The sequence below is a fragment of the Barrientosiimonas humi genome (genome assembly GCF_006716095.1).
Classification (GTDB): domain Bacteria; phylum Actinomycetota; class Actinomycetes; order Actinomycetales; family Dermatophilaceae; genus Barrientosiimonas; species Barrientosiimonas humi.
The window spans coordinates 508,313-621,720 of the sequence record NZ_VFOK01000001.1; the positions used below are offsets into that span (position 1 = coordinate 508,313).

The 113,408-nt window shown below is 72.5% G+C and carries 102 protein-coding genes and 2 tRNA genes (2 of these 104 running past the window's edge); 63 read left to right on the forward strand and 41 right to left on the reverse strand.

The window, feature by feature from the left end; translation table 11 throughout:
• Positions 1 to 967: the 5' portion of a DEAD/DEAH box helicase gene (locus FB554_RS02495; RefSeq protein WP_236022225.1), read on the reverse strand. Its footprint begins 575 nt before the window's first position; 967 of the gene's 1,542 nt are visible here — the first part of the coding sequence; the start codon lies at positions 965 to 967; the stop codon falls past the left edge of the window.
• 185 nt (positions 968 to 1,152) lie between these two features.
• On the opposite strand from FB554_RS02495, the gene FB554_RS02500 reads away from it, so the two are divergent.
• A complete protein-coding gene (locus FB554_RS02500) occupies positions 1,153 to 1,842 on the forward strand; it encodes a ferritin-like fold-containing protein (RefSeq protein WP_142004490.1) in 690 nt (229 codons plus the stop codon).
• A 264-nt stretch (positions 1,843 to 2,106) separates the two neighbouring features.
• Complete coding sequence (locus FB554_RS02505; protein ID WP_142004491.1) at positions 2,107 to 2,418, forward strand: GlsB/YeaQ/YmgE family stress response membrane protein; 312 nt, start codon at positions 2,107 to 2,109, stop codon at positions 2,416 to 2,418.
• An 85-nt stretch (positions 2,419 to 2,503) separates the two neighbouring features.
• Here the strand turns inward: FB554_RS02505 and FB554_RS02510 are convergent, their stop codons facing one another.
• Together FB554_RS02510 and FB554_RS02515 are read right to left on the reverse strand one after the other, a co-directional pair.
• The gene (locus FB554_RS02510; RefSeq protein ID WP_142004492.1) at positions 2,504 to 2,725 is read right to left on the reverse strand and encodes a DUF3107 domain-containing protein; all 222 of its coding nucleotides are present in this window, start codon (positions 2,723 to 2,725) and stop codon (positions 2,504 to 2,506) included.
• A gap of 57 nt (positions 2,726 to 2,782) precedes the next feature.
• Complete coding sequence (locus tag FB554_RS02515) at positions 2,783 to 3,355, reverse strand: TetR/AcrR family transcriptional regulator (RefSeq protein WP_142007373.1); 573 nt, start codon at positions 3,353 to 3,355, stop codon at positions 2,783 to 2,785.
• Between the two features lie 178 nt (positions 3,356 to 3,533).
• On the opposite strand from FB554_RS02515, the gene moeB reads away from it, so the two are divergent.
• The 4 genes from moeB to FB554_RS02535 are packed head-to-tail and all read left to right on the forward strand — an operon-like array spanning position 3,534 to position 11,611.
• The gene (gene moeB / locus FB554_RS02520; RefSeq protein ID WP_236022226.1) at positions 3,534 to 4,649 is read left to right on the forward strand and encodes a molybdopterin-synthase adenylyltransferase MoeB; all 1,116 of its coding nucleotides are present in this window, start codon (positions 3,534 to 3,536) and stop codon (positions 4,647 to 4,649) included.
• Between the two features lie 4 nt (positions 4,650 to 4,653).
• Positions 4,654 to 5,031: an MGMT family protein gene (locus FB554_RS02525; RefSeq protein ID WP_236022227.1), complete on the forward strand. Its 378-nt coding sequence runs from the start codon at positions 4,654 to 4,656 to the stop codon at positions 5,029 to 5,031.
• 41 nt (positions 5,032 to 5,072) lie between these two features.
• Positions 5,073 to 8,255, forward strand: coding sequence for an ATP-dependent helicase (locus tag FB554_RS02530; RefSeq protein WP_142007375.1), 3,183 nt, complete (start codon positions 5,073 to 5,075; stop codon positions 8,253 to 8,255).
• On the forward strand, positions 8,252 to 11,611 hold the full coding sequence (locus tag FB554_RS02535) for an ATP-dependent helicase (RefSeq protein WP_170206755.1): 3,360 nt from the start codon (positions 8,252 to 8,254) through the stop codon (positions 11,609 to 11,611). The genes FB554_RS02530 and FB554_RS02535 overlap by 4 nt, the downstream gene beginning before the upstream one ends.
• Before the next feature lie 426 nt (positions 11,612 to 12,037).
• Here FB554_RS02535 and FB554_RS17520 read toward each other — a convergent pair whose 3' ends face one another.
• Positions 12,038 to 13,342 (reverse strand): phosphotransferase, encoded by a 1,305-nt coding sequence (locus tag FB554_RS17520; RefSeq protein WP_236022228.1) that lies wholly within the window; start codon positions 13,340 to 13,342, stop codon positions 12,038 to 12,040.
• Between the two features lie 42 nt (positions 13,343 to 13,384).
• Between FB554_RS17520 and nudC the strand changes: the two genes are divergently transcribed.
• From nudC to FB554_RS02560, 4 genes are all read left to right on the forward strand, one after another.
• Positions 13,385 to 14,323 (forward strand): NAD(+) diphosphatase, encoded by a 939-nt coding sequence (gene nudC, locus FB554_RS17525; protein ID WP_236022229.1) that lies wholly within the window; start codon positions 13,385 to 13,387, stop codon positions 14,321 to 14,323.
• Between the two features lie 58 nt (positions 14,324 to 14,381).
• Positions 14,382 to 16,493, forward strand: coding sequence for an ATP-dependent DNA helicase UvrD2 (locus FB554_RS02550; protein ID WP_142004495.1), 2,112 nt, complete (start codon positions 14,382 to 14,384; stop codon positions 16,491 to 16,493).
• A gap of 140 nt (positions 16,494 to 16,633) precedes the next feature.
• Complete coding sequence (locus tag FB554_RS02555; RefSeq protein ID WP_142004496.1) at positions 16,634 to 16,924, forward strand: hypothetical protein; 291 nt, start codon at positions 16,634 to 16,636, stop codon at positions 16,922 to 16,924.
• A 140-nt stretch (positions 16,925 to 17,064) separates the two neighbouring features.
• Complete coding sequence (locus FB554_RS02560; protein ID WP_142007378.1) at positions 17,065 to 17,352, forward strand: WhiB family transcriptional regulator; 288 nt, start codon at positions 17,065 to 17,067, stop codon at positions 17,350 to 17,352.
• A gap of 302 nt (positions 17,353 to 17,654) precedes the next feature.
• On the opposite strand, the gene FB554_RS02565 is transcribed toward FB554_RS02560, so the two are convergent.
• The 3 genes from FB554_RS02565 to FB554_RS02575 are packed head-to-tail and all read right to left on the reverse strand — an operon-like array spanning position 17,655 to position 21,046.
• Positions 17,655 to 18,899, reverse strand: a complete 1,245-nt coding sequence (locus FB554_RS02565; protein WP_236022230.1) for an APC family permease — start codon at positions 18,897 to 18,899, stop codon at positions 17,655 to 17,657.
• Between the two features lie 18 nt (positions 18,900 to 18,917).
• Positions 18,918 to 20,240, reverse strand: coding sequence for an ABC1 kinase family protein (locus FB554_RS02570; RefSeq protein WP_142004497.1), 1,323 nt, complete (start codon positions 20,238 to 20,240; stop codon positions 18,918 to 18,920).
• The gene (locus FB554_RS02575) at positions 20,237 to 21,046 is read right to left on the reverse strand and encodes a hypothetical protein (protein WP_236022231.1); all 810 of its coding nucleotides are present in this window, start codon (positions 21,044 to 21,046) and stop codon (positions 20,237 to 20,239) included. The genes FB554_RS02570 and FB554_RS02575 overlap by 4 nt, the downstream gene beginning before the upstream one ends.
• A 111-nt stretch (positions 21,047 to 21,157) precedes the next feature.
• Between FB554_RS02575 and FB554_RS02580 the strand changes: the two genes are divergently transcribed.
• Together FB554_RS02580 and FB554_RS02585 are read left to right on the forward strand one after the other, a co-directional pair.
• Complete coding sequence (locus FB554_RS02580) at positions 21,158 to 21,922, forward strand: metallophosphoesterase family protein (protein WP_236022232.1); 765 nt, start codon at positions 21,158 to 21,160, stop codon at positions 21,920 to 21,922.
• Positions 21,923 to 21,972: 50 nt separating this feature from the next.
• Positions 21,973 to 22,563 (forward strand): M48 metallopeptidase family protein, encoded by a 591-nt coding sequence (locus FB554_RS02585; protein ID WP_142004500.1) that lies wholly within the window; start codon positions 21,973 to 21,975, stop codon positions 22,561 to 22,563.
• Between the two features lie 265 nt (positions 22,564 to 22,828).
• Here FB554_RS02585 and FB554_RS02590 read toward each other — a convergent pair whose 3' ends face one another.
• Together FB554_RS02590 and FB554_RS02595 are read right to left on the reverse strand one after the other, a co-directional pair.
• Positions 22,829 to 23,416: an NUDIX hydrolase gene (locus FB554_RS02590; RefSeq protein ID WP_236022233.1), complete on the reverse strand. Its 588-nt coding sequence runs from the start codon at positions 23,414 to 23,416 to the stop codon at positions 22,829 to 22,831.
• Complete coding sequence (locus tag FB554_RS02595; RefSeq protein ID WP_142004502.1) at positions 23,413 to 25,068, reverse strand: zinc-dependent metalloprotease; 1,656 nt, start codon at positions 25,066 to 25,068, stop codon at positions 23,413 to 23,415. The genes FB554_RS02590 and FB554_RS02595 overlap by 4 nt, the downstream gene beginning before the upstream one ends.
• A 332-nt stretch (positions 25,069 to 25,400) precedes the next feature.
• Between FB554_RS02595 and FB554_RS02600 the strand changes: the two genes are divergently transcribed.
• Positions 25,401 to 25,823, forward strand: coding sequence for a molybdenum cofactor biosynthesis protein MoaE (locus tag FB554_RS02600; protein WP_142007380.1), 423 nt, complete (start codon positions 25,401 to 25,403; stop codon positions 25,821 to 25,823).
• Complete coding sequence (locus FB554_RS02605; protein ID WP_142004503.1) at positions 25,820 to 26,938, forward strand: YlbL family protein; 1,119 nt, start codon at positions 25,820 to 25,822, stop codon at positions 26,936 to 26,938. The genes FB554_RS02600 and FB554_RS02605 overlap by 4 nt, the downstream gene beginning before the upstream one ends.
• 10 nt (positions 26,939 to 26,948) lie before the next feature.
• On the opposite strand, the gene FB554_RS02610 is transcribed toward FB554_RS02605, so the two are convergent.
• Positions 26,949 to 27,452: a PPA1309 family protein gene (locus FB554_RS02610; RefSeq protein WP_142007381.1), complete on the reverse strand. Its 504-nt coding sequence runs from the start codon at positions 27,450 to 27,452 to the stop codon at positions 26,949 to 26,951.
• 68 nt (positions 27,453 to 27,520) lie between these two features.
• Between FB554_RS02610 and FB554_RS02615 the strand changes: the two genes are divergently transcribed.
• The 3 genes from FB554_RS02615 (at position 27,521) to FB554_RS02625 (ending at position 32,277) form a co-directional block, all read left to right on the forward strand.
• Complete coding sequence (locus FB554_RS02615) at positions 27,521 to 30,670, forward strand: UPF0182 family membrane protein (protein ID WP_142004504.1); 3,150 nt, start codon at positions 27,521 to 27,523, stop codon at positions 30,668 to 30,670.
• A 135-nt stretch (positions 30,671 to 30,805) separates the two neighbouring features.
• Positions 30,806 to 30,879 (forward strand) — tRNA-Met (locus FB554_RS02620).
• A 363-nt stretch (positions 30,880 to 31,242) separates the two neighbouring features.
• Entirely contained in the window at positions 31,243 to 32,277 is a 1,035-nt protein-coding gene (locus tag FB554_RS02625; protein WP_170206757.1) for an EcsC family protein, read from the forward strand.
• A gap of 175 nt (positions 32,278 to 32,452) precedes the next feature.
• Here the strand turns inward: FB554_RS02625 and FB554_RS02630 are convergent, their stop codons facing one another.
• A complete protein-coding gene (locus FB554_RS02630; protein WP_142004506.1) occupies positions 32,453 to 33,211 on the reverse strand; it encodes a hypothetical protein in 759 nt (252 codons plus the stop codon).
• Positions 33,212 to 33,439: 228 nt separating this feature from the next.
• Between FB554_RS02630 and FB554_RS02635 the strand changes: the two genes are divergently transcribed.
• Positions 33,440 to 34,942 (forward strand): arylsulfotransferase family protein, encoded by a 1,503-nt coding sequence (locus tag FB554_RS02635; RefSeq protein WP_142004507.1) that lies wholly within the window; start codon positions 33,440 to 33,442, stop codon positions 34,940 to 34,942.
• A 30-nt stretch (positions 34,943 to 34,972) separates the two neighbouring features.
• Positions 34,973 to 35,242 (forward strand): hypothetical protein, encoded by a 270-nt coding sequence (locus FB554_RS02640; protein WP_142004508.1) that lies wholly within the window; start codon positions 34,973 to 34,975, stop codon positions 35,240 to 35,242.
• Between the two features lie 11 nt (positions 35,243 to 35,253).
• On the opposite strand, the gene FB554_RS02645 is transcribed toward FB554_RS02640, so the two are convergent.
• The 5 genes from FB554_RS02645 to FB554_RS02665 form a co-directional block, all read right to left on the reverse strand.
• The gene (locus FB554_RS02645) at positions 35,254 to 35,844 is read right to left on the reverse strand and encodes a TetR/AcrR family transcriptional regulator (RefSeq protein ID WP_142004509.1); all 591 of its coding nucleotides are present in this window, start codon (positions 35,842 to 35,844) and stop codon (positions 35,254 to 35,256) included.
• Entirely contained in the window at positions 35,841 to 36,575 is a 735-nt protein-coding gene (locus FB554_RS02650) for an ABC transporter permease (RefSeq protein WP_142004510.1), read from the reverse strand. Before FB554_RS02650 ends, FB554_RS02645 begins: the two co-directional genes overlap by 4 nt.
• Positions 36,572 to 37,315: an ABC transporter ATP-binding protein gene (locus FB554_RS02655; protein WP_142004511.1), complete on the reverse strand. Its 744-nt coding sequence runs from the start codon at positions 37,313 to 37,315 to the stop codon at positions 36,572 to 36,574. The genes FB554_RS02650 and FB554_RS02655 overlap by 4 nt, the downstream gene beginning before the upstream one ends.
• A gap of 151 nt (positions 37,316 to 37,466) precedes the next feature.
• Positions 37,467 to 40,232 carry an FHA domain-containing protein gene (locus FB554_RS02660; RefSeq protein WP_170206758.1) on the reverse strand — a complete coding sequence of 922 codons (2,766 nt, stop codon included), beginning with the start codon at positions 40,230 to 40,232 and terminating at the stop codon, positions 37,467 to 37,469.
• A 102-nt stretch (positions 40,233 to 40,334) separates the two neighbouring features.
• Entirely contained in the window at positions 40,335 to 42,299 is a 1,965-nt protein-coding gene (locus FB554_RS02665) for an FHA domain-containing protein (RefSeq protein WP_142004513.1), read from the reverse strand.
• A 106-nt stretch (positions 42,300 to 42,405) separates the two neighbouring features.
• Here FB554_RS02665 and FB554_RS02670 point away from each other — a divergent pair, with 106 nt between their 5' ends.
• The 6 genes from FB554_RS02670 to FB554_RS02695 all read left to right on the forward strand — a co-directional run bounded on the left by FB554_RS02670 (position 42,406) and on the right by FB554_RS02695 (position 49,248).
• Positions 42,406 to 43,800 carry an NAD(P)/FAD-dependent oxidoreductase gene (locus FB554_RS02670; RefSeq protein WP_142004514.1) on the forward strand — a complete coding sequence of 465 codons (1,395 nt, stop codon included), beginning with the start codon at positions 42,406 to 42,408 and terminating at the stop codon, positions 43,798 to 43,800.
• 37 nt (positions 43,801 to 43,837) lie between these two features.
• Complete coding sequence (locus tag FB554_RS02675) at positions 43,838 to 45,112, forward strand: M16 family metallopeptidase (RefSeq protein WP_142004515.1); 1,275 nt, start codon at positions 43,838 to 43,840, stop codon at positions 45,110 to 45,112.
• The gene (locus FB554_RS02680) at positions 45,112 to 46,455 is read left to right on the forward strand and encodes a M16 family metallopeptidase (RefSeq protein ID WP_142004516.1); all 1,344 of its coding nucleotides are present in this window, start codon (positions 45,112 to 45,114) and stop codon (positions 46,453 to 46,455) included. The genes FB554_RS02675 and FB554_RS02680 overlap by 1 nt, the downstream gene beginning before the upstream one ends.
• 227 nt (positions 46,456 to 46,682) lie before the next feature.
• A complete protein-coding gene (locus FB554_RS02685; RefSeq protein WP_236022234.1) occupies positions 46,683 to 47,276 on the forward strand; it encodes an excalibur calcium-binding domain-containing protein in 594 nt (197 codons plus the stop codon).
• A gap of 71 nt (positions 47,277 to 47,347) precedes the next feature.
• Positions 47,348 to 47,962 carry an ArsR/SmtB family transcription factor gene (locus FB554_RS02690; RefSeq protein WP_142004517.1) on the forward strand — a complete coding sequence of 205 codons (615 nt, stop codon included), beginning with the start codon at positions 47,348 to 47,350 and terminating at the stop codon, positions 47,960 to 47,962.
• Positions 47,959 to 49,248, forward strand: coding sequence for an MFS transporter (locus tag FB554_RS02695; RefSeq protein ID WP_142004518.1), 1,290 nt, complete (start codon positions 47,959 to 47,961; stop codon positions 49,246 to 49,248). Before FB554_RS02690 ends, FB554_RS02695 begins: the two co-directional genes overlap by 4 nt.
• Before the next feature lie 171 nt (positions 49,249 to 49,419).
• Here FB554_RS02695 and gabT read toward each other — a convergent pair whose 3' ends face one another.
• Positions 49,420 to 50,760: a 4-aminobutyrate--2-oxoglutarate transaminase gene (gene gabT / locus FB554_RS02700; protein WP_142004519.1), complete on the reverse strand. Its 1,341-nt coding sequence runs from the start codon at positions 50,758 to 50,760 to the stop codon at positions 49,420 to 49,422.
• Positions 50,761 to 50,829: 69 nt separating this feature from the next.
• Complete coding sequence (locus FB554_RS02705; protein ID WP_236022235.1) at positions 50,830 to 51,627, reverse strand: inositol monophosphatase family protein; 798 nt, start codon at positions 51,625 to 51,627, stop codon at positions 50,830 to 50,832.
• 216 nt (positions 51,628 to 51,843) lie between these two features.
• Here FB554_RS02705 and FB554_RS02710 point away from each other — a divergent pair, with 216 nt between their 5' ends.
• Together FB554_RS02710 and FB554_RS02715 are read left to right on the forward strand one after the other, a co-directional pair.
• Complete coding sequence (locus tag FB554_RS02710) at positions 51,844 to 53,025, forward strand: inorganic phosphate transporter (protein WP_142004521.1); 1,182 nt, start codon at positions 51,844 to 51,846, stop codon at positions 53,023 to 53,025.
• A gap of 49 nt (positions 53,026 to 53,074) precedes the next feature.
• Positions 53,075 to 53,272 (forward strand): hypothetical protein, encoded by a 198-nt coding sequence (locus FB554_RS02715; RefSeq protein WP_142004522.1) that lies wholly within the window; start codon positions 53,075 to 53,077, stop codon positions 53,270 to 53,272.
• Positions 53,273 to 53,274: 2 nt separating this feature from the next.
• Here FB554_RS02715 and rsgA read toward each other — a convergent pair whose 3' ends face one another.
• The 3 genes from rsgA to FB554_RS02730 are packed head-to-tail and all read right to left on the reverse strand — an operon-like array spanning position 53,275 to position 56,100.
• The gene (gene rsgA / locus FB554_RS02720) at positions 53,275 to 54,276 is read right to left on the reverse strand and encodes a ribosome small subunit-dependent GTPase A (protein ID WP_142004523.1); all 1,002 of its coding nucleotides are present in this window, start codon (positions 54,274 to 54,276) and stop codon (positions 53,275 to 53,277) included.
• A 7-nt stretch (positions 54,277 to 54,283) separates the two neighbouring features.
• On the reverse strand, positions 54,284 to 55,585 hold the full coding sequence (gene aroA, locus FB554_RS02725; RefSeq protein WP_142004524.1) for a 3-phosphoshikimate 1-carboxyvinyltransferase: 1,302 nt from the start codon (positions 55,583 to 55,585) through the stop codon (positions 54,284 to 54,286).
• The gene (locus tag FB554_RS02730) at positions 55,582 to 56,100 is read right to left on the reverse strand and encodes a DoxX family protein (RefSeq protein ID WP_142004525.1); all 519 of its coding nucleotides are present in this window, start codon (positions 56,098 to 56,100) and stop codon (positions 55,582 to 55,584) included. Before FB554_RS02730 ends, aroA begins: the two co-directional genes overlap by 4 nt.
• 102 nt (positions 56,101 to 56,202) lie before the next feature.
• On the opposite strand from FB554_RS02730, the gene FB554_RS02735 reads away from it, so the two are divergent.
• The 4 genes from FB554_RS02735 (at position 56,203) to rsrA (ending at position 58,788) form a co-directional block, all read left to right on the forward strand.
• The gene (locus tag FB554_RS02735) at positions 56,203 to 57,045 is read left to right on the forward strand and encodes an SOS response-associated peptidase (RefSeq protein WP_142004526.1); all 843 of its coding nucleotides are present in this window, start codon (positions 56,203 to 56,205) and stop codon (positions 57,043 to 57,045) included.
• The gene (locus FB554_RS02740) at positions 57,042 to 57,674 is read left to right on the forward strand and encodes an alpha/beta hydrolase family protein (protein WP_142004527.1); all 633 of its coding nucleotides are present in this window, start codon (positions 57,042 to 57,044) and stop codon (positions 57,672 to 57,674) included. The genes FB554_RS02735 and FB554_RS02740 overlap by 4 nt, the downstream gene beginning before the upstream one ends.
• Positions 57,675 to 57,856: 182 nt before the next feature.
• Positions 57,857 to 58,507 carry a sigma-70 family RNA polymerase sigma factor gene (locus FB554_RS02745; protein WP_170206759.1) on the forward strand — a complete coding sequence of 217 codons (651 nt, stop codon included), beginning with the start codon at positions 57,857 to 57,859 and terminating at the stop codon, positions 58,505 to 58,507.
• On the forward strand, positions 58,504 to 58,788 hold the full coding sequence (rsrA, locus tag FB554_RS02750; RefSeq protein WP_236022236.1) for a mycothiol system anti-sigma-R factor: 285 nt from the start codon (positions 58,504 to 58,506) through the stop codon (positions 58,786 to 58,788). Before FB554_RS02745 ends, rsrA begins: the two co-directional genes overlap by 4 nt.
• 92 nt (positions 58,789 to 58,880) lie before the next feature.
• Here rsrA and FB554_RS17915 read toward each other — a convergent pair whose 3' ends face one another.
• Entirely contained in the window at positions 58,881 to 58,955 is a 75-nt protein-coding gene (locus tag FB554_RS17915; protein WP_370587309.1) for a 50S ribosomal protein bL37, read from the reverse strand.
• Between the two features lie 638 nt (positions 58,956 to 59,593).
• Here FB554_RS17915 and FB554_RS17775 point away from each other — a divergent pair.
• Positions 59,594 to 60,616 (forward strand): HD-GYP domain-containing protein, encoded by a 1,023-nt coding sequence (locus tag FB554_RS17775; RefSeq protein ID WP_170206760.1) that lies wholly within the window; start codon positions 59,594 to 59,596, stop codon positions 60,614 to 60,616.
• Positions 60,613 to 61,953 (forward strand): HD-GYP domain-containing protein, encoded by a 1,341-nt coding sequence (locus FB554_RS02760; RefSeq protein WP_142004529.1) that lies wholly within the window; start codon positions 60,613 to 60,615, stop codon positions 61,951 to 61,953. Before FB554_RS17775 ends, FB554_RS02760 begins: the two co-directional genes overlap by 4 nt.
• Before the next feature lie 9 nt (positions 61,954 to 61,962).
• On the opposite strand, the gene mctP is transcribed toward FB554_RS02760, so the two are convergent.
• The 7 genes from mctP to FB554_RS02795 all read right to left on the reverse strand — a co-directional run bounded on the left by mctP (position 61,963) and on the right by FB554_RS02795 (position 67,781).
• Complete coding sequence (gene mctP / locus FB554_RS02765; protein ID WP_142004530.1) at positions 61,963 to 63,693, reverse strand: monocarboxylate uptake permease MctP; 1,731 nt, start codon at positions 63,691 to 63,693, stop codon at positions 61,963 to 61,965.
• Positions 63,690 to 64,004 carry a DUF3311 domain-containing protein gene (locus FB554_RS17285; protein WP_211344519.1) on the reverse strand — a complete coding sequence of 105 codons (315 nt, stop codon included), beginning with the start codon at positions 64,002 to 64,004 and terminating at the stop codon, positions 63,690 to 63,692. Before FB554_RS17285 ends, mctP begins: the two co-directional genes overlap by 4 nt.
• Before the next feature lie 172 nt (positions 64,005 to 64,176).
• The gene (sodN, locus tag FB554_RS02775) at positions 64,177 to 64,584 is read right to left on the reverse strand and encodes a superoxide dismutase, Ni (protein ID WP_142004532.1); all 408 of its coding nucleotides are present in this window, start codon (positions 64,582 to 64,584) and stop codon (positions 64,177 to 64,179) included.
• Between the two features lie 117 nt (positions 64,585 to 64,701).
• A complete protein-coding gene (locus tag FB554_RS02780) occupies positions 64,702 to 65,013 on the reverse strand; it encodes a S26 family signal peptidase (protein ID WP_236022237.1) in 312 nt (103 codons plus the stop codon).
• 4 nt (positions 65,014 to 65,017) lie between these two features.
• On the reverse strand, positions 65,018 to 65,890 hold the full coding sequence (locus FB554_RS02785; protein ID WP_142004533.1) for an amino acid ABC transporter ATP-binding protein: 873 nt from the start codon (positions 65,888 to 65,890) through the stop codon (positions 65,018 to 65,020).
• The gene (locus FB554_RS02790; RefSeq protein ID WP_142004534.1) at positions 65,890 to 66,858 is read right to left on the reverse strand and encodes an amino acid ABC transporter permease; all 969 of its coding nucleotides are present in this window, start codon (positions 66,856 to 66,858) and stop codon (positions 65,890 to 65,892) included. Before FB554_RS02790 ends, FB554_RS02785 begins: the two co-directional genes overlap by 1 nt.
• Entirely contained in the window at positions 66,858 to 67,781 is a 924-nt protein-coding gene (locus tag FB554_RS02795; RefSeq protein WP_142004535.1) for an ABC transporter substrate-binding protein, read from the reverse strand. The genes FB554_RS02790 and FB554_RS02795 overlap by 1 nt, the downstream gene beginning before the upstream one ends.
• A gap of 163 nt (positions 67,782 to 67,944) precedes the next feature.
• Here FB554_RS02795 and FB554_RS02800 point away from each other — a divergent pair, with 163 nt between their 5' ends.
• From FB554_RS02800 to FB554_RS02810, 3 genes are all read left to right on the forward strand, one after another.
• The gene (locus FB554_RS02800; protein WP_142004536.1) at positions 67,945 to 69,111 is read left to right on the forward strand and encodes a nucleotide sugar dehydrogenase; all 1,167 of its coding nucleotides are present in this window, start codon (positions 67,945 to 67,947) and stop codon (positions 69,109 to 69,111) included.
• Between the two features lie 77 nt (positions 69,112 to 69,188).
• Positions 69,189 to 70,721 carry a tyrosine-protein kinase domain-containing protein gene (locus FB554_RS02805; protein WP_170206761.1) on the forward strand — a complete coding sequence of 511 codons (1,533 nt, stop codon included), beginning with the start codon at positions 69,189 to 69,191 and terminating at the stop codon, positions 70,719 to 70,721.
• 46 nt (positions 70,722 to 70,767) lie between these two features.
• A complete protein-coding gene (locus tag FB554_RS02810) occupies positions 70,768 to 71,871 on the forward strand; it encodes a glycosyltransferase (protein WP_142004538.1) in 1,104 nt (367 codons plus the stop codon).
• A gap of 12 nt (positions 71,872 to 71,883) precedes the next feature.
• On the opposite strand, the gene FB554_RS02815 is transcribed toward FB554_RS02810, so the two are convergent.
• The 6 genes from FB554_RS02815 to FB554_RS02835 form a co-directional block, all read right to left on the reverse strand.
• On the reverse strand, positions 71,884 to 72,540 hold the full coding sequence (locus FB554_RS02815) for a GDSL-type esterase/lipase family protein (protein WP_142004539.1): 657 nt from the start codon (positions 72,538 to 72,540) through the stop codon (positions 71,884 to 71,886).
• Positions 72,541 to 72,553: 13 nt separating this feature from the next.
• Positions 72,554 to 72,730 (reverse strand): DUF6104 family protein, encoded by a 177-nt coding sequence (locus tag FB554_RS17025; protein WP_170206762.1) that lies wholly within the window; start codon positions 72,728 to 72,730, stop codon positions 72,554 to 72,556.
• 64 nt (positions 72,731 to 72,794) lie between these two features.
• On the reverse strand, positions 72,795 to 73,835 hold the full coding sequence (locus tag FB554_RS02820) for a GNAT family N-acetyltransferase (RefSeq protein ID WP_142004540.1): 1,041 nt from the start codon (positions 73,833 to 73,835) through the stop codon (positions 72,795 to 72,797).
• A 5-nt stretch (positions 73,836 to 73,840) separates the two neighbouring features.
• Positions 73,841 to 77,986: a multifunctional oxoglutarate decarboxylase/oxoglutarate dehydrogenase thiamine pyrophosphate-binding subunit/dihydrolipoyllysine-residue succinyltransferase subunit gene (locus tag FB554_RS02825; protein WP_142004541.1), complete on the reverse strand. Its 4,146-nt coding sequence runs from the start codon at positions 77,984 to 77,986 to the stop codon at positions 73,841 to 73,843.
• Positions 77,987 to 78,112: 126 nt separating this feature from the next.
• Positions 78,113 to 78,949 carry an ABC transporter permease gene (locus tag FB554_RS02830; RefSeq protein ID WP_142004542.1) on the reverse strand — a complete coding sequence of 279 codons (837 nt, stop codon included), beginning with the start codon at positions 78,947 to 78,949 and terminating at the stop codon, positions 78,113 to 78,115.
• Positions 78,949 to 79,923 (reverse strand): ABC transporter ATP-binding protein, encoded by a 975-nt coding sequence (locus tag FB554_RS02835; protein WP_142004543.1) that lies wholly within the window; start codon positions 79,921 to 79,923, stop codon positions 78,949 to 78,951. Before FB554_RS02835 ends, FB554_RS02830 begins: the two co-directional genes overlap by 1 nt.
• Positions 79,924 to 80,016: 93 nt before the next feature.
• Between FB554_RS02835 and FB554_RS02840 the strand changes: the two genes are divergently transcribed.
• A complete protein-coding gene (locus FB554_RS02840; RefSeq protein ID WP_142004544.1) occupies positions 80,017 to 81,342 on the forward strand; it encodes a hemolysin family protein in 1,326 nt (441 codons plus the stop codon).
• On the forward strand, positions 81,342 to 82,370 hold the full coding sequence (locus FB554_RS02845; protein ID WP_142004545.1) for a hemolysin family protein: 1,029 nt from the start codon (positions 81,342 to 81,344) through the stop codon (positions 82,368 to 82,370). The genes FB554_RS02840 and FB554_RS02845 overlap by 1 nt, the downstream gene beginning before the upstream one ends.
• 48 nt (positions 82,371 to 82,418) lie before the next feature.
• On the opposite strand, the gene FB554_RS02850 is transcribed toward FB554_RS02845, so the two are convergent.
• A complete protein-coding gene (locus tag FB554_RS02850; RefSeq protein ID WP_142004546.1) occupies positions 82,419 to 82,949 on the reverse strand; it encodes a YbhB/YbcL family Raf kinase inhibitor-like protein in 531 nt (176 codons plus the stop codon).
• On the opposite strand from FB554_RS02850, the gene FB554_RS02855 reads away from it, so the two are divergent.
• Positions 82,948 to 84,159 carry an acyl-CoA dehydrogenase family protein gene (locus FB554_RS02855; protein WP_236022238.1) on the forward strand — a complete coding sequence of 404 codons (1,212 nt, stop codon included), beginning with the start codon at positions 82,948 to 82,950 and terminating at the stop codon, positions 84,157 to 84,159. The two genes, FB554_RS02850 and FB554_RS02855, sit on opposite strands and share 2 nt — an antisense overlap.
• Positions 84,160 to 84,193: 34 nt before the next feature.
• Complete coding sequence (locus tag FB554_RS02860; protein ID WP_142004547.1) at positions 84,194 to 84,988, forward strand: deoxyribonuclease IV; 795 nt, start codon at positions 84,194 to 84,196, stop codon at positions 84,986 to 84,988.
• 80 nt (positions 84,989 to 85,068) lie between these two features.
• On the opposite strand, the gene FB554_RS02865 is transcribed toward FB554_RS02860, so the two are convergent.
• Positions 85,069 to 85,140 (reverse strand) — tRNA-Arg (locus tag FB554_RS02865).
• A 136-nt stretch (positions 85,141 to 85,276) separates the two neighbouring features.
• Between FB554_RS02865 and FB554_RS02870 the strand changes: the two genes are divergently transcribed.
• From FB554_RS02870 to rho, 6 genes are all read left to right on the forward strand, one after another.
• Positions 85,277 to 85,798: a hypothetical protein gene (locus FB554_RS02870; protein ID WP_142004548.1), complete on the forward strand. Its 522-nt coding sequence runs from the start codon at positions 85,277 to 85,279 to the stop codon at positions 85,796 to 85,798.
• 10 nt (positions 85,799 to 85,808) lie between these two features.
• Entirely contained in the window at positions 85,809 to 87,173 is a 1,365-nt protein-coding gene (gene lysA, locus FB554_RS02875) for a diaminopimelate decarboxylase (RefSeq protein ID WP_142004549.1), read from the forward strand.
• Entirely contained in the window at positions 87,170 to 88,492 is a 1,323-nt protein-coding gene (locus FB554_RS02880; protein WP_142004550.1) for a homoserine dehydrogenase, read from the forward strand. Before lysA ends, FB554_RS02880 begins: the two co-directional genes overlap by 4 nt.
• 2 nt (positions 88,493 to 88,494) lie before the next feature.
• Positions 88,495 to 89,586: a threonine synthase gene (gene thrC / locus FB554_RS02885; protein WP_142004551.1), complete on the forward strand. Its 1,092-nt coding sequence runs from the start codon at positions 88,495 to 88,497 to the stop codon at positions 89,584 to 89,586.
• Positions 89,583 to 90,524 (forward strand): homoserine kinase, encoded by a 942-nt coding sequence (gene thrB / locus FB554_RS02890; RefSeq protein ID WP_142004552.1) that lies wholly within the window; start codon positions 89,583 to 89,585, stop codon positions 90,522 to 90,524. The genes thrC and thrB overlap by 4 nt, the downstream gene beginning before the upstream one ends.
• A 219-nt stretch (positions 90,525 to 90,743) precedes the next feature.
• A complete protein-coding gene (rho, locus tag FB554_RS02895) occupies positions 90,744 to 92,798 on the forward strand; it encodes a transcription termination factor Rho (protein ID WP_142004553.1) in 2,055 nt (684 codons plus the stop codon).
• Positions 92,799 to 92,901: 103 nt separating this feature from the next.
• Here the strand turns inward: rho and FB554_RS02900 are convergent, their stop codons facing one another.
• Positions 92,902 to 94,833, reverse strand: coding sequence for an N-acetylmuramoyl-L-alanine amidase (locus tag FB554_RS02900; protein ID WP_142004554.1), 1,932 nt, complete (start codon positions 94,831 to 94,833; stop codon positions 92,902 to 92,904).
• A 105-nt stretch (positions 94,834 to 94,938) separates the two neighbouring features.
• Complete coding sequence (locus FB554_RS02905) at positions 94,939 to 95,799, reverse strand: LLM class flavin-dependent oxidoreductase (RefSeq protein WP_142004555.1); 861 nt, start codon at positions 95,797 to 95,799, stop codon at positions 94,939 to 94,941.
• 204 nt (positions 95,800 to 96,003) lie between these two features.
• Between FB554_RS02905 and rpmE the strand changes: the two genes are divergently transcribed.
• The 3 genes from rpmE to prmC all read left to right on the forward strand — a co-directional run bounded on the left by rpmE (position 96,004) and on the right by prmC (position 98,490).
• Positions 96,004 to 96,219 carry a 50S ribosomal protein L31 gene (gene rpmE / locus FB554_RS02910; RefSeq protein WP_142004556.1) on the forward strand — a complete coding sequence of 72 codons (216 nt, stop codon included), beginning with the start codon at positions 96,004 to 96,006 and terminating at the stop codon, positions 96,217 to 96,219.
• A gap of 106 nt (positions 96,220 to 96,325) precedes the next feature.
• Positions 96,326 to 97,408 (forward strand): peptide chain release factor 1, encoded by a 1,083-nt coding sequence (gene prfA / locus FB554_RS02915; RefSeq protein ID WP_142004557.1) that lies wholly within the window; start codon positions 96,326 to 96,328, stop codon positions 97,406 to 97,408.
• A gap of 248 nt (positions 97,409 to 97,656) precedes the next feature.
• Complete coding sequence (gene prmC, locus FB554_RS02920; protein WP_420809469.1) at positions 97,657 to 98,490, forward strand: peptide chain release factor N(5)-glutamine methyltransferase; 834 nt, start codon at positions 97,657 to 97,659, stop codon at positions 98,488 to 98,490.
• A gap of 102 nt (positions 98,491 to 98,592) precedes the next feature.
• Here prmC and FB554_RS17030 read toward each other — a convergent pair whose 3' ends face one another.
• Together FB554_RS17030 and FB554_RS02925 are read right to left on the reverse strand one after the other, a co-directional pair.
• Positions 98,593 to 98,766, reverse strand: coding sequence for a hypothetical protein (locus FB554_RS17030; RefSeq protein ID WP_170206763.1), 174 nt, complete (start codon positions 98,764 to 98,766; stop codon positions 98,593 to 98,595).
• 126 nt (positions 98,767 to 98,892) lie between these two features.
• Positions 98,893 to 99,465 carry a pentapeptide repeat-containing protein gene (locus FB554_RS02925; protein WP_236022240.1) on the reverse strand — a complete coding sequence of 191 codons (573 nt, stop codon included), beginning with the start codon at positions 99,463 to 99,465 and terminating at the stop codon, positions 98,893 to 98,895.
• 49 nt (positions 99,466 to 99,514) lie between these two features.
• Between FB554_RS02925 and FB554_RS02930 the strand changes: the two genes are divergently transcribed.
• From FB554_RS02930 to fdh, 14 genes are all read left to right on the forward strand, one after another.
• The gene (locus FB554_RS02930) at positions 99,515 to 100,351 is read left to right on the forward strand and encodes a hypothetical protein (protein WP_236022241.1); all 837 of its coding nucleotides are present in this window, start codon (positions 99,515 to 99,517) and stop codon (positions 100,349 to 100,351) included.
• Between the two features lie 9 nt (positions 100,352 to 100,360).
• The gene (locus FB554_RS02935; RefSeq protein ID WP_142004559.1) at positions 100,361 to 101,281 is read left to right on the forward strand and encodes an L-threonylcarbamoyladenylate synthase; all 921 of its coding nucleotides are present in this window, start codon (positions 100,361 to 100,363) and stop codon (positions 101,279 to 101,281) included.
• A gap of 4 nt (positions 101,282 to 101,285) precedes the next feature.
• Positions 101,286 to 102,572, forward strand: coding sequence for a serine hydroxymethyltransferase (locus FB554_RS02940; RefSeq protein WP_142004560.1), 1,287 nt, complete (start codon positions 101,286 to 101,288; stop codon positions 102,570 to 102,572).
• Between the two features lie 7 nt (positions 102,573 to 102,579).
• Positions 102,580 to 103,680, forward strand: a complete 1,101-nt coding sequence (locus FB554_RS02945) for an MraY family glycosyltransferase (RefSeq protein ID WP_142004561.1) — start codon at positions 102,580 to 102,582, stop codon at positions 103,678 to 103,680.
• A gap of 63 nt (positions 103,681 to 103,743) precedes the next feature.
• Positions 103,744 to 104,190: a hypothetical protein gene (locus tag FB554_RS02950; protein WP_142004562.1), complete on the forward strand. Its 447-nt coding sequence runs from the start codon at positions 103,744 to 103,746 to the stop codon at positions 104,188 to 104,190.
• Positions 104,187 to 104,480: an AtpZ/AtpI family protein gene (locus FB554_RS02955; RefSeq protein ID WP_142004563.1), complete on the forward strand. Its 294-nt coding sequence runs from the start codon at positions 104,187 to 104,189 to the stop codon at positions 104,478 to 104,480. Before FB554_RS02950 ends, FB554_RS02955 begins: the two co-directional genes overlap by 4 nt.
• Positions 104,481 to 104,528: 48 nt before the next feature.
• A complete protein-coding gene (gene atpB / locus FB554_RS02960) occupies positions 104,529 to 105,359 on the forward strand; it encodes a F0F1 ATP synthase subunit A (RefSeq protein WP_236022242.1) in 831 nt (276 codons plus the stop codon).
• 107 nt (positions 105,360 to 105,466) lie between these two features.
• Positions 105,467 to 105,682 (forward strand): ATP synthase subunit c family protein, encoded by a 216-nt coding sequence (locus FB554_RS02965; RefSeq protein ID WP_142004564.1) that lies wholly within the window; start codon positions 105,467 to 105,469, stop codon positions 105,680 to 105,682.
• Between the two features lie 55 nt (positions 105,683 to 105,737).
• Positions 105,738 to 106,376 (forward strand): F0F1 ATP synthase subunit B, encoded by a 639-nt coding sequence (locus FB554_RS02970; RefSeq protein WP_142004565.1) that lies wholly within the window; start codon positions 105,738 to 105,740, stop codon positions 106,374 to 106,376.
• On the forward strand, positions 106,377 to 107,186 hold the full coding sequence (locus FB554_RS02975; RefSeq protein WP_142004566.1) for a F0F1 ATP synthase subunit delta: 810 nt from the start codon (positions 106,377 to 106,379) through the stop codon (positions 107,184 to 107,186).
• 83 nt (positions 107,187 to 107,269) lie between these two features.
• Positions 107,270 to 108,901 carry a F0F1 ATP synthase subunit alpha gene (gene atpA / locus FB554_RS02980; protein WP_142004567.1) on the forward strand — a complete coding sequence of 544 codons (1,632 nt, stop codon included), beginning with the start codon at positions 107,270 to 107,272 and terminating at the stop codon, positions 108,899 to 108,901.
• Between the two features lie 35 nt (positions 108,902 to 108,936).
• Entirely contained in the window at positions 108,937 to 109,839 is a 903-nt protein-coding gene (locus tag FB554_RS02985) for a F0F1 ATP synthase subunit gamma (RefSeq protein WP_142004568.1), read from the forward strand.
• Between the two features lie 26 nt (positions 109,840 to 109,865).
• Positions 109,866 to 111,329, forward strand: coding sequence for a F0F1 ATP synthase subunit beta (gene atpD, locus FB554_RS02990; RefSeq protein ID WP_142004569.1), 1,464 nt, complete (start codon positions 109,866 to 109,868; stop codon positions 111,327 to 111,329).
• A gap of 94 nt (positions 111,330 to 111,423) precedes the next feature.
• Positions 111,424 to 113,408, forward strand: partial view of a formate dehydrogenase gene (fdh, locus tag FB554_RS03000; RefSeq protein WP_268885469.1) — the 5' portion only. It continues 1,330 nt past the right edge of the window; only the first 1,985 of its 3,315 coding nucleotides appear in the window; its start codon is at positions 111,424 to 111,426; the stop codon falls past the right edge of the window.

Here is a 113,408-nt window from a genome sequence, read left to right on the forward strand (position 1 = left end):
CGTCGACCTTGCCGGTGCGGAAGGCCCGCAGCGCCTGCTCGCGGGCGCCCTGACCGAGGTCGCCGTGGATGGCGGCTGCGGCGAAACCGCGGTCGACCAGCTCGTCGGCGACCTTGGCGGCGGTGCGCTTGGTGCGGGTGAACACGATCGTCAGCCCGCGCTCCTCGGCCTGCAGGATGCGGGCGAGCATCTCGACCTTGTCCATGGCGTGGGCGCGGTAGACGAACTGCTCGATCGCCTTGACGGTGTGGCCGTCCTCGCCCTCCTCGGACATCGCGCGGATGTGCGTGGGCTGGGTCATGTAGCGGCGGGCCAGCGCGACGACCGCGCCCGGCATGGTGGCGCTCCACAGCATGGTCTGGCGCGAGGCCGGCGTCTGCGCCAGCAGCTTCTCGACGTCGGGCAGGAAGCCCAGGTCGAGCATCTCGTCGGCCTCGTCGAGCACCACGATGCGCACGTACGACAGGTTCAGGTGGCCCTGGGCCGACAGGTCGATCAGTCGGCCGGGGGTGCCGACCACGACCTCGACGCCGCGGCGCAGCGCCTCGATCTGCGGTTCGTAGGCGCGGCCGCCGTAGACCGTGAGCACCCGGGCGCCGGGCTTCTTGCCGGCGCGCTCCAGGTCGCCGGCGACCTGCACGGCGAGCTCGCGGGTCGGCACCACCACCAGCGCCTGCGGGGCGCCGGGGGAGGGCAGCTCGGAGAAGCCGGGGTCGGTCGGGGTGACGGCGTTGTGCACGATCGGCACGCCGAAGCCCAGCGTCTTGCCGGTGCCGGTCTTGGCCTGCCCGATGATGTCGTGGCCGCCGAGCGCCACGGGCAGCGTCATGGCCTGGATGGGGAACGGGTTGACGATGCCGGACTCGCGCAGCGCCTGCACGATGTCGGGGTTGACGTCGAAGTCGGCGAACGTGGTCTCGCCCGGCTCGGGGGAGCCCTCGACGGTGGGGATGCTCTGGTCGGTCACGGGGTGTGCTCTTCTCGATCGGCGGGGCCGCGCGCACGACCGTGCGGGCCCCCTCAGGTCCAGGAGCCGATCGGAGTTCTCCATGCCCGCGCGGAGGCGGGCTCGGTCAAGTCGTCGCAAGCCGACCGGGCACCAGTTGTCGCGCTCATCGTATCGGGTGGGTCGGGCATGACTAGCATCGAGCCATGGCTGAGGGCTCCCCGCGCGACCTGTCCGACCCGGCGTTCCGCGAGGGGGTCCTGGACCTGCTGGGGGCGCTGGCCTACGGCGAGCTGGTCGGGTTCTTCACCATCGTGCGCGACGCCGAGGGCGCCCCCGAGATGTCGATCCGCATGCGCCTGGCCCAGGTCGCGGTCACCGAGTTCGCGCAGTACGAACGTCTCACCGCGCGCATCGAGGAGCTCGGCGCGAGCCCCGAGAAGACGATGGAGCCGTTCGCCGCGAGCTTCGACGAGTGGCACCGCCGCACCGAGCCGGGCAGCTGGCTCGAGGGGCTGATGAAGGTCTACAGCGGGAACGCCCTGGCCGCCGACTTCTACAAGGAGATCGCCAAGTACGTCGACCCCCAGACCCAGGACCTCGTCGCCGACGTGCTCGGCCGGGGGTCGCACGTGGAGTTCGCCGCCGCCACGCTGCGCGCGGCGATCGCCGACGACGACAAGGTCGCCGGCCGGCTGGCGCTGTTCGGGCGCCGGATGATGGGCGAGGCCCTGTCCCAGGCTCAGCGGGTCGCGGCCGACCGCGACGCCATCACCGGGCTGCTCGTCGACGACGGCAGCGGCACCGGCGCCGACCTCGCCGAGCTCACCCGGCTCTTCGCCCGGATCACCGGCAACCACACCGCCCGCATGGAGGCGCTCGGCCTGCAGGCCTGACGGCCCCGACCCACCCCTGGGGAGGCGTTCCGCGCCGCGCGGGAGCGACTGAGTAGCGCTTCGGAAGGGGGCGCCACACCCCTGCGGGTATCGCTGTATATCGATTACGGCACAAGATCGGGCGATCGCTGGACATCCCCGCGCGTGTCCTTGCCAATGGCCCCCACCAACGGCAAAGTCGAGGCAGAAAGATCCCGTGCGCCTCCCCTGCGCACGGGCCGCACACGGGACCGCGGACGCGGTCCAACGAAGGAGCTGTGTCACATGGTTTCTCAGATCATCTGGTGGATCGTCGTCGGCCTCATCGTCGGCGCCCTGGCCCGCCTCGTCATGCCCGGCAAGCAGGGCATCAGCATCGTCGCGACGATCCTGATCGGCATCGTCGCCGCCTTCCTCGGCGGCCTCATCAGCTACTCGCTGCTGGGCATCAACGACGACGGCGGCATCCAGTGGATCCCGCTGATCATCAGCGTCGTCCTCGCCGTGATCGGTGTGGGCGCCTACGCCGGCATGCAGTCCAAGCGCGTCGGCAGCTCGCTGCCCGGCCGCATGGACGGCAGCGGCCGCGCTCGCTGAGCCGCAGCAGGCGTACGACCGTAGGCAAGCGAACGGCCCGACCCCCGCGAGGGGTCGGGCCGTTCGTCGTGCGCTGCGTCTGTCGTCAGCCGCCGAAACCCACGCGGCCCTTCGTCTCGCCCGCGATGTCGACGTAGCCGATCGCGGTGCCGGGCACGACCACACGCTGGCCGCGGCTGTCTGCGAGGGTCAGCGGGCCGCCCGAGGCCAGTGCCTCGGTGACGGCCTTCTCGACCTCGTCGGTGCTCAGGTCGGTGTCGACGAGCACCTCTCGTGCGACGTTCTGCACGCCAATACGAACCTCCACGGTGCCTTCCTTTCGAGTGCGGCGACGTTTCGGTCAGCGTAGGCAGCCGCCCGCGCGTCAGGCCGGTGGGGTCTCGCTCTCGTCCTGCTTGGGGAAGCCGGTGAGGCCGCGCCAGCCCAGCGTCGACACGATGCGCGAGGCCTCCTCGCGCGGGATGTCGTCGCCGCGGGCGATCCAGTAGCGGGCCACCACCTGGGACATGCCGACCAGCGCGACCCCGATGAGCTTGGACTGCTCGTGCGGCAGACCGGTGTCCTCCTGCACGACCGCGGCGACCGACTCGGCGCACTTGTCGGACGCGCGCAGCACCCGCCGGGCCACCTCGGGCTCGTTGATCAGGTCGGACTCGAACACCATCCGGAAGGCGGCGTCCTTGCGCTCGACGAAGTCGAAGAAGGCGCCCACCGCGGCCGCGACGCGCTCGGAGTTGTCGGTCGTGGAGTCCAGCGCGTCCTGCACGAGCGAGGGCAGCTCGGAGGTGTGCGTCTCCAGCAGCGCCAGGTACAGGTCGAGCTTGCCGGGGAAGTGCTGATACAGCACCGGCTTGCTGACCTGGGCGCGTTCGGCGATCTCGTCCATCGCCGTGGCGTGATAGCCCGACTCGACGAAGACCGACTGCGCCGCCTCCATCAGCTGGGCGCGGCGCGCCGAGCGGGGAAGACGCCCCGACCGGCCGCGAGTCTCGGGAACAGACACCTGGCTTGCCTCCTCGTATAGCTCGGGCAATCTTATGGGTGATTCGTTACCCACGAGTTCACCGGAGCGCGATCCGTTCTCGACCGGGCGCTGCCGGGGTGACAATGGGCCGGTGACCAGTGCGCGTTATGCCCGGCACCTGCTGCTCCCCGAGGTGGGCGCGGCGGGCCAGCGCCGGCTGGCCGCCTCGCGCGTCGTCGTGATGGGCGCCGGCGGGCTCGGCGCCCCGGTGCTCAGCTATCTCGCGGCCGCCGGCGTCGGCGAGCTGACCCTCGTCGACGACGACACCGTCGACCTCACCAACCTGCAGCGGCAGGTGCTGTTCGCGACCGACGACATCGGCCGGCCCAAGGCCGAGGTCGCCGCCGAGCGGCTCGCCGCCCTCAACCCCGACGTACGTCTGTCGCCCCGCCGCGAGCGCATCACCGAGGAGTCCGTGGCCGGCCTGGTCGCCGGCGCCGACCTGGTCGTCGACGGCACCGATAACTTCGCGACCCGCTACCTCGTCAACGACGCGTGCGTGCTCGCGGGCGTGCCGCTGGTGTGGGCCTCGATCCTGCGGTTCGACGCGCAGGTCGCGGTGTGGTGGGCCGGTCACGGTCCGTGCTACCGCTGCGTCTTCCCGCGCCCGCCCGAGGCCGGGCAGGTCCCCTCGTGCGCCGAGGGCGGGGTGCTCGGCGCGCTCGCCGGCACGGTGGGGGCGGTGCAGGCCACCGAGGCGCTGAAGCTGCTCATGGACGTCGGCGACCCGCTGGTCGGGCGGCTGCTGGTGCACGACGCGCTGCGCCAGACCTGGGACGCCGTCCCGGTGCGCCGCGACCCGGGCTGCGCGGTCTGCGGGGACGCCCCCACCATCCGCGCGCCGCGCACCGAGCAGGTGACGTGCACGGTCGCCGTCGACGACGTACCCACCGTCTCCGCGCAGGAGGTCTCGGCGCTGCTGCGCGACGACGCCGTGCGGGTGGTCGACGTGCGGGGCGAGGCCGAGCGCAGCATCGCGGCGATCGCGGGGAGCGAGGCGGTGCCGCTCGAGGCGTTCCGCGACGGGTCGGCCTTCGCGCTGCTCGCCGACGACGAGCGGCCGCTCGTCCTGGTCTGCAAGTCCGGGGGCCGCTCCGCGGAGGCCGTACGCCTGCTGCTGGCCGGCACCGGCCGCGCGGCGCGCTCGCTCGACGGCGGCGTGCTCGCGTGGGCGCGTGACGTCGACCCGGCCGTGCCGACGTACTGATCTCGTGGGGGACACCGTGGACGAGCCCGTCGGCGAGGGCGCGCAGCAGGTGCGCGAGCTGCCCGAGGTGGCCGACCGGGTGCTGGCCGTGGTCGACCAGGTTCCGCCCGGGCGCGCGGTGAGCTACGGCGACGTGGGGCGGGCCGCCGGGTGCGGTCCGCGGCAGGTCGGCCAGGTGATGTCGCGCTACGGGTCCCTGGTCGCGTGGTGGCGGGTGCTGCGCGCCGACGGGCGACCGCCCCAGTGCCACGAGGCGACCGCGCTGGAGCACTACCGCTCCGAGGGCACGCCGCTGCGCGGTGAGCGCGTGGACCTGACGCTGGCCCGGCACCCGCTGGAGGCGCCGGTGGCCGTGCCGCACGAGGATGCCCCGCGCGACTGAGCGTTGTCGGTGCTGCGTGATGGGATGGCGCCGTGCTGAGGATGCGTCGCGCGGCCGAGCTCGGAGCCGCCCCACCGCTGCTGGACGAGGTCCAGCAGCGCGCCGTCGACGCCACCGACCCGGTGCTGCTGGTGCGGGGCGCGCCGGGCACGGGCAAGTCGCTCGTGGCGGTCGAGATGGTGGCCGCAGCGGTGGCGCGCGGGGTGGCCCCCGAGCACTGCCTGGTGCTGTCGCCGACGCGGCAGGCCGCCGCCGCGCTGCGCGACCGGGTCACCGCGCGGCTGGCCGGCACGACCAGCGAGCCGCTGTCGCGCTCCCACCAGGCGCTGGGCTTCGGGTTGCTGCGCCAGGCGGCCGCGCTGCGCGGCGACCCGACGCCGCGGCTGCTCAGCGGTCCCGAGCAGGACGTCGTGCTGCGCGAGCTGCTGGCGGGTTATGCCGCGGGTGACGCCCCGTCTCCGCCGTGGCCGGTCGACCTGCGAGAAGCCTTGGGCGCCAGGGGTTTTCGGGCCGAGCTGCGTGATCTGCTGATGCGCGCGGTCGAGTGGGGTCTCGACGCGCCGCGGCTGCGAGAGCTGGGCGAGCAGCTCGACCGCCCGGCCTGGGTGGCGGCCGCCCAGGTGCTCGCCGACTACGACGGCGTGACGGCGCTGAGCCGGCCGGGGGCGTACGACCCGGCGTGGATCCTGGGCGCCGCCGCCGAGCTCCTGCAGGACGACCCCGAGGCCCTCGCCCGGGCGCGCGACACGATCCGGTTCGTCGTGGTCGACGAGGCGCACGAGCTGACCTTCGCGGCGGCGCGGTTGCTGCGCACGCTCGTCGGGCCGCAGACGCAGGTGCGGCTGCTGGCCGACCCCGACAGCACCGTGCAGGGTTTCCGCGGGGCCGACCCGCGGCTGGCCGGGCAGCTCGCGACCGAGTGGGGTGCGGGCGAGCCGTTCGTGCTCACCCACTCCCACCGGCAGCCCGCCGAGCTGCGCGCGGCCGCCGAGCGGGTCAGCACGCGCGTCGGCGCGGTCGGGGGCGCAGCGCACCGCGAGCTGAGCACGCGGCCGGGCGGCCGGGTCGAGGTGGCGCTGCTGCGCGCGGTCGCGCAGGAGGCCCAGTTCGTCGCCGGCGTGCTGCGCCGCGCGCACCTGCTCGACGGCGTGGCCTGGTCCGACCTGGCGGTGGTCGTGCGCGGCCGGGGCCGCACGGCTCCGCTGCGCCGGGCGCTGGCCGCCGCGGGCGTGCCGGTGGCCACGCCACCCGCGAGCGTCCCGCTGCGCGACGAGCCTGCGGTGCGCCCGCTGCTGATGTGCCTCGACGTCGCCATCGACCTCGCGCTCGGCTCGGGCGAGCGAGCCGCGGGCGACGATGCCGACCGGGCGAGCCTGCGCGCCGGGGCGGCGGAGGAGCCGCGAGCGATCAGCGCGGAGCTGGCGGTCGACCTGCTGACGTCGCCGCTGGGCGGTGCCGACGCGGTGACGCTGCGGCGGTTGCGGCGCGAGCTGCGCCGGGCCGAGATCGAGGCCGGGGGCGAGCGCAACAGCGACGAGCTGCTGTCGGCCGCGGTGGTCGACGACCCCGACCGGTTGCGCCTGCTCGGCCCCGAGGCGAGCGCGGTGCGCCGGGTGGCGACGGTCGTACGTGCTGGCCGCGAGGCCTATGCGCAGCCCGGGGCGACCGCCGAGACCGTGCTCTGGGCGATGTGGCAGGCCAGTGGTCTGGCCGAGCCGTGGGAGCAGCGGGCGCTGGCCGGTGGGGTGTCGGGGGAGCGGGCCGACCGCGACCTCGACGCGGTGGTGGCGCTGTTCGGTGCGGCGGCGGCCTACGTCGACCGGTTGCCCGCCCACGGCGTGCGCGACTTCCTCGAGCACCTGCGCAGCCAGGACGTGCCGGGCGACAGCCTGGTGGCGCGCGCGCCCGACGACGAGCAGGTGGCGCTCGTGACCCCGGCCGCGGCGGCCGGCCGCGAGTGGCACACGGTCGTGGTCGCCGGCGTGCAGGACGGCGTGTGGCCCGACCTGCGGCTGCGCGGCTCGCTGCTCGGCTCCGAGCAGCTCGTCGACGTGCTGACCGGGCGCGGCTCGACCTACCGCGAGGCGCAGGCCGCGGTGCGTCACGACGAGACCCGGCAGTTCCTGGTCGCGCTCACCCGCGCGCGCGAGCGCGTGGTGGTGACGGCCGTGCGCTCCGAGGACGAGCAGCCGTCGGTCTATCTCGACATCGTGGATCCCCTTGAGCAGCAAGCGGATTCAGACGACCACCTGGAGCTGCTGCGCCCGTTCACCGACGTGCCCCGGCCGATGACCCTGCCGGCGGCCGTAGCCGACCTGCGCCGTTCGCTGGCGAGCCCCGAGACGACCCCCGAGCAGCGCGAGCGTGCCGCCCGCGACCTGGCCCGGATGAGCCGTGAGGGGATCGCCGGGGCCGACCCCGACTCGTGGTGGGCGCTCACCGAGCTGACCGACGACCGGCCGCTGCGCCGGCCCGACCAGCGGGTGCGCATCAGCCCCTCCAAGCTCGACGCGTTCAGCACGTGCGGGCTCAACTGGTTGCTCACGACGCGCGGCGGCGAGGGCCCCGACGTCGGCGCCGCGGGCGAGGGCACGCTCATCCACGAGATCGCCGCCGAGCTCGGCGACACCGACCCCGACGCGATGCACGACGCGCTCGACGAGCGGTGGGTGCGGCTCGGGCTCGGCGACACCTGGATGTCCGAGCGCAAGCGCGCCCAGGCCCACCAGATGATCGACAAGCTGCGCGCCTACCTCGACGAGGCCAAGGCGGCCGGGTGGGAGCCGGTGGGCGTCGAGCGCGCGTTCCGGCTCGACCGCGGCCGGGCCCGGCTCGGCGGCGAGGTCGACCGCCTCGAGCAGCACGGCGAGCAGGGCCTGCGGGTGATCGACTACAAGACCAGCTCCACCCCGGTGCCCAAGAACGACCTGCCGGAGCACCCGCAGCTCGGCGCCTACCAGGTGGCCGTGCTGGGGGGCGCCTTCGCCGAGGGTGACACCAGCGCCGGCGCGGCCCTGGTGCAGCTGCGCGCGAACAAGAAGTTCGCGGTGCAGCCGCAGCCGCCGCTCGAGGGCGAGGAGACCTGGGCGCACGAGCTGGTCGACGAGGCGGCCGAGGGGATGGCCGGGGCGACGGTGCTCGCCAAGATCGGGGAGCGGTGCCGCATGTGCCCGGTGAAGCGCTGCTGCCCCTTGCAGCCCGAGGGAGGGGTGGTGTCGGAGTGAGCTCAGCAGTCGCCGACCAGGCGCCGGTCCAGGTGCGCCACGACGCCGACGCGATCGCCGACGCCCTCGGCCAGCACCGGCCGACCCCCGAGCAGCGGGCGGTGATCGAGGCGCCGCTCGCGCCGCTGCTCGTCGTGGCGGGGGCCGGGTCGGGCAAGACCGAGACCATGTCGGCCCGGGTCGTGTGGCTGGTGGCCAACGAGCTGGTGCGACCCGAGGAGGTGCTCGGTCTCACCTTCACCCGCAAGGCCGCCGGCGAGCTCGCCGAGCGCATCGGCCGGCGGCTGCGCCGGCTGGAGCGGGTGGGTCTGTGGACCCCGCACGTCGACGACGACGGCACCCCCGGCCTCGGCGACAGCCCGACGGTGTCCACCTATCACGCCTACGCCGGGCGCATCGTGCGCGAGCACGGGCTCCGGCTCGGGGTCGAGCCCGACTCGCGCATGCTGTCCGAGGCGGCCTCCTGGCAGCTGGCGCACGCGGTGGTGACGGCGTACGACGGTCCCGTCGACGCGCTCGAGCGCACCGAGCGCACGATCACGGCCGACGTCGTCGACCTCGCGGGTCAGCTCGCCGAGCACCTGCGCACGCCGGAGGAGCTGCTGGCGCACGACCTGCGCCTGGTCGAGGCGATCGACGCGCTGCCGTTCGGAGCGGGTCTGCGCTCGCTGGGCGAAGACGTCAAGAAGCTGCGCGACACCGCGCTGTCGCGCACCCAGGTCGTCCCGATGCTGCAGCGCTACGCCGAGCTCAAGCGCGAGCGGTCGGCGCTCGACTTCGCCGACCAGATGAGCGTCGCCGCCCGGCTGGCGCAGGCGTTCCCCGTCGTCGGGCAGCGCGAGCGGCAGCAGTTCCGGGCGGTGCTGCTCGACGAGTTCCAGGACACCAGCGAGGCGCAGCTGGTGCTGCTGGAGTCGCTGTTCGCCGCCGAGGGCGAGCGGGTGCCGGTGACCGCGGTGGGCGACCCGCACCAGTCGATCTACGGCTGGCGGGGCGCCAGCGCGACCACGCTGGCGGCCTTCCGCGACCGGTTCCGCGACGCCGACGGGCCGGCCCGGGTGGTGCCGCTGTCGACGAGCTGGCGCAACGACACGGCGGTGCTCGACGCGGCCAACCACGCGGCCGGCCCGTTGCGCGACGCCAGCCTGGTCCCGGTCACGACCCTGCGACCGCGGCCCGGTGCCGGGGAGGGCGCGGTGCTGGCCGAGCGGCACCTCACGGCCGCCGACGAGGCCCGGGCGGTGGCCGCGTGGGTGCGCGGTCGCTGGTTCGACGACGAGGGGCACCGCACCGGGGCGGCCGCGGCGGTGCTGTGCCGCAAGCGCTCGCAGTTCCCAGCGGTTGCCGAGGCGCTGAGCGCGGCCGGCCTCCCCGTCGAGGTCGTCGGCATCGGTGGTCTGCTCACCACCCCCGAGGTCAACGACCTGGTGAGCCTGCTGTGGGTGGTCCAGGACCCCTCGCGCGGCGACCGGTTGATGCGGCTGCTGGTGGGTCCGGCGGTGCGGCTCGGCCCCGCCGACCTCGACGGGCTGGCCGCGTGGTCGCGCGAGCTGCTGCGGCGCGGCGCGCCCGAGACGTCCGGCCGCCAGGTCGACATCGCCGGTGACAGCCGCGAGCAGGCGTCCCTGGCCGAGGCCGTCGACGAGCTGCCCGACGCCGACTGGCGCGGGCCCGACGACGAGCGGGTGAGCGAGGCCGCGCTGCGCAGGCTGCGCCGGTTGCGCAGCGTGATCCGCCGCATGCGCTCGCTGACCGGGCTGCCGCTCACCGAGCTGGTGCACGAGGGCGAGCAGGCGCTCGGGCTCGACATCGAGGTGCTGGCCCGCCCCGAGCACACCCCGGCCACCGCGCGCGTCCACCTCGACGCGTTCGCCGACGTCAGTGCCGGCTTCGCCGCCTCGGCCGACCGGCCCACGCTGGGCGGTCTCCTGGAGTGGCTCGACGCGGCCGAGAGCGAGGAGCGCGGCCTCGACCAGGGCTACCTCGAGGTCGAGCACGACGCGGTGCAGGTGCTCACCGTCCACGCGGCCAAGGGCCTGGAGTGGGACGCCGTCGCCGTCCCCGGGCTCAGCGAGGCGGTCTTCCCCGCGCACAACGGCGGATCGCAGTGGTGCGCCGACCCGCCGGGGTGGCGGATCAGCAGCCAGGGCAGCCCCGGCCAGCCGGCCTCCTGGGCGCTCAACGACAAGGCGTGGGTCAGCGGGGTGAGCGAGCTGCCGTACGCCCTGCGCGGCGACCGCGAGGGCCTGCCGGTGCTGGAGTGGTCCACCGCCCCCGACGTGAAGGAGCTGCGCGGGCGGATCAGCGCCTTCTTCGCCGAGGGCGGGCAGTGGGCGATCGCCGAGGAGCGGCGACTGGCGTACGTCGCGCTCACCCGGGCGCGCTCCGCGCTGCTGCTCACCGCGCCGGTCTGGGACACGACAACGAGCCCGCGGGTGACCTCACGCTTCCTCACCGAGCTGGTCGACGCCGGGCTCGTCGAGCGCGGGACCTGGGTCGAGCCGCCGGTCGTCGAGGACGGGGTCAAGCCCGAGAACCCCACCCTCGCCGAGCTGCCCACCGCCGTGTGGCCGCACGACCCGCTCGGGCGGCGGCGCGAGCAGCTGGCCGACGGCGCCGACGCCGTGCGGGCGGCGCTCGAGACGGTCCCCGACCAGGGCGCGCTGCCGCTCGACGAGCACGACGACGAGATCTTCGTGCTGCTCGCGGAGCGGGCCCAGCAGCAGGCACCGCGCGACCCGGTCGTCACGGTGCCGCGGCACCTGTCGGCGTCGGCGGTGGTCGCGCTGGCCTCGGACCCGGTCGCCTTCGCCCGGCAGCTGCGGCGCCCGATGCCGACGCCGCCGGCGATCGCGGCCCGGCGGGGCACGGCGTTCCACGCGTGGGTCGAGCAGCACTTCGCGCAGGCCGCGCTCGTCGACATCACCGAGCTGCCCGGCGCCGCCGACGACGACCCGGCGCCCGACGAGCAGCTGCCCGCGATGAAGCAGCACTTCCTCGACTCGGAGTGGGCGGGGCAGCAGCCGCTGGAGCTCGAGGTCGCGGTCGAGACCGTGATCGACGGCATCGCCGTTCGCGGTCGCATCGACGCGGTCTTCCCCGACCGCGAGATCGACGACGCGACAACGGGTTTCGTCATCGTCGACTGGAAGACCGGGCGCGCCCCGAGCGGTGCCGACGCCCGCATCCGCACGCTGCAGCTCGCGGCCTACCGGGTGGCCTACGCCCGGCTGCGCGACGTGCCGGTCGACCGGGTCCGTGCGGCGTTCTTCTACGCCGCCGACGGGGTCACCGTCTGGCCCGACCTGCCGGACGAGAGCGACCTGGTCGAGCTGCTGCGCACCATCCCCGGCTGACCGCGGCGCACGCCACGTGCGAGGTGCGGCGCGGCGCGGCCGTACGCCTCGGCGGTGGTCCGTCACCAGGTGCGGTGGGGCGCACGGTTCGGCGGTGGTCCGGCAGGGCGTACGGCGGTCACGCCTTGGCGGTGGTCCGCCGGGGGTGCGGTGGGGCGCACGGTTCGGCGGTGGTCCGGCAGGGCGTACGGCGGTCTCGCCTTGGCGGTGGTCCGCCGGTGGGTGCGGTGGGGCGCACGGTGCGGCGGTGGTCCGGCAGGGCGTGCGCGCACCGGTCAGCGGTGGTCCGCCACTGGGTGCGGTGGGGCGCACGGTTCGACGGTGGTCCGGCAGGGCGTACGGCGGTCACGCCTTGGCGGTGGTCCGCCGGGGGGTGCGGTGGGGCGCACGGTTCGGCGGTGGTCCGGCAGGGCGTGCGCGCACGGGTCAGCGGTGGTCCGCCGCCTGGGGGCCGTCGGTGCCCGTGCCGGTCCCGCCACCGGTGCTGGCGTCGTCCCGGTTGTCGTCCGTGGCGACGTCCTCGTCCCCAACCACGTCATCGTCGCCGTGGCCGACCGACGTGACGTCGTCCGCGGACGCGTCCGACTGCCTCGCCTCCACGGACTCCTGGTCGCCCGTGCCATCCGCGGCGACCGTGCCACCCTCGTCACCCTCCTCGGACGCAGCGCCCGCGGGTCGCCCGTCGGGTCCGGCGACCGGGATCTCCAGCGTCTCCTCGTCGTCGGTCGACGGGTGCTCGTCGACCGACTCGATGTCGTCGGGGTCGACCTCCTCGGACACCGCGGCCGGGGCGGGGCGGCGGCCGGGCGGGGGCGGGGTGAGGCTGTCGTCGAGCGCGGTCTGCTCGTCGAGGCGGCGCAGCGCCCGGGTGCAGCGCGCCACCAGGTGCTCGTCGCCGACGGCCCGGGCGTCCATCAGGTCGGCCATCAGCCGCAGCTCGGCCGCGAGCCGGATGCGCCGCTCGAGGTGCTGGTCGGGCCGCTCGCGGCGCGCCTGGGCGTAGGACTCCACGACGGTGTCGAACGCGTCGGGTGCGGCACCGAGGAACAGCAGCGCGAAGTCGGCGGCCGGGTCGCTCACCGCCGCCGACTGCCACCCGTCCAGCGCCGTCACCTGCTCACCGTCGACCAGCACGTCGGTCTCGTCGAGCGTGCCGTGCGTCGGGACGGTGGGGAAGTGCCACAGCGTGACGCCCTCCATCGCGCGCTCCCACCGGGCCAGCAGACCGGTCGGCACATGACCCGTCGCGGCGGCTCGGTCGAGGTCGCCGAGCCGGCGCGCGCGCACGGCCTCGGCGTCGTACGTCGGCAGCCCCGCCTCGTCGTAGACGGCCGGGTCGAGGTCGTGCAGCTGCGCGATCACGGTGCCGAGCGAGCGGGCCAGCGGCGAACGGGCCTGCAGGTCGCGGAAGGACAACGCCTGGCCGGGCAGCTGCGGATAGACCGCGACGATGCTGTCGTCGGACGTGCGCGCCACCCCGGCCACCTCGGGCAGCGCGACCTCGAGCCGGGGGCGCAGCAGCCGGGCCAGCGCGCTGCTGCTGTCGACGGCCGCCCCGGCGGCGGTCGTCAGCGAGGCGCGCACCGTCCAGCGCTTGCCGTCCTCCCCGGTGACGTCGACGCACTGGTAGGGCGCGCCGCTGCGCACCGGCTGCCCCTCCACCTCGATGGGGCGCAGTCCGGGGACCGCGGCGTCGGCGAGGGCAGCGAGCACGAGTGGTCGACGAAGCACGCCCCCAACGGTACGTGCCGGACGGGGCCTAGCCTGGGAGCCGTGGCCGGAAGCACGGAGACCTTGTTGGAGCTGAGCCTGTCGCGATCCGCGCTCGACCGCGCCGCGATCCTGCGACGCGACCCCGAAGCCGTCCCGAGGGCCCTCGCCGACCCGCGCACCAAGGTGCTCGACCTGTTCGGCGACCGCGCGCCGTACGCCGGCACCGCCGACGCGCCGCGGCTCGTCTATCGAGCCGGTGACCCGAGCGACGCCGACGGCCTGGTCCTGCTCCTCGGGCGCGACCGCGACGGAGCGACCGTGCTGGCCGTCGTGCACCCGCCCGAGGACGACGGCGGGCAGCAGCGCGGCAACCTGCGCAAGCTCGCCGTGGCCCTGGACGACCACGACGTCGACGTGTTCGCCAGCGCGCAGGGACTGGCGAACTGGCATGCGGGACAAGGGTTCTGCCCGGCCTGCGGCGCGCCCACCGAGCCCTCCGAGAGCGGCTGGACGCGCGTGTGCACCCGCGAGGGGCGCAACCAGTTCCCGCGCACCGACCCGGCCGTGATCATGGCGGTCGTCGACGCCGACGACCGGCTGCTGCTGGCCCGCGGACCCCAGTGGCCGCAGGGGCGGCTGTCGGTGCTCGCCGGTTTCGTCGAGCCCGGGGAGTCGCTCGAGGCAGCCGTCGCGCGCGAGGTGCTCGAGGAGGTCGGGCTGGTCGTCACCGGCGCGACCTACCGCGGCAACCAGCCCTGGCCGTTCCCCGCCTCGCTCATGGTCGGGTTCACCGCCCGGGCGCAGGGCAGCGAGCTGCACCCCGACGCCGACGAGATCGTCGAGGCGCGCTGGCTGACCCGCGCCGAGGTCGCCGAGGAGGTGGCCGCCGGGACGCTCGGCCTTCCCGGCCGGCTGTCCATCGCGCGGCTGCTCATCGAGGACTGGTTCGGCGGTCCGATCGACGAGCCGCACCCGTTCGACGACCCGCGCAGCCGGTGACCGCGGCGCGGTCCGCACCCGGCCGGCGCTGTCGTACGTCTCTGCGAGACTGGCGGGGATGAACGCCGACGAGGTTCTCGAGGGCCTGGACCCCGAGCAGCGCGCGGTCGCTGCCACCCCGCTCGGCCCGATGGTCGTGCTGGCCGGTGCCGGCACCGGCAAGACCCGCGCGATCACCCACCGCATCGCCTACGGCGTGCACAGCGCCGCCTACCAGCCGCAGCGCGTGCTGGCCGTGACGTTCACCGCCCGCGCCGCCGGCGAGATGCGCACCCGGCTGCGCTCGCTCGGGGTCCCGCAGGTGCAGGCCCGCACCTTCCACGCCGCGGCCCTGCGCCAGCTGCACTACTTCTGGCCGCGGGCGATCGGCGGGGCCGCGCCCGAGGTGCTGCCGCACAAGGCGCCGGTGGTCGGGGAGGCGGCGTCGCGGCTGCGGCTGCAGCTCGACCGGGTCGTCATGCGCGACCTCGCCTCCGAGATCGAGTGGTCGAAGGTGTCGATGCTGACCTCCGAGACCTACCCCGCGGCGGCCCGTCGCGCCGGCCGCAGCCCGGCCGAGCTCGACCCGACGGCGATGGCCCGGCTCATCGAGCTCTACGAGGAGGTCAAGACCGAGCGCGGCGTCATCGACTTCGAGGACGTGCTGCTGCTGATGGTCGGGATCCTCGCCGAGCACCCCGAGATCGCGCGCGAGGTCCGCGCGCAGTACCGCCACTTCGTCGTGGACGAGTACCAGGACGTCAACACGCTGCAGCAGCACCTGCTCGACCAGTGGGTGGGGGAGCGCGACGACCTGTGCGTCGTCGGCGACCCGGCGCAGACGATCTACTCCTTCACCGGGGCCTCGCCGCGCCACCTGCTCGACTTCGGCCAGCGGCACCCGTCGGCGCAGCAGGTGCGCCTGGTGCGCAACTACCGCTCCACCCCGCAGGTCATCGGCCTGGCCAACCTGGTGCTGGCCGGGTCGGGACGTGACGCGGTGCAGCTGCAGGCGCAGCGCGCGGGCGGCCCGGCGCCCGAGCTGACCGCCTACCCCGACGACCAGGCCGAGGCGCGCGGCGTCGCCTCCGAGCTGCGTCGGCTCGTCGACACGGGCGAGAGCCCCGCCGAGATGGCGATCCTGTTCCGCACCAACGGCCAGTCCGAGGCGCTGGAGGCCGCGCTCACCGAGCTCGAGGTGCCCTACCTCGTGCGCGGGGGCGAGCGGTTCTTCAACCGCGCCGAGGTGCGCAACGCCGTGCTGCTGCTGCGCGCGGCCGCCCGCAGCGACGACGGCAGCACCCCGCTCGGCGACCTGGTGCGCGACGTCATCACCGGGGCCGGTTGGTCGGTCGAACCCCCGGCGGGCGGGGCCCAGCGCGAGCGGTGGGAGTCGCTCAACGCGCTCGCCACCCTGGCCGACGACTTCGCGGCAGCCGGCGAGGACGTACGCCTGCCGCACCTGGTCGCCGAGCTCGACCGGCGCGCGGGGGAGCAGCACGCGCCGACCGTGCAGGGCGTCACGCTCGCCTCGCTGCACGCGGCCAAGGGTCTGGAGTGGGACACCGTCTTCGTCGTGGGCGCCTCCGACGGGTTGCTGCCGATCTCGATGGCCACCGGCCCGCAGGAGATCGAGGAGGAGCGACGCCTGCTCTACGTCGGCATCACCCGGGCGCGCCGGCGGCTGGGGCTCTCGTTCGCCGCGGCCCGGTCGCCCGGTGGCCGCGCGACCCGCCGCCCGTCGCGGTTCCTCGACGGCGCGGCGAGCGTGCTGGGCGAGCAGGCGCGCTCGCGCCCCAAGGCCAAGCCGGTGCGCGAGCGGCGGGTGGCCCGGGCGTCCAAGTGCGCCGGCTGCGGCCGCGACCTGACCACTGCTGCCGAGCGCAAGGTGGGCCGGTGCGCCGACTGCCCACCGACGTACGACGTCGCGCAGTTCGAGGCGCTGAAGGCCTGGCGGCTGGCGGTGGCCAGGGCGACCAGCGTGCCTGCGTTCGTCGTGTTCACCGACGCGACGCTGACCGCGATCGCCGAGAAGCGCCCCGCCAGCGAGGCGCAGCTGCGGCAGATCGCGGGGGTCGGGACGACCAAGCTGGAGCGCTACGGCGCCGGCGTGCTGGCCGTGATGGCTGGAGGCGACCCCGAGCAGGAGGCCGAAAAGTGTTGTGCCGCAATGGGATCCGCGGACGACTGATCGGCTGTCTCACGATGTGGGACGTTAGACGGAAAATCAAGTTGCCGCGCGTTATCGGGCGGCCATAGCCTTTCGATCGTTCAGCCCACCGGCCTCGGCGGCCGGGTCGGGGACATCGAGACGAGAGGAGGGTTGGCCAGATGGACAACGCGATCACCATGACGAAGCAGCTGCCGCACGGCATCGCCGCGGCGTCTCTGCGTGCTGCCCAGCCGATCCTCCGTGATCTCCCGCTGGCGGCCCAGGGGACCCGTGTGTCCGCCTGCGGCGCCATCGGTGTCGCGCAGCGCGGCGGTGTCTTCATGGGCGGTTACGACGCCCTGATCGAGGGCTCCGTGCGTCCCAAGGGCGACGACGCCGCCTTCGTCAGCACCATCCCGACCTTTGCCGACCGTGTCGGCCGTTCCGCTCCCAGGAGAGCACCGGTCTAGCCAGACCGACCTCCTCCAGGCCGCGGAACCCGACACAGGGTCCGCGGCCTTTCTCGTGTCGCGGGGCCAGAGCAGAAAGCCAGCAGATGCCGACCAGCACGCCAGCCGCTCACCAGCACACGACCATGAAGGAGGAGACCATGCCGCTCACCGACCTGATCGACCAAGCGGTCGACGCCGTCGGCCTCGGCGCCGAGCTGCCCTGCCGGGTCAACGACCCGGAGCTGTGGTTCGCCGAGCGCCCCGAGGACGTCGAGTTCGCCAAGGCGCTGTGCGCCGCGTGCCCGCTCCAGCAGGCCTGCCTCGACGGCGCCAAGGACCGCCGCGAGCCCTGGGGAGTGTGGGGCGGTCAGCTCTTCCAGCAGGGCGTCGTCATCCCGCGCAAGCGGCCGCGTGGCCGCCCGCGCAAGCACCCGGTGGCCGCGTGACGTGCGCCGCCACCACTTCGCACCGAGACTTCAGGAGCACCACGATGTACCAGCTCATGCAGCAGCAGCTGGCGCAGCAACGCTGTCGCCAGCACGAACCAGTCGGCGTCCGACGGCGGTCACTCCAGGTGGCCCTGAGCGGTCGTCGCCAGGAGCGTCGTCGCCTCGAATCCTGAGCGATGACAACGAGTTCCGCACTACGGGCAGCGCCCCGGTCGTCCCCGGCCGGGGCGTTGTTCTGTCCGCCCGTCCCCGGGCTCTGCCCCGGCCTCCCGCCCTTGCCCCCGCCACTGGGGAGGGGTTCAGCGGCGCAGGAGCGAGCGGCCCAGTACGCCCAGCGCCAGCACGGCGCACCCGGCCAGCACCGAGGTGAGCGGCAGCGAGAACGCCAGCACCAGGCAGCCCAGCAGCCCGACCACCTGCACCGCGCGCGGCCAGCGGCGCTCCTCGGCCGGCTGGCGCCAGGCCGAGGCGTTGGCGACGGAGTAGTAGACCAGCACCCCGAACGAGGAGAAGCCGATCACCCCGCGCAGGTCGGTCGTGAGCACGAGCACCACGAGCACGGCGCCGATGACCAGCTGCGCGTGGTGCGGGACCCGGTGCTGCTCGTCGACCGCGGCGAACCAGCCCGGCAGGTCGCGCTCGCGGGCCATGGCGAGGGCCGTGCGGGAGACGCCCGCGAGCAGCGCGAGCAGCGCACCCAGCGCCGCGGCGGCGGCCCCGACGCGCACGACCGGGGTGGCCCAGCCGGCGCCGGCCGCGGCGACGGCCTCGGCCACCGGCGCGCTCACCCGGGGCAACCGGTCGCCGAGGAGAGCGACCAGGGTGGCGCCGACCGCGACGTACAGCACGATGGCGGTGGTGAGGGCGACGAGCACCGCGCGCCCGATCATCTGGGGGCGGCGCACCTCCTCGGCCAACGTCGCGATGCGGGCGTAGCCGGCGAACGCGAAGAAGAGCAGACCGGCGGCCATCAGCACGCCGCGCAGGTCGCCCGAGGGCAGCGGCGTCACCGCGGGGCGGTCACCCGCGAGCCCGGCCCACCCCACGACGAGCACCAGCACCAGCGTGACGAGCGACATGACCAGCAGCACCGAGGCGACGCGGGCCGTGCGGGTGACGCCGCGCAGGTTGGCGACGGTCAGCGCGACCACCGCGGCCACCGCCACGAGCCGAGCCCACCAACCTCCGGCGGGGACGGCGTACGACGCGAAGGTCAGGGCCATGGCGGCGCACGAGGCGGTCTTGCCGACCACGAACCCCCAGCCGGCGAGGAAGCCCCAGGTCGGGCCGAGCATGCGCCGGCCGAAGACGTACGCCCCGCCGCTGGTCGGGAAGGCGATGGCCAGCTGGGCGGTGCTGGTGGCGTTGCACAGCGCGACGAGCGCCGCGAGGGCGAGGGCGGCGAACAGCCACGAGCCGGCTTCCGCGGCGGCCGGGGCGAAGACGACGAAGACGCCGGCGCCGATCATGGCGCTCAGGCCGACGACGACGGCATCGGTGGTGGTGAGGCGGCGGGCGAGCTCCGGCTGGGGCGCAGCGGTCACGGCGCCAGCGTATGGGGGTCAGCCCACCTGCGGCAGCCGCGCCCCGGGGACGTACTCGTCGACGATCCCGCGCACCGGCACCGTGCCGCCGATCTGGCACAGCACCGCCAGCGCGCCCATCCACGCGCGGTGGATCAGCAGGTACTGCGGGGGCATGTTGAGCCGGAAGCCGACGGTGAACTCCGAGCTGCGCGGGTCGTTGAGGTAGGCGAAGATCCCGCGCAGCCAGTCGCGGGTGAAGTGGAAGGTGTCGCTGCGCAGCGGGTCGAGGAACGCGTCGAGGTACGTCAGCAGCGACTCGGCGTCGACGGTGATGCTGGAGCGCACGAAGCCTTCGTCGCGCAGCACCTCGAGCAGGTCCTCGGCGCGGTCGGCCAGCGCGAGCGTGAGCATGGCGCCGAGCGCGGGCGGCAGACCGTCGGGGAGGCGGCTGACCGCGCCCAGGTCGAGCACGCCCATCCGGCCGTCGGGGAGCATCCGGAAGTTGCCGGGGTGGGGGTCGGCGTGCAGCAGGCCGGTGCGCTGCGGCGCGCTGATGATGAACTCCAGGTAGCGCTCGGCCGCGGCGTCGCGCTCGTCGGGCGTGCCCTCGCGGATGATGTCGGCGAGCGGCCGGCCCTCGATCCACTCCGAGACGATGACCTGCTCGGAGACCTCGAGCACCTCGGGCACGCAGATGGCGGGGTCGCCGGCGTAGGCCTCGGCCATCTGGCCCTGGGAGTAGGCCTCGAGCTGGTAGTCCAGCTCCTCGGCCATCCGTCCGCGCAGCTCCTCCAGGACCGGCTGCAGGTCGAGCCCGGGCACCCATCCGGCGCTGACCCGCGCGACACGGGTGACCTGGGTGAGGTCGGACATGAGCGCCTCGGCTGCCCCGGGGTACTGCACCTTGACGGCGACCTCGCGCCCGTCGTGCCAGACCGCGCGGTGCACCTGCCCGATCGAGGCGGCCGCGGCCGGTACGTCGTCGAAGCGCTCGAACAGGTCACGCCAGTCGTCGCCGAGCTCGGCGGCCAGGACCGCGTGCACGGTGCGGGCCGGCAGCGGCGGCGCGGCCTCCTGCATCTTGGTGAGCGTCGCGCGGTAGGGCGCGGCCATGTCCTCGGGGATGGCCGACTCGAACATCGACAGCGTCTGCCCGAACTTCAGCGCTCCGCCCTTGAGCCCGCCCAGCACCTCGAAGACCTGCGCGGCGGTGCGCGCCTGCATCTCGCGGGAGACGGCCTCGGCGGGCTGGCCGCCGACCCGCTTGCCGAACCCGATCGCGGCGCGCCCGGCCATGCCGAGGGGGATCGTCGCGAGTCGCGCGGAGCGCGCGACGGCCTTGCGGGGCAGCTCGGTCATGGCGCCATTGTCACGCAGTCGCATCTCGGGTGCGGGACCCACTCGTGGTGTTGCACGACGGGATAGGGCAGTCGCGCGGTCAGCGACAGGCTCGGGGGCACCGGGATGCCGTGGGCCAGGCAGCGAACGAGCGTAGCGACCAGGCCGGTGACCAGGGCCGCGTGGGCGGGGTCGAGGTCGAGCTGGGCCGGGTCGCGCAGCCCGGTGTCGAGCCCGGCGAGCAGGTGGGCGCGGTGCGGGTCGCGGTCGAGCCGGTGCAGCTCGAGGCAGCGCGCGCACAACGGCCCGCGCGTCGGCAGCAGCGGCCCGACGACCGCCTGGTCGCCGCGCACCAGCACCGGCAGCACCGGAACCCGTTGCTCGCGCCAGCCGGCGCAGGCGTCGAGGTCGAGGGCCTCGCAGGTCACGTCGACGACGAGCCCCACCGGCCGCCCGTCGTCGGCCGGCGTGCCGGGCAGGACGACGTCGAGGGCGTAGTGGCGCAGCACCTCGCCGATGCTCGCCGGCAGCGTGCCGCGCCCCTCGACGAGGATCCGCTCCAGCACGGGGCGCGACAGCGTCGCGCGCTCGGCCGCCCGGGCGAGATGGTCGAGCAGGTCGGCGATCGGCGCCGGGGTCGACGGTCGCTCGGCGACCGCGTGCAGCTCGAGCGAGGACGAAGCACCCAGCGCCAGCAACGCCCTCGCCGGGTCGGGCTCCACGTCGTCGACGATCAGCGGCGCCCGGCGCGGGAGGCGCACGAGGAGGGAGTGCTCGCCGCGGCGGGTCGTGCGCAGGGGGACCACCGGCCGTGGGGTGTCGGTCACGGGACCTCCTGCGGTCGGGCGGCTCTGGCGTCGGATGGCTCAGCCTGGCACTACCCACCGACAGGGCCCGGAGGTTGTCCACAGGCTCCGTCGCCGCGGCATGCTGGTCTCGTGACGACCGTCGCCGTGCTGTCCGACATCCACGGGGTGCGGCCCGCGCTCGAGGCAGTGCTGGCCGAGCCCGACGTCGTCGCGGCCGATCGCGTCGTGCTGACCGGCGACATCGTCTCCGGACCCCGGCCCGCGCAGGTGATGGAACGGCTGCTCGGATTGGGGGACAGGGCCGTCTGGGTGCGCGGCAACGCCGACCGCGAGGTCGTGGAGACGGTCGACGGAAAGCACAGCCAACATGCCGAAACCGTCTGGGCTGCAAGGAGTCTGAGCGACAAGCACGTAGACGTCCTACGTCGGCTGCCGCATCCGCTGACGCTGCCGGTCGGCGGCTTCGGCGAGGTGATGTTCTGCCACGGGAGCCCGCGTGACGACGACGAGGTCGTCCTGGTCGACACCCGGGTGAGCCGGTGGCGGGAGGCGCTCGCGGACGTACCCGACGACGTGCGCACCCTCGTCTGCGGGCATACGCACATGCCGTTCCAGCGCCTCGTGGCGGGGCGGCTGGTGGTGAACCCGGGCAGCGTGGGGATGCCGTACGGCCGCGCCGGAGCGCACTGGGCCCTGCTCGACGGGCGCGCACCGGGTGGCGTGGTGCAGCTGCGCGTGAGCTCGTACGACATCCCCGCCGCGGTCGAGGAGGTCGCCGGGTGCGGCATGCCCGGTGCGCGCGAGTGGGCCGAGGAGTTCCTGACCGCCGCGAACAGCGACGTGGACGCGCTGACCGCCTTCGGGCCGCGCGACGGCAGGGCGGCTCACGGCTGACGTCCGCTCGACGGTGGGTGCTTGTCGGTGGGGCTGCCTACGGTGTCCGTATGAACCAGCAGCTGCCGTTCGAGAGCGGGCGCCCGGCGCCGGCCGAGCCGGAGTTCGAGGTCGAGATCCGGCGCAGTGCCCGGCGCAAGCGCTCGGTGAGCGCTCGCCTCGAGGGCGGCCGGATCATCGTGATGGTGCCCGACCGGCTCTCGGCGCGCGAGGAGCAGCGCTATGTCGACGACATGGTCGCCAAGATCACGGCGCGCACCCGGCGGTCGAGGTTCTCCGACGCCGACCTGGCGCGCCGGGCCGAGCAGCTGTCGCGGACGTACCTCGCGGGGACGGCCCGTCCCGCCGGGGTGCGCTGGGTGACCAACCAGAACTCCCGCTGGGGCTCGTGCACCCCAGCGACCCGGCAGATCCGGCTGTCGCACCGCCTGCAGGGGATGCCGCAGGAGGTCGTCGACTACGTGCTGCTGCACGAGCTCGCCCACCTGCTGGTGCCGCGCCACGGCCCGCGGTTCTGGGCGCTGCTCGAGGGCTACCCGCACCTGGAGCGGGCCAAGGGTTTCCTCGAGGGCGTCGCGCACGCCGAGCACCGACCCGAGCCGTTCGCGGACGACGTGGAGGGCGTCGACGGGGCGGACTGATTCGCGGGCCGGGCGCCGGGTCGTCCTACCTAAGCCCCGATATCGGCCCTTGTTGCAGAGTTTCATGGCGGCGGGGTGCCGTAGCGGCCGATATCGGGGGTTGTTGCAGAGTTTCGGGGCCGCGAGGTGCCGTAGCGGCCGATATCGGGGGTTGTTGCAGAGTTTCGTGGCGGCGGGGTGTCGCAAGCGCCGATATCGGGGGTTGTTGCAGGGTTTTGGGGCCGCGAGGTGTCGTAGCGGCCGATATCGGGGGTTGGTGCAGGGGTTACGGCGCCGGGCGGGTGGCGGCGCGGGCAGCCGCGACCAGGTGCGGCAGGTCGGGGTCGGAGGCCTCGGGCAGCGCATCGACGGGCCACCACGCCAGGTCGTCGGACTCCTCGGAGATCTGCTCCTCGGCACCGTCCGGCGCCCAGGCGGCATAACGCACGTCGAGGTGCTCGGTGCAGCGGGTGAAGCCCGACCCCAGCTCGTGAGCGTGCAGCTCGATCGGCTGCTGCGAGACCACGATGCCGGGGATGCCCGACTCCTCGGTGGCCTCGCGCAGCGCGGCGTCGCGCAGCGAGGCGTCCTCGGGCTCGAGGTGACCGCCGAGCTGCAGCCAGAGCCCGACCTTGGGGTGCAGGGTCAGCAGCACCCGGCGCTCGTCGTGGTCGAGCAGCATCACGCCGGCGGTCAGGTGACAGGTCGGCCCGTCTCGCCACGCGCCGCCCGGCTCCTGGGCGAGATGCTCCAGATAGCGCAGCCGCAGCGACTGCTGCCGCTTGTCGGGCGCGGCCCAGGCGGCCAGCGCCGCGTGCGCGTCAGCACGCAGCGCCAGCATCCCGGGCGGTACGTCCGCGGCCGCCCCGCTCACCGGTCGCCAGCGCCGGGGGAGTCGTCACCGCGGGAGTCGTCACCGTCGGAGTCGTCACCGCGGGAGTCGTCACCCGGCGAGTCATCACCGGGAGAGTCGTCGCCGGGGGAGTCCTCGTCCGCGGAGTCCGCCGACCCGCCGGGCGAGCCGTCCTCGGTGGAGTCACCGGTCGACTCGTTCGCCGGGTTCGCCCGGAAACCGATGCCCTGCGACCCACGCCGGTCGGCGTCGAGCTCGGCCTGCCCCTGCGTCAGCAGTGCGTCCAGCGCCTCGTCGACCTCGTCGCGGGCCGGCTCCTGCGGCTGCTCACCGGTGCGCCGCGCGACGTAGCCGAGCGGGTCGTCGAGGTCCGCCACGCCCGGTGCCGAGTCGGGATGGCTCCACGCCTCGTCGCGGCCCTCGGGCCCGGCCGCGTCCTCGAGCGCGGCCCACACGGTCGCGGCCTCGCGCAGCCGGCGTGGGCGCAGCTCGAGCCCGACCAACGACGCGAAGAGCCGCTCGGCGGGGCCGCCGGCGGCCCGGCGACGGCGTACGGCCTCGGACAGCTGGGCCACGTGCGGCAGGTGCGGCTCGCACGCCTTCTGGGACACGGTGTCGACCCAGCCCTCGACCAGGGCGAGCAGCCGCTCCAGCTGCACCAGCGCCCGCTGCTGGGCCTCGCTCGGCTCGGGCGTGAACAGCGAACCCTGCAGCGCCTTCTGCAGCTCCTCGGGGTCGGACATGTTGGCCTCGCCGATGGCCCGCTCGATGCGCTCGGTGTCGATGCTGATGTCGCCGGCGTAGGACTGCACCGCGGCCAGCAGCGCCGGGGCGAGCCACCCGACCTGCGCGAACAGCCGGGCCCGGGCGGCCTCGCGCACCGCCAGGTAGAGGTGCACCTCGCCGGTGTCGACCCCGAGGCCGTCGGCGAACGCGGGCACGTTGGCCGGCAGGATCACCACGGCGTTGTCCTTGATCAGCGGCAGCCCGACCTCGGTGCCGGTGACCAGCTCGCCGGCGAGCGCGCCGACCGCCTGGCCCACCTGCATGCCGAACATGGCCGAGCTCATCCGCGCCATCATCGGCTCCAGCTGGCCCATCACCGAGCTCAGGTCGACGCCCGGGGGCAGACCCAGCTCGGGCGGCAGGCCCTCGCTGCCGAGCTCGCGCATCTGCTGCTGCATCGCGCGCTGGATCGCCGCGCCGACGCCGCTCGCGACCGGCTCGACCAGCTGCTTCCAGACCGGCATCGTCTGCTCGATCCACTCCGCGCGCGACCAGGCCTGCCCGCGCGAGGCGGGCGCGGTGAAGTCGGTGACGGCGTCGAGCCACAGGTTCGCGACCTGCACGACCTGCTCGACGTCCTTGGTGGTGGCCTCGCCGACGCTGGCGTCGCCGCCGGCGGCCACGGCCTTGCGGGCGACGTCGGTGGCGAGCGAGATGTTGATCGGCCCGTCGGTGGAGCCGCTCATCATGGCCTGCATCTGGGCCTGGACCATCTGCAGCATCGCGGGGTCGACCTGCTCCAGGCCCATCGAGCGCAGCGCCTCGGCGAGCTGGGGGTTGTCGGCCGCGCCGTCGCCGAGCAGCGCGCGCAGCATCTCCTCGAGCTGCTCCTGGCCCTCGTCGTCGTCACCCGGTCCGCTGGGCTGCAGGTGCGGTGTGTCGGGCACGCGTGGCTCCTTCGAACGAAGTCGTGCGGCGGTCGCCGCAGCAGGACGGAACTCCTGCCCAGATAACCACGTCACCCGGGGACGGAGTTCCGCAGCCCGGGAAGGTTCGCGGTCGGCGTAACCGGGAATGTCCGTACGCCGGGGGCCGGCTGGCCCAGCACCGTGCGGTCGGGCAGGATGCCAGGGCGCCCACGGGCAACGTGCAGGTTGATCGGCGAGGATGTCCGCGCCCCGTCGCCCCGGGCGTGGCGGGCCGGGCGCGTGAGCGCGAACGAGGGGTGCGACGGGTGTCGCGACGAACGTGAGGGAAGTGCGTGACCGAGCAGGAATCGATGGACCCGAGGGTGCGTCTGGCGCAGGTGCGCGACGAGCCGTTGTCGGTGGACGAGGTCCTCGGGGCCGTGCGTGACCCCGACGCCGGCGGCGTCGGTCTGTTCGTCGGCGTCGTCCGCCGCCACGACCACACCAAGGGGGTCGAGGCCCTCGACTACTCCGCGCACCCGACCGCCGAGGCCGTGCTCGCGCGTACGGCCGAGCAGGTCCTGCGCGACGACGTCACCGCCGTCGCGGTGACCCACCGCACCGGGCACCTCGAGGTGGGCGACCTGGCCGTGGTGGTGGCCGTCAGCGCCCCGCACCGCGGGCCGGCGCTCGAGGTCTGCCGCGAGCTCATCGACACCCTCAAGACCACCGTCCCGATCTGGAAGCACCAGCAGTTCGACGACGGGTCCGACGAGTGGGTGGGTCTGCCGTGAGCACCCCGGCACCGCCGCCGGCCGGCGCCCCCGGCCCCGATCCCGCCCCCGGACCGCTGCGCCGCTCCGGGAGGGCCCTGTCGACCCGCTCGGTCGTGCTGCTGTGCGCGGTGCTGCTGCTGCTCGTCGTCTTCGCGATCGGGCAGCTCATCCGGATGCCCTACGTCATCTTCAGCCCGGGCCCGGCCCAGGACACCCTCGGCAGCTCCGACGGCAAGCCGGTCGTGCAGATCGACGGGACGCGGACGTACCCCACCGACGGCAGCCTCGACTTCACCACCGTCTCGCTGTACGGCGGCCCGGACCACCCGGTGAGCTTCTGGCGGTGGGCGCGGGCCAAGTTCGACGACAACAGCGTGATCCAGCCCGAGAAGGACGTCTTCGGCGACAAGACCGGGCAGGAGATCCAGCAGGAGTCGGCCGCGGAGATGACCGGGTCGCAGCAGTCGGCCGAGGTGGTCGGCGTGCGCGCGACCGGGGCGAAGGTCGGCGAGCAGGTGTACGTCGGGAGCATCGCCGAGGGGTCGCCCGCGGCGGGCAAGCTGCGCGCCGGGGACCGGATGCTGCAGATCAACGGCACGGCCACCCCGACCCTCACGTCGGTCCACGCCGTGATGGACAAGGTCACGGCCGGGCAGCCGGTGCGCGTCACGATCAGCCGCGACGGCAAGCAGTCGACCGTGTCGGTCGGCACCACCCGCGGCGAGGACGGCCGTGCGCTGATGGGCATCGTGCTCGCGCCGCGCTACACCTTCCCCTACACGGTCAAGGTCAACGCCGGCGACGTCGGAGGCCCGTCCGCCGGGCTGATGTTCAGCCTCGCGATCTACGACAAGCTCACGCCCGGGGCCCTCACCGGAGGGGAGAACTTCGCCGGCACCGGCACGATCGACGTCGACGGCAGCGTCGGCCCGATCGGCGGCATCCAGCAGAAGATGGTGGGCGCTCGCGACACCGGCGTCGACCACTTCCTCGCCCCGGCCGACAACTGCGGCGAGGTGCGCGGCAACGTGCCCGACGGGCTGTCGGTCTACAAGGTCTCCACCTTCGACGACGCGCGCTCGGTCGTGCAGAAGGTCGCCGCGGGGCAGACCAGCGGCCTGCCGACCTGCTGAGCCGCGGCGGTCAGGCGAACGTGGCGCGCAGCGCCTCGAGCAGCCCGGGCGCGATGTCCTCGCCGACCGCGACCTTGTCGTCGGAGTCGTACGCCCGCTGCCGCAGCAGGCACACGCCCTCGCCGTCGCGCAGCACGGCGACCAGCAGGCGTACGTCCTGGCGGGCCGGGTGCGCGGCCAGCGCCTGTGCCGCGGCCTCGGGGTCGTCGGGCAGGTCGCGCTCGGCCTCGGGCGGCACGACGATGCGCTCGATCGCCAGCGCGGCGCCGTCGACCTCGTCGGGCCAGGCCAGCCGGCCGAGCATCTCCTCGATGCTGCTGGTCGGCGGCATGCCTTCCTGCTCGATCGTGCTGAACGCGTCGGGGTCGACGCCGGCCAGCTGCGGAGCCAGGCTCGGTTCGCGCTGGGCGATGTCGCCGTTGCGGGCGATCGCGAACAGTCGGGGCGGCTGGTCCCACCCGGCGCGCGCGACGTGCTGCTCGGTGTCGACGGCGCAGCTCAGCAGCGGGCTCATCGGCGGGTTGGGCTGATCCTCGGGAGAGCTCACCCGCACATCCTGCCCCAGGGTTCACGGGTTAGGTTATGGGCTCACACCCACCGGCGATCGGACAGCCCGTGAGCACCTCTGACGACGACGTCCCTGGCGCGGACGAGCCCCGCGGTCGGCGTTTCGGTCGGCCCCGGATCCCTCGGCTGGGTGGCCTGCCCAGACGGTCGCCCCTCGCGACGACCGTGGCGGTGCTCCTGGTCGTCATCGTCGTCGCGATGCTGTGGTCGCGGGTCTGGACCGAGAAGCTGTGGTTCGACAGCGTCGGCTACTCCCTGGTCTGGCGCAACCAGCTGATCGTGAAGTCCTTGATGTTCCTGGCCGGCGGGCTGGTCACCGCGCTGCTGGTCGGCCTGAGCCTGCGCCTGGCCTACCGCCAGCGCCCGGTGTACGCCCCGGTCACCGTCGAGCAGGACAACCTCGACCGCTACCGCGAGGCCATCGACCCCTTCCGCCGGGTCGCCTTCTGGGCGCTGCCCGCGATGCTCGGGCTGTTCGCCGGGCTGGCGGCGCAGGCGCAGTGGCAGCTGCCGCTGATGTGGATCAACCGCGAGCCGTTCGGCGTCAACGACCCCGAGTTCAACAAGGACATCGGGTTCTACGTCTTCACCCTGCCGTGGCTGCGCTTCCTGGTCAGCTTCGGGACGATGGTGCTGGTGCTGTCGCTGCTCGCGGCGCTCGTCACGCACTACGTCTACGGCGGCATCAACCTGCAGGGCCGCGGCCCGCGCACCACGCCGGCGGCCCGCATCCACCTGTCGCTGCTGCTGGCCGGTCTGGTGCTGCTGCGCGCCGTGTCGTACTGGCTCGACCGCTACAGCCTCACCACCAACGACAACCGGCGCTGGCACGGCATCGGTTACACCGACCAGAACGCCGTGCTGCCGACCAAGGCGATCCTCGCGATCGCGGCGCTGCTGTGCGCGGTGCTGTTCGTCTCGACCATCTGGACCCGCACCTGGCGGCTGCCGATCCTCGGCGTCTCGCTGCTGGTCGTGTGCGCCGTGCTCGTCGGCGGCATCTACCCCGCGATCGTGCAGCGCTTCCGCGTCGGCCCGTCGGAGCAGACGCTGGAGGCGCCGTTCATCAAGCGCAACATCGACGCCACGCGCGCGGCCTACGGGCTCACCAACACCCAGACACAGGCGTACGAACCACGCACGGACGCCTCCCCGGGCCAGCTGCGCCAGGACGCCGACACCGTCCCCGGCATCCGCATCGTCGACCCGGCGATCGTCTCGCCGACCTTCCGCCAGATGCAGGGCCGGGTGAACTACTACCAGTTCCCCGACACCCTCGACGTCGACCGCTACGACATCGGCGGCGAGAAGGTCGACACCGTCATCGCGGTGCGCGAGCTGGACCTGGAGGGCGTGCCCGCGGGGCAGCGCAACTGGGTCAACGACCACGCGGTCTACACCCACGGCTTCGGTGTCGTCGCCGCCTACGGCAACAAGCGCACGAGCGACGGCGAGCCGCAGCTGTTCGAGCAGAACATCCCGCCGGTCGGTGAGCTCGGCGACTACGAGCCGCGCATCTACTTCGGGGAGTCCTCGCCCAACTACTCCATCGTCGGCGGCGAGCCGGGCTCCAACCGCGAGCTGGACTACCCCGACAGCGCGACGGGCGGCGAGCGGCGTACGACCTACCAGGGCAACGGCGGGGTCGGCATCGGCTCGTTCACCCGCAAGCTGGCGTACGCCGTCAAGTACCGGCAGTACAACATCCTGCTGTCCGACGTGGTGAACTCCCGCTCGCGCATCCTCGACTACCGCGAGCCGCGCGAGCGCGTGGAGCGGGTCGCGCCGTGGCTGACGCTGGACGGCAACACCTATCCGGTCGTCGTCGACGGCCGGGTGAAGTGGGTCGTCGACGGCTACACGACCAGCGCGCAGTACCCGTACTCGCAGCTGTCGTCGCTGGGCGAGACCACCTCCGACTCGCTGACCAACCGCTCGCAGAACGTGCGCAGCATCCAGGGCGGGCAGGTCAACTACATCCGCAACTCGGTCAAGGCCACCGTCGACGCCTACGACGGCTCGATCGACCTGTACGCCTGGGACGAGCAGGACCCGATCCTGAAGGCCTGGCGCAAGTCGTTCGGCGGCACGGTCAAGCCGATGTCGCAGATCAACGGCGCGCTGATGAGCCACCTGCGCTACCCCGAGGACGTGTTCAAGGTGCAGCGCGAGCTGCTCGCCCGCTACCACGTCACCGATCCGGCCGCGTTCTACCAGGGCAACGACTTCTGGCAGGTGCCGAACGACCCGACGCAGGGTGGGCAGACGCCGACCCCGCCGTACTACCTGTCGATCGCGATGCCCGACCAGAACTCGCCGTCGTTCTCGCTGACGAGCACGTTCATCCCGACCGGAAGCCGGCAGAACCTCACCGGGTTCATGGCGGTCGACGCCGACGCGGGCGACCGGAACGGCACGCGCAGATCCGGCTACGGCACGATCCGGATCCTGGAGATGCCGCGCGACTCCACGATCCGTGGACCGGGGCAGTTCCAGAACGAGATCCAGTCCTCGGGTCAGAGCACGACCGACCAGACGCTGGGCACGACGAACCTGTCGCAGTACCTCAACCTGGCCCGCCAGCAGGGCTCGCGCATCACGATGGGCAACCTGCTGACGCTGCCGGTGGGCGGCGGTCTGCTCTACGTCGAGCCGGTCTACGTGCAGGCGTCGGGCAACACGTCCTACCCGCTGCAGCGCCTCGTGGTCACCTCGTTCGGCAACCGGCTGGCGTGGGCCTCGACGCTGGACGGGGCGCTGGACCAGCTGTTCGGTGGCAACTCGGGCGCGACGGCCGGCGACGCCGGCACGCCGAACAACCCGGGTACGTCCCCCTCACCCAGCCCGTCGCCGTCCCCGTCGCCGAGCCCGAGTCCGAGCCCGTCGTCCCCGGGCACCAGCCCGCCGACCGGCACGCCGTCGCCGACCGGCAGCCCCGACCCGGGTGCGGCCAGCGACGTGCAGCGCTACTACAACGAGGGCCAGGCGGCGCTGCGGCGCGGTGACTGGGAGGCCTACGGCGAGGCGCAGCGCAAGCTGGGCGAGGCGATCCGTCGCCTGGCCGGCTCGGCTCCGGCCGGGGGATCGGTGACGGTGACCCCGCCGCCGACCTCGACCCCGCCGGCCAGCCCGACCCCGTCGCCGACGCCCACGCCGTCCGGCTGAGGTCTCGGCGCCTCCGCCGTCACGAGCGGCCGGGGCGCCGAGGCGCCGAGTTCGCTGTGCTGGCACGGGTTCTCGGCGGTCGGCACCCTCGATTTGGCGCTGCCGTCACCCTGTCGTAAGGTAGAGCCATACCGACGCGGGGTGGAGCAGCTCGGTAGCTCGCCGGGCTCATAACCCGGAGGTCGCAGGTTCAAATCCTGCCCCCGCTACTGCTCCGAAGGGCCCGGATCCGACGAGGATCCGGGCCCTTCCCTTTGCGCTGATCCGATGCGCGAATCTTGACGACACACATCCCTGCTCAACTGGCCCGGACTGTGCTGTGAACCGCTGTCGTCGCGTGGATTTTGCTTCAGGTTCCCTGACCGAACGCACACGCAAAGTCCAGCAGGGCGCATCGAATGGCCGCGCAATGGGGCGAGCAAAGTTCGGCCCCTCGACCGTCGGCTGCCCAAGGCATGAGTGGAGGCCGGCCCCTCTCGATTCCGCCCGGGGGACTCAGAAGCACCCGAAACCCGTCGTGCGGGCTGCAGAAATCGATGCAACGTCAGCATGTCGCGGTTACGCTGCGCGGCATGACTGGGGACGGAACCCGCTCTGCGCCCTCGCTGTCGCAGTACGAGCAGCGGCGGTGGGACGAGCTGCAAAGGGCTTGGGCCAAGACGGCCGAGCGCCGAAACATGATCCCCGACTCCGCAAAGGACGGCGCCGCCAAGGCAGGGATCGCGCTGAGCCGGGCCGTCGCCAAGTCCCGTGGCGTGGCCGCCGCCGCCGTTCCTGAGAAGGTCAAGAAGGTTGCCGACAGGGTCGTCGACGACGCTCTCGCCCCAACCTTGGAGGCCGTCGTGCGGCTGCTGGAACTGACCAATGACTGGGTCGTGGAGCTAGCGGACCCTGAGCGTGTACTGGACTATCACCGCCAGGCCGGCCGGCCAGTGGAGTCGCTGGCGGACCTGCGATCCGTCGAGCTGGAGTATCTCGATGAGTTCGCACGCGGCATGACGTTGCGCTGGCGGACGTTCGGCGCTGGCGAGGGCGCTATCCTCGGAGCTCTCGCGATGATTCCTGTCCCCGTGGCGGGAAGTGCGGCTGCGATCACGCTCGACCTGCTGGTCATGCAAGCTCTGACCGGGGCAATCGCTACACGGGTTTGCTACGCATACGGGTTCGATCCCCTGGACCCGCAGACCAAGAATATGATCGATCGAATGGTAATGCGGGCTTACCCCAAGCAGGCCCCCAAGACGGGCACGACACGGAGAGCGAGTCAGGCGTTCAACTCCACCAAGCATCGCGTTAACTGGAGCAAGAAGCTGCGAGAGGACCACCGCATGATGGCGGCGGTGGAGAAGTTGCTAAAACACACGGGCCAGGGCGGCCATGTGCCCGTCCAGAACGCACGTATGGGCATGCCCGTTGTGTCGGTGCTTGTCGGGGCCGGCGCGAACTCCTACCTCCTGGGGGACACAGCGAAACTGGCTCAGCGGTACGCGGCTACCGTTTTCCTGTCCGAGAAGCACGGGTTGCCGCTACCGGCGAACCTGGCCAGAGGCCTTGACCTCGACGGCGAGGATGAGACTGGCCCTTTGGCGGGCGGACCGTCTGTCTAAAAGATCGCGCGGCGCGCGTCAGGTGCGGCTCCTGGGAGGTGCGGGTCCCCGGCAGGAGCGCTGCCCCGTAGCCGGCACGAGTGGCTGATGGCTGTCGAGAGGCGAGCGGGTGGGTAGACGCGCTTCCTAACTGGGATTCCGATCGCGTTGACACCGATAATCGAAATCGGCACCGCTACACGTCTCTGATGAAGCCAATCGCGGCGTCGTGGATGCAGTAGTCGACGACCTTCGTGGGGAGTTCGTCCGGCGCCGTGAGCAGCATCGTCCTGAACCAGGCCCGATCATCGGCCGGCGCGGGTGGCTGCCCAGGATGGCCCCCCATGTTCTGCCACCACCGGTCGCCCGGGTCATCGATCCGGTCGAGGAACTTGTCGACCACGAAAGGCCACTTCGGTGTGCCCCACCAGTGCCCGACGACTCTGCTTCCGCGCAGGCCCAACCACATGGCGACAACGTGTGCGCCCCGTTGCTCGGCAACTTCGAGCAGCGCACCAAGCTGGCGGTCGGCATGGCCTTCGAACTCCTCCCACTCATCCCCGCCCAGCTCGCCCAGGGTTAAGCCATGTGGGAGGACACGTTCAGCGCTGAACGCGTCCACTAGGGCGAAACTGAACGCCTGCTCGAGGATGCCGACGTCGATCATGTCGTGGGAGAGGGGTCCTGCGTTCGCCCATGCTTCGCCGATCTCGTACCAGATCGACTGGTGGAATATCCGGCTCGTTGCCACGTTTGCCCGCATCATCTCTGCGTCGCTGATACGCGAGTCAGGGCCAGCATGCCAGTCCTCGAGGATCGTGTTTCTCCAGCACAGGTGCGTGAGCGCCGCTGGTGCGTACCGGAGCAAGGCGCCGACGTCATCCGGGTGCAGTCCCTGCTCGACCAGAATCGGGCGCAGGAACGTCGCGTCGAAGGACGATTCGAACGAGTGCATGTAGACATCTTCTCGGCTGAATGGCAGTCAGTCGCCGCAAGGCGGCGGGCTACAGGCTGGTGACTTCATCGACGCGCGGTCGGCCAGTCCACCGGCGTGGTAGATGAAGGACTTCGGTCACCGGGTACGTTCCCCCACGAGACCCATGAGGAGAATGCCGCCAGCGTCCACCGACGCGCCTCACGTCGCCCAAAGCGCCGCCACAGGGTCCCTTGGCACGGTCGCGTCATGCCGAGCTCCCTTGCCCTCGCCCCGCCGTCGCCGACCGACCCGCGGGGGCCGAGCCGGCGGTCGGTGCTCAGCGGGGTGGCGGCTCTCGGGCTCGGCATCGTCGGTGGCGGCCGGCTGCTCGAGCAGGCGCACGCCGGTGCTGCGCGCGGTCCCGTGCAGGTGCCCCGCTCGTTCGTCAGCACCGACCTGACCCTGCCGGCGATGACCGTCGAGAAGCGGGGTGAGACCGCCCCGGGATACCTGTTCCTCGCCCCGCGCGGCGACGGCGGCAAGGCCGGCGTGGTGCTGGACGACTCCGGCCAGCCGGTGTGGATCCAGCCGACCGACCAGACCTCCATCACCGACGTACGCCTGCAGCAGGTCGGCGCAGAGCCGATGCTGACGTACTGGTCCGGGGACAGTGCGGACGGCCACGGCGAGGGCACCGTCTCGGTCGTGGACTCCCGGCTGCGCGCGCAGCCCGCGGTCACCCCGGTGGGAGGGGACACGATCGACCTGCACGAGACGAAGGTGACCGACCGGGGGACGATGCTGACCATCGCCTACACGCCGGCGCGGGCCGACCTCAGCAGCATCGGCGGCCCGAGGGACGGCTGGGTCTACGACACCCGTGTCGTCGAGCGCGACCTGGCGACCAGCGAGCCGGTGCTGACCTGGAGCCCGCGGGAGCACCTGGCGCTGGAGGAGACCTACTCCACGATCGCCGACGACGTCGGCACCCGGGAGAAGCCGTTCGACGTCTTTCACGCCAACGCGGTCGAGGACCGCGGCGACACCCTGCTGATCTGCTTCCGGCACACGCACTCGCTGGTCCTGATCGACCAGGCGACGGGCGAGGTGCAGTGGCGGATGGGCGGCAGGCGCAGCGACTTCGACATCCCCGAGGGGGTGCGCTTCTCCTGGCAGCACGACGCGCGGTGGGTCGACGAGCAGACCCTGTCGCTGTTCGACAACCACGCCTCGGAGGGCAGCGACCCGCCGCGCAGCCGCGGCCTGGTGCTCACCGTCGACCAGGAGGAGATGACCGTGCGGCCGCGCGGGGTCTACCAGGTCGGGGGCATCACCTCCAACGCCGAGGGGTCGACCCAGGTGCTCGCCGGCGGCAACGTGGTCGTGGGCTGGGGGTCGGTGGGCCGGGTGCACGAGTTCGACCCCGAGGGCACGCCGGTGCTCTCTGTCGAGATGCCCGACACGCACACCTATCGCGCCTACCGCCAGGAGTGGACCTCGCGTCCGGGCACCAAGCCCGACGTGGGGGTGCGGGCCGAGGAGGGCGGGACGCGGGCGTACGTCAGCTGGAACGGCGCGACCGAGGTCACCTCGTGGCGCGTGCACACAGGGGCATCGGCCGACAGTCTTGCGCTCGGATCATCTTTCGAGAGAACGGGGTTCGAGTCTTCGGTCCTGGTCTCGTCGGACGGCTGGCTGGCCGTCGAGGCGCTGGACGCGGACGGTCGCCGGCTGGGGATGTCCGACCCGGTCCAGGCGTCTGCCGGGTAGCGCCCGGGGCGGCACTCCTAGGCTGGTCGCATGGTCTTCGGTGGAGCGGATCGTCGGCGGATCGAGCGGCTGGAACGGCAGCTGCGCGAGCAGCACCGGCTGCTGCTGGCGATGGCGGAGCGGCTGGGCGTCGACCCGCGCGAGCTGGACGACCCGTTCGCCCCGTCCCGAGACGTGCGCCGGCTGGTCGAGGAGGGGCAGACGATCGGGGCGATCAAGCAGCACCGCCAGGACACCGGCGTCGGCCTCGCGGAGGCCAAGGAGGCGGTGGAGGCCTACGCCCGCTCGCGCGGGGAGTAGGCGCCGGCCGGTCAGTCGGGCAGCGGGCCGGTGAGCAGCCGGTCGACGTTCGGGCCGAGCGCCGCGACCACCTCGTCGACGGTCAGGCGGGTGAGCGGCTCCAGGCGGATGACCTGACGCAGCAGGATGATCCCCGCGATCTGGGTGAACGCCAGCGGGAGCCGCCGGTCGGCGTCGCCGGACATCTGCTCGACGCGCTCGTGCAGCTGGGGGAGCACCAGGCCCTGCAGCATGTCGCGCACCAGCGACTCGTCACCTGCGATGGCCGAGCGGAACGACGCCTCGAGCCCGGCGGCGCCGGGGGAGGACCACACGGTGAGCACGGCCCGCAGCACGCCGCTGCCCAGCTGCTCGTCGGGCACGTCGGCGACGGCGGCGAGCACGTCGGCCGGGTCGTGGGGCAGGGCGATCGCGGCGACGAACAGGCCGCGCTTGTTGTCGAAGTAGTGGCTGATCAGTGCGACGTCGACCCCGGCCTCGGTCGCGATCGCGCGCAGCGAGGTCTGCTGAAAACCCTTCTGGGCGAACAGTTCTCGGGCGGCGGTGAGGATCCGCTCGCGCGCGTCGGACGCGCCGGGCGGTCGCCCTCCCCGCGGGCTCATCGGGTCTTTCGCGGCATCGACACGGCAGCCAGGGTAAGGGCGACGAGGGCGAACCCGGCGAGCACCAGCGCGTCACGGACGGCGTCGGCGGACGGGTCGGTCTGCGAGCCGACCGCGCGCAGGCCCTCGACGGCGTACGACAGCGGCAGCACGTTCGCGGCCCACTGCAGCAGCTGCGGCATCGACTCGCGCCCGACCAGGAGCCCGCACAGGAACAGCTGCGGCACGATCACCAACGGCATGAACTGCACCGCCTGGAACTCGGTGCGGGCGAAGGCCGAGGCCAGCAGGCCCATCGCGACGCCCACGGCGGCCGACGCCGCCGCGATGAGCAGCAGCCACCCGACCGGTCCGCGGGTCTGGACCCCGAGCAGCCACCGGCTGACGGCCCACAGCACGGTCGCCTGCAGGATCGCCATCAATGTGAACGCGACGGCGTAGCCGAGCAGCAGGTCGGCCCGGTGCATGGGGGTGGTGAGGAGCCGTTCGAGCGTGCCGGACGTACGCTCGCGCAGCATCGCCACGCTCGTCACCAGGAACATCACGACCATGGGCAGGATGCCGAGCATGGTGACGGCGAGGCGGTCGAAGATCGGGGCGCCGTCGTAGACCCACCACAGCAGCGACAGCAGCAGCGCGGGCACGACGAGGATCAGCGCGACGGTGCGGTGGTCGGCGCGCAGCTGGTCGAGCACGCGGCGGGTGGTGGCCAGGGTGATGCGGGGGTTCATGCCGGTTCTCCTTGGGCCTCGCGGGTGTCTTGCTCGCGGATGATGCGCAGGAACGCCTCGTCGGGGGTGGCCGCGCCGGTGCGCTGCAGCAGCTCGGCGGGGGTCAGCTGGGTCAGGAGCCGCCCCTCGCGCATGAGCAGCAGGCTGTCGCAGCGTGACGCCTCGTCCATCACGTGGCTCGAGACGAGCAGCGTGACGCCGCGGTCGGCGAGCCCGCGGAAGTGGGCCCACAGCGACTCGCGGGTGACCGGGTCCAGCCCGACGGTCGGCTCGTCGAGCACCAGCAGCTGCGGGTCCCCGACGAGCGCGCACGCCAGCGACGCCCGGCTCGCCTGCCCGCCGGACAGTCGCTCGACGCGCTGGTCGGCCTGGTCGGTGAGGCCCACGGCGTCGACGGCCTCGGCGACCTCGCGCGCGTCCGCACCCTGCAGCGCGGCGAAGTAGCGCACGTTCTGCGCCACTGTGAGGTCGCGGTAGACGCTCACCGCCTGGGTGACGTAGCCGATCTGCCGGCGCAGCTCGGGTGCGCCCGGCTCGCGGTCCAGCACGCGCGCCCGGCCGGACTCGATGCGCTGCACGCCGACCAGCGCTCGCAGCAGCGTGGTCTTGCCGCACCCGGACGGACCGAGCAGCCCGACCACCGCACCCTCCGGGACCGAGAACGACAGGTCGCGCAGCACGCGCCGCCCGCCCCGGCGTACGCACAGCCCCGCTACTTCAACAGCCGTTGAACTCAACATGTGTTGAATATGCACCCGGGGCGGATGCCCTGTCAAGGAGGGGCGGCCCAGTTACGGCAGGGGCGGCCCGGTTAACAAAGGGGCCGCCCCTCCCTGGTGGGAGGGGCGGCCAGGCCTGAGCCGATGCGTGCGTACGCCGTCGCGGGCTGGGTCAGTCGTCCTCGCGGTTGATCCGCCACAGCGTGCAGGCGGCCATGACCAGCCCGATCAGGGCGAGCATGCCGAGCGCCAGCAGCAGCATCGACGGGGTGTGCTGCCACAGCGGGTCGTCGGCGTCGCCGAAGATCTTGTTCTGGCCGGGGTTGTCGGGGTCGGGCCGGGTGAAGATCTCGCGGATGTTGACCACGGCGGCCGAGCCGGCGTAGCCCCAGCGCGACGGGGTGATCCAGGACAGCTGCTCCAGCACCGGCCGGCCGGTGACCGGGAACAGGCCGCCGCACAGCACCAGCTGCGCCATGACCGACACCACGAGCAGCGGCATGACCTGCTCGGAGGTCTTCACGAACGAGCTCATCAGCAGGCCCAGCGACACGGCGCTGAACGCGGTGAACCAGCAGACGATGATCAGCTCGAGCGTCGGGGAGCCGAGCAGGATCGCGTCGGCGGGCTTCTCCTTGACCAGCAGCACGAGGCCGACCAGCAGCGCGCTCTGAATGAGCGTGAGCAGCCCGAAGATGACCAGCTTGCCCCACAGATAGGCCTGTGAGGAGAGCCCGACTGCCTTCTCGCGCAAGAAGATTGCGCGTTCGCTGACCAGCTCGCGCACGCTCGCGGCGGTGCCCATGAAGATCGCTCCGACGATGAGCACCACGAGGATCTGCAGCGGTTCGCTCGCGATGACCGTCGGCTGGCCGTTCGCGTCGGTGGCCGGCTGCGGGCCGAGGCCGAAGCTGCCCGGCACCACCATCGTGATGACCGCGAGCACGACCGGCATCAGCAGCATGAACGCGGCGTAGCCCTTGTCGGCGAGGATCACCTTCAGGTGTCGTCGGGCCAGGGTCGACAGCTGCGAGGGGATCGACTGCTGGCGCGGCGGCTTCTCGGGCGGGCCGGTGTGCGGACGCGGGGCGCGCAGCGGCGCCGACACCTGCTCCTCCATCAGCGGCGAGTCGCGGAAGCGCAGCTTGACGCCCTCGGGGTCGCGCGCCACGGCGGTGAACACGTCGGCGTGGTCGCTGGCGCCGAAGAAGCGCAGCAGCCCGTCCGGCGGGCCGAAGTAGGCGACCTTGCCGCCCGGGGCGAGCAGCAGCACCTTGTCGCAGACGCCCAGGTTGGCGACCGAGTGGGTGATGACCACGACCGTGCGTCCGCCGTCGGCCAGGTCGCGCAGCGTGCGCATGACCTGCTTGTCCAGCCCCGGGTCCAGACCCGAGGTCGGCTCGTCGAGGAACAGCAGCGACGGGCGGGTCAGCAGCTCCAGCGCGACCGAGGTGCGCTTGCGCTGACCGCCGGAGAGCTTGTCGACGCGGGTGTCGGCGTGCGGGGCCAGGTCGAGCTCGGCCATGACCTCGTCGACCCGCTGGTCGCGCAGGTGGGCGTCGAGGTCGTCGGGGAAGCGGAGCTCGGCGGCGTAGCGCAGCGCCTGCTTGACCGTGAGCTGACGGTGCACCACGTCGTCCTGCGGCACGACGCCGATGCGGTGGCGCAGGTCCTGGTAGTTCTCGTAGAGGTCTCGTCCGTCGTAGTAGACCTCGCCCTCGGTCGCCTGCTGCGACCCGGTGAGCGCCTTGAGCAGCGTCGACTTGCCGGCGCCGGACGGGCCGATCACCGCGAGCAGGCTGGAGCCGTCGAGCGCGAACGTCACGTCGTCGAGCAGCACCTTGCCGTTGCCGAGCTTGAAGGTGAGGTGGTTGGCGACGAAGTTGACGTCGCCCTCGTCGACGCTGGCGACGAGCTGGCCGTGGCGGACGGTGAACCGGGAGTGGCCGACCGCGAGCAGCCCGCCCTCGCCGAGGAAGGCGTGGTCGACCTTCTGACCGTTGACGTAGGTGCCGTTGCGGCTGTCGAGGTCCTGCACGTCGAACCCGCCGGGGCGCGGGGTGAGGCGCACGTGCTGCCGCGAGGCGAGCAGGTCGTCGACGACGATCTGGTTCTCCAGGCCGCGGCCGATCGTGAGCACCTGACCGCCCGCGGTGCCGGTGGTCGCGGTGGGCATGACCTGCGGCACCTGGCCGGTGACCGTGGCGTGGCCGCCGCCCTGGTCGGCCGAGATCGGACCGCTCGGCAGCGTCCAGCGCTCGAAGACCACGCCCGCGTGCTGGCCCGGCGCGTCGGGCACGGTCGCCGCGGGGCGGTGCTGCGGCAGCGGCTGGCTGACCCGCGACGACGCGGCCTGCTGCGGAGCGGCCTTCGGCGCGGCTGTCTGCGGTGCCTGGGCCGGCTGCGCGGGGGTGGGCCGGGCAGGAGCAGCTGCCCCCGGGCGTACGTCGGTGGGGTCGGCGACCGCGGGTGCGGGGCGACCTGCCCGGCCGGGGAGCGGACCGCTCGGGTGCCCGTTGCCCGGGCGCGCACCGCCCGGCTGCGCGCCGCCCGGCTGCGCGCCGCCCTGTCGCGGAGTGCCCTGCTGCGGACGCGGCGCCGACCCGCCCGGCATCACCTGCGCCCGGACCTGCGGGCCGTCGGCGGCACCCAGCCGCAGCGAACCGCCCTGGCCGATCGGCGCCGGTGACTGCGGGGCGATGCGCCGGGCACCGACGTACGTGCCGTTGCTGCTGCCGAGGTCGACGACCACCCAGGCGCCGCCCTCGTGGCGCACCTCGGCGTGCCGCCGGGAGACGCGCGAGTCGACGACCGTGAGGTCGCACCCGCGGTCACGACCGATGACGAACCGTTGACCCGGGCTGACCGTGCTGGCGCGACCGTCGAAGACCAGTCGCAGGCTCGTGGGCTCGGCCGGTCCGTTCGTCGGCTGGGTCATAGGCGTACTCCGTGACGGTCGTCGGTGCATACGGGCGCGGCACGAGGTGGCCCCCCTCGCCCGTCAGGGTAGCCGTGCAGCGTCCCGGAGTCGCTGTGCCTGTCAGATGCTGACGAGCCAGCCGTCGCGGACCTCGAACGTCGAGGCGCCGATGCCGATGCGGTCGCCCTCGTGCAGGTGCGTGCGCTCGATGCGTCGACCGTTGACGAAGGTGCCGTTGCGGCTGCCGAGGTCCTCGATGACCAGGCCCTCGTCGTCGACCGTGATGCGCACGTGCTGGCGCGAGACCAGCATGTCGTCGAGCACGATCGAGTTGGTGCGGCCGCGGCCGATAGTCAGCGCCTCGTCGGCCGGCTCCTCGCCCGTCGGGGGCTCGCTGACCGCCGGGGTCACCTGGGTCGGCAGCTCCTCGGCCTCCTCGCCGGGGGCCGCCCCGCCGGGAGTCCCTGCCCCCTCCGGCTGCTGGGGCTCGGGCTGCTGCGGCTCGGGACGGTTCCAGTCCTGCTGCGCGGGCGCGGCGGCCGGGGCGTCCTGCCGCTGACCCCACTCGGGCGCGGCCTCGCGGGCCACCGGCTGCTGGGCCGCCGGCTCGGACGGCTGCTGACCCCACGCGGGAGGCGCGGACTCCTCGCGCTGGGGCGGGGCGTACGAGCTCGGATGGTCGGTCTGCTGACCCCAGGCCGGCGCCGACTCGCGGGCCTCGGGCTGCTGCGCCGCCCGCTGCTCGGGTGCCTGCTGGCCCCACGGCGGGGCGTCGGCCTGCGGGCGCGACTCCGGCTCGCGGGCCTCGGGCTCGCGGACCTGCGGCTCCTGCCGGGCCGGCTGCTCGGGCGCCTGCTGACCCCAGGCCGGGGCAGCGGACTCCTCGCGCGCTGGCGGGGCGTACGAGCTCGGCTGGTCGGCCTGCTGACCCCAGGCGGGAGCCTCGGGCTGCTGCGCCGGCTGCTCGGGCGCCTGCTGACCCCACGCCGGGGGAGCGGACTCCTCGCGCTGGGGCGGGGCGTACGAGCCCGGCTGGTCGGCCTGCTGACCCCAGGCCGGAGCCTCGGGAGCCGCGGACTGGGCCGGCTCCTGCGCGGCCGGCGCCTCGTCCTGGTTCCAGGAGTGGGCGGGCGGGGCCTCCTGCTGCGGGGCGCTCGCGGCGGGCGGCGCCTGCGCACCCCACGACGGCGCAGCGTCCTCGCGACGGGCCTCGGGCGCGGCGAAACCCTCGTCCTGCCGGGCGGCGAAGGGCTCGCCCTGGCTCTCGCCGTACGTCTGCGCGGGCCGGCCGCCACCGCCGGACTCCTCGCGGGGAGCGTCGACCTGCTGCGGCGACTCGGACTGCCACCCGACCTCGGACGGCGTGGCGCCGCGGCCCGGGGCCTCGTCGGCGACGTCGGCGCGCTCGTCCTGCCGGCCCTGCCAGCCGACGGGGGAGCCGGGCTGACCCGGCGCCTCGGCCGGGGCCGCCTGCTCGCGCGGCGGCGCGTAGGACTCGGCGGTCGAGGCCGACGGGCCCGCCCACGCGTTGCGACCCTGCGCGGGCTCGGAGCCCTGCTGGTCGAAGCCCTGCCGGTCGGAGCCCTGCTGGTCGAAGCCCTGCTGGTCGAAGCCCTGCTGGTCGGAACCCTGCTGCTCGAAGCCCTGCGGCGCCGCCGGCTGCCCGGGCGCCTGCTGCCCCCACGACGGAGCGCCCTGCGACCGAGCGTCCTGCGAGGGGGCGCCGTAGGCGGCGCCCGACCCGCCCTGCTGGGCGGGCGACGGCTGCGCGGGCGACTGCTCTCCGGCGCCGCCACGACCCCGGGCCGACGGGCCCTGCCACGCGCTCACCCCGCCACGGCCCTGGCGCGGACCACGCACGATGGCGGCGGCGCCGTCGGACTGGCCCTGGGCGTACGACGACCGACCCTGCGACTCCTGCACCACCTGCTCGTGGTCGTAGACCTGCGTCGGCGAGCCCTGCGGCTGGCCGGGCGCGCCGTAGGGCTGCGTGGTGTAGGGCGGCTGGGCGGCGTACGGGTCCTGGCCCCCGGACTGGTGGGGGCCGCCCTGGGGTCGGCCCTGCTCATCGTGCGGCTGCGACATCTGCTCTCCAAGCCTCGGCGAGGTCACGCGGGTCGTGCTCGGCCGACAGCGTATCGCCGGACAAGATCACATCCGCGGGCTCCGGGCGCGGCACTACGCTCGGTCCATGAGCAGCACGACCACGAACCCACGCTCCCCGCACCGCGTGGTGATCATCGGCTCGGGCTTCGGGGGCCTCTTCGCGGCGCGAGCGCTGCGCAAGGCGCGCGACGTCAAGATCACCCTCGTGTCGGCGACGACCCATCACCTCTTCCAGCCCCTGCTCTACCAGGTGGCGACCGGCATCCTGTCCGAAGGACTGATCGCCCCGGCAACCCGCGAGGTGCTCGCGCGGCAGGAGAACGTCGAGGTCGTCTTCGGCAAGGTCACCGACATCGACCTGGCCCGGCGCACCGTCACCGCCAAGGCGCTCGACGAGACCCAGACGTACGACTACGACTCGCTGATCGTCGCCGCCGGCGCCGGGCAGAGCTACTTCGGCAACGACGAGTTCGCGCGGCACGCGCCCGGCATGAAGAGCATCGACGACGCCCTCGAGCTGCGCGGCCGCATCTTCGGCGTCTTCGAGCTCGCCGAGCTGGCTGCCGCGGCCGGACGGGCCGACGACGTGCGCAAGCTGATGACGTTCGTCGTCGTCGGCGCCGGCCCGACCGGCGTCGAGATGGCCGGGCAGATCAGCGAGCTGTCGCGCCGCACGCTGCGCCGCGACTTCCGCAACATCGACCCCACCTCGGCGCGCATCATCCTGCTCGACGCCGCCCCGGCCGTGCTCAGCGCGTTCGGCGACCGGCTCGGCAACAAGGCGACCGAGCGGCTCAAGAAGATGGGCGTCGAGGTCGAGCTGGGTGCCAAGGTCGTCGGGGTCGACGCGACCGGAATCGAGGTCGAGGACGCCGGCGGCGCCCACCGGCGCATCGACGCCATCTGCAAGGTGTGGGCGGCCGGTGTCTCGGCCAGCCCGCTGGGCAAGCAGCTCGCCGAGCAGTCCGGCGCGCAGCTCGACCGGGCCGGGCGCATCAAGGTCGAGGACGACCTGACGCTGCCGGGCCACCCCGAGGTGTTCGTCGTCGGCGACATGATCTCGCTGAAGGACTACCCCGGGGTCGCGCAGCTGGCGATCCAGGGCGGTCGCTACGCCGCCCGCGCCATCCGGCGCCGGCTGTCGGGGGAGAAGCCGCAGGGCCCGTTCGAGTACTTCGACAAGGGCTCGATGGCGACCATCTCGCGGTTCAGCGCGGTGGCCAGCATCGGCAAGCTGCGCTTCTCCGGCTTCGTCGCCTGGGTGCTGTGGCTCGGGGTGCACCTCGTCTACATCATCGGCTTCAAGAGCCGGGTCACGACGCTGCTGCACTGGGCCGTCGCGTTCCTCGGCCGGGCGCGCGGCGAGCGCACGTCCACCGAGCAGCAGATCTTCGCGCGGCTCGCGCTGGAGCGGCTCGGTGACGACTTCACCCCGTCGGTGAACATGGGCGTGCGCGAGGACCAGCGCGACCCCGCCTGACCGAGCCGGCCCCGAGGGGCTCACCTAGGGTGCTGGCATGCCGCTGGACTACCCGATCGCCGAGCGGACGCTGCCCAACGGGCTCCGGGTGATCGTCTCGCCGGACCACACGGTGCCGGCCGTGACGGTCAACCTCTGGGTCGACGTCGGGTCGCGTCACGAGCCGGAGGGCAAGACCGGCTTCGCCCACCTCTTCGAGCACCTGATGTTCCAGGGCTCGCGCAACGTCGCCGAGGGGGAGCACTTCGCCCGGCTGATGGCCGAGGGCGCCCGGCTCAACGCGACGACGTGGTTCGACCGGACGAACTACTTCGAGACGGTGCCGACCGGCGCGCTGGAGCTGGCGCTGTGGATGGAGGCCGACCGGCACGGGCACCTGCTCGACGCGGTCAACCAGGCCAACCTCGACAACCAGCGCGACGTGGTCAAGGAGGAGCGCCGCCAGCGCTACGACAACCGGCCCTACGGCGACGCCCTCGAGCGGCTCTACGCCGCGGTCTTCCCCGAGGGCCACCCCTACCACCACTCGACCATCGGCTCGATGGCCGACCTCGAGGCGGCGTCGCTGGCCGACGTGCACGCCTTCTTCACCGAGCACTACGGCCCGAACAACACCGTGCTCACGCTCGTCGGTGACGTCACGGCAGACGACGGATTCGCAGCGGTGGAGCGCTATTTCGGCGACCTGCCCGCCTCGGCCGCGCCCCGCCGCGGCCCCGTCGAGCCGTTGCCGCCGCTCGAGGCGCCGGTGCGCGTCGACGTCGACGACGACGTCCCGACGCACCGGCTCTACCTCGCCTGGCGCCTGCCGGTCGCGCACACCCCCGAGTTCTGGGCGGCGGAGCTGGCCTTCGACCTGCTCGCCGGGCTCGCGACGTCGCGGCTCTACCGCCGGCTCGTACGCCGGGAGCAGGTCGCGAACTCGGTGTCGCGCAGCGCGTTCGGGCTGGTCGACGGAGTCTCCCTGGGGCTGCTCGTCGTCGACGTCGCCGAGGACGCCGACCCCGACGCCGTCGAGCGGGAGGTGCTGGAGGAGGTCGCGCGGCTCGGAGAGGAGCTGCCCACCGAGGTCGAGATGGAGACGCTGCACCACGAGACCGAGCGGTGGTGGCTGAGCGCGATGGCCGGCCAGGAGGAGCGGGCCGACACCATCAGCCAGTACGCCCTGCTGCACGACGACCCGCAGATCGTGAACACGTTCGTCGACCGCACGCGCGCCGTGACCCCGGAGCAGATCCGCGACGTGAGCCGCGCGTGGCTGCGGCCCGAGTCGCGCGCCGTCGTCGCCTACCGGCCGCGGAAGGAGTCCTGATGCTGCCGCGCCCGATCCCGAAAGAGCCTGCGCCGTGGGCGTTTCCGACACCGCAGGAGCGTGCGCTCGACAACGGCGCCCGGCTGCTCGTCTACCCCGTCCCGGGGCAGCACGTCATCTCGACGCGGGTCGTGATCCCGGCCCCGCTGTCGAGCGAGCCGCGCGACCGTGAGGGCGTCGCCACCCTGGTGAGCCGCACCATGGACGAGGGCACCGAGCAGCGCACGGGCGAGGAGATGGCCGAGCTGCTGGAGCGCAACGGGGTCGGCCTCGCGGCGGCGGCCACCGAGGGCGGCATCGTGATGGAGGTCGACGCCACGCGCCCGCAGCTGAGCACCGGCCTCGAGCTGCTGACCGAGTGCCTGTCGCAGCCGGTGTTCGACCAGGGCGAGGTGCGCCGTCACCAGCGGCAGCGCCTGGCCGACATCGAGCAGGCGCTGGCGCGTCCGGCAAGCCGCGCCGCTCTTGAGTGGATCGCGACGAAGTACGCCCCCGCCGCCCGCGCCTCGCGGCCATCCGGCGGCGGGGCCGAGACGGTCGCCGCCATCACGCGCGACGACCTCGCCGCGTTCCACCGCGACCACGTCGGGCCGCGCGGGGCGACGGTGGTGGTCGCCGGCGACATCGACGTGGACGAGGCGACCGCCGACGTCGCCCGCACGCTCGGCTCGTGGGGCGCCGAGTCTGGTTCTGCCGCAACAGAACCCGCCGACAACCCCACGGCGGCCGACGCCGCGCGCATCGTGTTCGTCGACCGCCCCGGATCGGTGCAGACGGAGATCTACCTGGGGGCGTCCGGTCCCAGCCGTCGGGTGCCCGGAGGTTGGGCGCCCTACCCGGCGCTGGCGTACCTGCTCGGGGGGTCACCCTCCTCGCGCATCGACGCGCTGCTGCGCGAGGAGAAGGGCTACACCTACGGCATGCGCGCGACGTTCCGGCCGCGGCTGCGCGGGGGAGAGGTGCTGGTCTCGGGGTCGGTGCGCGGTGACGTGACCGCCGAGTCGCTCGACCTGCTGCTCGGCGTGCTCGACGGCGCCGCCGCCGACGGCTTCACGGCCGAGGAGGTCAAGGCCGCGGTCGACTTCGTCGGCAAGACCGCGCCGGCGCGCTACGCCACCGCCGACGTCATCGCCGACGAGGCGGCCCACCTCGCCTTCGACGGTCTCGGGACGAGCTTCGTCACCGACTACCTCGAGGGTCTGCGGTCGCTGGATCCCCAGCGGCTGCAACGTGATTGGGCTGCGGTGGCCCACGACTGGACGGTCGTGCTGGTCGGTGACGCCGACGCCGCGGCCGAGCAGGTCCGCGCGCTCGGACGCGGCGACGTCACCGTCGTCTCCTGACGACGGCGGCCCACGAACCACGACGGCGGCCCAGAAGTTATCTGTGCCGCCGTCGTACTTTCTGTGCCGCCGTCGTCGACGGCGCCGGGTGGGTGACGGGCTCACCCTGAGGGACCGGTCTGCGGCGTTCGCGGGACGGGCGGGCGCTGGCGGCGCTTGACTGCGGTCCAGCGACGGCAGCCCCAGCCGTTCGAGAGGTCAGCGCCGCGGCGCGGAGAGGCCTGGACGTGAGCGACGACGACACCCGCCCCCTGCCGCGACCGCCCGGGTTCGACCAGGGGCAGCAGCCGGTTCCGCCGTACCCCGGCGCCGGTCAGGAGCAGCCGATCCCGCCGTACGCCGACGGGCAGCCTCCTGAGCGCAAGGTCGCCAAGCCGTTGCTCGGGTGCGGTTGTCTCGGCGTCGTCGGCCTCCTGCTGCTCGGCGGGTGCATGGCCCTGCTGGGCGTGGGCGACGACGATCCGGCCGAGGATCCGCCGTCGAGCTCGACCACCCCCGTGGTCACGAGCACGGTGACGGTGACCGAGAGGACGACCGAGAGCGAGACACCGGAGCCGACCTCCGAGACGTCCGAGCCCGAACCCACCGAGGACCAGCCGTCACCCACCACGGAGCCGGAGCCCGAGCCCGAGCCAAGTCCTGAGCCCGAGCCCAGCGCCCCGGCGCCGTTCGTCGACCCGCCGGAGGAGGGCGGCGGGGCGTACTACAGCAGCTGTGCGGAGGCGAGAGCGGCGAACGCCGCGCCGCTGTACGCCGGGCAGCCCGGATACCGGCGCGGACTGGATCGCGACGGCGACGGGGTGGCCTGCGAGAGCGGCTGAGCCGGCCAGGGGATTCCGCAGTTCGCAAAGAAATGTTTGCAAACAAGTCTTTGTAGTCTTACGGTTCGAGCATGGCGAAACGTGAGGAACGAGAGCTCAGCACCGTCCGGCCCGACGCGACCGCGCTGAAGGCGCTGGCCCACCCGGCACGGCTGCGGATGCTCGGCATGCTGCGCACCGACGGCCCGGCCACCGCCAGCCAGCTCGCGGAGCGGATGGGTCTGAACTCGGGTGCGACGAGCTATCACCTGCGCCAGCTCGAGCAGTACGGCTTCGTCAAGGAGGACTCCGCGCGCGGCAACAAGCGCGACCGGTGGTGGCGCGCGGCGCACCAGAGCACGCGAACCCGCCCCGGTGATTACGACGACCTGGACGACCGGGCAGCCTACGCCGCGTACCGGCGCACCGTCGTCGGCCAGCACGTGGCTACGATGCAGTCGGCGGCGGCCGAGTTCGATGACCTGCCGCGCGAGTGGGCCGAGGCCTCGACCGAGAGCGACTGGAGCATCTGGCTGACGCCCGAGCAGTCCCGCGAGGTGGTCCGCAAGCTCGGTGAGGTGCTCGAGGAGGCGATGGACCTCGAGGCTCCCGAGGGGGAGCGTCCCGCCGACGCCGAGATCTTTAGCCTGCTGCTGCACGCGTTCCCGGCGCCCGGCCGTGTTGCCCAGCCAGGTGATGAGTCATGAGCAACCGCAAGCCGATTGCCGCACTGATCACCGCCGAGGCCTTCTCGATCACGGGGACCCGGCTCTCGATGATCGCCATCCCTTGGCTCGTGCTCACGACTACCGAAGACCCCGTCCTGACCGGCGTGGTCGCCTTCGCCGAGATGCTGCCGTATGTCGTCGTGAAGGCGCTCAGCGGTCCGGTGGTCGACCGGCTCGGCGCGCGCCGCATCGCGGTCGCCGGGGACGTGCTGTCGGTGCCCGCGCTGCTGCTGGTCCCGCTGCTGCACCTGGCAGGTGTGCTGAGCGTGTGGGTGATTCTCCCCGTGGTTGCGCTGCTGGGCGGGCTGCGCGGCCCGGCCGACAGCGCGAAGTACGCCCTTGTGCCGGACCTCGCCGAGCTGGGCGCCGTCCCCCTGGAGCGAGTCACCGGCCTGAGCAGCGCGGTGGAAAGGTTCGGCTCTACCGCAGGCGCCGCGCTCGCTGGAGCGTTAGTCGTCCTTGTTGGCCCGGTCAACGCGCTCGGGGTCAACGCCGCGGCGGTAACCGTCTCGGCCGTGCTCCTCGCCTGGGGCGTGCCCCGCCCGAGCCCGGCGTCGTCGACCGAGCCCACCCCGACGTACGCCGGTGACCGGGTGGCCGCCTACGTCGCCGAGCTCCGCGAGGGCTGGACCTTTCTGCGCCGCGACGCCGTGCTCGTGGGGATCACCACGATGGTCGCGCTGACCAACCTTCTCGAACAGGCGTACGCCGCGCTGCTGGTGCCGGTGTGGGCGAAGGAGACCGGCAGCGGTGCGGCCGCGGTGGGACTCGTCTTCGCGGTGTTCTCCGGGTTCTCCATCCTGGGTGCGCTGCTTGCCTCCGCGTGGGCCGACCGCCTGCCGCGGCTGCCGGTCTACGTCGTGGCGTTCGTGCTGACCGGAATCCCGCGCTACTTCGTGCTCGCGTTCGACGCGCCCGCATGGCTGCTGCTGAGCACGCTCGCCGTCGGGGGTTTCGCGGCGGGGTTCATCAACCCGATCATCGGCGCGGTGGTCTTCGAGCGCATCCCCAAGGCGCTGCGCGGCAGGGTCAGCTCGCTCAGCACCGCGCTGTGCTGGTCCCTGATCCCGTTCGGCGGGCTGCTGGGCGGCGGGCTCGTGGCGACCGTCGGCCTGCGCGCGGCCCTTGTCAGCATCGGCGTCGCCTACCTGTTCGTCACGCTGATGCCGTTGGTGCGCAAGAGCTTTCGCGAGTTCGGACAGCGTCCGACGGGACCCCGGCCCGAGCACCCGGTCGACGCCCCGCGCGCCCCCGTCTCCGCCTGACGACGGCGGCCCACGAACCACGACGGCGGCACAGAAGTTATCTGTGCCGCCGTCGTACTTTCTGTGCCGCCGTCGACGATGCCGGGCGGGTGAGCCTGCGAGCCCGGCCGGAGGAGGAGACGCGGCAAGACAACACAGCCTGTGCCGCCGTCGACGATGCCGGCCGGGCGGTCAGCCCTTCGGCGACAACGCGTCCGCGAGCACGTCGAGCCCCTCGCGCAGCAGGTCGTCGCTGATCACCAGCGGGGGCAGCAGGCGCAGCACGTTGCCGTACGTCCCGCACGTCAGCGCGATCACGCCCTGCTCGTGGCAGCGCTTGGCGGCGGCGGCGGTGAGCTCGGCGTCGGGCTCCTTGGTGCCGGGCTTGACGACCTCGACGGCCATCATCGCGCCGCGGCCGCGCACGTCGCCGATGGCCGGGTTGGTGGCCTGCAGCTCGCGCAGCCGGTCGCCGATGATCGTCTCGATCTCGCGCGCGCGGCCGGCGAGGTCCTCGGCCTCCATGGTCTCGATCGCCCCGAGCGCCGCGGCGCACGCGACCGGGTTGCCGCCGTAGGTGCCGCCCAGGCCGCCGCCGTGCACGGCGTCCATCAGCTCGGCGCGACCGGTGACCGCCGCGAGCGGCAGACCGCCCGCGATGCCCTTGGCCGTGGTCACCAGGTCGGGCACGACGTCCTCGTGGTCGCTGGCGAACCAGGCGCCGGTGCGGCAGAAGCCGCTCTGCACCTCGTCGGCGATGAACACGATGCCGTTGTCCTTGCACCACGCCGCGAGGGCCGACAGGAAGCCCGGCGCCGGCACGATGAAGCCACCCTCGCCCTGGATCGGCTCGATGATGACCGCGGCGATCTGGTCGGCGCCGATCGCCTTGTCCGCCGCGAGGATCGCGCGCTGCGCGGCCTGCTCACCGGTCATCCCCTCCGGGTCGCGGAAGGGGTAGGACGTCGGCACCCGGTAGACGTCGCTGGCGAACGGTCCGAACCCCTTCTTGTAGGGCATCGCCTTCGCGGTCAGCGCCATCGTGAGGTTGGTGCGCCCGTGGTAGGCGTGGTCGACCGCGACGACCGCCTGGCGGCCGGTGGCGTAGCGCGCGATCTTGACGGCGTTCTCGACCGCCTCGGCGCCGGAGTTGAACAGCGCCGACTTCTTGGCGTGGTCGCCGGGGGTGACCTCGGCGAGCTTCTCGCAGACGTCGACGTAGCCCTCGTACGGCGTGACCATGAAGCAGGTGTGCGTGCTCTCGCCGACCTGCTGACGTACGCCCTCCACGACGCGCGGAGCGGCCGACCCCACGCTCGTGACGGCGATGCCGGAGCCCAGGTCGATCAGCCGGTTGCCGTCGACGTCCTCGACGATCCCGCCGCCGGCGCGGGCGACGTACACGGGCATGACCGAGCCGACGCCTGCGGCGACGGCGGCGCTGCGCCGCTCGGCGAGCTCGCGGGACCTGGGCCCGGGAAGTTCGGTGACCAGCTCACGACGCTGGGGGATCTCGGTGCTGACGGCAGTCATGACTGGCTCCTTCGGTGTGCACGTCATCGGGCGACACCGCCATCATGGCAGTCTTTCGAAACCGAAGTGTCAGCCGGCCGCATCCTGGGAGCCGAGGCGGCCCAGCAGCTCCTCGTGCAGCAGGCCGTTGCTCGACAGCGCGTTGCCCGACCAGATCCCGTCGCGCCCGTCGAGTCCGGTGAACCGGCCGCCGGCCTCGGTGACGATCGGCGCGAGGGCGGCCATGTCGTGCACCGCGAGCTCGGCCTCGGGCGCGGCGTCGACGGCGCCCTCGGCGACGAGCATGTGCGACCAGAAGTCGCCGTACGCCCGCACCCGCCAGGCGTCCGCGACCAGCTGCTGCACCTGCTCGCCGCGGCCGATCCGGTCGAAGTCGCGCACGTCGCCGAAGCTGATCGACGCGTCGGCGACGGTGCGCACCTGGGAGACCGAGATGCGCCGCGCGCGGGTGAGCGTGCGGCCGGTCCAGGCGCCCGAGCCCTGCGCGGCCCACCAGCGCCGCTGCAGCGCAGGCGCCGACACCAGCCCCAGCACCGGCTCGCCGTCGACGACCAGGCCGATCAGCGTGGCCCACACCGGGACGCCGCGCACGAAGTTCTTGGTGCCGTCGATCGGGTCGATGATCCACTGCCGCGGACCGTGGCCGGTGGACTCCAGCTCCTCGCCCACCACGGCGTCGCGCGGTCGGGTGCGCTTCAGCTGGGCGCGCAGCAGCTCCTCGGCCGCGGTGTCGGCGTCGGACACCGGCGTGAGGTCGGGCTTGGTCTCGACCACGAGGTCGTCGGCGAGGAAGCGCCCCGTCGTCGTGGGCTCGACCGCATCGGCCAGGACGTGCGCCAGGCGCAGGTCGTCGTCGTACGAGGGCACGGGCCGACCGTAGCCGACCGGACCCGCCGGGCCGGGGACGTCGGAGCCGCTGCGTGGGCGTCGCGACCGCCCGGTCGGCCCCCGCTCGGCCGGGTCGGTGGGGGCCGAGATGCAGAGGACACCCATGAATGTTCACGCTGCGTACGTCTGTGGTTTCCTTGATCCGTCGCGCCTGCCAGGGGTGCGAATCCCCGAACCCGGAAGTGTCCGCGCTGCATGCTCTCGGCCACGTTGCTGATCGTCGCCATCGTCGTGATCGTCGCGCTCGTCTTCGACTTCACCAACGGTTTCCACGACGCCGCGAACGCGATGGCGACCTCCGTCGCGACGGGCGCGCTGACTCCCCGCCGGGCCGTCGCGCTGGCCGCGGTGCTCAACGTCGTCGGGGCCTTCCTGTCGACCGAGGTCGCCAAGACCATCAGCGGCGGCATGGTCGACGACAGCTTCGTCACCCCCGAGATGGTGCTGGCCGGGCTGTGCGGCGCGATCCTGTGGAACCTGCTGACCTGGCTGCTCGGCCTGCCCTCGAGCTCCTCGCACGCCCTGTTCGGCGGGCTCATCGGTGCGGTGCTGGTGGGAGCCGGCGCCTCGGGCGTGCACTGGCCGGTGATCGTCTCCAAGATCCTGCTGCCCGCCGTGGTCGCCCCGGTCGTCGCCGGCCTGGCCGCGGCGCTCGCGACCCGCGCGGCCTACCGCGTGATGCGCGGCGCCGACCGCGAGGGCGGGGCACGCATGTTCCGGGCGGGGCAGACCGTGTCGGCGTCGTTCGTGGCGCTCGCGCACGGCACCTCCGACGGGCAGAAGACCATGGGCGTCATCACGCTGGTGCTCGTCACCGGCGGCTACCAGGCCAGCGGCACCGGACCGCACCTGTGGGTCATCGTCGCCGCGGGCCTCGCGATCGGCCTCGGCACCTACTCCGGCGGCTGGCGCATCATGCGCACGATGGGCAAGGGCCTGGTCGAGATCCAGTCGCCGCAGGGCTTCGCCGCCGAGACCTCCTCCAGCGTCGCGATCCTCGCCTCCTCGCACATGGGCTTCGGCCTCTCGACGACGCACGTCGCCTCCGGCTCGATCCTCGGGTCGGGGCTCGGCCGCGGCACCGAGGTGCGGTGGGGGACCGCCCGGCGGATGGCGTACGCCTGGGCGCTGACCCTCCCCGCGGCCGGCGCCGTCGGGGCGCTCGCCGCCCTGCTGACCCGGCTCGGCACCGGCGGTTCGCTGCTGGTCGTCGTCATCCTCGCGGTGTTCTCGGCGATCATCTGGCGGGTGAGCCGCCGCGCGGCCGTGTCGCACGCCAACGTCAACGAGCAGTCCGACGTGGTCGTCCTGGCCCGTCCGGGGGCCGACTCGGTCGCCGACCTGCCCGAGCCCGAGACCGCCACCAGCCGCCGCTGACCGCCCGAGACTGACCGAGGAGACCCCGATCGACATCGACTGGCAGGCGTTGCTCGACGTCGCGCTCACCACGGTGGTGGGAGCGGTGCTGATCGTCGTGCTGTTCGCCGTCTCGACCCGGTTGCTGGTGAGCGACGCGGCCGAGCGCTCGCGCGGGGTGCGCACGGCCGCGTGGCTGGGCTACGCGGTGGTCGCGGCCGCCGCGGCGTTCGGGATCTGGCTGATCGTGCCGTACTTCCGCGGCTGAGCTCAGTCCCCGCCCGTACGCGATCGCAGGAGTCGGCGCAGCGACTCCAGCCGTGCCTCGCCCGCCGGGCCGGCGTGGCCGGCGGCGACATAGGCGTCCAGACCGCAGTCGTCCTCGTCGTGGGTGCAGCCGCGCGGGCAGTCGACGGTGCCCGGCTCGAGGTCGGGGAACAGGTGCACGATCCGCCCGGGGTCGACGTGCGCCAGCCCGAACGAGCGCACCCCCGGGGTGTCGACCACCCAGCCGCCCTCGGGCAGCTCCAGGGCGACCGCCGACGTCGAGGTGTGCCGGCCGCGCCCGGTCACGGCGTTCACGTCGCCCGTGGCCCGCGCCGCGTCGGGCACCAGCGCGTTGACCAGGGTGGACTTGCCGACACCCGAGTGCCCGACGAGCACGCTGACCCGCCCGTCCAGCCGTTGGCGTACGTCATCCAGGCCGACGACCTGCCCGTCGACGACCCGGGTGACGACCCAGGGGACGTCGAGAGGGGCGTAGCGGCCGAGGAAGCCCTCGGGGTCGACCAGGTCGGCCTTGGTGAGCACGAGCAGCGGGTCCATGCCGGCGTCGTAGGCCGCGACCAGGCAGCGGTCGACCATGCGCGGCCGCGGCTCGGGGTCGGCGAGGGCGGTGACGATCGCCAGCTGGTCGGCGTTGGCCACCAGCACCCGCTCGACGGGGTCGGTGTCGTCGGCGGTGCGGCGCAGCAGGGTGCTGCGCTCCTCGACCCGCACGATGCGCGCGAGGCTGCCCTCGGCGCCGGTGGTGTCGCCGACCAGCGCCACCCGGTCGCCGACGACGATGCTGGTGCGGCCGAGCTCGCGGGCGCGCATGGCGGTGACCAGCCGATCGTCGACGAGCACGGTCCAGCGGCCGCGGTCGACGGCGACGACCATGCCGACGACGGCGTCGAGGTGGGCGGGCCGGTCCTTGGTGCGGGGGCGGCTGCCGCGCCGGTTCGGCCGCACGCGGACGTCGGACTCGTCATAGACCCGACGACCGCTCACGCCTGCCTCACCCGACCCCGGCCAGCTGCTCCCACAACCGCGGGAAGGCGGGCAGGGTCTTGCCGGTGGTCTCGACGTTCTCGATGACCAGCCCGGGCACCCGCAGACCGAGCACGGCGGCGGCCATGGCCATCCGGTGGTCGGCGTACGTGCGGAACAGGTCGCCGTGCAGCGGCCGGGGCCGGATGGTGAGCCCGTCCTCGGTCTCGCTCACGTCGCCGCCGAGCCGGTTGAGCTCGGTGGCGAGGGCGGCGAGCCGGTCGGTCTCGTGCCCGCGCAGGTGCGCGATGCCGCGCAGGTGCGAGGGGGAGTCGGCCAGGGCTGCGAGCGCGGCGACCACGGGGGTGAGCTCGCCGACGTCGTGCAGGTCGATGTCGATGCCGACGATCTCGCCGGTGCCGGAGACGGTGAGTCCGTCGCGGGTCAGGGCGACGTCGGCGCCCATCGCGTCGAGGATGTCGCGGATCGCGTCGCCCGCCTGGGTGGTGAACTGCGGCCAGGCCGGCACCCGCACGGTCCCGCCCGCGACGAGCGCGGCGGCGACGAACGGCGCGGCGTTGGACAGGTCGGGCTCGACCTCGACGTCGAGGGAGTGGATCTCGCCGGGCTCGACGACCCAGGTGTTGGCGTCGGTGTCGTCGACCATGACGCCGGCGTCGCGCAGCACCTCGACGGTCATGTCGATGTGCGGCTGCGAGGGCAGCGGCTTGCCGTCGTGGATGACGCGCACGCCCTGCTCGAACCGGGCGCCCGCGAGCAGCAGCGCCGAGACGAACTGCGAGCTGGCCGAGGCGTCGAATCGCACCGACCCGCCGGGCACCGTCCCGACGCCCTGGACGGTGAACGGCATGCCGTCGCGACCCTCGTCGTCGATCTGTACGCCCAGCGTCCGGAGCGCTCCGAGCACCGGACCCATGGGCCGGGTGCGGGCGTGCGGGTCGCCGTCGAAGTGCACCGGCCCGTCGGCCAGGCCGGCGACGGGCGGCAGGAAGCGCATCACCGTGCCGGCGAGGCCGCAGTCGACCTGGGTCGGACCGCGCAGCGGGGCCGGGGTCACGAGCCAGCCGTCGTCGGTGTCCTCGATGACGGTGCCGAGGGAGCGCAGCGCCTGCGCCATCAGCAGCGTGTCGCGCGAGCGCAGCGGCCGCCGCAGCAGGCTCTCGTCGCCGGCCAGCGCGGCCAGCACGAGGAAGCGGTTGGTGAGGGACTTGCTGCCCGGCACCGTGACCGTGGCGTCGATGGGCCCGTCGGCGACGGGCGCCGGCCAGTCGGTGGTCACGGTGCCGGGGTGGGTATGAGCAGAACTCAAGGCAGTGAATTTCCTGCCTGACGGGCCAGCAGCTTGGCCTCGCGGCGCGCGCTGCGGGCGGCCCGACGGGCGCTGCGGCCGGTCTCGGCGGCACCGGCCGCCGCGCGCCAGCGCAGGCTGGGCTTGCCCTCGGTGTCGACCGCGGCCAGGATCACGCCGCCGAGGATGGCGACGTTGCGCAGGAAGTTCGCCTTCTTCTGAGCCTTGACCTTCGGGTCGGACTCGGCCCAGAACGCCTGGTGCACATAGGTGCTCGGCGCGAGGGCGCCGGCGAGCAGGGCCGACGCCGGGCGCGGGAAGCGGCCGGTCGCGAGCAGGGCGCCGCCGGAGAGCTGGGCCGCGCCGCTCGTGCGGACGACCAGCTCGGGGTTGTTCGGCAGGCCGGTCTGCTGGGCGGCCATCTCGACGAACGGGGCCGCCTCGGCCGCAGCCTCCTGCGGCTTGCGCAGCCGGTTGAGACCTTCGACGATGAAGTACGACGCGAGCATCGGCCGGGCCAGACGCCGGATCAGCATGTGCGCTCCTCGGGTTGGGGCGTGTCAACGGATGCGACCTACGTTATGCGGTCCCGGGCGCGGCGGCGAGGGGAGCCGGGGGTCGCTCGTAGGCTGATCGGCATGTGTGGTCGTTATGCCGCGAGCGCGAGCCCCGACGACCTCGTCGAGGAGTTCGAGGTCGACGAGGAGCGCCTGCACGAGATCACCCGCAGCGTGCTGAAGTCGCCGCAGTCGCCGCCCGCCGGCACGCCCGACTACAACATGGCCCCCACCAAGCAGGCGCCCGTCGTGCTCACCCGCGCCCCGCGCGAGGACCGCGAGGCCCCGCCGCAGCGCCAGCTGCGGCTGCTCACCTGGGGTCTGGTGCCCGCGTGGGCCAAGGACCCCAAGGTCGGGCTGCGGATGATCAACGCGCGCTCCGAGACGCTGCTCGACAAGGGCGCGTTCGTCAAGGCCGCGGTCGCGCGGCGCTGCCTGGTGCCCGCCGACGGGTGGTACGAGTGGCAGGTCAGCCCGACCGCCCTCGACGCCAAGGGCAAACCGCGCAAGCAGCCGTTCTTCGTGCACCGGGCCGACGGCGACCGGCTGGCCTTCGCGGGGCTCTACGAGTTCTGGCGCGGCCGCTCGCTCGCCGACGACGACCCGGACGCCTGGCTGGCCTCGTTCACCATCGTCACCACGGCCGCCGAGCCGGGCCTGGACCGGATCCACGACCGGCAGCCGGTCGTGCTCGACCGTGACCGCTGGGCCGACTGGCTCGACCCGGCGACCACGGACCCCGACGAGGTGCGGGCGCTGCTCGCCGACGCACCCACGGGGCGCTTCGAGGCGTGGCCGGTCGGGCGGGGCGTCGGGTCGGGTCGCAGCAACGGCCCAGGCCTGGTCGAGCCGGTCGCCGAGTCCGAGCTCGAAGGGGTCGTCGACCCCGAGACGGGTGAGATCCTCGGGGGCGAGTTCCGTTGAGCGTCAAGGAGATCGAGACGCCGGTCGGTCTCGCCCGCGCGCACGTGCAGCGGGCGCGCGAACCCCGCGGGTCGATCGTGCTGAGTCACGGCGCAGGCGGCGGCATCGAGGCCAAGGACCTGCAGGCGCTCACCGCACTCGTCGACGACGGGTGGACGTACGTCCTCGTCGAGCAGCCCTGGCGCGTCGCCGGCAAGAAGCTGGCCCCGCGCCCGCCCGTGCTCGACCAGGCGTGGCTGCCGATCGTGGCCGCCCTGACCAGCGGCCGCTGGGCGCTGCCGCGGCCGCTGATCCAGGGCGGTCGCTCCGCCGGCGCGCGCGTCGCGTGCCGCACGGCGACCGAGGTCGGCGCCGACGCCGTGCTCGCGCTCTCCTTCCCGCTCCACCCGCCCGGCAAGCCGGAGAAGTCGCGGGCCTTCGAGGCGCAGCTGGTGCTCGACGCCGGGCTGCCGCTCGGCGTCGTGCAGGGGGAGCGCGACCCGTTCGGCACACCCGACGACGTCCGCGCCGCACTGGGGGCGCAGGCCCAGGTCTTCGCCGCGCGCGGCGACCACAGCTTCAGTCGGCACCCCGACGACGTGCTCGCGGCCGTCCGTGACTGGCTCGGCGGCCTGCCCGCCCATGCCTGACCGCCGGCCCCCACCCCCTCCCGGGTGGGAATGTGCGCCACCCCGGTGCCGTTGCAGGGGGTGAGCGATTTTCCCGAGGAGGACCCTTGCTGCTGGCAGCGAACGCACCGACCGGCGCCGTGCCCGAGCCCATGCTTTCGGGCACAGGAGGCGGTCAGCCCGGCGCACTAGGCTGGGGCGCGATGAGTGACACCCACGCCCCTGGCACCGCGTCTGCCGACGCCGGTCGCGACAGCGAGGTCGACGTCGCCAACGAGTCGCAGGCCGAGCGTGCCGCTCGGTTCGAGCGCGAGGCGATGCCCTACCTCGACCAGCTCTACTCCGCCGCGCTGCGCAACACGCGCAACCCGGCCGACGCCGAAGACCTGGTGCAGGAGACCTATGCGAAGGCGTACGCCGCCTTCCACCAGTACAAGCCCGGCACCAACCTCAAGGCCTGGCTCTACCGGATCCTGACCAACACCTACATCAACAGCTACCGCAAGAAGCAGCGCCAGCCGCAGCAGTCCGACGCGGCCGACATCGAGGACTACCAGCTGCACCGCGCCGAGTCGCACAGCTCGACGGGTCTGCGCTCGGCCGAGTCCGACGCGCTCGACCACCTGCCCGACGACGACGTCAAGCGGGCGCTGCAGGAGCTCCCCGACGACTTCCGGATGGCGGTCTACCTCGCCGACGTCGAGGGGTTCGCCTACAAGGAGATCGCCGAGATCATGGACACCCCGATCGGCACCGTGATGTCGCGCCTGCACCGTGGGCGTCGCCAGCTGCGCGAGCTGCTCACCGACTACGCCGTCGAGCGTGGCTTCGTGCGTGAGGAGGCTCGGTCGTGACCGCTGAGCAGTCCATCGACAAGCCCGACTGCCGGGCCGTCATCGAGCAGATCTACGCCTACCTCGACGGCGAGCTCGACGAGCGTGACGTGGCCCGCCTCAAGCAGCACCTCGAGGAGTGCCCGCCCTGCGTGACGGAGTACGAGCGTGACCAGCTGCTCAAGGCGCTCGTCCGCCGCTCGTGCGCCTGCGAGCAGGCCCCCGAGAAGCTGCGGGCCCAGATCCTCACCCAGATCACCACCGTGTCGGTAACCACCGTCGAGGTGCGCCGCCAGGGCTGATCCGGCCCGGCTCGTCCGACCCCGAGCACGAGACAGCCCCCGTGCGCCGTGATGGCGCTGCGGGGGCTGTTCTTGTGCGCTGGCTCGTCGGCTCAGGCGTTGGGGCGCTTGCCGTGGTTGGCGCCCTTGCCCTTGCGCGAGCGACGCTTGCGGGCGCGCTTGCTCATGGAGATCTCCTTGGGTTCGCTCCGGCACGAGAGCCGGAATCGCCCGCCATCGTCGCACATTCGGCGGCACGGCACCCAACCGAGCGCGTCTTCCGCATGGCAGAATGCGCGTTGTCATGTCCCCTCATGGCACCGCGCACCCCCCGGTCCCCCGATCGTGGGGTCGACGAGAGGAAGTCCATGAACGAGCAGCTGCTCTTGCTCCTGTCCGGCTCGGTTCCCCAGTCGCCGACTGTTATCGGCTGGAACCCTGGTCCCGGGGGCAAGTGACTCCAAGCGCTAACCCCTCACACACTGCGGACCCCTCGCCAGAGCCCCCACGGCTCCCGGCGAGGGGTCCGTGGCCTTGGCGCTACGTCTCGGCACTGCTGCTGGCACTCGCGCTCGGTGTGGCGGCCGGCACATGGTGGGGCCCGGTTCGCCTGCACCCACCGACGCTCGCCCTGCTGATCGGTCTTGGGCTGGCGGCGGAGCTGCTGCGGCGCGTGGAGTCTGAGCGGAGGACCTCCGTCTCGTTCATCTCCGTCATCCTGACCGCAGCCATCCCGCTTGTCGGCCCGGTGGGGGCTGCCTTGGTGGGCGCCCTGCCAGCGCTCGTCCAGCCGCGCGGGACGCCTGCGATCGCGCGGGCGTTCAATATGGCCCAGACGGGCCTCATCGGCCTGGCCGGCGGCTGCGTCTATCTCGGCGCGGGCGGGGCCATGGTCTTCGGAGCCAGTTCCGGCGTCACGGATCTGTTGGCTGGCCTGCTGCTGCCCCTGCTGGTCGCCACGCTGGTCATGATGCTGCTCAACGCCGCCCTGATCGCCGGCATCCTGCGGCTGTCAGGGGGAACGTCTCTGCGCTTCGCCTTCCTGCACACCTCGCGCGACGGTCTCGTGCTCTACCTCGGCTACGGCCTCGTCGGGTTCCTGTTCGTCGTGCTCTGGCAGGTCGAGCGGCTCGGACCGCTGAGCCTGCTGCTGGTCGTCGCCCCGCTCATGCTGGCCCAGTGGTCGATCAGCGGCCTGGTCGAGGAGCGCGAGACCCAGCTGCGCACCGTGCGCACGCTCGTGGCTGCCGTGGAGACTCGCGGCGCCCAGCGGCGCGGACAGGGGGAGCGGGTCGGCGAAGTCTGCGAGGCCATCGGTGAGCAGCTCGGCCTCACCCCGCGGATGTCCGAGGCGCTGCAGTTCGCGGCGGCGCTGCACAACGTGGGGCTGATCGCCCCGCCCGAGCGCGGCGAGGCCCGCCACCTCACGCCGGACCGGGCGCGGCGCATCGCCGAGCACCCGACCCGCGGCGTGCAGATGCTGCAGCACATCGACTTCCTGGAGGAGTCGCGCAGCGCGATCCTGCACCACCACGAGCGCTGGGACGGCGACGGCTATCCGCAGGGCCTCGCCGCCGAGCGGATCCCGCTGCTCGCGCGCATCGTGGCCGTGGCCGACGTCTACGTCGCGCTCACCTGGGGCCGCGACCGGATGCCGCCGGAGCAGGCGCTGGAGATCGTCGACGCCCGCGCCGGCACCCACCTGGACCCGCGCTGCGTCGCCGCGCTGCGCGCCGCGTGGGACCGCGGCCGGATCGTCGACCGGCCGCGCCCCGCCGGCCCCGACCTGCCGCTCGACCACGACGCCCCCGAGGTGTCCGACCTGATGGCCTCGGGGGTGCCGCGGTGAGCGGGGAGTCCTCCGTTCCCACCGGGCAGGCCGCGACGCCGGGGCTGGCCCGGGTGCAGCCGCGGCCGTGGGCCCAGACCCTCGTCGTGGTGCTGGCCGCTCTCACCGTGATCGTCGCGTTCGTGCTGCGCCTGCGGGGCGAGCGGCTCGGCACCCCCGAGCTGATGGTGCTCGGCTGCTTCTTCCTCGCGATGCTGGCCGGGGAGGCGCTGCGCCTCGACGGGCAGGACCACCCGATGATGTTCCCGCTGTCCGGGGCCGCCACCGCAGGGCTCGCGCTCGCGGGCGAGCTCGACGGGCGCACGCTCGGCTACGGCGCGGCCGAGGTGGTCATCGCCCAGGTCGCGGCCATGCTGCTCGGCGCGGCCTGGCTCCAGCACCGCACGGGCGGGCGGCCCCGGGTCCACCACTACGCCGTACGCCTGCTCGTCCTGTCCCTCGTCGCGGTCGTCTATCGCGAGGTGCCGCTCGGTCCGGGAGGTCGCACCCTGGTGGCTGCCGCGACCGACGGCACCCACGTGCGCTGGCAGGTGGCGCTGCTGATGCTCGCGGTGCTGCTGGCCGCGACCGTGCTGGCGTTCGCGCTGCAGCTCCTCCTGCGGCCGCGCGGCGGTCATCGCGCGCGGTGGCACTTCTTCCAGGAGGACGTGCGCTCGGCCCTCCCGGTCACCCTGGCCGCCATGTCGGCCGCCGTCGTGGTGGCGCTCGGCCTGCGGGCGCTCAGTCTGTTCGCCGTGCCGCTGTTCCTCACCCCGCTGGTGCTGATGGGGTTCGCCATCCAGCGCCAGCGCCGCGCGGGTCGCGCCCGGCAGCAGTCCATCGCCGCGCTGTCGCGGATGACCGACCTCGCCGGATACACCCGCGAGGGGCACTCCGAGCGCGTCGCGGCGCTGTGCGACGTCGTCGGGCGGGCGATGCACCTGACCGACCGCGAGCTGGTCGACCTCGAGGCCGCCGCGCTGCTGCACGACATCGGTCAGGTCGCGCTGCGCGACCCGATCCCCGGCGGGGCGACCGTCGGCCTCGCACCCGTCGACCAGGAGCGAATCGCCGACGACGGCGCCGCGATCGTGCGGCGCACCGAGGCGATGGACCGCCCCGCCACCATCATCAGCGAGCACCCGACGCCGTTCCGGATCCTGCGCGAGGAGGGCCGTCCGCTCTCACGGGCAGCGCGAATCCTGAAGGTCTGCAACGCTTTCGACGACCTCGGCGGCACGCGCGGCGACCGCGACGCCGCGCTCGAGCGGATCCTGCTGGGGCTCGGCTACGAGTACGACCCCGAGGTCGTCGACGCGCTGACCGAGGTCACCGAGCGGGTGACCCGCGCGGCCTGAGCCGCGAGGTCAGGCCCGGCCGGCCGCGCCGCGTGCGCCGCCCTCCTGCTCGTCGACGGTCGGCTCGAACGGGTCCTGGTCGTACTGGTCGACCCGCGGGTCCCCGGCGTCGGCGTAGTAGTCACCCGGTGCCGTCGCGTCCTTGCCGTCGGGCACGCCGGCCGCCCGGAAGATCAGGGTCAGCAGCGCGGCGACGAGCATGTTGAGCACGAACGCCGTGAGCGCGATGTAGCCCAGCTGCTTGATCAGCGGGATGTCCAGCAGCGAGCCGCCGAAGTGCTCGGTCGCGGGGCTGGACACGGTGTAGGCGGCGTACGTGCCGTAGCCGAAGCCGACCGCCCAGCCGGCCAGCAGCGCCCACCGGTGGAACCAGCGGGTGTAGAGGCCGCACACGATCGCCGGGAACGTCTGCAGGATCCAGATGCCGCCGAGCAGCTGGAAGTTGATGGCGTTCTGCTTGTCGAGCGTGAGAACGAAGCCCAGCGCGAACAGCTTGACCGCCAGCGACACCAGCTTGGAGACCTTCGCCTCCTGCGCGGGGGTCGCCTCGGGCCGGATCCACGCCTTGTAGACGTTGCGGGTGAAGGTGTTGGCGGCCGCGATCGACATGATCGCCGCCGGCACCAGCGCACCGATCGCGATGGCCGCGAAGGCGATCCCGGTGAACCAGTCGGGGAACTGGTCCTCGATCAGCTGCGGCACCACGAGCTGCGGGTTCGGCTTGCCGTCGAGCCCGATGGGCTGGGTGCCGGCCGCGATCGCGACCCAGCCGAGCAGCGCCAGCAGCGCGAGCACGAACGAGTAGGCCGGCAGGATCGAGGCGTTGCGACGGATCGTGTCGCGGCTCTTGGAGGAGAGCACGGCGGTGATCGAGTGCGGGTACATGAACAGCGCCATCGCCGAACCGAAGGCGAGCGTGGCGTACGCGATGTGCTGGGTCGACGCGGGGACGAACGCCCCTGTCGGCTTGCCCGTCGCGGGGTTGGGGGTGTTCATCTTCTGCTCGGCCGCGGAGAAGATCGTGTCCCAGCCGCCGACCTTGCCCGGCAGGTAGAGGATCGCGACGATGATCACCAGGTAGATCAGCAGGTCCTTGACGAACGCGATGATCGCGGGCGCGCGCAGACCGCTGGAGTAGGTGTAGGCCGCGAGCAGCGCGAACGCGACGAACAGCGGCGCGTCCTTGGCGACGATGTTGTCGCTGCCGCCGATGCCGGCCACCTCGAGGACGGCCTGGATGCCGACCAGCTGCAGCGCGATGTAGGGCATCGTCGCGATGAACCCGGTCGCGGCGACCGCGAGCGCGAGGCCGCGCGAGCCGTACCGCCCCTGCACGAAGTCGGCCGCGGTGACGTAGCCGTGGCGGTGGCTCACCGACCACAGCCGCGACATGAAGAAGAAGATCATCGGGTAGACGATGATCGTGTAGGGGACGGCGAAGAATCCGGACACCGCACCCGCGCCGTACATCGCCGCGGGAACCGCGATGAAGGTGTAGGCCGTGTAGAGGTCGCCGCCCAGCAGGAACCAGGTGATCCAGGTGCCGAAGCTGCGCCCGCCGAGGCCCCACTCGTCGAGGGAGTCCAGCGAGTCGGCGCGGCGCCAGCGCGAGGCGAGGAAGCCCATGATCGTCACCACGGCGAACAGCAGCACGAGGATGACGACGGCGACGGTGTTGACGCCCGTGTTGGGGGTGCTGGGGTCGGCGGCGCTCGGTGCGGCCGCGAGCAGCCCGGTCATGCGCGCGGCTCCTGCTCGTCGTCACCGTGCTCGCGGCGCATCGTGTCGACCGGGTCGGCGGGGGCGCCGGTGCCGCGGGCGCGCTTGATCAGCGCGTGCGCGCTCAGCGTGCAGGCCGCCGTGAGGAAGACCCACAGCAGCTGGTACCACACGAAGAAGGGGAAGGCGCCGAGCCTGGGGCCGGTGCGGGCGTACGTCGGCACGGCGGCGATGGCGATCATGGGCAGCAGGAGCAGCACGCCGGCTGCCCACAGCAGGGGGCGGTTCGACGGGGGGACTCCGTCGGGGCGCCGCGGGACGTCCTGGGACACCTTCGTCCTCCTTCGCGCTGGTGGCCGACCTGGCCAGAAGCACGCCGAACTTACCGGAGCCGGGGCGCGCGGCGGCCGGTTTTGCCCAACGGCGCGCGGGCTCTCGCGCGGCGAGACGACGAGGCGCCCCGGACTGGGTCCGGGGCGCCTCGTCAGTCGTGCTGGGCCGTGGTCAGGAGGCCTTCTTCGTCTCGGCGAAGATCTTGGCGATCTCGTCGATCTTGCCGAGCAGCTGGTCGGCGACATCGACGTCGAAGCTGCCCTTGGTGCCGGTCGCGCCGGCGAGCTTGGTGGCCTCGTTCACCAGCGTGTTCAGCTGGGGGTACTTCTCGAAGTGCGGGGGCTTGAAGTAGTCGGTCCACAGCACCCACAGGTGGTGCTTGACCAGCTCGGAGCGCTGCTCCTTGATGATCATTGCGCGCATGCGGAAGTCGGCGTCGTCGGGCTTGTCGGCGACCTTCTCGCAGATGGCCTTGACCGACTCGGCCTCGATGCGGGCCTGGGCGGGGTCGTACACGCCACACGGGAGGTCGCAGTGGGCGCTGACCTCGACGGTGGGGGCGAACAGACGGGCAAGCATGGGGCGAATCCCTTCGGTCTGGTGGCCTGGCTCGAACACTTCGCACGCTACCCAGCGCCGGCGCCGGGGAGCAGGGGCCCCAGCCAGATGCGACCTCGTCGCAGGAGGGCTGAGCGCTCAGCGCCGGGGCAGGCGCAGCAGCACCCGGGCGACCACGGCGCTCGCCGGCAGCGGCCCCACCGACCGGGAGTCCACGGCGCCCGGGGCGTCGGTGCGGTCCGACTCCACCCACCACTGCGTGCCGACCGCTCGCACGACCCGTTTCACCGCGAGCGGGCGGGGTCCGTCGGGCCCGGCGGGCAGCTGCACCACGTGGGCCCGTCCGGCGCGCACGCGCGCGCCGTAGCGCACGAGCAGGCGGTCACCGTCGACGTACGTCGGCTCCATCGAGCGGCCGCGCACGACCGCGATGCCGAGAGGCAGCGGCACCCGGTCAGGCGTCGCCGGCGCGGCTCGCGCCGGTCGCGTCGTCGTGGATGTGCGCGTGCAGCGGGTCGGTGAGCGCCTCCTCGCGGTTGGTCTCCTCGGCGTGCACGCGGGACAGGAAGGCCTTGGTGCGCTCGTGCTGCGGGTTGCCGATGACCGCCTCGGGCGGGCCGGCCTCGACGACGACGCCGCCGTCCATGAACACGACCCGGTCGGCGACCTCGCGGGCGAACGCCATCTCGTGGGTGACCACGATCATGGTCATGCCGTCCTGGGCGAGCTCGCGCATCACGGTGAGCACCTCGCCGACGAGCTCGGGGTCGAGCGCCGAGGTGGGCTCGTCGAACAGCATCAGACGCGGCTTCATGGCCAGCGCCCGGGCGATCGCGACCCGCTGCTGCTGACCGCCGGACAGCTGCGCGGGGTAGTGGTCGGCGCGCTCGCTCAGCCCGACGCGGTCGAGCAGCTCCAGCGCGGCGCGGCGCGCCTCGCCCTTGCTGACGCGGCGGACCTGGACCGGCGCCTCCATGACGTTCTCGAGCGCGGTCTTGTGCGGGAAGAGGTTGAACCGCTGGAAGACCATGCCGATCTCGCCGCGCTGGGCGGCGATCCGCTTGTCGTGCAGCCGGTGCAGCTGGCCGCCCTTGTCCTCGTAACCCATGAGCTCGCCGTCGACGAAGATCCGGCCGCCGTCGATGGTCTCCAGCTGGTTGATGCAGCGCAGGAAGGTGGTCTTGCCCGAGCCGGACGGTCCGAGCAGGCAGACGACCTCGCCCTCGTGCACCTGGATGTCGATGCCCGAGAGAACCTCGTTGCCGTGGAAGGACTTCGTGACGTTGACGGCGTCGACGAGCGCCTGGTCACCGCGGGTGGTGGTCATCAGGAGGAACCGCCTCTTCCGATCATCGTCGCCAGCTTGCGGGCGTTGTTCTCGCGCGTGCCGTAGCCACGGCCGAAGTGCCGCTCCAGGTAGTACTGCCCGATCATCAAGATCGTGCAGATGATGAGGTACCAGGCGAACCCGGCGAGGTAGGCGCCGATGACCCGGAAGGTGTCGTTGGCGACCTGGTCGACCTGGAACCACAGCTCCATCGAGATCGGGATGGCGAACATCAGCGAGGTGTCCTTGACCATCGCGATGGTCTCGTTGCCGGTCGGCGGGACGATGACCCGCATCGCCTGCGGCAGGATGATCCGCCGCATCGCCTTGCCGTTGCTCATGCCGAGGGCCTTGGCCGCCTCGTTCTGGCCGGTGTCGACCGACAGGATGCCGGCGCGGGCGATCTCGGCCATGTAGGCCGCCTCGGACAGGCCGAGCCCGATGATGCCGACCCAGATGGTCTGCGAGAGGGCGTTGACGTTGAGCGAGAAGAACGTCAGGTCGTTCGACAGCCCCACCCAGTCCGACAGCTCCTTGCCGAACGGCACCCCGATGTCGAGCACGGGATAGAGCGCGCCGGCGCTGCCGAGGAAGACCAGCAGCACCAGGCGCGGGATCGCCCGGAAGAACCAGGTGTAGACGAACGCCACGCCGCGCAGCACCGGGTTGTCCGACAGGCGCATCACCGCGAGGGTCACGCCGAGCGTCACGCCGAGGATCATCGCCCCGATCGTCACGACGATGGTGCCCTTGGCGAGCCCCTCGAGCACCGGCGTGTAGTTCATGACGTTCGGCACGAAGCCGAGGTCCCACGCGGGGTTGGTCACCAGGGAGCTGATGCCCATCGCGACGACCACGGCGATGCCCGCCAGCGCGACCCAGCGCCAGGGATGGCGTACGGGCTTGGCGTCGATCTTGCCCGGTCGCTCGGCCGGCGCGTCCGGCCGAGCGGAGGTGTCGGCCGACATCAGTCGGTCGCGGGGTTCACGGCGAAGGTGCTGATGGCGCCGGCCTTGGTGCCGTACTTGTCCAGGATCTTGTCGTACGACCCGTCGGACTTCATCGCGGTGAACGCCTTGGCGAGGGCCTGGCCGAACGCCTCGTCACCCTTGGGGAAGGCCACGCCGTAGGGCGCGGAGTCGTAGTTCTTGCCGACGAGCTCCAGCTTGCCCCCGCTCTTGTTGACCGCGTCGACCGAGACGGGCAGGTCGGCCGCCATGGCGTCGACGCGGCCCGAGGTCAGGTCGAGGGTGGCCCGGGTCTGGTTGTCCTGGATGAGCAGCTTGATCGGCTGCTTGCCCTCGCCGGTGCACTTCTTGCTGCGGTTCTGCAGGTCGGTGACCTGCACCGTGCCCTTCTGCACCGACATCGACAGGCCGCAGGGGGAGTCGGGGTTGACCTTCTTGGGGTTGCCCTTGGCGGTGACCCACTGGGTGCCGGCGGTGAAGTAGGAGGTGAAGGAGACCGTCTGCTTGCGCTCGTTGTTGATCGTGAACGAGGAGATGCCGAGGTCGTACTTGCCGCCCTTGATGCCGAGGATGAGGCTGTCGAAGCCGGCGTTCTGGAAGTTGGCCTTCAGACCGAGCTTGCCGAGGGCGGCCGTCAGCAGCTCGACGTCCATGCCGACGATCGTCTTGCCGTCGGAGTCGAAGTACTCGTTCGGCGGGTAGGTCGCGTCGGTGCCGACGTTGAGCGTCCCCTTCGACCTGTACTTCTCGGGCACCTGGCCGGCCAGCGCGGTGTCCTTGGTGGCGCTCACCGTCGGGGCGGCGGAGGAGGCGCTGCCGCCCGGCTCGAGGGTGTCGGAGCCGCAGGCGGCGAGGGCGAGCGACGCGGCAGCGGCGGCGGCCGTGACGATCGGGAGGGCAGGACGACGGGTACGACTGCGCATGACGGGGGTCCTTCCACGGGCTGACGCCGGCCGACTGGGTGCCGGACGTGCAGAGTGTGCCAGCAACCCCGCCCGGTGGCCCGGAGCACCCGGAAAGGTTCTCCGCACCGTGACCCGGGTGCGGCCGTCCGCAAGGGTGGCCCGACGCGGTTACGCTGGCGTCATGAAGATTGCCGTGGTCGGTCTGGGTTACGTGGGCCTCGCCAACGCCGTCATCCTCGCGCAGCGCCACCCCGTGGTCGCGCTCGACGTCGATGCCGGCCGGGTCGAGGCCGTCAACGAGCGGCGCTCGCCGATCGTCGATCCCGACCTGGAGGACTACCTCGCCAACCGCGAGCTCGACCTGCGCGCGACCCTCGACGCCGAGGACGCGCTGTCGGGCGCCGAGCTGGTCATCATCTCCACCCCGACCAACTACGACCCGGAGAAGGACTTCTTCGACACCTCCACCGTCGAGGCCGTGCTGGCCCAGGTCGAGAGCGTGGCCCCGCAGGCGAGCGCGGTCATCAAGTCGACCATCCCCGTCGGGTTCACCGACCGGATGCGTGCCAAGCACCCGGGCCTGACCATCCTGTTCTCCCCGGAGTTCCTGCGCGAGGGCCGCGCGCTCTACGACAACCTGCACCCGAGCCGGATCATCGTCGGCGGCGACAGCCCCGAGGCCAAGGTCTTCGCCGACCTGCTGAGCGAGGGTTCGCTCGACGACGACGTGCCGGTGCTGCTCACGGGCGCGGCCGAGGCCGAGGCGATCAAGCTGTTCGCCAACACCTTCCTGGCGATGCGCGTCGCGTTCTTCAACGAGCTCGACACCTACGCCCTCTCCCGCGGCATCGACCCGCGCGCGGTGATCGAGGGCGTCGGGCTCGACCCGCGCATCGGCCTGCACTACAACAACCCCTCGTTCGGCTACGGCGGCTACTGCCTGCCGAAGGACACGCGGCAGCTGCTGGCCAACTACCAGGACGTCCCGCAGAACCTCATCCGCGCGATCGTCGACTCCAACACCACGCGCAAGGACTTCATCGCCGAAGACATCCTGCGCCGCCGCCCCAAGGTCGTCGGCCTCTACCGCCTGGTCATGAAGGAGGGCTCGGACAACTTCCGGATGTCCTCCATCCAGGGCGTGATGAAGCGGCTCAAGGCCAAGGGCGTCGAGGTGCTGGTGCACGAGCCGACGCTGACCGACAAGGAGTTCTTCCACTCCGAGGTGGTGCCCGACGTCGAGGAGTTCATCAGCCGGTCGGACGTCATCCTGACCAACCGCCGTTCGCCGGCCCTGGCCTCGGTCGAGGACAAGGTCTACACCCGAGACCTTTTCGGCCGCGACTGAACCTGACGCTCGGGGGTTAGGCCGACGAGCACCGTCGTGGACGGGTGGTTCGGCCGAGAGGAGCACTGGGAGCAGCCGTGACGCTCGAGGACGTGTGGAGGACGATCCGCACCCACTGGGTGCTGCTCGTCGCGTTCACGCTGGTGGGGACGGCGGCAGCCGCCGGATACTGGCGCTGGCGCGAGCCGGTCTACACCGCGACCGCGGTCGCGTACGTCGTGCCGCAGGACGGCTCGGCCGGCGGTGGGCGCTCGTCGGAGGGGCCGCCGTCGGCGGTCGCCATGGCCAAGGCGCGCTCCTGGGTGCCGCTGGCGACGAGCGTCGACACCGCACGGGAGACCGTGCGGGCGCTGGGGCTCGACCTCGAGCCCGACCAGCTGGCGGCCCGGGTGAGCGCCGAGCACGTGCGCGACACCCCGACCATCTCGGTCAGCGTGACCGGCTCGACGCCGCGGGAGGCCCAGCGGCTCGCCGACGGGGTCGTGCAGGCGATGCGCGGCCAGGCGAGACGCCTCGACGGGGCCTCGTCCGGGGTCGATATCGAGCCGATCCAGAACGCCCACCTGCCCACCCATCCCACCGAGCCGCACCCGGAGTGGATCCTGCCGATCGGCGCCCTGCTGGGGCTGCTGCTCGGACTGCTCGTCGCGCTCGCGCGCCGTCGCCGGGCCGGGCGCGTGCGTGACCAGTCCGACGTCGAGCGGCACATCGGCACCAGCGTGCTGAGCGTGCTGCCGGCGTCGAAGGACCTCGAGGCGCGCGACCGGGTGCCGCGCGGCGCGGGCAGCCACACCACCCGCGACGCCCTGCAGCAGCTGCGCACCAACCTGACGTTCGTCAACGTCGACCACGCGCCGCGCACCGTGGTGGTCACCGCGGCGCGGGCCGGCGAGGGGTCCTCGACGGTGGCCGCCAACCTCGCCCGCACGATGGCCGACGCCGGCCAGCGGGTGGTGCTCATCGACGCCGACCTGCGCGAGCCGGCCGTGGCCGACATCTTCCAGCTCGACGCGCGCGTGGGGCTCACCCAGGTGCTCGCCGGCAGCGTCGCGCTCACCGACGCCGTGCAGGAGGGCGACCGGGCCAACCTGCGGGTGCTCACCGCCGGCCACCTGCCGCCCAACCCGAGCGGACTGCTCAGCTCGGCCCGCATGCACCACCTGCTGCTCACCCTCGGGCGCGACGCGATGGTCGTGCTCGACTCGCCGCCGCTGCTGGAGCACCGTGACGCGGCGCTGCTGAGCGCGAGCGCGGACGGCGCGCTGCTGGTCATCTCGGCGGCGGGCGCCCGCGAGCCCACGCTGTCGCGCGCGGTCGCCGCGATCAACCGGGTCGGCGGGCAGCTGCTGGGCGCCGTGCTGACCCAGGTCAGCGGCAAGCAGTTCAAGCGCATCGTGGCCGCCGACACCCGGTTCGGCTACGGCACCGACCTGTCCCGGCGCGAGCCGGACGAGAGCGACGAGCCGCCGCGGCACGCCCGCGGTGCGATCTTCGACGAGGCCGCCACCGACATACCGGATCAGTCGGGTGCCGAGATCGAGCGGCGGACCGCCCCGGGCGAGGGGGAGCGGTCGGCCTACCGTCGGCGACCGAAGCACGTCTCGTCCTGACCTGCTTGCGCCCGAGAACCCCTGTCGATCAAGGAGATCCGCTGCGATGACCGGCGTGCTGGTGCACGAGTGGATCGAGGCCCACGGCGGCGCGGAGCAGGTGCTCGACGCCATGGCCGCGGAGTTCCCCGACGCCGACATCGCGTGCCTGTGGGACGACGCGCCGCAGCGCTACCCCGGTCGGCGCGTGGTCGACAGCTGGCTGGCGCGCACGCCCCTGCGGCGGCACAAGGCCGCGGCGCTGCCGCTGATGCTGCCCACGTGGTGGCGTCGCCCGGGGCGATACGACTGGGCCCTGATCGGGTCGTACGCCTTCGCCGCTCAGGCGCGCTTCCCGGCCTCGCCCGACCTGCGCAAGCTGGTCTACGTGCACAGCCCCGCCCGCTATGTCTGGGAGCCGGAGCTGGACGGGCGGGGGTCGTCGCGGTTCGTGCGCGCGGTGGCCCCGCCGCTGCGTCACCTGGACCGCCGGCTGGTCTCGGGTGCGCACGCGTTCGCGACCAACAGCGCGTTCGTGCGCGACCGGGTGGCGCGCACGTGGGGCAGGGACAGCGTGGTCATCCCGCCCCCGGTGGCAGCGGGGGCGATCGCGGCCGGAGACGACCACGACCTGACCGACGCCGAGCGGCGGGTGCTCGACGCGCTGCCCGAGGTCTTCGTGCTCGGGGCCTCGCGGTTCGTGGGCTACAAGCGGCTCGACCTCGTGATCGAGGCAGGGGAGCACGCCGACCTGCCGGTCGTGATCGCCGGCGGCGGGCCGCTGGAGCAGCCGCTGCGCGAGCAGGGCGCGGCCGCGGGTGTGCCCGTGACGTTCGTCAGCCGGCCGAGCAGCGCCCTGCTGCACGCGCTGCTGCGGCGGGCGTCGGTGTTCGTCTTCCCGGCGGTGGAGGACTTCGGCATCCTGCCGGTCGAGGCGATGGCCGCCGGCACCCCCGTGCTGAGCAGCGCGCGGGGCGGCGTCACCGAGTCGGTGCTCGACGGCGTCACCGGCGCCCACGTGGCCGAGTGGCGCCGCGAGCCGGTGCGCGCCGCGGTCGAGCAGGCGCTCGCCGCGTCCGCGCAGGACTGCCGCGACCGGGCGATGGACTTCGACGAGCCGGTCTTCCGGCGGCGGCTGCGCGCGTGGGTGGACGAGCAGCTGGCGGGCTGAGGCCCCGTCGTCTCAGAGCTGCAACCACTCCTGCCAGCCGGCGTGCAGCACCAGCCAGGCGATGAGCCCGTAGCCGGCCTGGCCCGGGTGGAAGCCGTCACCGGCCGCGAGGTCGCTCTGCCACTGGTCGTGACCGAGCAGCGGGCGGAAGCAGTCGACATAGGTGATGCGGCGGCGGGCGCACACGTCGGCCTGGGCGTCGACCAGCACCTCGAGGCGCTGGTTGAGGTCGGGGTCGGCGGTCGGGGGCGGCCCGACGACGAACGCCGCGATGCCGGTCGTCGACGCGTCGTCGAGGATGTTGGCGAGGTTGAGCCGAGAGCGGGCGGTGGTCATGCCGGCCTCGACGTCGTTGGTGCCGAAGCCGACGACCAGGCGCTTCTCGTTGACCGGGGGAGCCCAGCGGGGCGCGGTCTCCTGGCGCCAGCGGGCGAGCACGTCGGTCGAGGACTCACCGGCGACGCCGAGGTTGTAGGAGCGCAGGCGTACGTCCGTGTGCGGGGTGCGCGCGACCACCCGGGACACCCAGCCGAGAGCCTTGGGGTCGCCGACCCCGGCGACGTAGGAGTCGCCGACGAAGCACAGCCCGATGTCGCGCGGACCGTCGGTCACGTGGAACTCGGCGCTGGGGGTGAAGTCGGGCTCGCTGCCCTGGTGCGGGTAGGTCATACCGTCGCTCTCGTCATTCGTCCTCGTCGTCCAACCGCGCCAGCCAGGTGGCCAGCCGCTCGACCGGCACCTCGAACTCGGGGTTGAGGTCGACGAACGTGCGCAGCTGGTCGGCGAGCCAGGCCAGCGTCACCTCGTCGTCGCCGCGCCGCTGCGCCAGCTCCTCGATGCCGCGGTCGGTGAAATACACGCGCCGAGATTATCGCGACGGGTGCCCGGGATCCGCGCGGCGCACCGCCCGCGCGCGAGGTCGCTCAGGTGACGTCGATGTCCCGCTGCCACGACTGGGTGCGGTAGTCGGTGACCCAGCCGAGCGAGGTGTAGAGCCCGTCGGCGCCGGTGGGGGAGTCGGCGTCCACCTCGAGGCCCACGCGGCCGCGACCCCGCTCAGCGGCGTCGCGCAGCACGGTGAACAGCAGCGCCTTGGCGACGCCGCGCCCGCGCGCCCGGCGGTGCACCCCGATGTAGTCGATGTAGCTGCCCGGCCGGCCGGAGGCGTCCGGGGGCAGCACGGAGCTGACCACACCGCCGCCGAGCACGGGCCCCTCGTCGGTGTCGACCGTCGCGAGCCACCAGTGGTCCCACCGGTGGCCGGGGTCCTCGCGCAGCCGCTGCGCGAACTCGGCGAAGCTCTCGCGGTAGGAGTTGAAGTGGTCCTCGAAGGACTCCTCGAGCACCTGGTGCACGGCCCGCAGGTCCTCGGCCACCGGCATCCCGGTCTCGTGCGTGGCGACCCGCCGGACGTGCACGCCCTCGCGCGGCTGCGGCAGGTCGGCGTCACCGGGGGCGGTGGGCCGCGTCATCTGCAGCCAGGTGCGGGTGTGCCGCAGCCCGACCGAGGCGTACCACTCCGCCAGCTGCGCGTCGCCCTCGTAGACCGTGGCGTCGAGCTGGGTGTGCTCGACGAAGCGCTGGGCGCCGACGTAACGAGCAGTCGCGACGATCCACTCCAGCAGCCCTGCCGCCAGCGAGTCCTGTTGTGCCGCAGGCAGATCCGGGCACACGGTCAGGTCGATGTTGGTGCGGCCGGCGGCGCGGTCGTGCACCGACGCCCACGCTCGGACGGTGCCCGACTCGTCGACGACGACGACCTGGTCGCGCGTCCACGAGCCGGTGCCGGTGACCTCGGACGCGACGGTGTCGAGGTCGACCGGCGAGGCCTTGCCGCGCACGCGTTCGCGCCGGCGCTGCACCAGGCGTACGAGCGGTTCGACGTCGCCCGCCACCGGCACCCGGACGGCCCAGCCCGACCGGAGGTCGAGCGTGGGCACGTCGGGCTTGGGCGGCGGGGCCATCCGGCTCAGCGGTCGAACGCCTTGGCGACGAGCTCGGCCTGCTGCGCCTGGTGCTTCTTGCTGCTGCCGGTCGCCGGGGAGGCGGAGGCCGGACGGCTCACCACGCGCAGCGGCCGGTTCTCACCGTGCTGCGCGAGCTGACCCGGCAGGTTGAGCGCCATGAACGGCCACGCGCCCTGGTTCTCCGGCTCGTCCTGGACCCACACCAGTTCGGCGTTGGGGTAGGTCTTCACGACCTCGGCGATCTCGGCGCCCGGCAGCGGGGCGAGCTGCTCGACGCGCACGATCGCCGTCGCCTCGTCGCCGCGCTTGGTGCGCTCGGCCTCGAGGTCGTACACGACCCGGCTCGAGGCCAGCAGCACGCGGGTGACCTGGTCGCCGCTCAGCTGGGCGGCGTCGGCGATCACCGGCTGGAACGTGCCGCTGGTGAACTCGTGCGGGCTCGAGGTCGCCGCCTTCAGCCGCAGCAGCTGCTTCGGCGTGAAGACGATCAGCGGGCGGCGGGGCCGGGCGTACGCCTGGCGGCGCAGCAGGTGGAAGTAGTTCGCCGGGGTGCTGGGGTAGGCGATCGTCATGTTGTCCTCGGCGAACATCTGCAGGAAGCGCTCGATGCGTGCCGAGGAGTGGTCGGGCCCCTGCCCCTCGTAGCCGTGCGGCAGCAGCAGCACGACCGACGAGCGCTGCGCCCACTTCTGCTCGGAGGAGGAGATGAACTCGTCGACGATCATCTGGGCGCCGTTGACGAAGTCGCCGAACTGGGCCTCCCACAGCACCAGCGCGTCGGGCCGCTCGACGGAGTAGCCGTACTCGAAGCCCATCGCGGCGTACTCCGACAGCAGCGAGTCGTAGATCCACAGCCACGCCTGCCCGTCGGACAGGTAGCGCAGCGGCGTCCACTCCTTGCCGGTGACCTTGTCGATGAGCACCGCGTGCCGCTGCACGAAGGTGCCGCGGCGGGAGTCCTGGCCGGCGAGGCGGACCGGGGTGCCGTCGAGCATCAGCGAGCCGAACGCGATGAGCTCGCCCATCGCCCAGTCGATGCCGCCGCTGGAGACCATCGCGGTGCGCTTCTCCATGAGCTGCTTCAGCTTGGGGTGCAGCGTGAAGCCCTCCGGCGGGTTGACCCACGTGTCGCCGATGAGCTTCAGGTCGCGGTCGTCGATCGCGGTCGGCCGGTCGATGCTGAGCGCGCCGGCCTCGTCGTCGTCGCGCTGGGCCGACGGACGCTCCAGACCGGTCTCGCCCTCGGCGTCGGTGCCCTGCCGGGCCTCCGACTCGACGTTCTGGGCGGCGTCGGAGCTCGAGGCCGCGGCGGCCTTGCGGGCCTCCTTGGTCTCGACGAACACCTGCTCCAGCTGCTTCTGGTAGTCCTTCAGCGCGGCCTCGGCGTCCTCGACGGTGATGTCGCCACGGCCGATGAGCGCCTCGGTGTAGAGCTTGCGGACGCTGCGCTTGGCCTCGATCAGCTCGTACATCAGCGGCTGGGTCATCGAGGGGTCGTCGCCCTCGTTGTGCCCGCGCCGCCGGTAGCAGATGAGATCGATGACGACGTCCTTGTGGAACTTCTGGCGGAACTCGTACGCCAGCTCGGCCACCCGCACGCAGGCCTCGGGGTCGTCGCCGTTGACGTGGAAGATCGGTGCCTGCACCATGCGGGCCACGTCGGTGGAGTAGGTCGAGCTGCGCGAGCTGCTCGGCGCGGTGGTGAAGCCGACCTGGTTGTTGACGACGATGTGGATCGTGCCGCCGGTGCGGTAACCGCGCAGCTGGCTGAGGTTCAGCGTCTCGGCCACGACGCCCTGGCCGGCGAACGCGGCGTCGCCGTGCATCAGCACCGGCAGCACGGTGAAGGCGGTGCCGGCCAGGTTGATGCGGTCCTGCTTGGCGCGCGCGATGCCCTCGAGCACCGGGTTGACCGCCTCCAGGTGCGAGGGGTTCGCGGCGAGGTAGACCTTGGTCTTCTTGCCGTCGTCGGAGACGAACTCGCCCTCGGTGCCCAGGTGGTACTTCACGTCGCCCGAGCCCTGGACCGACTTGGGGTCCTGGGTGCCCTCGAACTCGCGGAAGATCTGGCCGTAGGACTTGCCGGCGATGTTGGCCAGCACGTTCAGCCGGCCGCGGTGCGGCATGCCGATGCAGACCTCGTCCATGCCGTCGTCGGCGGCCTCGTACATGATCTTGTCGAGCAGCGCGATGACGGACTCGCCGCCCTCGAGGCTGAACCGCTTCTGACCGACGTACTTGGTCTGCAGGAAGGTCTCGAACGCCTCGGCCGCGTTGAGCCGGCGCAGGATGCGCAGCTGCTCGTCGGAGGTCGGCTTGGCGAACGGCACCTCGACCTTCTCCTGGACCCACTCGCGCTCCTCGGGGTCCTGGATGTGCATGTACTCGATGCCGATGGTGCGGCAGTAGGAGTCGCGCAGGATGCCGAGGATCTTGCGCAGCTTCAGGAACGGCTGCCCGCCGAACCCGCCGGTGGGGAAGGTCCGGTCGAGGTCCCACAGGGTGAGGCCGTGCCGGGTGATGTCGAGGTCGGGGTGCTTGCGCTGGCGGTACTCCAGCGGGTCGGTGTCGGCCATCAGGTGACCGCGCACCCGGTAGGCGTGGATCAGCTCCTGCACCCGCGCGACCTTGTTGATGTCGTCGTCGTGGGTGACGGCGATGTCCTGCACCCAGCGGATCGGCTCGTACGGGATGCGCAGCGCGGCGAAGATCTCGTCGTAGAACTCGCCCTCGCCGAGCAGCAGCTGGTGCACCCGGCGCAGGAACTCGCCGGACACCGCGCCCTGGATCACGCGGTGGTCGTACGTCGAGGTCAGCGTGAGGATCTTGCTGACGGCGTTGCGGACCAGCTGCTCGTTGCTCGCGCCCTGCCACTCGGCGGGGTAGTCGAGCGAGCCGACGCCGATGATCGCGCCGGCGCCGCGCATCAGGCGCGGGACGGAGTGGTTGGTGCCGATGCCGCCGGGGTTGGTCAGCGAGATGGTGGTGCCCTGGTAGTCGGACAGCTCCAGCTTGTTGCCCCGGGCCTTGCGGACCATGTCCTCGTACGCCGTCCAGAACTGGGCGAACGACATCGTCTCGGCGCCCTTGATGTTGGGCACGACGAGGGTGCGGGTGCCGTCGTCCTTCTGCAGGTCGATGGCCAGGCCGAAGTTGACGTGGCCGGGCTTGACCAGCGACGGCTTGCCCTTGTCGTCCTCGGTGAGGGCGTAGTTCATCTCCGGCATCGTCTTGAGGGCCTTGACGATGGCATAGCCGATGAGGTGGGTGAAGCTCACCTTGCCGCCGCGGCTGCGGGCGAGGTGGTTGTTGATGACGATGCGGTTGTCGATCAGCAGCTTCGCCGGGATCGCCCGCACGCTGGTGGCGGTGGGGACGCTGAGGCTGTCCTCCATGTTGGTGACGATGCGGGCGGCCACGCCGCGCAGCGGGACGGTGTCGGTCTCCTTCTCCTCCACCGGCTCCAGCGTGGTGCTGAACTCGTCGCGCGGGGTGAGAGCGCTCGCGCTGCCCTCGGCCTCGGACGGCTTGGGCTGGCCGGGCGCGGTGTGGTTGCGCTCGCGCTCCTCGTTGGTGGGCTCGCCCATCGGCAGGTCCGGGGTCACGCCGGTGCCGGTCTCGTCGTCGGCGGCGGGCGCCTCGGGGGAGTCCTCCGGGGGAGCGGCGGGCGACTCGGCCTTGGGGACCGGGCGCCCGGAGCCGCCGGAGCCGGTGTTGTCGACCGAGGCGTCGGCCGCCGGGGCCTCGGTGTCGTCGGCCTCAGGCGCCTGGTCGCGGGAGCTGGTGTCCGCGGCGTCGTCCTGGCTCGTGCTGTTGCTCGAGGACGTCTGCTGCGCGCGGGCGGGGGCCTTCGCCGGGCCGGTGGTCGGCGCCTTCACGCGGCCGCCGGACGCCCCGGACGATCCGTTGGAGCCTGCCGGGGCGGACGGGGCCGAGCGGGCCTCGCCGGCCGAGCTCGAGCCGGACGTGGACGCGCTGCCGGACGTGGGCGCGCTGGCAGAGCCCGGCTCGTAGGTCTCGAAGAACTCCCACCAGGCCTTGTCGACGGAGTTCTTGTCCTGCTTGTACTGCTCGTACAGCTCATCGACCAACCACTCGTTCGGGCCGAACGTTGACAGGGGGTCGCCGCTGCTGGGCTGGTGGGACACGCTGGATGCGCCTCTTTCACGTCTCGTCGTCGAGTGCCAAGGCCCAGCCTACTGCGCAGGCACAGCCCCGGAACCGACGGCTCGGGGTGCGGCCCGCCGAGGCCGGCGGGCCGCACCCCGTGGGCGTCAGGAGACGTCTCGACGCGTCGTGAGGAACGCGCCGATGCCGGCGAGCACGACGGCGTACGCGAGCAGCGTGAGCGAGGACTGCCACCAGTTGAAGTAGGGCGACGCAGCACCCGAGGTGGTCTGCTGGCCGGCCATCGGGTCGCTGGTGACGAGCATGCCGCTGGTGAGGTTTCCCGGCAGGAACTTGGCGGCCGTCTCCCAGCCGCGCGCCGAGAAGAACAGGTTGAGCGCGATGTGCAGCACGAACGCCGCACCGACCGCGGACATGACCGCGGCCACCTGGTTGCGCACCAGCATCCCGAACCCGAAGCCGAGCAGCATCCAGACGGTGTTGGCCAGCACGACCAGCGCCATGGTCTTGAGCACCTCGGGGTCGCCCAGCAGCAGCGGTTCGCCCTTGCTCTTGATCACGAGGCTTGCGAGGCCGACGCTGGCCACGTTGTGGACGACGCCGAACACCACGCCCAGCGGGACGAGCGCGATCATCTTCGAGATGAGCACCACCCAGCGGTTGGGCGTGGCGAGGAAGGTCGAGCTGATCGTCTTGTGGCGGTACTCGTTGGTGATCAGCATGACGCCCAGCGCGAGCGGGACCAGCGTCGTGAGGCTGAACTGGATGCCGGCGGAGTAGATGATCTGCGCCGTCCCCGGCGTCATCCTGGCGAACGGGTTGCCGGCGCCGGGATCGTTGGGGTCGGTGGCGTTCTGCGAGCCGAGCAGCGAGGCGAACATCAGGGAGAGCAGCCCGGCCATGAGCCCCATGCCGATGGCCATCGCCCACCACATCCGGGTCGTGAAGACCTTGCGGATCTCGGACTTGATAGCGGCCCCCATCACTGCATCCCTCCCTCGTGCTGCCCAGGCTGGTCGTCGTCACCCAGGTTGCGGTTGCGGTTCTCCGGCTGGGAGGTGAGCTGGAAGAACAGGTCCTCCAGGTCCGACTTGGAGTCGCGAAGCTCGTAGATCGGGAGCCGTGCCGCCAGGGCGAGGTCGCCGATCTTGCGCGGGTCGTCGCCACTGACCTCGAGCGTGTCGTCACCCGTGCGCTGGGCGTGCAACCCGGCCTGGGCGAGCTGGCGGACCAGCTGCTCGGCGTCGGAGGTGCGCACGAGCGAGCGTCGGGGGCCGTGGAGCTCGGCGATCGAGCCCTGCTTGACCATGCGGCCGTTGGCGATGATCACCACGTCATCGACGGTCTGCTCGACCTCGCTGAGCATGTGGCTGGAGACCAGGATCGTCTTGCCCTCGCTGGCGAGGTGGCGCAGGAAGCCGCGCAGCCACCGGATGCCCTCGGGGTCGAGACCGTTCGCCGGCTCGTCGAGGATCAGCACGCGCGGGTCGCCGAGCAGCGCGGCCGCGAGACCGAGACGCTGCCGCATGCCCATGCTGTAGGCCCCGGCTCGCTTCTTGGCCGCAGCCGAGATGCCGACCAGGTCGAGCAGCTCGTCGACCCGGGAGTCGGGCACCTTGATCGCAGCAGCGATCACCCGCAGGTGGTCGCGGCCGGAGCGCCCGGGGTGGAAGTTGGTTGCCTCGAGCGCGGACCCGACCACCTGGCCAGGGTTGTCGAGGTGCTGATAGGTCTGCCCGTCGATCGTGGCGGTGCCGCCGGTCGGCCGGACCAGGCCGAGCAGCATGCGCAGCGTGGTGGTCTTGCCGGCGCCGTTGGGGCCCAGGAAGCCCGTGACCACGCCCGGCTCGACGGTGAAGGACAGGTTGTCGACCGCCCGGAAGCTGCCGAACGACTTCGACAGCGAGTCGATCTCGATGCGCGCCCCCTGGCGCGGTGGTGACGCGGTGCTGGTCATGCGATTCCCCGATTCGTTGACATGCCAACACCCAATCACCCCCACGCGGGTGAGGGACAACCGACGTGCCCGGCGCTCCTAGGATGTTCATTCATGACCGAGTGGCTGTTGGTGCTCGGCGGTGTGCTGCTGACCGTCGGCACCGCCGTCTTCGTGGCCGCCGAGTTCTCCCTCGTCGCGCTGGACCGCCCGTCGGTGCAGCGGGCCGTGGAGTCCGGCGACTACGCCGCCGGGTCGGTGCTCACCTCGCTGCGCCAGCTGTCGACCCAGCTGTCCGCGAGCCAGGTCGGCATCACCCTCACGACCCTGGTGCTGGGCTATCTCGTCGAACCCTCGCTGGGTCGGTTGCTGGAGAGTCCGCTCGAGGCGATCGGGGTCGGTGGTACGGCCGCGGTCGCCGCCTCCACGACCCTCGCCCTGGTCATCGCGACGATCTTCTCGATGATCTTCGGCGAGCTGCTGCCGCAGTTCCTCGGCATCTCCGCGCCACTGCCGGTCGCCAAGCTGGTCGCCGGCCCGGTGCGCGTCTTCAGCGTGATCATGCGGCCGTTCATCGTCGTGCTCAACGGCTCCGCCAACCGCGCGCTGCGGGCGATGGGCGTCGAGCCGCAGGAGGAGCTGTCGGCGGCCCGCACGCCGCAGGAGCTGGCGTCGCTCGTGCGGCGCTCGGCCGAGGCGGGCACGATCGAGGCCGGCACCGCCCGGCTCCTGACCCGCTCGCTGAACTTCGGCGAGCGCACCGCCGCCGACGTGATGAGCCCGCGGGTGCGCTGCGTCGCGATCGAGCGCACCGCCAGCGCCGCCGACGTCGTCGCTCTCGCGCGCAGCTCCGGCCACAGCCGCTTCCCCGTGATCGGCGACGGCTGGGACGACGTGAGCGGTGTCGTCCACGTGAAGAAGGCGATCGCGGTCCCGCCCGAGCGGCGCCCGGACGTCCCCGTCACCGCCCTGATGATCCCGCCGGTGGTCGTGCCCGAGACGATCCGGCTCGACCCGCTGCTCCTGCTGCTGCGCAAGGGCGGTTTCCAGCTGGCCGTCGTCATCGACGAGTACTCCGGGACCAGCGGCGTGGTCACCCTCGAGGACGTCATCGAGGAGATCGTCGGAGAGGTCAGCGACGAGCACGACCGCGTCCGCGACACCAGCCGGATGCTGCCCGACGGGTCGTGGACGCTGTCCGGGCTCTGGCGTCCCGACGAGGTGCGCGACCGCATCGGCGCCGACATCCCCGACGGCGCCACCTACGAGACGCTCGGCGGTTTCGTCATGGCCCAGGTCGGGCGCGTCCCGCAGGTCGGTGACGAGGTGACGATCGGGCGCTGGCGACTGCGCGTGGTGTCGATGGACGGCCGCCGGGTCGATCGCGTACGGCTGTGGCCGCTCGTCCCCGACCGGCTCGAGGGCGAGGCGAGCGTCTGATGGCCCTGTGGTTCTCGTTGGTCCTGCTGCTGGGCAACGCCTTCTTCGTGGGTGCCGAGTTCGCGGTCATGGCCGCCCGGCGCTCGCAGATGGAACCCCTTGCGGCACAAGGGAGTCGGCGCGCCAAGCTGGTGCTCGAGGCGCTGGAGAACCTCGCCTCGCTGCTCGCCTGCGCGCAGCTCGGCATCACGGTCTGCTCGGTGCTGCTGGGCGCGGTCGCCGAGTCGGCTCTCGAACACCTCATCGCCGGGCCGATGGAGGCCTCCGGGGTGCCCGAGCCGGTGATCAAGGTCGCCGCGCTCGTGATCGCGCTGCTGATCGTCGTCTACCTGCACGTGGTCGTCGGCGAGATGATCCCCAAGAACCTGGCGATCGCGGGGCCGGAGCGGTCGGCCCTGCTGCTGGCGCCGCCGCTGCTGTGGATCACCAAGGCGCTGCACCCGCTGATCCGGCTGCTCGAGACGATCGCGAAGTGGCTGGTGCGGCGGTTCGGCGTGGAGCCGCAGAGCGAGGTGGCCTCGACCTTCTCGGCCGAGGAGGTGCACATGATCATGCAGGAGAGCCACCGCGAGGGGCTGATCGACCCGGGGGCGCAGGAGCGGATGCTCGGCGCTCTTGAGTTCAGCGACCGGGTCGCGGCCGACGTCGCGGTGCCGATCGGCGACGTGGTCACGCTGGCCGTCGGCTCGACCCCCGCCGACCTGGAGCACCTGGTGGCCAAGCGGGGCTTCTCCCGCTTCCCGGTGACCGACCGGCACGGCGAGGTGGCGGGATATCTGCACCTCAAGGACGTGCTGTACGCCACCGACGAGCTCTACGACGAGCCGGTGCCGCCCAAGCGCATCCGCCCGCTCGCGACCGTCCGGCCCGAGGACGAGGTCGAGGACGCGCTGCTGACCATGCAGCGCCTCGGCTCCCACCTGGCGCGGGTGGTCGACGAGCAGGGCCAGGTGACCGGTGTGGTGTTCCTCGAGGACGTGCTGGAGGAGCTGGTCGGCGAGGTCGCCGACACCACCCAGCGCCCCTGACCCCGGCCGTCGACGACGCAGGGCAGGGGAGCTGCCTCGGCGGGCGGTTCAGGCCTGGTAGGTGCCCATGAGGATCGCGCGGCCGGCGGTCTTGAACGCCAGGTTGAACGACATCACGGCGCCGGAGGTGTCCTCGTCGATGCCGAGCTGGGGCTCGGTGACCGCGTGCACCACGAAGAAGTAGCGGTGCGGCACGTCGCCCTCGGGCGGGGCGGCGCCCATGAACCCGTGCTCGCCGCCGTCGTTGCGCAGCATGAACGCCTCGCCGGGCAGCGTCGACCCGGGCTTGCCGGCGTCGCGGGGGAGGGAGGTCGTGTCGGCCGGGAGATCGACGACCATCCAGTGCCAGAAGCCCGAGGGGGTCGGCGCGTCGGGGTCGAAGCAGGTGACGACGAAGCTTTGCGTGCCCTCGGGCGCGCCCGACCAGGACAGCTGGGGCGAGACGCTGCCGCCCTCGGCGGACTGCTCGTCGGCGAGCGGCTGACCCTCGGTGACGTCGTCGCTGGTCACGGTGAACGACGGGACCGCGGGGAGCAGGTCGTAGGGGTTGGGTGCCTGGGGCCGTTCGAGTGAGGTCATGTCCGCCATCGTGGCACGCACGGACGGCATGATCGGCGGCATGGGCGAGACGGCAGTGGTGGACGAGGCTGACTTCGAGGAGATCCTCGCGGCGGTGCGCACGTTCGTGCGCGAGCGCGTCGTGCCGCGCGAGCAGGAGATCGCCGACGCCGACGCGATCCCCGCCGACCTGCGCGCCGAGGTCGCCGAGCTGGGGCTGTTCGGCTTCGCCCTGCCCCAGGAGTTCGGTGGGCTCGGGCTCGACCTGGCCCAGGACGTACGCCTGGCCGAGGAGCTCGGCTACACCAGCCTCGCGGTGCGCTCGCTGTTCGGCACCAACAACGGCATCGCGGGGCAGGTGCTGGTGGGCTACGGCACCGACGAGCAGCGCGAGCAGTGGCTCTCGCGGCTGGCGTCGGGCGAGGTGGTCGCGTCGTTCGCGCTGACCGAGCCGGGGGCGGGATCCAACCCGGCAGGCTTGCGCACCAAGGCGATTCGCGACGGCGACGACTGGGTGATCAGCGGCAGCAAGCGGTTCATCACCAACGCCCCGTCGGCCGACCTGTTCGTGGTGTTCGCGCGCACGGCGCCCGCCGAGCCGGGCCGTCCGGGCATCGCGGTCTTCCTCGTGCCGGCCGACGCCGACGGGGTCGAGATCGGCCCGAAGGACGCGAAGATGGGCCAGGCGGGGGCCTGGACGTCCGACGTCAGTCTCACCGACGTACGCCTGCCGCCGGCCGCGCTCGTCGGCGGCGCCGAGGACGTGGGCTACCGCGCGGCCATGACCAGCCTGGCGCGCGGCCGGGTGCACATCGCCGCCGTCGCGGTCGGACAGGCCCAGCGGGCGCTCGACGAGTCGGTGGCCTGGGCGGCGACCACCACCCAGGGCGGCACGCCGATCGGTGAGTTCCAGCTGGTGCAGGCGATGCTCGCCGACATGCAGACCGACGTGCTGGCCGGGCGCGCGCTGGTGCGCGAGGCGGCTCGGCTGTGGGTCAGCGAGGAGGACCGCCGGGTCGCGCCGTCGGCGGCCAAGCTGTTCTGCACCGAGATGGCCGGGCGGGTGGCCGACCTGGCGGTGCAGGTGCACGGCGGCACCGGCTACATGCGCGGCGTGCCGGTGGAGCGCATCTATCGCGACGTGCGTCTGCTGCGCCTCTACGAGGGCACCAGCGAGATCCAGCGGCTGATCGTCGGCGGCGGGCTGGTGCGCGCGGCCCGGGGACGCTGAGCCCGGCCGCCGGGCCGAGGCCTACGGTGGAGGCATGGCCCTCTCCATCGGTGCGCACGTCGAGCAGGAAGACCCCGTCGCCGAGGCGGTCGCGCGCGGCGCGTCGCTCGTGCAGATCTTCCTGGGCGACCCGCAGAGCTACAAGGGCCCGGTCGTGCGCTTCGAGGGTGGCGCGCAGGCGCTGCGGTCGGCGGTCGCCGACGCCGGCATCGACCTGTACGTCCACGCGCCCTACCCGATCAACGTCGCCTCCTTCAACAACCGGATCCGTATCCCCGGGCGCAAGCTGCTGCAGCAGCACCTGACCGCCGCGGCCGAGGTGGGGGCCAAGGGCGTGATCGTGCACGGCGGTCACATCGGCGTCGACGAGGACTCCGCCAAGGGCTTCGACAACTGGCGCAAGTGCATCGACGGTCTCGACATGCCGGTGCCGCTGCTCATCGAGAACACCGCCGGCGGCGACAACGCGATGGCCCGGCGCCTCGAGGCGATCGCCCGGCTGTGGGACGCGATCGGCGAGGCCGAGGGCGGCGACACGGTCGGCTTCTGCCTCGACACCTGCCACGCGCACGCCGGGGGCATTGAGCTCGCGAGCGTGGTGGAGAAGATCCGCGGGATCACCGGTCGCATCGACCTGGTGCACGCCAACGACTCGCGCGACGCGTTCGACTCCGGCGCCGACCGGCACGCCAACTTCGGGTCGGGCGAGATCGACGGCGAGGAGCTGGCCGAGGTGGTGCGCGCCGCCGACGCGCCGGTGGTGTGCGAGACGCCGGGCGGGGCCGAGGGGCAGGGCGCAGACATCGCGTGGTTGCGCGAACGGGTCTGACGACCAGACATGAGTGAGGCGGACAGGGATGCCTGTCCGCCTCGCGCGCATTCGTGATGGTGTCGTCCGGTCGACGTCGGTGCCCCCTGCAGGATTCGAACCTGCGCACCCGCCTCCGGAGGGCGGTGCTCTATCCCCTGAGCTAAGGGGGCGCGAGGAGAAACTCTAACAGCGCGCGGACGGTGCTCCGAACCGGCCGGTCGCGCCCGACGGCGTCCGGCACGATGAGGCCATGACCACCGAGACCCCGGGCGCGCCGGAGGGGTTCGTGCCCGCCGAGGTCGCCTGATGCGCAACGAGGTTCACGACCCGCAACCGGCCGAGGACCTGCGCCGGGCGGTCGAGGCGCGGCTCGCGGTGCCGGCCGAGCGCGAGCTGTGGCTGACCCGCGACAGCCGGCCGACGACGTACGGCGGGCTGGTGGGCCGGGCGGGGGAGCCGACGGCGCGGTGGGTGCTGCTGCGCTCCTCCGACGGGCGGCAGCTCGACGTCGCGTGGCGCGACCTGCCGACGCAGACCCTGCGCAACCCGGCGTTCGCGGTGGTGCTGGCGCACGCCCGGCTGGTGACGGGGGTCCAGGTCGTGGGCCTCGAGCGCCCGCTGGACCGGGCGGACAGCGCCTGGGGCGCGACCGCGCGCACCGGCCGCACCCGCATCCTCGCGACCGCGGTCGAGGCGGTGGCGGCGGTGGTGCTGGCGGCCCCGGCCGTACCACGAGCTGGTCTGCTGCCGGAGGATCACGAGCGGGCCCGTATCGTGCTGGCGTCCGCACTCCGCCTCGCGGGCATGCCAGCCCCGACCCACGTGTAGAGGAGCCCACGTGAGCGTCCCCGACGTCGACGCGCTCCCCGCGCACGTCTGGCCCGGCAGCGCCCGGCGGCTGCCCGACGGGTCGATCGAGATCGGGGGCGTGAGCCTGCGCCGCCTCGCCGAGGAGGTCGGCACCCCGGTCTACGTGCTCGACGAGTCCGACGTACGCCGTCGCGCAGCGGACTTCCGGGTCGCCTTCGGCGAGGCCTTCGCCGCGATCGGCGCGACCTGCGACGTCTACTACGCCGGCAAGGCGTTCCTCAGCACCGCGTTCGCGCGGTGGATGCACGAGGAGGGGTTGCGGCTGGATGTCTGCTCCGGCGGCGAGCTGGCCGTGGCCGAGCGTGCCGGCTTCCCGGGCGAGCTGATCGGGATGCACGGCAACAACAAGTCCGTCGCCGAGATCGAGGCGGCCGTGGCCTACGGCGTCGGCCGGATCGTCGTCGACTCCTTCGAGGAGATCGAGCGCATCACGGACGCCGCGCGCCGGCACGGGGTGGTGGTGCCGGTGATGCTGCGGGTCAAGACCGGCGTCGAGGCGCACACGCACGAGTTCATCGCGACCGCGCACGAGGACCAGAAGTTCGGCTTCAGCCTCGACCAGGGACAGGTCGCGCAGGCAACGCAACAGGTGCTCGACCGCCCGGATGCGTTGCGGCTGTTGGGTTTTCACTCGCACATCGGCAGTCAGATCTTCGAGACCGACGGCTTCGCCGAGGCGGCTCGGCGACTGGTGAGCCTGCAGCTGCAGGTCGCGCGCGAGCACGGCACGACGCTGCCCGAGCTCGACCTCGGCGGCGGCTTCGGCATCGCCTACCTCGCCGGTGACACCCCGCTGCCGGTGCGCGAGATGGCCGAGGGGCTGGCCGAGATCGTGCGGGCGGCGTGCGCCGACGCCGGCACCCCGGTTCCCCGCATCTCCGTCGAGCCGGGCCGGGCCATCGTCGGCCCCGCCGGGGTGACGCTCTACGAGGTCGGCTCGGTGAAGCCGGTGCAGGCGACCGACCAGCTGGTGCGCACCTATGTCTCCGTCGACGGCGGCATGAGCGACAACCCGCGCCCGGTGCTCTACGACGCCGACTACACCTGCGCGCTCGCGGGCCGCAGCAGCGGCGCCCCGCCGGTGCTGGCGCGGGTGGTCGGCAAGCACTGCGAGAGCGGTGACATCGTCGTGCGCGACGTCGAGCTGGCCGGTGACGTGCAGGCGGGTGACCTGCTGGCCGTCCCCGCGACCGGCGCCTACTGCCGCAGCCTGTCGAGCACGTACAACCACGTGCCGCGCCCCCCGGTCGTCGCCGTCCGCGACGGTCAGGTCCGCACCTTGATCCGCCGCGAGACGATCGCGGACATCCTTGCGCTGGAAGGGGATTCGTGAGCGAGTCCAACGCAACCACCGAGCCGCTGAGGGTGGCGCTGCTCGGGTGCGGCACGGTCGGGTCGAGCGTGGCCCGGCGACTGGTCGAGCACCCCGAGGAGTTCTCCGCGCGCGTCGGCCGGCCGCTGGAGCTGGTGGGGGTCGCGGTGCGTGACCTCGACAAGCCGCGCGACGAGGCGGGCCTGGACCGCTCGCTGCTCACGACCGACGCCGAGGGTCTGGTGACACGGGCCGACCTGGTGATCGAGCTGATCGGCGGCATCGAGCCGGCGCGCTCGCTGATCCTGTCGGCGTTCGAGCACGGTGCCAGCGTGGTGACCGGCAACAAGGCGCTGCTCGGCGAGGACGGCCCGCGCCTCTACGAGGCGGCGTCGGAGGCGGGCGTCGACCTGCACTTCGAGGCGGCGGTCGCCGGTGCGATCCCGCTCATCCGGCCGATGCGCGAGTCGCTCGCGGGCGACCAGGTGCGCCGTGTCATGGGCATCGTGAACGGCACCACCAACTTCATCCTCGACAAGATGGACCGCACCGGCGCCGACCTGGCCGACGTGCTCGCCGAGGCCCAGCAGCTCGGTTATGCCGAGGCCGACCCGACCGCCGACGTCGAGGGCCACGACGCCCAGGCCAAGGCGGCGATCCTGGCCTCGCTGGCCTTCCACACCCGGGTCGCGACGTCCGACGTCAGCTGCGAGGGCATCACCGCGATCACGTCCGACGACATCCGCACGGTGCGCCGGATGGGTTGTGTGCTCAAGCTTCTCGCGATCTGCGAGCGGGTCGAGCGTCCCGACGGGACCGCCGGCGTGAGCGCCCGGGTGCACCCCACGATCGTGCCGCGGTCGCACCCGCTCGCGTCGGTGCGCGAGGCGTTCAACGCCGTCTTCGTCGAGACCGAGCTGGCCGGCGAGCTGATGTTCTACGGCCCCGGCGCCGGCGCCGACCCGACCGCATCGGCGGTGCTGGGTGACCTGGTCCAGGCGGCCCGGCACCGGGTGACCGGCGCGCGCGGGCCGGGCGAGTCGGCGTACGCCCAGCTGCCGGTCGTGCCGCTCGGCGACGTGCGCACGCGCTACGCGATCCGCGTGGACGTCGAGGACCAGCCCGGCGTGCTCGCCCGGGTGGCAACGGTTTTCGGCGACACGGGCGTGTCGATCGAGTCGATGATCCAGGGCATCCGCCGCAGCGACGACGGGCTGGCGCCGCTCACGATCGCGACGCACGAGGCCGCGGAGGGGCGGCTCGCCGAGACGGTCGAGCGGCTGCGCGGGTTGGACGAGGTCGGCACCGTGTCGTCGGTGCTGCGCATGGAAGGACTGTGACGATGGCGCACCAGTGGCGCGGAGTGATCCGCGAGTACGCCGACCGGCTGCCGATGCTCGACGGAGCGCCGGTCATCACGCTGCACGAGGGCGGCACGCCGCTGATCCCGGCCGAGAAGCTCAGCGAGCGGGTCGGCGCCGAGGTGTTCCTGAAGTTCGAGGGGCTCAACCCCACCGGCTCGTTCAAGGACCGCGGCATGACCGCCGCGATCTCGATGGCCGCCAAGGCGGGCGCCAAGGCCGTGGTCTGCGCGAGCACGGGGAACACGTCGGCGTCCGCGGCGGCGTACGCCACCAAGGCCGGCATGACCTGCGCGGTGCTGGTGCCCGACGGCAAGATCGCGATGGGCAAGCTCAGCCAGGCGATCGCCCACGGCGCGACGCTGCTGCAGGTCGACGGCAACTTCGACGACTGCCTCACCGTCGCCCGCAAGCTGGCCGAGGCCTATCCGGTCGAGCTGGTGAACTCGGTCAACCCGGCCCGCATCGAGGGACAGAAGACGGCGGCGTTCGAGGTGGCCGACGCGCTCGGCGACGCCCCCGACATCCACTGCCTGCCGGTCGGCAACGCCGGCAACATCACGGCCTACTGGAAGGGCTACCGCGAGGCGGTCGAGCCCTCGCGCAGCGGGGCGCCGGCGCTGGCCACGCGGACCCCGCGCATGTGGGGGTTCCAGGCCGAGGGCGCGGCGCCGATCGTGCTCGGCCACCCGGTCGACGACCCCGACACGGTCGCCACCGCGATCCGCATCGGCAACCCCGCGTCGTGGAAGCAGGCCGAGGCCGCCCGCGACGAGTCCGGCGGCGTCATCGACAAGGTCTCCGACGAACAGATCCTCGAGGCGCACCGGCTGATCTCCAGCAGCGAGGGCGTGTTCGTCGAACCGGGCTCGGCCGCGAGCGTCGCCGGCCTGCTCCAGCAGCACGAGCGCGGCGAGGTGCCCGCGGGCGCGCGCATCGTGTGCACCGTGACCGGGCACGGGCTGAAGGACCCGGCCTGGGCGCTGAAGCTGGCCGACGGCTCGGAGGTGGTGCCGACCCAGATCCCGGTCGACGCGATGACCGCCGCCGTCGAGCTGGGCCTGGAGGGATGAGCGGCGAGCTGCGCCCGGTCCCGACCGGGCAGCGCGTCGCGCTCCAGGTGCCCGCGAGCTCGGCCAACCTGGGCCCCGGCTTCGACTCGGTCGGGCTCGCCCTCGACCTGTGGGACGACGTCGAGGTCGAGGTCACCGGCGACCGGCTCGTCATCGAGTGCGAGGGGGAGGGTGCCGACCAGGTGCCGCGCGACGCCTCGCACCTGGTGCACCGGTCGATGTCGGTCATGTGGCGCAGCCTCGGGTTCGCGACGCCACGCGGCCTGAAACTGTTGTCGCGCAACAGGATTCCGCACTCTCGCGGGTTGGGTTCGTCCGCCGCGGCGATCGTCGTGGGGGTGGCCGCGGCCGCCGCCACGGTCGGTGTCGACGTCTCCTCCGACGAGGGCCGCCGGCAGATCGGCGACGTCGCCGGAGACCTCGAGGGGCACCCCGACAACTCCTCGGCGAGCGTGTACGGCGGGCTCACCGTCTCGTGGGCGACGGACTCCGACTCCGGCTGGAGCACGGCGCGCCCCGCGCTGCACCCCGACGTCGCGCCGGTGGCGTTCGTGCCCGCCAGCACCCTCGCCACCGACAAGGCCCGGGCGGCGCTGCCGACGCAGGTGGGCCACGGCGACGCCGCACGCAACTCGGGCCGCGCGGCGCTGCTCGTGCACGCGCTGACCCAGGACCCGGCATTCCTGCTGCCCGCGACCCGCGACTGGCTGCACCAGCAGCAGCGGCGATCGGCGTACGTCGAGACGATGCGGCTGGTTGACCGGCTGCGCGCGGCCGGCCACGCGGCCACCGTCTCCGGGGCCGGACCGACCGTGCTCGTGCTCGCGACGCAGCAGACGCGCGCGCAGGTGCTCGCCGCGGTGGGGGAGGGCGCCGGCTGGCGGGCGCTCGCCGGCCCGGTGCCCGACACCGGCGTGAGGGTTGTTTCGCGGCCGTGAGGGCTTCGGTGTAGATTGAAGGTGCATCGAGGCCATCGGCGGTTCAACGCCGGGAGCCGCACCCGTTGAGCGGGTGGATGCGATCTCATCTCACGAGGGCGCACCGCCGACGCATGTCGGCACAGCGCCGTGAGTCTGGCGGCCGGGATCTGACCCGGCCGATGCAGCACCCCAAACCGTGCCCCGCAGAGGGCGCCAGACGAGGGGGAAGGAACCTTCGTGACAGAAACCACCGATCTCGCCGCGCAGTCTGCGGGTGAGTCGAAGCCCCGTGGCAGCCTCAGCGCGATGAAGCTCGACGAGCTCAAGCGCCTGGCCGCCGGGATGGGCATCACCGGCACGTCGAAGATGCGCAAGAGCGACCTGATCGCCGCCATCAACGGCGACCGCTCGGGCGGTTCGCGCCCCGCGCCGACCGTGTCCGGCGGAGCCGGCAGCACCGACCAGGCGAGCGGCCAGACCCCGGCCGAGGGGCGTACGTCCGACGCCGGGTCCGCCGCGTCCGACCGGGCCGGCGACTCCTCGGGCCAGCAGCCCGCGCGCCGCTCGCGCCGCGCTGCCAGCGCCCCCACGGCTCCGGCCGAGCGCTCGCAGGGCCAGGCCCGCGAGGCCGGCGACGGCGACCGCGACGCGCAGCGCGAGGGCCGCGACGACCAGGGGCAGCAGGCCCGCGCCGACCGGCAGCAGGGCGACCGTCAGTCCGACGGCGGCCAGCAGGACGAGCGCCAGCAGGACGACCGCCAGGGTGACCGGCAGCGTCGCCAGGGCGACCGTGACAACCGCCGCGACGACAACCGTCGCGACGACAACCGTCGTGACGACAAGCAGCGCGGCGACCGTGAGCAGGGTGACCGCCAGCAGGGCGGCAACCAGGGCGGCCGCGAGAACCGTCGCGACGACAACCGCCGTGACGACAAGCAGCGCGACGACCGCCAGCAGGGCGGCAACCAGGGCGGCGGCAACCGCGACCAGCAGGGCGGCGGCAACCGTCGCGACGACAACCGTGACGACGACCGCGGCGACCGCCGTGGCCGGCGCCGTCAGCGTGGCCGAGACCGCAAGCGCGGCCGCGGTCGTGGCGACGACTTCGGCGAGGTCGACACCCAGGTGCGCGAGGACGACGTCCTCGTGCCGGTGGCCGGCATCCTCGACGTGCTCGACAACTACGGCTTCGTGCGCACCAGCGGCTTCCTGCCCGGTCCGGGCGACGTCTACGTCCCGATGGGCATGGTCAAGAAGAACGGCATGCGCAAGGGCGACGCCGTCACCGGCAAGATCCGGGCGCTGCGCGAGGGCGAGCAGCCCCCGGCGCGGCAGAAGTTCAACGCGCTGGTGCAGGTCGACACCGTCAACGGCGGCTCGCCCGAGCAGGCCGGCAACCGGGTCGAGTTCGGCAAGCTGACCCCGCTCTACCCGCAGGAGCGGCTGCGCCTGGAGGACGACCAGAAGAACATCACCAACCGGGTCATCGACCTGGTGGCTCCGATCGGCAAGGGACAGCGCGGCCTGATCGTCGCGCCGGCCAAGGCCGGCAAGACCCTGGTGATGCAGTCGATCGCCAACGCGATCACCACCAACAACCCCGAGTGCCACCTGATGGTCGTGCTCGTCGACGAGCGTCCCGAGGAGGTCACCGACTTCCAGCGCTCGGTCAAGGGCGAGGTCATCGCCTCGACGTTCGACCGTCCGGCCTCCGACCACACCGAGGTTGCCGAGCTGGCCATCGAGCGCGCCAAGCGGCTGGTCGAGATGGGCATGGACGTCGTCGTCCTGCTCGACGGCATCACCCGCCTGGGTCGTGCGTACAACCTCGCCGCGCCCGCGAGCGGTCGCATCATGTCCGGTGGTGTGGACTCCGCGGCGCTGTACCCGCCGAAGAAGTTCTTCGGTGCCGCCCGCAACATCGAGAACGGTGGCTCGCTCACCATCCTCGCCACGGCGCTCATCGAGTCCGGGTCGAAGATGGACGAGGTCATCTTCGAGGAGTTCAAGGGCACCGGAAACTGGGAGCTGCGCCTGTCGCGTCAGCTCGCGGAGCGCCGCATCTTCCCGGCGGTGGACGTCAACCAGTCCTCCACCCGCCGCGAGGAGATCCTGCTCGGCCAAGACGAGCTGAAGATCATGTGGAAGCTGCGCCGGGTGCTCGCCGCGCTCGACCAGCAGCAGGGCATCGAGCTGCTGCTCGACCGGCTGAAGAAGACCAAGAGCAACGTCGAGTTCCTGATGCAGGTGCAGCAGACCTCCTCGATCAAGCTCGACGACGAGGACGACTGAGCCCGCGCTCGGATCTCGCACGACGGGTGTGGCCCGCGACGACGGATCGTCGTCGCGGGCCACACCCGTTTCCGGTCGTCGCCTCGGGGCGGCGCGCTGCCGGTCAGGCGAAACGGACCTCGGCGGCGCGGACGTAGGCGAGCCGGTGACCGAGGCTGATCTGGTAGTAGCGGTCCTTGCCGACGATGTCGACGTGGTCGTTCGGGGTGTCCAGGGAGAACGTCTTGGCCTTGTAGTAGTCGGTCACCGGTGACTCGTCGGTGACGACGTAGGCCTGCCCCGCGGGGATCGTGTAGATCAGCGGGCTCACCGGCTGCACGTCGGCGGGGTCGGCGTACGCCTCGGGCTCGGGGTAGCACCGGCCGTACGTCTTCGCGGCCTCCCCGCTCGCCGTGATCACCCGCCGGCGCCCGGCCACCGGCCGCGCGGTCGGCGCGCTCGCGGGGTTGCGGAACCAGCCCTTGACCCCGAGGTACCAGATCGCGGTCCAGTCACCGTCGACCTCGGCCACCACGAAGTCGAGGCCGGCCGTGGCGCGCGCACTGTGGTCGCTGACGTACGTCGTCGCGGGCTGCCCCTGCTGGTGCAGCCCGATGTCGTTCACCAGCGCGGCGTCCTCGCGCGGGGCGACCCGCAGCGTGACGAAGTTGGTGTCCTTGTCGCCGCAGGTGTCACCGGCACCGGCGCACCCGGTCACCGGCTGCTTGTTGCCGACGAAGCCGGGCAGGATGCGCACCACGTCGCCCGCGCGCACCCGGCGGCCGAGCGTGGCCCGGTCGAGCGGGGAGCCGATCAGGTCGAAGTAGTGCTCCCAGTCCCAGAACGGGCCCGGGTCCCAGTGCATCCCGGGGATCGTCGGGGTCGTGGTGCCGGGCACCTGGTCGTGGCCGATGATGTGCGCGCGGTCCTTGGGGATGGCGTACTTGTCGCACAGGTAGCGCACCAGCCGGGCCGACGTGCGATACATCGGCTCGGAGAACCACGGGGCGCCCTCGGCGGCGTAGCCCTCGTGCTCGAGCCCGATCGAGTGGGAGTTGACGTACCAGTTGCCGGCGTGCCAACCGACGTCCTTGGGCAGCAGGTGCTGGGCGATGTGGCCGTCGCTGGAGCGCAGGGTGTACTGCCAGGAGACGTAGGTCGGGTCGCTCACCAGGTCGAGCGCGACGTCGTAGGGGCACTCCGTGTCGTGGATGACGACGTAGTCGATCGTCGGCGACTTCGGCCGGAAGGCCAGGTCGTGGTTGCCGTAGTCGCCGGGGTCGGGACCGAACTGCTCGTACGGCGCCGGCAGCCACTCGACGTCGAGGCCGCGCGGCGCGTCGATCTGCGGTGCGCGCGGGTCGAGCTTGCGGGCGGCGTCGGCCCGGTCGCGCAGGGCGACGCGTTGCTCGCCGGGGGAGCCGACCGCGCGGCGCGCGGTCGCGAGCCGGGTGCCGTCGGGCAGGGTGAGCGCGGCGCCGCTGCGCACGGCGGCGAGCGCGGCGTCGGCGAGGTCGAGCTGGGCCTGGGCGGAGGTGAGGCCGCTGGTGGCGGCGACCGCGGCGTACCAGCTCGCGGGGTCGGTGGACCCGCCGGTGGGCCGGCCGAGCGCGCGCTGCTGCTCGGCGATGATCGCGGCGGCTCCGCGCACGTTGGCGGCGGGGTCGGTGCGCAGCTGCTCCTTGCCGAGCCCGGTGGCGCGGGCGGCGTCGCCGAGGGTGTCGAGCACCGCCGGGGCGGGCTTGTCGGCGCGGGCGTGGGCGCGCCGGGCGGCGTCGCCGTCGACGAGGTGCATCGGCCCGTAACCCTGCGAGGCGCTGGGCCGTCCGTCGTGGTCCTGCCAGCGCGTCTGGGCGTAGGAGACACCCGCGAGCAGCGCCACCGGCAGGCCGTACGCCCTCGCCGCCTCGGTGAAGACCGCGTGCTGGTCGACGCGCACCAGCGCCCCGGCCGGCCCGGCCAGCAGGGCGGTCGCCGGCACGGCGGCGCCGGCCAGCAGGAAGTGTCGCCGCGAGAGTGCGGGGCGGCGCGTGGGCTTCGGTTCGGTGCCGGTCATGAAGGCCTCCTCGGTGAGCCGGTCATCTCGGCACCCTGCCACTGCGCACACCCGCGTGGGGGGGTTGTCGCGCGAGACTCCCACCAGCCGCAGCGACCCGGAGGATCAGCGGGGCGGCCCGGCGGCGACCCGGCGGCGCAGCTCCTCGACCCCGGCGGGGGTGCCGGGCACGTCCCACCACGACTCAACCCACCAGGTCGCACCCGCCTCGGCCCAGCCGGACGGGTCGTGGGTGTCGCCGAAGTCGCCGTGGCTGTCGCCCTCGACGACGACGTCGTAGCCCTCCCACGGCAGCCCGTCCGCCTCGCGCAGCGCCCGCACCCGGTCGACGATCTCGCCCAGCGCGGCGGGGTCGAGGTTGCTGTGGCCCGGCTCGGCGTCACCGCCGACGACCGCGGGGAAGATGCCCTGCCAGCGGGCGGCGCGCTCGAGCGAGGGCTGCCGCTCGCGACCGCGCACCAGCGCCCCGACCGCCCAGACCGGCGGGTGGGGCCGCTGCGCGGTGGGTGGTGGACCGCCCGGCTCGAGCTCGCCGGTGAGGTCGAGCTGGTAGTGCGCACCGGTGTGCGAGAACTTCTCGCCGGCCGACAGCCGCGACCAGATCGCCAGGCACTCGTCGAGCAGCTCGGCCCGCTCCTTGCGCGGCGTCTCGCCCTCGAACGCGGTCCAGTTGGTGTTGAGCGCCCCCAGCCCGACCCCGAGCGTGACTCGTCCGCCGGAGAGCCGGTCGACCGACCCGGTCAGCGCCGCGAGGTCCCACGGTCGGTAGCGCGCGGCCGGCGTGACCACCGTGCCGAGCCGGATGCGCTCGGTCGCCACCGCGGCCGCGCCCAGCTGCACCCAGGCGTCCTGCCGCCACACCCCCTCCCAGCTGAGCACCGCGTCCCACCCGGCCTGCTCGCCCAGCCGGGCCAGCTCGACGAACTCGGTCTCGCTGGCGAACGGCACCACGAATCCATGTCTCATGCCCGGACGCTATGCCCGGCCACCGACAGCCCGCTCGATCCTGGGGGAGATGGGGCGCCGCAGCCCTGGCGCAGCTGGGAATGTCCGGCGCCGGACGCTCGTTTAGGCGTACGTCTGCCGCTCTGGCAGACTTGACCGCTGGTCACCGGTTCACGCCTGGCACAAGCCGGGCGACCCGGAGACGTCGACAGCAAGGAGACCCCCGTGAAGAAGGACCTTCACCCCACGTACGCCGAGACCACGGTGACCTGCACCTGTGGCGCGACGTTCACCACCCGCAGCACTGCCGAGAGCGGCCGCATCCACGCCGAGGTCTGCTCCCAGTGCCACCCGTTCTACACCGGCAAGCAGAAGATCCTCGACACCGGTGGTCGGGTCGCTCGCTTCCAGGAGCGCTACGGCAAGAAGGCCGCCAAGTAGCTCCCGCGCACGCCGGTCTCGCCCTCGACGGGCGGGGCCGGCGTTCGTCGTCTCCTGACCCGCCCACGCCCGTACGCCTCGGGCCCCTCGTGAAAGGACCGGCACCGTGCTGGAGTCTGCCGAGTCCGTCGTCGCGGAGTACGCCGACCTCGAGCGAGCGCTCGCCGACCCGGCGGTGCACGCCGACCCGGCGGCGCTGCGCCGGCTGAACAAGCGCTATGCCGCGCTCGGGCCCACGGTGACCGCCTTCCGCACCTGGCGCGCCGCGCAGGACGACCTGGCCGCGGCCCGCGAGCTCGCGAGCGAGGACGCGTCGTTCGCCGCGGAGGTGCCGGCGCTGGAGCAGGCCGAGCACGACGCGGCCGAGCGGCTGCGCACCCTGCTGCTGCCCCGCGACGAGGACGACGACCGCGACGTGCTGCTGGAGGTCAAGGCGGGGGCCGGGGGCGCCGAGGCGGCGCTGTTCGCCTCCGACCTGGTGCGGATGTACCTGCGCCACGCCGAGCGCGCGGGGTGGCGGGCCGAGATCGTCGACGCGACCGAGTCCGACCTGGGCGGCTACACCGACGTGCGGCTGTCGGTGCAGGCCAAGGGCACGCCCGAGCCGGGCACCGCGCCGTGGGCGCGGCTGAAGTACGAGGGCGGGGTGCACCGGGTGCAGCGGGTGCCGGTCACCGAGTCGCAGGGGCGCATCCACACCTCCGCCGCCGCGGTGCTGGTCACGCCCGACCTGGAGGACGCCGAGGACGACGTCGTCGAGCTGGCCCCGAACGACCTGAAGATCGACGTTTACCGCAGCTCCGGGCCCGGTGGTCAGTCGGTCAACACCACCGACTCGGCCGTGCGCATCACCCACCTGCCCACCGGCGTGGTCGTCAGCTGCCAGAACGAGAAGTCGCAGCTGCAGAACAAGGAGTCGGCGCTGCGCGTGCTGCGGGCGCGGCTGCGGCAGATGCAGATCGATGAGCGCGAGGCGCAGGCCGCCGAGGCTCGGCGCTCGCAGGTGCGCACCATGGACCGCAGCGAGCGGATCCGCACCTACAACTTCCCCGAGAACCGCATCGCCGACCACCGCACGGGCTACAAGGCCTACAACCTCGACGCCGTGCTCGACGGCGACCTGGGCGCGGTGATCGACTCGGCGGTGGCGGCGGACGAGGCAGCGCGGCTGGCGGCGGTCGGCGAGTGAGCGGCGAGGAGCGCGCAGCGCAGGTTGCGGGCGACGAAGGAGCACGCGGCCGGAGCGGAGTGCGACCGAGCGCGACAGAAGGTGTGAGCGGCGAGGAGCGCGCAGCGCAGGTTGCGGGCGACGAAGGAGCACGCGGCCGGAGCGGAGTGCGACCGAGCGCGACAGAAGGCGTGACCGGGGACCCAGCACGCTGGTCGAGTAGCGGCGAGGCGCTAGCCGAGCCGCGTATCGAGACCCCCCGCAGCACGATCCGGGCGGTGGCGGGGCGGCTGCGGGCGGCGGGGGTGGCCTCGCCGGAGTCCGACGCCGCGCTGCTGCTGACGCACGCGTGGGGTCGAGCCGCCGCTGACGTACGTCGGGCTGACCTGCTGGGGGAGACGCCGCCGGAGCCGGTGGTCGAGCGGCTCGAGGGGCTGGTGGCCGCGCGGGTGCAGCGCATCCCGCTGCAGCACCTGACCGGCCGGGCGCCGTTCCGCGACCTGGAGCTGCAGGTGGGGCCGGGGGTGTTCGTGCCGCGCCCGGAGACGGAGATGCTGGTCGACCTCGCGGCGGCCGGGCTGCCGCAGGGTGGCCGCGTCGTCGACCTGTGCACCGGGTCCGGCGCCATCGCGCTGGCGCTCGCGGCCGAACGGCCCGACGCCGTGGTGGCGGCGGTCGAGCTGGACCCGCTGGCGCGCGCCTGGGCCGACCGCAACCGCGCGACGCTGGGGCTCGACCTCGACCTGAGGTCGGGGGCTGCGCAGGACGCCTTCCCCGAGCTGGAGGGTGAGGTGGACGTCGTGGTGAGCAACCCGCCGTACATCCCCGTCGGCATGGAGCCGGTCGATCCGGAGGTGCGCGACCACGACCCGGCGGTGGCGCTCTACGGCGGCAGCGACGACGGGCTGCGCATCCCGCTCGAGGTCGCGGCGCGGGCGCGGGCGCTGCTGCGCCCCGGGGGACTGCTCGTGATGGAGCATGCCGACGTGCAGGGCGCGACCCTGCCGGCTCAGCTCGTGCGGCAGGGCTGGGTCGAGGTGCACGACCACGACGACCTCACCGGCCGTCCCCGGGCGGTCACCGCCCGAGCCCCGCAGGCGTGAGGCGGCCGGGCCTGCGTCACCCAGCCGGGTCCGGCGGACGGCGCTCTCGAGTGGTCACTTGTTGCGGGTGCGAGTCGCGCGGCACCAGCAACGAGTGACCACTCAACCGCCGTGCTGACGTACGTCCTCGCGGACCTGCGGTTGCACGTGCGGCGTGGGGGAGGCGGCCTCGGCCGGGGCCGGGAGCGAGGTCAGCCCCACACCCACCCCGGCGGCGAGCACCGCCACCGCACCCATGACCCGCAGCTGGGCCTTGCGGTCGTCGTTCTTGTTCATCGGTCCACCTCGTGCCATGAGTGACGGACGCTGGAGACCTACTGTGCGCTCCCGCGCTGTCGGAGTGCTGGAGGCGCGCTGCGACCGATCTGTGGGGCTGGGCCCGGCGGGGCCGGCCCGGGCGGCTCACGCCGGGCTGACCACCACGCCCGCGAGGTCCTCGACGATGGCACCGGCCTGGGCGGGGGTGATGAGGGCGCCGCGCAGCGCGCGCAGCCGCGGGACGTCGCACGGACCGAGGTCGGCGCCGCGCAGGTCGGCGCCCTCGAGCTGGGCGTCGGTGAGGTCGGCGTCGCGCAGGTCGCACCCGTCGAAGATCGCCCAGCGCAGGTCGGCGGCCCGCAGCACCGCCTCGGCCAGGCGGCACCCGGTGAGGTCGGCGTGGGGGAGCGGGACGCCGATCAGGTTGGCGGCGAACAGGTTGCAGCGCTCGAGGCGGAACCCGAGGCCGCCCACCCGCTCGAACCGGGCGCCCATCAACCGGCAGCCGGTGAAGACGGTCTCGGCGAGCCGCGCCCCGGTGAGGTCGACGCCGTCCATCGCGCAGTCGACGAAGGCGATCTCGGACAGGTCGGCGTCGCGCAGGCGCAGCTCGCGCAGGTCGCAGCGCACGAACGTCAGCGGCCCGCGCGCCTCGGCCACTGCCGCGAGCACCGCGGCCGGGTCGTCGAACGTCTCGTCCTGGTGCTCCCTGCGCATGCGGTGCAGCATGGCAGCCGCCGCCGACTACGCTCGGGGTCGTTCGCTGATGGACGACGAAGGGGTGGAAGTCATGGGCTTCCTGGACCGACTGTTCGGACGAGACAAGACCGGCCCGAGCCACCAGGCTCCCGGGCCCCAGCCCGGCTGGCAGCAGCCGGCCGGTCAGCCGCCGGCGGGTGGCGCCGTGCCGCCCGGCCAGCAGCCGCCGCCCCCGGGTTACGGCGCCCCGCAGCCGGGTTACGCCGCCCCCCAGCCGGGCGCGCCGCAGCCCGGTCAGCAGCAGACCGAGGACGAGCAGGCCGTCCAGCGCTACGAGTACCTCCTGCGCACGGCCCCGCCCGAGAAGCTCGAGCAGGCGCACGAGCAGGCGTTCGCCCAGCTGACGCCGGCCCAGCGCCAGCAGGTCCTGAACAAGCTGGCCCAGGCCAACCCCGACGAGACCCCGCGCGACGACAGCCCGCAGTCCCTCGCGCGCAGCGCGACGCGCATCGAGATGCAGCGCCCGGGCACCCTGCGCAACGCCTTCGGCGGCCCCGGCGGCGGTCAGCTGCGCGGCGGCATGGGCGGCGCCGGTCTCGGCATGGGCGGGCTGCTGCTCGGCACCGTCGCGGGCGCCTTCGTCGGCACCGCGATCGCGAACGAGCTGTTCAACGACATGGACGCCCAGGGCGAGCTGGCCGACGGCGCCGACCCGGGTGCCGAGGGTGGCGACCAGGGCGGCGACGCGGGTGACCCCGGCGCCGACCAGGGCGGCGACCTCGGCGGCGAGGCGGGCGTCGACCAGGCCGGCGACTTCGGCGGTGGCGACTTCGGCGGTGGCGACTTCGGTGGCGGTGACTTCGGCGGTGGAGACTTCGGTGGCGGTTTCGACGGTGGCTTCTGAGGTGACTCGTTGACCCGGGTCTTCGACTGCAGCGACGAGACGCAGCGCGCCGAGGGGATCGAGGCCGCACGGGCGGCCCTCCTCGAGGGGCGCCTCGTCGTGCTGCCCACCGACACGGTGTACGGCCTCGCCGCCGACGCCTTCGACGTCGCCGGCGTCTCGATGATCTTCGAGGCCAAGGGTCGCGGGCGCGACATGCCGCCGCCGGTGCTCGTGCCCAACCCGCGCACGGTCGACGGGCTCGCGATGGCGATGCCGTCGTACGCCAAGCGGCTGGTCAAGGAGCTGTGGCCCGGCGCCCTCACCATCGTGGTGCGCTCCCAGCAGTCGCTGTCGTGGGACCTCGGCGACACCAACGGCACCGTCGGGCTGCGGATGCCCGACGACGAGCTGACCCTGACCCTGCTGGCCGAGACGGGGCCGCTCGCGGTCAGCAGCGCCAACCGCACCGGCGAGCCCGCGGCCCGCACCGCGACCGAGGCGGGGTTCATGCTCGGCCCCTACGTCGACGTCTACCTCGACGACGGCGAGCGCTCCGGCGGGGTGCCGTCCACGATCGTCGACTGCACCAAGCCCGACCCCGTCGTGCTGCGCGAGGGGGCGATCAGCATCGAGCGCATCCGCGAGGTGCTCGGCGAGGGCATGCACCTGGTGGTGCCGCCGCGCCCCGAGCCGGCCGCGGCCGAGCCCGGTCCCGACCCGGACGCCCCGGTGCACTCCTCGGCCGACGTGCCCGAGGGGGAGGAGGGCTCGCTCGGCCAGCACTGGCACGACTCCGAGACCGGAGCGACCTACGCCGAGACCGACGCCCAGGCCGACGACGACCCGAACTGGTCCTACGGCGACGACGTGCCGCACGTCGCGCAGCGGCCGGTCCCGCCGCCCGAACCCGCGCACGACCCGCAGTCCCCGACCCCGAACGAACGGTGAGCAGATGACCACGCCCTTCTACGGCCCCGACTACTCCGAGCTGCAGCAGTTCGACCCGGAGATCGCCGACGTGCTCGTCGACGAGCTCGAGCGCATCCGCGGCGGGCTGCAGCTGATCGCCAGCGAGAACATGTCGAGCCCGTCCGTCATCACCGCGCTCGGCTCGACGCTCACGAACAAGTACGCCGAGGGTTACCCCGGCCGCCGCTACTACGGCGGGTGCGAGGTCGTCGACGTCGCCGAGAACCTCGCGATCGAGCGGTGCAAGGCGCTGTTCGACGCCGACCACGCCAACGTGCAGCCGCACTCCGGCGCCAGCGCCAACCAGGCGGTCTACGGCGCGTTCATGAAGCCCGGCGAGACGCTGCTCGCGATGGCGCTGCCGATGGGCGGCCACCTGACCCACGGCACCAAGGTCTCCTTCTCCGGCAAGTGGTTCGACGCCGTGCACTACGGCGTCGACAAGGAGACCGAGAACATCGACTACGACGAGGTCGAGCGCCTGGCCAAGGAGCACCGGCCCAAGGTCATCTGCGCCGGCGGCTCGGCGATCCCGCGGCTGATCGACTTCGAGTTCTTCCGCAACCTCGCCGACGAGGTCGGTGCGATCTTCTGGGTCGACGCCGCGCACTTCATCGGTCTGGTGGCCGGCAAGGCGATCCCCTCGCCGGTGCCGTACGCCGACGTCGTCACCTTCACCACGCACAAGGTGCTGCGCGGCCCGCGCTCCGGTGCGCTGGTCTGCCGCGAGGAGCACGCCAAGGCGCTCGACAAGGCCGTCTTCCCGATGATGCAGGGCGGCCCGCAGATGCACACCGTCGCCGCGAAGGCGGTGAACTTCAAGGAGTGCGCCTCGCCGGAGTACGCCGACTACGCCAAGCAGGTCATCGCCAACGCCCAGCAGCTGGCGACCTCGTTGGGGGACAAGGGCATCCGCCCGACCACCGGCGGCACCGACACCCACCTGTCGCTGCACGACCTGCAGGGCATCGGGGTCACCGGCGCCGAGGCCGAGGAGCGCGCCGACGCGGCCGGCATCGTGCTCAACAAGAACGCCATCCCGTTCGACCCGCAGAAGCCCAACGTCGCCTCGGGCATCCGGGTCGGCGCTCCGTGCGTCACGACCCAGGGCATGGGCACCGAGGAGATGAAGACCATCGCCGAGCTCATCCACACGGCGATCACCGAGGGCGACGGCACCCGCGAGCACCCGGCCGCGGTCAAGGTCCGCGGCGAGGTGACCGACCTGGTCACCCGGTTCCCGGCGTACCCGCACTCGGCGCAGGTCTGACCGATCCGTGCGGGAGTACGTCCTCGTCTGCCTGGTCGTCACGGTCGTGACGTTCCTGGCGACGCCGTTCGCCCGGTGGATCGCGGTGCGGTTCGACGCGATCACCCCGGTGCGCGGTCGGGACGTGCACACCGTGCCGATCCCGCGGCTGGGAGGTCTCGCGATGCTGGCCGGCCTGGTGGCCGGCCTCGCGGTGGCCTCCCAGCTGCCGTTCCTGTCCCAGCTGTTCCGGGTCGAGGACGGTCAGGGACCCAAGCTCGCCGGCGTCCTGGTGGGCGCCGTCCTGATCTGCGCGCTCGGGGTCATCGACGACCTTCGCGGTCTCGACGCGCTCACCAAGTTCGCCGGGCAGATGCTCGCCGGCGGGCTCATGGCCTTCTCCGGAGTGCAGCTGATCAGCCTGCCGATCGACGGGCGCACCATCCTGCCGCAGCCGATCCTGGTCGTCCTCACCGTCTTCATCGTCGTGGCCACCACCAACGCGGTGAACTTCGTCGACGGGCTCGACGGGCTGGCCGCGGGCGTGGTCGGCATCGCGGGCCTGACCTTCTTCATCTGGGCCTACTTCCAGCCGCGCTTCGACCCGCCCAACGTGTTCTCGGTGGCGGCGCTGCTGAGCGCGGTGCTGGTCGGGTGCTGCCTCGGCTTCCTGCCGCACAACTTCTTCCCCGCGCGCCTGTTCATGGGCGACTCGGGGGCGCTGCTGCTCGGGCTGCTGCTGTCGGCGGCGACGATCAGCTTCACCGGCGACTACGACCCCGCCATCGCCGAGGTCTCGACGGCGGTGTCGTGGTGGCTGCCGATCGCGCTGCCCGTGGCGATCCTGCTGCTGCCGGTGGTCGACATCCTGCTGGCCTTCCGCCGGCGCGGCCGCAACTTCACCCGCCCCGACGCCAAGCACCTGCACCACAAGATGCTGCGCATCGGCCACACCCACCGCCGCGCGGTGCTGATCCTGTACGCCTGGTCGTTCTCGATCGCGGTCGGAGTCCTGTCCTTCTCCTACACCGCCGTGCCGGTGGCCACGAGCATCCTCGCGGTGCTGCTCGCCGGCTCGCTCGTGCTGACCTGGGGAGTGCCCCGGTGGCTCGACCAGCACCGCTTGTGATAACTTTCACAAGCACGTCCGGCCACCCGCCGGGCCGGCCCTGACCCCGATGGAGAGCCCGTCATGAGCCCCCGCCGCACCCGCTCGTCGGAGACATCCGACCCGGGTCGTCGCATGCTCGTCGGTGGCTCGGTGCCCGCGCTCGTCGCCGCGGCGGCCCTCGCGCTGGTCGGCGCCGTGATCTCCGGAGCCCCCGCCGCGCTCGGCGCGCTCGCCGGGGGAGTGCTCGCCGCGGCGTTCTTCGGCGGCGGGCTGCTCGCGCTCGACCACATCCTGCGCGCCTGGGCGCCCGGCCTGGCGCTGCCGTCCGCGCTGATCGTCTACTTCTGCCAGCTGCTGCTGATGGTGGCCGCCGGCCTCGCGGTCGCGGCCCTGCCAGGGCTCGACCGGACGTACGTCGGGCTCGGGGTGCTGGTCGCCACGCTCGCCTGGATGGGCGGCCAGCTGCGCTCGTTCGTCACGGCCCGGGTGCTGGTCTCCGACGCGCCCCTGCCGAAGGCGGCCCGATGAGCGAGCCGCGCAAGGGTTCGGCCTACCGGCCCACCGAGCCCTCGTCCGACCTGCTGGCCGCGCACGCCACCGCCACCCTGGTCACCGGACCGGCGATGTTCGCCGGGATCGGCTGGCTCGTGGACCGCTGGCTCGGCACCGGACCGTGGCTGCTGCTGGTGGGTCTGCTCGGCGGGATGGCGCTGTCGTTGTACTCCCTGTACGTCCGGTACGGTACGTCAGGACAACCGAGCGCCTCCCCCGGGAAGCCGCGGTCCGCCGAGCGACCGGAACGACCCGATGGGTCCTGAGGCCCCCGTCTTCCGCACCCCGTTGATGACCCTGATCGAGGAGAACTTGTGAGCCTCAGCGCACTGAGCGCCCAGGCCGTCGCGGCCCTTCCTGCAGCCGACGACGGCAGCGGACGGACGGGTCACTTCCCGCCGTCGCCCGAGAGCTTCTGGCTCCCGCTCGTGTCGGTCGGTCCGGTGGCGATCACCCGAATCATGGTCATCGCCCTGATCTCGATGCTGGCGCTCGCCGGCTGGCTGCTGTGGTCGACCAAGAACGCCACGGTCGTCCCGAGCAAGAAGCAGTGGGTGACCGAGCAGGCCTACTCCTTCGTGCGCGGCGGCATCGCCGAGGACTCCATCGGCTCGCGCGAGTTCATCAAGTACGTCCCGCTCCTGTTCAGCCTGTTCCTGTTCATCCTGCTGAACAACCTGATGGGCATCATCCCGCCGTTCCAGATCCCGACGATGTCGCGCATCGGCTTCCCGATCGCGCTGACCGCGATCGTCTACGTCGTCTACCACTGGATCGGCATCAAGAAGCACGGCGGCCTCGTCGGCTACGTGAAGTGGATGATCCCCCCGGGCATCCCCGGCTGGCTGCTCCCGCTGATCGCCTTCCTGGAGCTGATGACCTTCTTCATCACCCGCCCGCTGACCCTGGCGCTGCGACTGTTCGGCAACATGTTCGCCGGTCACATGCTGCTGCTGGTGTTCATCGTCGGCGGTGTCGAGCTGTTCCTCGCCGACAGCATCGCCCTCAAGCTCGTCGCGATCCCCGCCTGGCTGATGGCCGTTGTCATGACCGCCTTCGAGGCGCTGATCCAGTTCCTGCAGGCCTACGTCTTCACCCTGCTGGCCGCCTCCTACATCGGCGGCGCGCTGGCGGACGACCACTGATCTTGCCGGTCCCCCCGGTGCACGGCCACAACTGAACACGCAAGACGAACGCCCTGGGTGCACGCTGCGCCCGGGACACACCGAGAAACGAAAGAGGAACAACCCCCATGGGTTCTGTCACGGGTTCCATCTCCCTGGTCGGCTACGGCCTCGCCGCCATCGGCCCCGCCATCGCCGTGGGTCTGATCTTCGCCGCCTACATCAACGGCGTTGCGCGCCAGCCGGAGTCGGCCAACATGCTGCGCCCGATCGCCATCCTGGGCTTCGCGCTCGCCGAGGCGCTCGCGATCTTCGGTCTGGTGCTCTTCTTCATCAACAACTAGGACCGACACGTGCCGCGCACCATGGGTGTGCCGCGGTTGATGAGGGAGAACCATCATGTTCGTTGAGACCGCAGTGAGAAGCGGGCTCGTGCAGGCCGAGCAGACCGACGAGCCGAGTGCCTCGCTGCCGATCCTGCCGTACTGGCCCGAGCTGGTCTTCGGCCTGGTGGTCTTCGGGATCTTCTACTGGATCGTGAAGACCAAGGTCGTGCCGCGCCTCGAAGAGGTCTACGCCGAGCGCACCGCCGCCATCGAGGGCGGCATGGAGCAGGCCGAGGCCGCTCAGCAGCAGGCCGAGGAGGCCAAGGCCAAGTACGAGGCGCAGCTCAAGGAGGCCCACGCCGAGGCGGGGCGCATCCGTGAGGACGCCCGCGCGCAGGGTGCGCAGATCGTCGCCGAGGCCCGCAACCAGGCGGGCGTCGAGGCGCAGCGCATCACCGAGTCGGCGCAGAAGTCGATCGAGGCCGAGCGTCAGCAGGCCGCCGTCTCGCTGCGCAGCGACGTGGGTCGCATCTCGACCGACCTCGCCAGCCGCATCGTCGGTGAGTCGCTGCAGGACGAGACGCGTCAGCGCGGCATCGTCGAGCGCTTCCTCGCCGAGCTCGGGGCCGGCGACGTGACGCCCGAGAAGGTCGGTGGCCAGCAGGCCGCGGCCCCGCAGGGTGGCGCGACGCGGCAGGGGAGCGAGTCCTAGATGGACGGCTCGTCCCGCGGAGCACTCAAGGCCGGGCGCGACCAGCTCGCGCAGCAGCTCGGGCAGACCGATGCCAAGCAGCTGGCCGACGACCTGTTCTTCGTCGGCCGCACGCTCGACAGCAGCGCGGCGCTGCGCCGCGCGCTGGTCGACCCCTCTCGTGACACCGATGCCAAGCGTCAGCTCGGCGCCCGGCTGTTCGAGGGCAAGGTCGGCGACGCGGCCCTGCAGGTCCTCGGCTCGCTCGTCGGCCAGCGCTGGTCGGCCGAGCGGGACATGTCCGACGCCCTCGACCTGCTGGGCGCCGAGGCGGTCACCGCCGCGGCCGAGCAGGCCGGTCGTCTGGGGCAGGTCGAGCAGGAGCTGTTCCAGGTCGAGCGCCTCGTGGCCGGCACCCCCGAGCTGCGTGACGCCCTGACCAACCGTCAGCGCGGCGGGCAGGACAAGGCCGACCTCGTGGGTCGGCTGCTCGACGGCAAGGCCGCACCGGAGACGGTGCAGCTGGCCCGGCTGGCGGCGTTCAACCCGCGCGGGCAGCGGTTCGACCAGGCGATCGAGCGTTACCAGGGCGTGGCCGCGCAGCGGCGCGAGCAGCTGGTGGCGCTGGTGACCGTGGCCAAGCCGCTGAGCCCCGACCTGGCCGAGCGCCTGGAGCAGGCGCTCTCCCGGACGTACTCCAAGCCGGTGCAGCTCAACGTGGTCATCGACCCCGACGTGGTCGGCGGCCTGCGCGTGCAGGTCGGCGACGAGGTCATCGACGGCACGGTGGCGCGCCGCCTCGACGACGCCCGACGGGCGCTGGCCGGCTGAGCCGGCGGGCGACCCGCACCCCACAACTGCAGCAGACAGACCACACCTCGGGACCACCGGTCCCGGCCATGAAGGAGTAGATGATGACGGAGCTCTCGATCCGTCCGGAGGAGATCCGCGACGCGCTGGACGGCTATGTCCAGTCGTACGAGCCGGGCACCGCCTCGCGCGAAGAGGTGGGCCGCGTGGTCGACGCCAGCGACGGCATCGCCCACGTCGAGGGTCTGCCCTCGGCGATGACCAACGAGCTGCTGCAGTTCGAGGACGGCACCCTCGGCATTGCGCTGAACCTCGACGTGCACGACATCGGTGTCGTCATCCTCGGCGAGTTCGGCGGCATCGAGGAGGGCCAGGAGGTCAAGCGGACCGGCGAGGTGCTCTCGGTGCCCGTCGGCGACGCGTTCCTCGGCCGGGTCGTCGACCCGCTGGGCCAGCCGATCGACGGCCTGGGCGACATCCAGTCCGACACCCGCCGCGAGCTCGAGCTGCAGGCGCCCAACGTGGTGTCGCGCAAGTCGGTGCACCAGCCGCTGATGACCGGCATCAAGGCGATCGACTCGATGACCCCGATCGGTCGCGGTCAGCGTCAGCTGATCATCGGCGACCGCAAGACCGGCAAGACGACGATCGCCACCGACACGATCATCAACCAGAAGCAGAACTGGGAGACCGGCGACCCGGAGAAGCAGGTCCGCTGCATCTACGTCGCCGTCGGCCAGAAGAACTCCACCGTCGCCGAGGTCAAGGGCACGCTGGAGGAGGCGGGCGCGATGGAGTACACCACCATCGTCAACGCCCCCGCGGGCGACCCGGCCGGCTTCAAGTACCTCGCGCCGTTCACCGGCTCGGCCATCGGCCAGCACTGGATGTACGACGGCAAGCACGTGCTCATCGTGTTCGACGACCTGTCCAAGCAGGCCGAGGCCTACCGCGCGATGTCGCTGCTGCTGCGCCGCCCGCCGGGCCGCGAGGCCTACCCGGGTGACGTGTTCTACCTGCACTCGCGGCTGCTGGAGCGCTGCGCCAAGCTGAACGACGAGCTGGGCGCCGGCTCGATGACCGGCCTGCCGATCATCGAGACCAAGGCCGGCGACGTGTCGGCGTACATCCCGACCAACGTCATCTCGATCACCGACGGCCAGATCTTCCTGCAGGCCGACCTGTTCAACTCCAACCAGCGCCCCGCGGTCGACGTGGGTGTGTCGGTGTCGCGAGTCGGCGGTGCGGCCATGACCAAGGCCATGAAGGCGGTCACCGGCTCGATCAAGGTCGACCTCGCGCAGTACCGCGAGATGCAGGCGTTCGCCATGTTCGCCTCCGACCTCGACGCGGCCTCGCGCCACCAGCTGGCGCGCGGTGAGCGGCTGATGGCGATGTTCAAGCAGCCGCAGAACGACCCCTTCCCCATGGAGGAGCAGGTCGTCACGATCTGGGCCGGCACCACCGGCAAGTTCGACGACGTCCCGGTCGACGACGTGCAGCGGTTCGAGTCGGAGTGGCTCGACTTCCTGCGGCACAACGACTCGGGGCTGCTCGACGCGATCCGCGAGACCACCAAGCTCGACGACGACGGCAAGAACAAGCTGGAAGAGCACATGAAGGCCTTCAAGCAGCAGTTCCAGCCGACCGAGGACCGCGGTGGTGAGGGCTCGGAGCGGCACGACGAGATCACCCAGGACCAGATCGACCAGGCCAAGATCGTCAAGCAGGGCTGACGCCCCGCAGGCTGCAACGTTAAGGAGAGTGCCCGATGGCAGGGCAGCAGCGGATCTACCGCCAGCGCATCCGCTCGGTCCAGGCGACCAAGAAGATCACCCGCGCGATGGAGCTCATCGCTGCCTCGCGCGTGGTGAAGGCGCGACAGGCGGTGGAGCGTTCCACGCCGTACGCCCTCGCGCTCACTCGCGCGTGCTCGGCGGTGGCGAGCTACTCCGACACCGAGCACCTGCTGACGACCGAGCGGGAGAGCCCGCGCCGAGCGGCGGTGCTGATCTGCACCAGCGACCGCGGCCTGGCCGGGTCCTACTCGGTCAACGCGATCAAGAAGAGCGCCGAGCTGATCGAGCGACTGCAGAACGAGGGCAAGGAGGTCGTCCCCTACCTCGTCGGCCGCAAGGCGGTGAGCTACTACAAGTTCCGCCGCCGCGACTACGCCGCCGAGTGGTCCGGGTTCACCGACTCGCCCCGGTTCGAGGACGCCAAGGAGATCGGTGAGCGCCTCGTCGAGGAGTTCACCAAGGGCTCCGACGAGGGCGGTGTCGACGAGGTCCACGTCGTCTACACCCAGTTCCGCTCGATGGTGACCCAGGAGCCGCGCGACCTGCGGCTGCTGCCGCTGGAGGTCGTCTCGGCCGACGAGGCCGGCGAGGAGCAGGTGCACGGCCCGCTGCCGCTGTACGACTTCGAGCCGAACCCGGCCGAGGTGCTCGACGCGCTGCTGCCGAAATACATCACGGCGCGGATCTACAACTGCCTGCTGCAGTCGGCGGCCTCCGAGCTCGCCGCCCGTCAGCGGGCGATGAAGTCGGCGACCGACAACGCCGAGGACCTCATCCGCACCTACACCCGTCTCGCCAACCAGGCCCGCCAGGCGGAGATCACCCAGGAGATCTCCGAGATCGTCGGTGGCGCCAGCGCGCTCGCCGAGGCCTGACCCGGAAGTAAAGGAAGCACAGGACAATGACTGCAACCACCGCAGCCCCGCAGCAGGAGCAGAGCTCCCCGGGTGGCGTCGGTCGCGTCGCCCGGGTCATCGGCCCGGTCGTCGACGTGGAGTTCTCCGGCGACTCGATGCCCGACATCTACAACCTGCTGACCACCGACGTCCAGATCGAGGGCGACGAGCCCAAGCGCATCAACCTCGAGGTCGCCCAGCACGTCGGCGACAACATGGTGCGCGCCATCTCGCTGCAGCCGACCGACGGTCTCGTCCGCGGCGCCCAGGTGCAGGACACCGGCGGCCCGATCACCGTGCCCGTCGGTGACGTCACCCTCGGCAAGGTCTTCAACGCGACCGGCGACTGCCTCAACCTCGAGCCGGGCGAGACGCTCGACGTCACCGAGCGCTGGGGCATCCACCGCAAGGCCCCGGCCTTCGACGCGCTGGAGTCCAAGACCCAGATGTTCGAGACCGGCATCAAGGTCATCGACCTGCTCACGCCGTACGTCCAGGGCGGCAAGATCGGTCTGTTCGGCGGTGCGGGTGTCGGCAAGACCGTGCTGATCCAGGAGATGATCGCCCGCGTCGCGCGCGACCACGGTGGTGTGTCGGTGTTCGCCGGTGTCGGCGAGCGCACCCGTGAGGGCAACGACCTGATGGTCGAGATGGACGAGGCCGGCGTGCTCCCGCAGACCGCGCTGGTGTTCGGCCAGATGGACGAGCCGCCGGGCACCCGCCTGCGGGTCGCGCTGTCGGCGCTCACGATGGCGGAGTACTTCCGCGACGTGCAGAACCAGGACGTGCTGCTGTTCATCGACAACATCTTCCGGTTCACCCAGGCCGGCTCGGAGGTCTCGACGCTGCTCGGCCGCATGCCGTCGGCCGTGGGCTACCAGCCGACCCTGGCCGACGAGATGGGCGTGCTGCAGGAGCGGATCACCTCGACGCGCGGTCACTCGATCACCTCGATGCAGGCGATCTACGTGCCCGCCGACGACTACACCGACCCGGCGCCGGCCACGACGTTCGCCCACCTCGACGCGACCACCGAGCTCTCGCGTGACATCGCCTCGATGGGCATCTACCCCGCCGTGGACCCGCTGACGTCGACCTCGCGCATCCTGGACCCGCGCTACATCTCCAAGGAGCACTACGACACCGCGGTGCGCATCAAGGGGATCCTGCAGCGCAACAAGGAGCTGCAGGACATCATCGCGATCCTCGGCATCGACGAGCTCTCCGAGGAGGACAAGATCCTCGTCAACCGGGCCCGTCGCATCCAGCGCTTCCTGTCGCAGAACACCTACGTCGCCAAGCAGTTCACCGGCATCGAGGGCTCGACCGTGCCGCTGGCCGACACGATCGAGGCGTTCACCAAGATCGCCGACGGCGACTACGACCACGTCCCGGAGCAGGCGTTCTTCATGTGCGGTGGCCTCGACGACGTCGAGCGCAAGGCCAAGGAGCTCGAGCAGAACGGCTGAGCCCGCTCGCCTCGCGACGCACGCAGGATGCACCCTCCCGACCCGCTCGGGAGGGTGCATTCATGTCTGCTCCCGGTGGGTTAGGGTCGGGCTCGTGGCCGAGAAGTTGTTCCTCGAGTGGCCGGTCCTGCGACAGCTGAGGTCCGGTGACTGGTTCGGTCGTGGACCCACGTCCACGTCGAAGAAGACGCGCGCGATCCAGCCGCGCACCGCCACCGCCGACCGGGTCGTGCAGAGCGTCTGCCCGTTCTGCGCCGTCGGCTGCGGCCAACGGGTGTACGTCAAGGACGAGCGCGTCATCGGCATCGAGGGCGACCCCGACTCGCCGATCTCCCGCGGGCGGCTGTGCCCCAAGGGCGCCTCCAGCGAGCAGCTGGTCAACAACCCGCTGCGCCAGACCACGATCCGTTACCGCGCGCCGTACGCCACCGACTGGCAGGACCTGGACCTGGACACCGCGATCGACATGATCGCCGACCGGTTCCTGGAGTCGCGTCGCCGCGGGTGGCAGGAGCTCGACGACGAGGGCCGCAAGCTGCGCCGCACGATGGCGATCGCCTCGCTCGGCGGCGCGACCCTCGACAACGAAGAGAACTACCTGATCAAGAAGCTGTTCACCGCAGCAGGCGCGATCCAGATCGAGAACCAAGCTCGCATTTGACACTCCGCCACCGTCCCCGGTCTGGGGGCTTCTTACGGTCGAGGCGGCGCGACCCAGTCGCTGCAGGACATGGCCAACGCCGACTGCGTCATCCTCATGGGCGGCAACATGGCCGAGGCGCACCCGGTGGGCTTCCAGTGGGTCTCCGAGGCGCAGGCCAAGGGGGCCAGGGTCATCCACATCGACCCCCGCTTCACGCGCACCGGAGCGGTGGCCGACCGGCACGTGCCGATCCGCGCAGGGTCCGACGTCGTGCTGCTCGGCGCGCTGATCAACCACGTGCTGAGCAACGACCTGTACTTCCGTGACTACGTCGTGGCCTACACCAACGCCGCGACGCTGGTGAACGAGAGCTACCGCGACCCCGAGGACCTCGGCGGGCTGTTCTCCGGCTTCGACCCCGAGACCGGCACGTACGACCCGGCGAGCTGGGCGTACGACCACCCCGACGTGGAGCAGGGCACGGTCGACTCTCCCGGCAAGGACGAGGACGGCGCCGAGGCGACCGCCCGTGCCGCGGGTGACCAGCACGGGTCGGGAGGCCCGTCGCTGGAGAGCGCCGAGGTGCTGCGCGACGAGACGCTGGAGCACCCGCGCACGGTCTTCCAGATCCTCAAGCGGCACTACGCGCGCTACACCCCCGAGATGGTGCGCGACATGTGCGGCATCAGCCTCGAGGACTTCGCCTACGTCGCCGAGTCGATCACCAGCAACTCCGGCCGCGAGCGGACGACCTGCTTCGGCTATGCCACCGGCTGGACCCAGCACACGTTCGGCGCGCAGTTCATCCGCACCGCCGCGATCCTGCAGCTGCTGCTCGGCAACGTGGGCCGCCCCGGCAGCGGGATCATGGCGCTGCGCGGGCACGCCAGCATCCAGGGCTCGACCGACATCCCGACGCTGTTCAACCTGCTGCCGGGCTACCTGCCGATGCCCTCGGCCGGCCAGCACGACACGTTCCAGGACTACCTCAGCTCGCTGTTCTCCAAGGAGCAGAAGGGCTACTGGGCCTACGCCGACACCTACGCCGTGAGCCTGCTCAAGGCGTGGTTCGGCGACGCGGCGACGGCCGAGAACGACTGGTGCTACGACTACCTGCCGCGTCTCACCGGGCCCGCGGGGACGTACCAGACGACGGTCAACATGCTCGACGACGTGGTCGAGGGCTACTTCGTGCTCGGCCAGAACCCGGCCGTCGGCTCGGCGAACGGGCGGCAGGCGCGGCTGGGCATGTCGCACCTGAAGTGGCTGGTCGTGCGCGACCTGAACATGATCGAGTCGGCGACCTGGTGGAAGGACAGCCCCGAGATCGCCTCGGGCGAGCTGCGCACCGAGGACATCGGCACCGAGGTGTTCTTCCTGCCCGCGGCCACCCACGTGGAGAAGGCCGGATCGTTCACCCAGACCCAGCGGATGCT

What these genes read in the sequence shown, in the direction of transcription:
- FB554_RS02500 (WP_142004490.1), top strand. Translation starts at nt 1,153, where the DNA reads ATGGCTGAGGGCTCCCCGCGCGACCTGTCCGACCCGGCGTTCCGCGAG.
- FB554_RS02505 (WP_142004491.1), top strand. Translation starts at nt 2,107, where the DNA reads ATGGTTTCTCAGATCATCTGGTGGATCGTCGTCGGCCTCATCGTCGGC.
- FB554_RS02515 (WP_142007373.1), bottom strand. Translation starts at nt 3,355, where the DNA reads ATGGAGGCGGCGCAGTCGGTCTTCGTCGAGTCGGGCTATCACGCCACG.
- FB554_RS02530 (WP_142007375.1), top strand. Translation starts at nt 5,073, where the DNA reads ATGCGTCGCGCGGCCGAGCTCGGAGCCGCCCCACCGCTGCTGGACGAG.
- FB554_RS02550 (WP_142004495.1), top strand. Translation starts at nt 14,382, where the DNA reads ATGAACGCCGACGAGGTTCTCGAGGGCCTGGACCCCGAGCAGCGCGCG.
- FB554_RS02555 (WP_142004496.1), top strand. Translation starts at nt 16,634, where the DNA reads ATGGACAACGCGATCACCATGACGAAGCAGCTGCCGCACGGCATCGCC.
- FB554_RS02560 (WP_142007378.1), top strand. Translation starts at nt 17,065, where the DNA reads ATGCCGCTCACCGACCTGATCGACCAAGCGGTCGACGCCGTCGGCCTC.
- FB554_RS02570 (WP_142004497.1), bottom strand. Translation starts at nt 20,240, where the DNA reads ATGACCGAGCTGCCCCGCAAGGCCGTCGCGCGCTCCGCGCGACTCGCG.
- FB554_RS02585 (WP_142004500.1), top strand. Translation starts at nt 21,973, where the DNA reads ATGAACCAGCAGCTGCCGTTCGAGAGCGGGCGCCCGGCGCCGGCCGAG.
- FB554_RS02600 (WP_142007380.1), top strand. Translation starts at nt 25,401, where the DNA reads ATGGACCCGAGGGTGCGTCTGGCGCAGGTGCGCGACGAGCCGTTGTCG.
- FB554_RS02610 (WP_142007381.1), bottom strand. Translation starts at nt 27,452, where the DNA reads ATGAGCCCGCTGCTGAGCTGCGCCGTCGACACCGAGCAGCACGTCGCG.
- FB554_RS02615 (WP_142004504.1), top strand. Translation starts at nt 27,521, where the DNA reads ATGGGCTCACACCCACCGGCGATCGGACAGCCCGTGAGCACCTCTGAC.
- FB554_RS02625 (WP_170206757.1), top strand. Translation starts at nt 31,243, where the DNA reads ATGACTGGGGACGGAACCCGCTCTGCGCCCTCGCTGTCGCAGTACGAG.
- FB554_RS02630 (WP_142004506.1), bottom strand. Translation starts at nt 33,211, where the DNA reads ATGCACTCGTTCGAATCGTCCTTCGACGCGACGTTCCTGCGCCCGATT.
- FB554_RS02635 (WP_142004507.1), top strand. Translation starts at nt 33,440, where the DNA reads ATGCCGAGCTCCCTTGCCCTCGCCCCGCCGTCGCCGACCGACCCGCGG.
- FB554_RS02640 (WP_142004508.1), top strand. Translation starts at nt 34,973, where the DNA reads ATGGTCTTCGGTGGAGCGGATCGTCGGCGGATCGAGCGGCTGGAACGG.
- FB554_RS02645 (WP_142004509.1), bottom strand. Translation starts at nt 35,844, where the DNA reads ATGAGCCCGCGGGGAGGGCGACCGCCCGGCGCGTCCGACGCGCGCGAG.
- FB554_RS02650 (WP_142004510.1), bottom strand. Translation starts at nt 36,575, where the DNA reads ATGAACCCCCGCATCACCCTGGCCACCACCCGCCGCGTGCTCGACCAG.
- FB554_RS02655 (WP_142004511.1), bottom strand. Translation starts at nt 37,315, where the DNA reads ATGTTGAGTTCAACGGCTGTTGAAGTAGCGGGGCTGTGCGTACGCCGG.
- FB554_RS02660 (WP_170206758.1), bottom strand. Translation starts at nt 40,232, where the DNA reads ATGACCCAGCCGACGAACGGACCGGCCGAGCCCACGAGCCTGCGACTG.
- FB554_RS02665 (WP_142004513.1), bottom strand. Translation starts at nt 42,299, where the DNA reads ATGTCGCAGCCGCACGATGAGCAGGGCCGACCCCAGGGCGGCCCCCAC.
- FB554_RS02670 (WP_142004514.1), top strand. Translation starts at nt 42,406, where the DNA reads ATGAGCAGCACGACCACGAACCCACGCTCCCCGCACCGCGTGGTGATC.
- FB554_RS02675 (WP_142004515.1), top strand. Translation starts at nt 43,838, where the DNA reads ATGCCGCTGGACTACCCGATCGCCGAGCGGACGCTGCCCAACGGGCTC.
- FB554_RS02680 (WP_142004516.1), top strand. Translation starts at nt 45,112, where the DNA reads ATGCTGCCGCGCCCGATCCCGAAAGAGCCTGCGCCGTGGGCGTTTCCG.
- FB554_RS02690 (WP_142004517.1), top strand. Translation starts at nt 47,348, where the DNA reads ATGGCGAAACGTGAGGAACGAGAGCTCAGCACCGTCCGGCCCGACGCG.
- FB554_RS02695 (WP_142004518.1), top strand. Translation starts at nt 47,959, where the DNA reads ATGAGCAACCGCAAGCCGATTGCCGCACTGATCACCGCCGAGGCCTTC.
- gabT (WP_142004519.1), bottom strand. Translation starts at nt 50,760, where the DNA reads ATGACTGCCGTCAGCACCGAGATCCCCCAGCGTCGTGAGCTGGTCACC.
- FB554_RS02710 (WP_142004521.1), top strand. Translation starts at nt 51,844, where the DNA reads ATGCTCTCGGCCACGTTGCTGATCGTCGCCATCGTCGTGATCGTCGCG.
- FB554_RS02730 (WP_142004525.1), bottom strand. Translation starts at nt 56,100, where the DNA reads ATGCTGATCCGGCGTCTGGCCCGGCCGATGCTCGCGTCGTACTTCATC.
- FB554_RS02735 (WP_142004526.1), top strand. Translation starts at nt 56,203, where the DNA reads ATGTGTGGTCGTTATGCCGCGAGCGCGAGCCCCGACGACCTCGTCGAG.
- FB554_RS02745 (WP_170206759.1), top strand. Translation starts at nt 57,857, where the DNA reads ATGAGTGACACCCACGCCCCTGGCACCGCGTCTGCCGACGCCGGTCGC.
- FB554_RS17775 (WP_170206760.1), top strand. Translation starts at nt 59,594, where the DNA reads ATGGCCCAGACGGGCCTCATCGGCCTGGCCGGCGGCTGCGTCTATCTC.
- mctP (WP_142004530.1), bottom strand. Translation starts at nt 63,693, where the DNA reads ATGACCGGGCTGCTCGCGGCCGCACCGAGCGCCGCCGACCCCAGCACC.
- sodN (WP_142004532.1), bottom strand. Translation starts at nt 64,584, where the DNA reads ATGCTTGCCCGTCTGTTCGCCCCCACCGTCGAGGTCAGCGCCCACTGC.
- FB554_RS02785 (WP_142004533.1), bottom strand. Translation starts at nt 65,890, where the DNA reads ATGACCACCACCCGCGGTGACCAGGCGCTCGTCGACGCCGTCAACGTC.
- FB554_RS02790 (WP_142004534.1), bottom strand. Translation starts at nt 66,858, where the DNA reads ATGTCGGCCGACACCTCCGCTCGGCCGGACGCGCCGGCCGAGCGACCG.
- FB554_RS02795 (WP_142004535.1), bottom strand. Translation starts at nt 67,781, where the DNA reads ATGCGCAGTCGTACCCGTCGTCCTGCCCTCCCGATCGTCACGGCCGCC.
- FB554_RS02800 (WP_142004536.1), top strand. Translation starts at nt 67,945, where the DNA reads ATGAAGATTGCCGTGGTCGGTCTGGGTTACGTGGGCCTCGCCAACGCC.
- FB554_RS02810 (WP_142004538.1), top strand. Translation starts at nt 70,768, where the DNA reads ATGACCGGCGTGCTGGTGCACGAGTGGATCGAGGCCCACGGCGGCGCG.
- FB554_RS02815 (WP_142004539.1), bottom strand. Translation starts at nt 72,540, where the DNA reads ATGACCTACCCGCACCAGGGCAGCGAGCCCGACTTCACCCCCAGCGCC.
- FB554_RS02820 (WP_142004540.1), bottom strand. Translation starts at nt 73,835, where the DNA reads ATGGCCCCGCCGCCCAAGCCCGACGTGCCCACGCTCGACCTCCGGTCG.
- FB554_RS02830 (WP_142004542.1), bottom strand. Translation starts at nt 78,949, where the DNA reads ATGGGGGCCGCTATCAAGTCCGAGATCCGCAAGGTCTTCACGACCCGG.
- FB554_RS02835 (WP_142004543.1), bottom strand. Translation starts at nt 79,923, where the DNA reads ATGACCAGCACCGCGTCACCACCGCGCCAGGGGGCGCGCATCGAGATC.
- FB554_RS02840 (WP_142004544.1), top strand. Translation starts at nt 80,017, where the DNA reads ATGACCGAGTGGCTGTTGGTGCTCGGCGGTGTGCTGCTGACCGTCGGC.
- FB554_RS02845 (WP_142004545.1), top strand. Translation starts at nt 81,342, where the DNA reads ATGGCCCTGTGGTTCTCGTTGGTCCTGCTGCTGGGCAACGCCTTCTTC.
- FB554_RS02855 (WP_236022238.1), top strand. Translation starts at nt 82,948, where the DNA reads ATGTCCGCCATCGTGGCACGCACGGACGGCATGATCGGCGGCATGGGC.
- FB554_RS02850 (WP_142004546.1), bottom strand. Translation starts at nt 82,949, where the DNA reads ATGACCTCACTCGAACGGCCCCAGGCACCCAACCCCTACGACCTGCTC.
- FB554_RS02860 (WP_142004547.1), top strand. Translation starts at nt 84,194, where the DNA reads ATGGCCCTCTCCATCGGTGCGCACGTCGAGCAGGAAGACCCCGTCGCC.
- FB554_RS02870 (WP_142004548.1), top strand. Translation starts at nt 85,277, where the DNA reads ATGCGCAACGAGGTTCACGACCCGCAACCGGCCGAGGACCTGCGCCGG.
- thrC (WP_142004551.1), top strand. Translation starts at nt 88,495, where the DNA reads ATGGCGCACCAGTGGCGCGGAGTGATCCGCGAGTACGCCGACCGGCTG.
- thrB (WP_142004552.1), top strand. Translation starts at nt 89,583, where the DNA reads ATGAGCGGCGAGCTGCGCCCGGTCCCGACCGGGCAGCGCGTCGCGCTC.
- FB554_RS02900 (WP_142004554.1), bottom strand. Translation starts at nt 94,833, where the DNA reads ATGACCGGCACCGAACCGAAGCCCACGCGCCGCCCCGCACTCTCGCGG.
- FB554_RS02905 (WP_142004555.1), bottom strand. Translation starts at nt 95,799, where the DNA reads ATGAGACATGGATTCGTGGTGCCGTTCGCCAGCGAGACCGAGTTCGTC.
- FB554_RS17030 (WP_170206763.1), bottom strand. Translation starts at nt 98,766, where the DNA reads ATGAACAAGAACGACGACCGCAAGGCCCAGCTGCGGGTCATGGGTGCG.
- FB554_RS02925 (WP_236022240.1), bottom strand. Translation starts at nt 99,465, where the DNA reads ATGCGCAGGGAGCACCAGGACGAGACGTTCGACGACCCGGCCGCGGTG.
- FB554_RS02930 (WP_236022241.1), top strand. Translation starts at nt 99,515, where the DNA reads ATGGACGACGAAGGGGTGGAAGTCATGGGCTTCCTGGACCGACTGTTC.
- FB554_RS02940 (WP_142004560.1), top strand. Translation starts at nt 101,286, where the DNA reads ATGACCACGCCCTTCTACGGCCCCGACTACTCCGAGCTGCAGCAGTTC.
- FB554_RS02950 (WP_142004562.1), top strand. Translation starts at nt 103,744, where the DNA reads ATGAGCCCCCGCCGCACCCGCTCGTCGGAGACATCCGACCCGGGTCGT.
- FB554_RS02955 (WP_142004563.1), top strand. Translation starts at nt 104,187, where the DNA reads ATGAGCGAGCCGCGCAAGGGTTCGGCCTACCGGCCCACCGAGCCCTCG.
- FB554_RS02965 (WP_142004564.1), top strand. Translation starts at nt 105,467, where the DNA reads ATGGGTTCTGTCACGGGTTCCATCTCCCTGGTCGGCTACGGCCTCGCC.
- FB554_RS02970 (WP_142004565.1), top strand. Translation starts at nt 105,738, where the DNA reads ATGTTCGTTGAGACCGCAGTGAGAAGCGGGCTCGTGCAGGCCGAGCAG.
- FB554_RS02975 (WP_142004566.1), top strand. Translation starts at nt 106,377, where the DNA reads ATGGACGGCTCGTCCCGCGGAGCACTCAAGGCCGGGCGCGACCAGCTC.
- atpA (WP_142004567.1), top strand. Translation starts at nt 107,270, where the DNA reads ATGACGGAGCTCTCGATCCGTCCGGAGGAGATCCGCGACGCGCTGGAC.
- FB554_RS02985 (WP_142004568.1), top strand. Translation starts at nt 108,937, where the DNA reads ATGGCAGGGCAGCAGCGGATCTACCGCCAGCGCATCCGCTCGGTCCAG.
- atpD (WP_142004569.1), top strand. Translation starts at nt 109,866, where the DNA reads ATGACTGCAACCACCGCAGCCCCGCAGCAGGAGCAGAGCTCCCCGGGT.